Consider the following 114,261-nt stretch of genomic DNA (forward strand, 5'->3'; position numbering starts at 1 on the left):
CCCTGGCACTGATGGGTCTGCACCGCGGCACCAACGCCGACGTCACCGGGGACATCACCGTCACCGGCAAGAACCTCGGCACCGCGAGCGACACCGAGGTGCGCGACATGCGGGGCAACGACATCGCGATGGTCTTCCAGGACCCGATGTCGTCGCTGCACCCGCAGTACACCATCGGCAACCAGCTCATCGAGGCGCTGAAGGTGCACCGCCCCGGCGTCTCCAGCGCCGACGCCCGCAAGCGCGCGGTCGAGTCGCTGGACCGGGTGGGCATCCCCAATGCGGCCAAGCGCATCAACTCCTACCCGCACGAGTTCTCCGGCGGCATGCGCCAGCGCGCCCTGATCGCCATGGGCCTCATGTGCGACCCGACGGTGCTGCTGGCCGACGAGATCACCACCGCCCTCGACGTCACCGTCCAGGCCCAGATCCTGGACCTGCTCGACGACCTGCGCAGCGACCTCGGCATGTCGCTGATCCTGGTCAGCCACGACCTCGCGGTGGTGGCGGGCTCGGTCGACGAGGTGCTGGTGATGCAGAACGGCGACATCGTCGAGCACGGCGACGTGCGCCGCGTGCTGGCCGATCCGGAGCACCCCTACACCAAGTCGCTGCTGGCGGCGGTGCCGCGGGTGGACATGTCCCGCGCGCAGCGCCGCGCACAGGTGCGCGCCGAGCGCGAGCAGCCCGCCTCCGAGGGGCTGGGTGAGCAGGCGAAGAAGGCGCACGAGGCGCGCCGGCGCGCCGGCGCCGCCGACGGCGGTTCCGCCCAGCAGCGCACCGGGGCCACCGCCAAGCCCGAGAAGAGCGACGAGTCCGCGGACGCGCCGCTGCTGTCGGTGCGCAACGCCCGCATGAGCTTCAAGGTCCGCGGCGGCCTGCTGGGGCGGGCCAGCGACTTCTACGCCGTCGACGACGTCTCCTTCGACCTGCACCAGGGCGAGACGCTGGGCATCGTGGGCGAGTCCGGCTCCGGCAAGAGCACCCTCTCGCGGATGATCACCCGGCTGCTCACCCCCACCTCCGGGCAGATCCTCTTCGAGGGACGCGACATCACCCGGCTGGCCGAGCGCAAGCTGCGCCCGCTGCGCCGCGACATCCAGATGATCTTCCAGAACCCGTACTCGTCGCTGAACCCGCGCGTGACCATCGGCGACAGCATCGGCGCCGGACTGCGGGTGCAGGGCGAGAACAACACCAAGGAGATCCAGCGCAAGGTCCAGGAGCTGCTGGAGCGCGTCGGGCTGGAGGCCTCGCACTACAACCGCTTCCCGCACGCGTTCTCCGGCGGTCAGCGCCAGCGCATCGCCATCGCCCGCGCCCTCATCCTGCGGCCCAAGCTGGTCATCTGCGACGAGCCGGTCTCGGCGCTGGACGTCTCGACCCAGGACCAGGTGCTGCGCCTGCTGGACGAGCTCCAGGACGACTTCGACCTGACCTACATCTTCGTCGCCCACGACCTGGCCGTGGTCCGCCAGGTCAGCGACCGGGTGGCGGTCATGCGCAAGGGCGAGGTCGTCGAGCTGAACGACAGCGACGCCGTCTACGAGGCGCCCCAGCACGACTACACCCGCGAGCTGCTGGCGGCGGCCCCGGTCCTCGACCCGGTCGAGGCCAAGAAGCACCGCGCGCGCCGCGCCGAGCTGCGCCACCGGTCCACGGCGGCCTAGCCGCCCACGACCGCGCACGCGCCGCGGCGTGCGGGCTCCGCTGCCCGCACGCCGCGGCGCACGCGGGTGCGCTCGGTGTCAGCTCCGGCTCCCGGCGCGCCGATCGGCCGCCGCGCCGGGGCTCTGCCCGTCCTTCCGCCGCGAGCGCGCCGCCGCCTCTCCGATGACCCACACGGAGATCAGGGTGTGCCCGGCCAGCACCACGCGCACGATGGCGAACGAGTCCTGCAGCGCCGCTGTGCGCTCGGCGTCGCCGACGAACAGGATCAGCCCGGCCAGCACGCCCGCGCCGATCGCGCAGGCCGCCACGCACCGCAGCCACGCCGCCGCCTCGCGCCGCACCGCCGGCGCGCCGGCCTTGGGCGGGCGCGGGGGAGGCGGGCCGCCGGCGAAGCGGTGGGCGAAGCGCACGTCCGCCCACTGGATGACGCTGTGGCCGTAGGCGACGGTGAAGCCCAGGTACAGCGCACCGAAGCCGTGGGAGCGGTCGGCCGTGCCGCCCAGGCTCAGATGGACGGCGATCACCGCCAGCAGGACCACGTCCAGTACCGGCACGAGCAGCAGCAGTACGGTGCTCAGGCGCGTGGCGCGCGCCAGGTAGCGGGCCGCCAGCCCGCCCACCACGAACACCCAGAACAGCGCCTCGACCGCCAGGATCGCGCCTGTGACCATGCTTCCCCCGTCCTCGCGGAACCCGGCTTCGCGGCCCGGCGGGTACCGGGACCGGGCGGCCTCCAGCATGCGGGCGCACCCGGCGCGGGCGGATCGTCGGCGGCGGGGAGATCGTCCTACCACCTTCGATGTACGCATCCGCGCCGGCCGCGTGCTGAGATGGGAGCCGTGAGAGGACGACTGCCGGGCCGCGAGCTGCTCGACCGCCCGATCCTGGGCGGACGCGCCTACCTCGGCAGCGCCCTGTGGGCCGCATTCCTGTTCGCCCTGGGCGCGGTGCTGTGGGGCGTGGGCGCCTACACCCACCGCGACGGCGGTCTCGACCCGCGGTGGATGCTGGTCACCCTGGCCGTCAGCTGCACACTCGTGGTCTTCCGCCGCACGGCCCCCGGGGCGGTCCTGGCGGCGGCGACCCTCGTGCTGGCGGCCGACGCGGCCGTGGGGCCCTCCAGCGCCGTGGTCATCAACTACGGGGAAGCGCTCTACGCGGCGTGCGTCTGGGGGCGGCGCAGGCTCGCCAACGGCGTGCTGGCGGCCGTGTGCGCCGGCGGGGCCGCCGTGTCCGCGCTGCTCGTGTTCGCCGCGGCCAACGGCGCCCTGCGCGGCGGACCGCTGGTGATCGCACAGGGTATCGGGCTGTACGTGCTGGGCTTCGGCAGCCCGACGATCAGCGGGACGAGCGTGCGCGAGCACCGGCTGCGCACAAGCCTGGAGCGCGAGCGGGCGCGCCGGATCGAGCAGATGGCCGAGCTGGACCGCCGCCACGCCGTGGCCGAGGAGCGCGGGCGGGTGGCGCGCGAACTGCACGACGTGGTCGCCAACCACCTCAGCGCCGTCGCCGTCCAGTCGACGGCGGCGCTGTCCATGCGTGAGTCCGACCCCGAGCGGACCCGCCGCATCCTGGGCGTGATCCGCGACAGCAGCCTGCGGGGCCTCACCGACCTCCGGGCCATGATCGGGGTGCTGCGCGGTGCGCGGGAGGCACCGGAGCTGGAGGCGGTCACCCCCCGGCTGGCCGACGCCGACCGCCTGCTGGCCGACGCACGGGAGGCCGGGCTGGAGATCGACGTCGCCTGGACCCGGCGCGACCGCCCGCTGCCGCAGCGCGCCGACTCCGCGGCCTACCGGGTGCTGCAGGAGTCGCTGACCAACGCCATGCGCTACGCCGACCCGATGCGGGTCGAGGTCGTCGTGGACTTCTCCGAGGGCGGCTTTGGCGCCGGGGACGGCACAGGAGGCGGCCACGGCCCGAGGGGCGGCGCAAGCGGCGGCGGGGACCTGCTGCTGCTGACGGTCAGCAACGGCCTCGCCGGGCGGGGCGCGCGCGAGCCCGGAGTGCTCGACGGCCACGGTGCGGGCGCGGGGCTGACCGGGATGCGCGAGCGGGTGCAGCTGCTCGGCGGCCGGTTCAGCGCCGGCCCGGTGGACGGGCGGGTCTGGCGCGTGCGCGCCGAGATCCCGCTCGCACCCGACGAGCGGCGGCCCGGGGCGGGCCGGCGGGCGCCGGTCGGCGGGGCGGACCCGGTGGAGCGCCCGGGCGGCGCGGATACGGCGGAGGGTGCGGCCGGCGGCCGCACCGGCGAAGGGGGCGGTGTGCGGTGATCCGTGTCGTGGTGGCCGAGGACCAGTGGGCGGTGCGCTCGGGCCTGGTGATGATCCTGGAGTCCGCGCCCGACATCGAGGTGGCCGCCGAGGCCGCCGACGGCGAGCAGGCGGTGGCGGCGGCCCGCCGCACCGGCTGCGACCTCGTGCTGATGGACGTGCGGATGCCGCGCAAGGACGGGATCGCGGCCACCCGTGAGCTGGTCGGCACGGGCACCGACGTGCTCATCCTGACCACCTTCGACCTCGACGAGTACGTGTTCGGCGCGCTGCGCGCCGGTGCCGCGGGGTTCCTGCTGAAGAACGTCGACGCTGACGGCCTGATCGAGTCGGTGCGGGTGGTCGCGCGCGGCGAGGGCATGATCGCCCCGGCCGTGACGCGCCGGCTCATCCGGGAGTTCGCGGGCGCGCCTACCGCCGGCGCGCCCGCCGAGCGCGCGGACACGCCCGGGGACACGCCCGACCCGGGCGGGTGGGAGCGCCCGGCCGCGTCCGCCCTGGCGGAGCTGACGCCCCGCGAACGCGAGGTGCTGGCCTGTGTGGGCGAGGGCCTGTCCAACCGCCAGGTCGCCCGGCGCCTGGGAATCACCGAGCCGACCGCCAAGACCCACGTCAGCCGGGTCCTGGCCAAGCTCGGCCTGCGCAGCCGCGTGCAGGCGGCCATCGCCGCCCAGGAGCGGGGCCTGGCGCCTTGACCTGGCGTGCGGCGGATGCGGCCCCTGGCGGCGGTCGGCGGGGCGGCGCTGCCGGACCCCTCCGAGCCGCTCCAGCGAACCCGGGCGGAAAGCCGAGGGCGCCCCGGCCGCGCGCCGTCGACGAGCCCGCTCCACCGCCCCGGGTCGCCGCCCTTCGTCGACGGCTGCGCCCGGACGGCGCCGACGCGGCCGCGTCGGCGCCGTCCGGGCGGCGCTCGCGGACGTCCGCGGACGGGGAGTGCGGACTAGGGGCGCAGTGAGTGCAGGAGGGCGTCGAGGCCGTCGGTGAACCGCCGCTCGGGGTCGAGCCGCACCCCCTCCAGCGCCGCCGCGTGCGGGAACCGGCCGTCGACGGTCGCCGAGTCCCGGGCCGGCAGGCCGTCGGCGCGGACCTCGTGGATGACGGCGCCGGTCACGTAGGAGTCCAGCGCCGCGGCGGCCTGGACGACCCGGTCGCCGCTGAGCCCGGCTTCGGCGAAGGCGGCGTAGTGCAGCTCCAGCGTGCGCAGGGCGGCCTCGGTGTCGGGGCGGCGGTGGATGAACAGAGGCAGCGCCTGGGCGTGGGCCAGGAGTGCGCGGCGGTAGTCCAGCGCCCACTCCCGCAGCCGCTCGTCCCACGGGCGCCCGTCGGCCGGGGCGGCGTCCTCCTCTGCGGCCCCGGCGGTGCTCTCGCCGTCCTCACCGGGGTCCGCGGCCTCCTCTCCGGCCGCGCCCGGCTGCCCGCGGGTCACGTCGCTGATATGGGCGACGATCGCGTCGAAGAGCTGCTCCTTTCCCAGCGGGAAGTGGTGGTAGACCGCCATGGCCTCCACCTCCAGGGCGTCGCCCAGGCGGCGCATGGTCAACCGGCGCAGGCCCTGGCCGTCGATGATGCGCAGGGCCTCGCTGATGATGCGGTCGGCGCTGAGGCCGGCGTTGTTTCGGCTCACGTCCCGATCCTAGGATTACTCTGTAAAGGCGGCGCCGGAGACACGGTCGCGCTCGCCAGGTGATCTTGCCCACCTCTAGAGTGGGATGGCCGATAAGCTCGGCCCGTCCCCTGACCACCCGATCACACCACGGGAGCGAATATGGCCCTGCTGAAGCGGAAGCCCGATGACACCGCGCGCAAGCAGCACTCCGAGGACCGGACCCGGGCCGAGCGGCTTCCGGAGCTGCTCCGCGAGGTCGCCGCGGCCGAGGAGCGGCTCTTCGAGGCGCAGCGCTCCGACGCCGCGATCGAGGAGCTGCACCGCCGCGGCGTCGCGCTGGACACCGCACTGACCGAGGCGATGCGCGCCGCCTACGCGCACGAGCGGGTGCTGATCGGCCCGCGCGGCTACACCGACCGGATCCACCGCCGCAAGCGGCTGGCCACACCCGAGGTGCGCCACGCCACCGAGACCGCCGAGCGGCTGCTGACCGCTCGCGAGAACCACCGCCTGCACGGAGTCGAGCGCCTGCCGCGGAGCCCCGTGGCGGGCTGACGACGTGCGCGCCTTGCGTACCGGTGGGAGGATCGGAGCAGGCGTTGCGCGCACGCCGGAGGTACCGCAGGTTACAGGGAGTGGGGGCGAGGATGCCGGACGCGATCCGGATCGACCCGACGTCGAAGGTTCCCCCGTATGAGCAGATACGGGCGGCGGTGGCCAACGCGGCCGCCAAAGGCGAGCTGCCGGTCGGCTACAAGCTGCCGACGGTGCGGGCGCTGGCCGAGACCCTCTCCGTCGCCGTGAACACCGTCGCGCGCGCCTACCGCGAGCTCGAGCAGGCCGGCGTGGTCGAGACCCGCGGCCGCTCGGGCACCTACATCGCCGCCGACGGCGACGCCCAGCGCGCCGAGGCGGTCTCGGCGGCCCGCAGCTACGCCGACGTCATCGCCAAGCTCGGGCTGGACCCGACGGAGGCGCTCGACATCGTCCGCGCGGCGCTGCGCGGCTGAAGGGCCCCTGCGCCTCCGGTCAGCGCCGGATTCCGATGACGCTGACCAGATAGAACAGCAGGGTCCCCACCCAGGCCAGGATGACTCCGGGGGCGCCCATGAAGCTGCCGGCGATCGCGGACAAGGGGATCACGAAGCACATCCCCAGCAGTCCCATGACCAGGCGCGGGTCGGACCACGCCCGATCGTTGCCGTCCGGGGTGCGGCCCGGGGCCTGCGCGTCGCCCCCCGTCTCGGCGAGGCGGTGCCCGACCCGCTCGTCGACGGCCCTGTCGAGCCGTTCCACGATCGCGGCGGCGATCGCGTCGTCGTAGTCGGGGCCCAGTTCCCGCGCGGCCCGCAGCGAGTCCGCGATGTCGGCGCCGGGAGCACCGGCGACGGCGCCGCCCCTGGGAGCGGGTGCGGGGGAGTCGGCGGTCGGGGGCGCGGAGCGGGCGGTCGCGGGGGATATGTCGTCGGCCATGTCCACATAGTCTCCCGCGGCGGGGCGATCGGCACCCCTTCGGCGGGAAGTCGGGGGGAACATCAGGGGTCCCCTGACACGGAGGCGGGGCCGGGCCCGGCCCCGCCGGGTCCGCCCCCGCGCGGGCGCGGAGCGCGCAAAGACCCCGTGCCCGCACGAGGGCGGGCACGGGGTCAGGGTCGGGCCTGACGCGGGCGGCGACAGGCGGGCCGGTCAGCTCGCGAAGTCGAGCAGCTGCTGGGCCCGGCTCGGGTGCCGCAGCTTCGACAGCGACTGCTTCTCCAGCTGCCGGATGCGCTCGCGGGTCAGACCGAGGTGTTTGCCGATCTCGTCCAGGGTGCGCGGGCGGCCGTCCATCAGTCCGAACCGCAGCGACATGATGGTCGCCTCGCGCGGTTCGAGGTCGTCCAGCGCACGGCGGAGCTGGTCGGCCATCAGCTGGCGGTCGACCACCTCGGAGGCCTCCGAGGCGTCGATGTCCTCGATGAGATCGCCTATACGGGTCTCGCCATCCTCCCCGATGGTCGAGTCGAGGCTGATGGGCTGACGGGTGACCCGCAGCAGCTCCTCGATCTGGGTCGGGGTCTTGTCCAGCTCCTTGGCCAGCTCCTCCGGAGTGGGCTCGCGGCCCAGGGTCTGGTGCATGTCCCGCTCCAGCCGGCTCACCTTGCTGAGCAGCTCCAGGACGTGCACGGGCAGCCGGATGGTGCGGGCCGAGTCGGCGAAGCCGCGCTGTATGGCCTGGCGGATCCACCACATGGCGTAGGTGGAGAACTTGAAGCCCTTGGTGTAGTCGAACTTCTCCACGGCCCGGATCAGGCCCAGGTTGCCCTCCTGGACCACGTCCAGCAGCGACATGCCGCGGTCGCTGTACTTCTTGGCGACCGATACGACCAGCCGGAGGTTGGCTTCCAGCATGTGCTGCTTGGCGCGCCGGCCGTCCTCGGCGATCTCGGTGAGGTCCTCGTGCTCGGCCTCGGTGAGGTCCTCGGGACCGGGGGAGTCCTCGATGGTGCCCAGGCGGTACTCGGCGTAGAGCCCGGCCTCGATCCGCTTGGCGAGGTCGACCTCCTCCTCGGCCGTCAGCAGCTGGCGCCGGCCGATAGCCTTGAGGTAGGTGTGGACGGAGTCGCCCATCGCCGGAGACTGGTCGTCGAGGTCGGCCTCGGGGCCCTCCGGCTCGTGGGCGGGCGAGGGCAGTGTTTCGCTATCCTCGGACTTGGCCTCGGCGGCCTCCCGGGGTGCGGTGTCGAGAGCCTCCTCGAGCGCTTCGTCCTCGGCGTCGGCGTCGACGGACTCCACCGCGGCGTCGCCGCCCCCGTTGGCGAGCCGCACGCCGGCGTCGGCGAGTTCACGCAGGATGGAGCGGCCGTCGGCCGGGCTGATGCCCGCCGCGGAGAACGCGGCGCGAAGCTCCCCAAGGGACAGGTGTCCCTGGGAGCGCCCCCTGGTGATCAGCTCGTCCAGAGACGCGGACGCGACATCCTTGCCGTCTGCGGTCTCCGCCACCGTGGGAGAAGTGGCTAGGGCAGTGCGCGACATGAAGGCACCTCCCTCCCTTCCAAGACGTCAGGCGCGTGGCGGTATGGAGTCCGCCGTGTTCGCACGCCACTATGTCTAACGTGTCAGAGAGTCAAATGTTCCCGGTCTCGATTGGATCTCGCGGGACGTGGTCTGGCTCACGACCCGATGCGGCGCAGGCGGCTCCGTCGAGCCGGTAAGGACGTCCGCGGACAACGCCCGATGTGCTGCGAGCGGCGCAGCGGCGTCCGCGGGGCCGGTGCCGGCCGTTCCGCACCGCCGACCTCCTTCGCGAGGGGTTGGATTCGGTGCCTTGGTAGACGCCTGTCCGGCGTGCGAAGTTCCCCCATGAGGCGGATCCGTTACGAAAGATCGCGGTCACCGATCATCCTGCCCGCGGGCGAACGCGTCAATCTCGCTGTACAGGGCCCCGGCGCAGGGCGGCGAGATCGGTCTTTCCCGAGGTCAGCTGGGGGAGACTGGTGCGGATCTCCACCTCGTGCGGTGCGGCGTAGCGGGGCATGCGGGCGCCCACCCACGTGCGGACCTCCTCCAGGCCGGGCGGGGCCGCTGGGTCGGCGGGGACGACGACCGCGGTCACGCGCTCGCCCCACTCGGGATCGGGGCGGCCCACCACGGCGGCGTCGGCGACGGAGTCCATCTCCATCAGCAGTGCGGCGACCTCGGCGGGGACGACCTTGTGGCCGCCGGTGTTGACGACGTCGTCCAGCCGCCCGCGCACGGCCAGCCGCCCGTCGCCGTCGAACCGTCCCAGATCGCCGGTGCGCAGCCACCGCGTGCCGTCCGCGTCCCGCTCCACGGCGGCGGCGGTGGCCTCGGCGTCCAGCCGGTAGCCGGCGAAGAGGACCGGCCCGCCCAGCAGGATGCGGCCGGTGTCGTCGAGGCGCACGCCCACGCCGTCCAGCGGTTCGCCGTCGTAGACGCATCCGCCGCAGGTCTCGCTCATGCCGTAGGTGGTGACGACCCGGCCGCCGGCGGCGCGCGCCGCGGCCAGCAGGCCGGGTCGGGCGGCGGCGCCGCCGACCAGCACGGCGCCGAAGCGCGACAGATCGGCGCCCGCGTCCACCAGCCGGTGCAGCTGGGTGGGCACCAGCGAGACGTGCGGGCGGTGCCGGTCGGCGGCGAGCAGGGCCGTCTCGGTGGCGAAGGGCTGGACGAGCGGCTCGGCGCCGGCGACCAGGGAGCGCACCAGCACCAGCAGTCCGGAGATGTGGGCGTGCGGCAGCACGCACAGCCACCGGTCGCCGTCCCGGGCGCCGATGCGCCGCAGTGAGGCGCGGGCCGATGCCAGCAGGGCCGGGGCGGTCAGCTCCACGCCCTTGGGCGTGCCGGTCGAGCCGGAGGTGGCGATGGTCAGCGCGACGTCCTCGCCGGTGCTGCGGGCCCCGGCCAGTTCGGTGACGCCCTCGGGGGTGCGCAGCGATGCGGGCCGCATCGCCGCCAGGACGGACTCCAGGCGCGGCCGCGGCAGCGCGGGGTCGAGCGGCAGCAGGGCCGGGCCGTGCCCGTTCAGGGAGTCGCGGAGCAGGTCGGTGAGCAGTGCGGGCTCCAGGCCCAGCACCGCCTGAAGCGGTCGGTTCGCCACGTCCGCCAAGGTTAGCGCCGCCCACCGGAGTGCGCGGAGCCGGGGCCGCCGCGGGTGCGCCGGGATTGCGGCGAAAGCGGTGGTGGGCCGTGCTCCGGGGCGTGCCGGAGCGATTAGGGTTGGCCTCCGACGGGTCCGGGCGCGGAAGCGGCCCTGTGCCGCCGCGCCGGCCGGCCGGACCCTCGGCCCCAGCCGGAAAACGCAGTGAAGGAGATGACGGCAGTCGTGAGTGGCGTGGAGTGGCAGCGGTCGGGCGAGTACGCCGACATCATCTACGAGACCGCCGAGGGGATCGCCAAGATCACGATCAACCGGCCCGAGCGCCACAACGCGTTCCGGCCGCAGACCCTCTTCGAGCTCCAGGACGCCTTCAACGCCGCGCGCGACGACTCCCGGGTCGGCGTGATCATCTTCACCGGCGCCGGTGACAAGGCGTTCTGCTCCGGCGGCGACCAGAAGATCCGCGGGGACGACGGCTACATCGGCTCGGACGACGACGCCGTGGCCCGCCAGGGCATCGGCCGGTTGAACGTGCTCGACCTGCAGGTGCAGATCCGGCGCCTGCCCAAGCCGGTCATCTGCATGGTCGCCGGGTACGCCATCGGCGGCGGCCACGTGCTGCACGTCTGCTGCGACCTGACCGTCGCCGCCGACAACGCCAGGTTCGGCCAGACCGGTCCCAAGGTCGGCTCCTTCGACGGCGGGTACGGCTCGTGGCTGCTGGCCCAGACGGTGGGACTGAAGAAGGCGCGCGAGCTCTGGTACCTGTGCCGTCAGTACTCCGCCGAGGAGGCGCGCGAGATGGGGCTGGTCAACACCGTCGTCCCGCTGGAGCGGCTGGAGGAGGAGACCGTCGCCTGGGCCCGGGAGATGCTCGAGAAGTCCCCGCTGGCCCTGCGCATGGTCAAGGGCGCGATCAACACGGTCAGCGACGGGGCGGCGGGCATGCAGCAGTTCGCCGGCGACGCGACGATGCTCTACTACATGAGCGAAGAGGCCCAGGAGGGCCGCGAGGCCTTCAAGGAGAAGCGGCGCCCGGAGTTCGACCGCTTCCCGCGCCGCCCCTAGGAGGCGTGCGTCCGCACCGGCGCCGCGCGAGTGCCGGCGGCCGGACGGTGCGGACCCGGGATCGCGGCCGGGCGCCGGGTCCCGGCGGCCCGGCACACACGAGCAGGCAGGCACACCTCGGCGGGAGGCGGTTTGGGCCACAGCGGCACGGCCGAGGCGCGCGCATACGCAATACCCATGCGCACCCGGTTCCGGGGGCTGGACGTGCGCGAAGGACTGCTGGTGCGCGGGCCGGCGGGCTGGGGCGAGTTCTCGCCCTTCCCCGAGTACGGGCCCCCCGAGTGCGCCCGGTGGTGGGCGGCCTGCCGCGAGGCCGCCGACCTGGGCTGGCCCGCCCCCGTGCGCGACCGGGTCCCCGTCAACGCCACGGTCCCCGCTGTGGGGCCCGAGCAGGCGGCCCGCATCGTGGCCGAGGGCGGGTGCTCCACGGCCAAGGTGAAGGTCGCCGAGGCCGGGCAGGGCCCGGCCGACGACATCGCGCGGGTCGAGGCGGTGCGCGACGCGATCGGCCCCGGCGGCAGGGTGCGCATCGACGTCAACGGCGGCTGGGACGTCGACACCGCGGTGCGGATGCTGGCCGAGCTGGCGCGGTTCGACCTGGAGTACGTGGAGCAGCCCTGCGCGAGTCTGGAGGAGCTGGCGCAGGTGCGCCGCCGCAGCGGGGTGCCCGTGGCCGCCGACGAGTCGATCCGGCGTGCCGAGGACCCTGTGCGGGTGCGCGCCGCCGGCGCCGCCGACATCGTCGTGCTCAAGGTGCAGCCGCTGGGCGGCGTGCGGTCCGCGCTGGAGGTGGCCGCGGCCTGCGGCCTGCCGGTGGTGGTCTCCAGCGCCGTGGAGACCTCGGTCGGGCTGGCGGCCGGCGTGGCGCTGGCCGCGGCGCTGCCCGAGCTGCCCTACGCCTGCGGCCTGGCGACGATGCGCCTGCTCGAAGCCGACGTCACCGCTGATCCGCTGCTGCCCGAGGACGACGGCTGCATCCCGGTGCGCCGGCCCGCGGTCGACGAGCACCGGCTCGCCGCCGTCGAGGCGGGAACCGAACCCTGGCTGCGCCGGGCCCGGGCCGCCGAGCACGCCGGGCGCCGGTGAGCGGCCCCGGTCCGCGGGCGGGCGGAGATTGACCGAGTTTTTCCGCTCCCCCGGTTGAACGCGTGAGATCGGGTACCCCCTTCGGAGAGGAAGGCGCGCCGCGCCGACGGGGGAGGGGGACGACGAGGCGGAGCAGTGCGCCCCGGCGCCTCCGCCGATTCCGGCAGCGCGGGTATGGCGATTCCGGTCACACTCGGGGTGGTTCTTCGGCCTGGGAGGACGAACACCGAGCCGCGGTCCGTTGTACGACGCGAGACCCGGCGTTTACGTCGCGCCGACACGGTCCGGCCGCTCAGCCGGACGCCTTCCGGCGCGCCGCGGCGCCGAGCCGGCCGATGCGCGGGCGGGCGTACCGTTTCGCGGACCCGGGGCGGGGCCCCGGCGGGTGCGCCGACACTTGTCCACACTTTGACGAACTAGAGAGACCGCATGAACCCGTCTACCGCTCTGGCGCGCGTCCTCGTCGACGAACTGGCCCGGTGCGGGCTGTCCGAGGCCGTCGTCGCGCCGGGGTCGCGCTCCACTCCGCTGGCGCTGGCCCTGGCCGCCCACCCGGACGTCCGCGTGCACGTCCGGGTCGACGAGCGGTCGGCGGCCTACCTCGCCGTCGGCCTGGCCCGCACACAGCGCCTCCCGGCCGCACTGGTGTGCACCTCGGGGACCGCGGCGGCCAACTTCCACCCCGCCGTGCTCGAGGCCGACGAGAGCGGCGTGCCGCTGCTCGTCCTCACCGCCGACCGCCCTCCGGAGCTGCGCGGCACCGGCGCCAACCAGACGGTGGACCAGATCGGCCTGTTCGGCTCGGCCGTGCGGATGTTCACCGAGGTGGGCACCCCCGAACCGGTCGCGGGCATGACCGCCTACTGGAGGTCGCTGGCCTGCCGCGCGTGGTCGGCGGCCGGCACGGAGCGCCCCGGGCCCGTGCACCTCAACCTCGCTTTCCGCGAGCCGCTCGTGCCCGAGACGGCGCTGCCCGCGCCGGGCGAGTCCCCGTCGGCCGCCGACCCCGTCGCCGAGGCCCTGGCGGCCGCCGACGACTGGCCGGAGCCGCTGATCGGGCGCCCGTCGGGACGGCCGTGGATCGCGCGGCACGCGGCGCCCCGCGGGCCCGAGCCGGTGGAGCTGCCGGCGGTGGAGCGCGGTGTGGTGGTCTGCGGCGACGGCGACTACGACCCGATCCCCTACCTCGCCCTGGCCGCGCAGACCGGCTGGCCGCTGCTGGCCGAGCCCACCTCCAACGCGCGCCGCGGCGACGCGGTCTCGGCCTACCGCCATCTGCTGGCCTCCCCCCGGTTCGCGGCCGAGCACGAGCCGGAGCTGGTGGTGACCGCGGGGCGCCCCGGGCTCTCGCGCCAGCTGCTGGCCTACCTGGGCCGCGCCGAGCGGCACTTCGCGGTGGGCACGGGCCGCTTCGCCGACCCCGTGCGCACCGCCACCGACACGGTCCCGGCCGTCGCCGCGCCCGCCGGCGCCCGGCCCGACACCGGATGGGCGCGCTCCTGGCGGGAGGCCGAGCGCCGGGCGCGCGCCGCGGTCGACGGCGTCCTCGATGCCGAGGAGGCCCTCAGCGAGATCCGCCTCGCGCGCGACCTGGCCGCTCAGGCGCCCAACGGCACGCTGCTGTTCGCCGGGTCGAGCATGCCCATCCGCGACCTCGACGCGGCGATGAGCGCGCGGTGCGGCGCGCGGATCATCGGCAACCGCGGGGTCAGCGGGATCGACGGCACGGTCTCCTCCGCCGTGGGCGCGGCGCTGGCCCACCAGCGCGCGGGCGGCGGAGGCGGCTACGCGCTGCTGGGCGACCTGGCGATGCTGCACGACCAGAACGGCCTGGTGCTGGGCCTCGGCGAGCCGCGCCCGGACCTGGCCCTGGTGGCGGTCAACAACGACGGCGGCGGCATCTTCTCCGGCCTCGAACAGGCCGGCCACCCCCGCTTCGAGCGGCTGTTCGGTACGCCGCACGGGGTCTCGATGGAGCGGGTGGCCCAGATGGCCGACGTGCCCTACACGCACCTGGAGTGGGCCTCCGACCTGCCCAAGGCGCTGCTGGGGGAGGGGCTGCGGATCGTCGAGGTGTGTACCGGCCGCGCCGACTCCGCCGCGCTGCGCCGCACCGTGCAGCAGGCCGTCGAGGCCGCGCTGGAGGACTGAGCCCCGCCCCGCCGCGCCCGCTCCGGGCGCGGCGCCGCTCTGCTAGCTTTGCCCACCATGCGGTATTTGTTGCACATGACGGACGTCGCCACCTGGCGCGACGGCGAAGGGGCGATCGCGCCGGCGTCGCTGGCAACCGAGGGGTTCGTGCACGCCTCACCCGACGACGCCACGGTCCTCGCCGTCGCCAACGCCCTCTACTCCGAGACGGCCGAGCCCCAGGCGGTCCTGGTCCTCGACACCGAACGGCTGGACGCCGAGGTGCGGTGGGAAGCCGCGTCACCGGCCCCGCCGCCGGGCGTGGCTGCCGACGCCCTGTTCCCGCACATCTACGGACCCGTCCCGCGCGAGGCGGTGGTCGGCGTGCGCTATCTGCGCCGCGATCCCCGGGGCGTGTTCGTCTCGGTCGATCAGCGGGGCGCCACAGCCGAGCGGCTGGGCCTGCTGCCCCATCCCGAAGGCGGGTGGTTCGGCGAGACCTGGCGCGCCGCGGTCCGGGTGCGGCCCGAGGGCTACCCGGGCGAGCGCTCCACCGCCACCGGAATCCACTTCCTGCTCAACCCCGGCGAGCGGTCGCGCTGGCACCGGGTGCGCTCCGACGAGATGTGGGTCTTCAACCGCGGCGGGCCGCTCGCGCTGTCCCTGGGCGGCAGCGGGGAGCGCCCCGAGCAGGAGCGGACCCTGACCCTGGGTACCGACATCCACGGCGGGCAGGTGCTGCAGGCGCTCGTCCCGGCCGGCACCTGGCAGGCCGCGCATCCGCTGGCCGACCAGGAGGCGCTGGTCAGCTGCTTCGTCTCGCCCGGCTTCGACTTCGCCGACTTCGAGGCCGTCGACTAGGGGCGTGTTCGACGGGTCCCTCCGTTGCGGGCGGCGCACGCGGGTGCGGCCGCGGGCCCGGGGCGCGAAGCGCCGGGCGCGGCTGCGATAGAGGCCGCCCCCCGCCGACGCAGGAGAGCGCAGCGGGAGTGGTGCCGGGGCTCCGCGCAGGAGGACAGCCACCCGTCGAACACGCCCCGGGGCGTACCCGGTCGGGGCGGGGTACCTCAGTCGGTCAGGGCCTCGCGCATGACCCGCAGCTTGGACTCGGACTCGGCGACCTCGGCCCGCGGGTCGGAGCCCGAGACGATGCCGCAGCCGGAGAACAGCCGCGCTTGGCGGTCCCGGACCTGGGCGCAGCGCAAGGCGATGCCGAACTCGCCGTTGCCCGCGCCGTCGATCCAGCCGACCGGGCCGGCGTAGCGGCCGCGGTCCATGCCCTCCAGCTCGCGGATCATCTCCACGGCCGCCGCCGTGGGCGTACCGCCGACGGCGGCGGTGGGGTGCATCGCCGCCACCACGTCCAGGGTCGAGACCCCCGGCCGCAGGCGGGCCCGGGTGGGCGAGGCGAGGTGCTGGACGTTGGCCAGCCGCAGCAGCCGGGGCCGCTCGGGCGCCTCCACCGCGTCGCACAGGGGGGCGAGCGTGGCGCGCAGCGAGTCGATCGCGTACCGGTGCTCCTCGCGGTCCTTGGCCGACTCCTCCAGCTCCGCCGCCAGGCGCGCGTCCTCCTCGGGCGAGGCGCCGCGCGGGCGGGTGCCGGCCAGCACCAGAGAGGCGACCTCGTCGCCCTCGCGGCGCAGCAGCAGTTCGGGGGTGGCGCCGACCATGCCGTCCACCGAGAACGTGTAGCAGTCCGGGTAGTCGCGGGCCAGCCGCGCGAGCAGGGTGCGGACGTCGACGGGGCGCTCGGCCGCGGCGACGACGTCGCGTGCCATCACCACCTTCTCCAGCTCCCCGGCGCGGATGCGCTCGACCGCGGCGCCCACGGCGGCGCCCCACGCGTCGGCGGACAGCACTCCCGCGCTCCACGACAGCGGACCCACGGGCGCGGGCGCGGAGACGTCCGGACGCGGATCCCCGCCGGGCGGCCCGCCGGCGGGGGCGGCCGTGGTGATCCAGGACCGGCCGCCGCGCCGGCCCACGACCACGCGCGGCACGATCAGCGCGGAGCCGCCGGAGCGCGCGTCGAAGGTGAAGCCGCCGAAGGCCACCGGGCCGCTTCCGGGCACCCGCACGCCGTCGTCGACCTCGGCGCGGTCCATCAGGCGCCGCAGCGCCCGGGCCGCCTCAGCGAAGCGGGCGGTGCCCTGCGCCGCGGCCTCGGCGGGCAGGTCGACGCGGGCGGCCTCGCCCCAGCCGACCAGCCCCTCGCCGCGGCGCAGCCACGCCAGCGGCGCGGCCGCGGGCAGGCGCGCGAGGAGGTCGCCGTCCTCCTCCAGCGGCGCTGTGCGTACGGCCAGACTCGGCTGCTCGTTCGGTGTGGCCCTCACAACGGCCAATCCTAGGTTCTTGCGGTCCCAAATCCGACCGTGACCGGCGGTTTACCCGATATGCGGTCGAAACCGCTCGCGGTCCGCCGCGCGGCGCCGCGGCCGTGCCGTGATCGGTCTCGGCCGAAAGTGACACGCCGGTCAACGCCGCCCCGTATTCTTGTCAGCAATGTCTAAAGAGGATTGACCGGGAGGTAAAGGGACATATGCGACGGATGCTGCTCGGCATTGCGGCCGCGGCCGCCACGATGCCGCTGCTGGGCGCCTGCGTTCCCTGGTCCGCCCCCGGCCCCGGCCCCGGCCAGGACGCCGCCTCGCCGCAGGCGCGGGGCACCATGCCCGTCCCCGACGACTGCACCGCCGACCCCGCCCATCCCAAGCGCCAGATGCGCGGCGCCTGGATCGCCAGCGTCCGCAACATCGACTGGCCCTCCGAGGCCGGGCTGGACCGGGAGGAGCAGCAGCGGGAACTGCGCGACATGCTCGACCGCGCCCAGGGCCTCGGCCTCAACGCCGTCTTCCTGCACGTGCGCCCCACCGCCGACGCCCTCTACGCCTCCGCCAAGGAGCCCTGGGCCCGCTACCTCACCGGCGAGCAGGGCGGCGACCCCGGCTACGACCCGCTCGCCTTCGCCGTCGAGGAGGCCCACCGGCGCGGCATCGAGCTGCACGCCTGGTTCAACCCCTACCGGGTCGGCTGGAAGGACCCCGACCTGGAGAACCTCGACCCCGACCACCCGGCGCGCAAGCACCCCGGCTGGCTGATCGAGTACGCCGACCAGGGCTACCTGGACCCGGGCAACCCCGACGTGCGCGAATGGGTCGGCGACGTCGTCCTCGACGTGGTCGACCGCTACGACATCGACGGGGTCCACTTCGACGACTACTTCTACCCCTACCCCGCCGAGGGCGAAAAGTTCGACGACGACCGCAGCTTCAAGCGCCACGGCGGCGGCTTCGACAGCCGCGCCGACTGGAGGCGCGACAACGTCGACACCCTCGTCTCCGAGGTCCACGAGCGCATCCAGCAAACCAAGCCCTGGGTGCGGTTCGGGATCTCGCCCTTCGGCATCTGGCGCAACGCCGACAGCGACCCCGCCGGCTCCGACACCGAGGGACTGGAGTCCTACAGCGCCCAGTACGCCGACACCCTGGCCTGGATCCGCGACGGCACCGTCGACTACATCGTGCCCCAGCTCTACTGGCCGCGCGGATACGGCGTCGCCGACTACGCCGAGCTGGTCCCCTGGTGGTCCGAACAGGTCTCCGGCACCGGCGTCGACCTCTACATCGGCCAGGCGGCCTACCGCGTCGGCGAGAAGGGCTTCCGCGGCCGCGGCGCGCTGACCCGCCAGCTCGAGCTCAACGCCCAGCACGGCGAGGTCGGCGGCGACCTCTACTTCTCCATCAGCGACCTGACCGGCCGCGCCGAGAAGGCCATGGGCGCCGTGGGCGAGGAGTACTACAGCCGGCCGGCGCTGCCGCCGGCGGCCGACTCCGGCGGCCGCTCCGCGCCCGCGCCCGTCACCGAGCTCGACGCCGAACGGACCTCCTCCGGCGAGGTCCGACTGAGCTGGAACAAGGCCAAGGGCGCCCGGTTCTACGCCGTGTACCGGGTCCCCGGGGAGGGCGACGACCCCTGCGCCCTCGCCGACGCCTCGCACCTGCTCGCCGTCACCGGCGCCGACGCGGAGCGCGCCTTCACCGACACCGACCCCGCCGAGGGCCCGGTCCGCTACCACGTCACCGTGCTGGACGACTACCGCGCCGAAAGCGCCCCCGGACCCGCCGCCCGGCTCTCCCCCGGATAGGCCCGCCGAGCGCGCGCCGCCCGCCACCCGGCGGCGGTAGCGAAGCGGTGCGGCGGAGCGGGCTCCGTCCGGCGGCACCGCGGCCGGCGCGGGCGGCGGCCTGCGGTGACCCCGGAACGACGCACCCCCGCGGCGCCCCTGCTCCCGCGCCGCGCCCGCGCACCCCCGACACGCGCTCCGGCTGCGCGCCCACCCGCGCCGCCGCGGCAGAGAAGAAGGAGCCAGGTTGACGGCCATCCGCCTGCCCGAGCACTTGGAGCTGCTCCTGACCGACGAACCGGTGCTGGACGTGTACTCCTACGGCCCGTGGCGGGTGCCCGACGGGCTCGTCGACGAGCTCGCCCGGCGCATCGGCAAGATCCTGGACGACCCGCGGGCCCGCCCCTACCGCGCGGACGGCCGCCGCAAGCGCGACCCCATGGCACAGGAAGCGCTGCAGCAGGTCATCATGCTCTCCGGAACGCTGCGGATCAACGCCGGCCACTACGCCCGGCTGCCCGCCGCCCTCACCGCCGAGCACCTGCCCAACTCCGACACCTCCACCGACCCCACGCAGTCGATCTTCGACAACCTGCGCCTGCCGCCCTGCTACGAGCTGTTCGAGTCCACGGACCGGGAGCGCCGCGAGACCGACCTCGACCTCGTGCGCGAGCTGATCGAGGCGGTCGAGGGCATCGCGCCCTGGGAGGACCGCCGCGACGCGCTGCTGCGGCTGCACCGCCGGCGCGCCGAGGACCCCGGCGCCCGCGAGAGCGACCTCACCCGCAGCCCGCGGGAGGTGCGCAAGGCGTGGATGGCCGCGGCCGACGACGACGTCCTCGCCGCAATGCCGGAGTTCGCGCCGCCCGCCGACTTCCTGCGGTGGGCCTTCACCGGGTTCGCGGCCGCCCACGAGCGCGTCGCCGCCGTCGCCCACGACGTGCCCGGCGTCGAGGACGCCGTCGCCGACCTCTGCCAGGCGCTGCGGCTGCCCAGCCTGCCTCCCATCGCCAGCGTGGTCCTGGACGCGGATGCCTTCGGCGAGCAGGCGGAGCGGTTCGACGACGAGCGCGACGGCTACCAGCAGCGAAGCTGGATGAGCCGGGTGCGCACCTGGCTGTGGCAGGCCGCGCTGGCCGGCGAGCTCGACGCCGCGCGCGCCTGGCTGGACATGGGCAGCAGGTGCGCCGCCGCGCTGGGCTCCAGCGAGGAGAGCGTCCTGCAGAAGCCGTCGCGGTCGATCCCGCTGCCCGTCATGGGCTTCCAGCAGGACCTGCGCCGCTACGGGCGCCCTCCGCGGCGGCCCTCGGGCGTGCCCGCCGCGCTGCCCCGCGGCACGGAGGGCGCGGCCGGCGGGCCTCGGGCGGCGGGTGACGGGACCGGCGAGGTCGGCGACGCCGCCGAACAGGCGCTGGCCGAGCTGGACGCGCTCGTGGGGCTGGAGCAGGTCAAGCGGGAGATCCGCGCCTACGCCGACGAGGCGCGCGCCGAGCGCCGCCGCGCCGCCGCGGGCGTGGAGACCGCGCCGCCCTCGCGCCACCTGGTCTTCACCGGCGGGCCCGGGACCGCCAAGTCCGCCGTCGCCCGCGTCCTCGGCTCCCTGTACGCGGGGGTGGGCGTGCTCTCCTCCGGCCACCTGGTCGAGGTCGGCCGCGCCGACCTGGTCGGCGAGTCGCTGAGCCAGACGCCCTCCCGCGTCGAGCAGGTCGTCACGTCCGCCCTGGGCGGGGTGCTGCTCGTGGACGAGGCCCACACCCTCACCGAGTCCGAGTCGGGCCGGGGCCTGGGCCTCGACGCCATCACCGCGCTGCTCAAGCACATGGAGGACCGGGCGGGGGAGTTCGCGGTCGTGCTGTCCGGCGGCGAGCGCGACATCGGGCACTTCCTGGCCGCCAACCCGCGCCTGGCGGCGCGGTTCCCGCACCGGCTGGCGTTCGCCGACTACACCGCGGCCGAGCTCACCGACATCTTCGCCGCCGCCGCGACGGGCGCCGGGTTCGCACTTGGCGAGGGCACGCGGGAGAAGGCGGCCCGGGTGCTGCACCGGACCGCTCGCGGGCCCTCCTTCGGCAACGCGCGCGCCGCCCGCGCGCTGGCCGACCGCGCCGCGTCGCTGCAGGGCCGCCGCGCCGCGGGGCTGGGCGAGGACGCCGCGGCCGAGGAGCTGCGCCTGCTGCTGCCCTGCGACATCCCCGAGTCGGCGGTGCCGCGCACCGGCGCCCACGCGCCCGGTGCGCCCGCGGCCGCGCGGCCCGGCGAGCCCGATACCGGACCCGCCGCACACCCCTCCGGCGCAACCGACCCCGGCCCGGCGGCCGAGGGCGGTGCCGACGGCAGGGCGATGCGCGAGCTGCACCGCCTGGTCGGCCTGGACACCGTCAAGCGCGAGATCGCGCTCTACGCCGCCGAGGCGCGCGCCGAGCGGCTTCGCGGGGCCGACGGAGCGCCGGTCTCCTCGCCGGCCCGCCACATGGTGTTCATGGGCAACCCGGGCACCGCGAAGACCACGGTCGCCCGCCTGCTCGGCGAGATCTACGCCGAGCTGGGGCTGCTGGCGTCGGGCCACCTGGTCGAGACGAGCCGGGCCGACCTGGTCGCCGAGTACATCGGCCAGACCGCGCCGCGCGTGGAGAAGGCCGTGCGCACGGCCGTGGGCGGGGTGCTGTTCATCGACGAGGCCTACACGCTCACCGACTCCCGGTCGGGCAACGACTTCGGGGGCGAGGCCGTCGCCACCCTGCTCAAGCTGATGGAGGACCACCGCGACGACCTCGTGGTGGTCGTCGCCGGCTACGAGGAGCGGATGGCGGGGTTCCTGGCCTCCAACCCCGGTGTGGCCTCCCGCTTCCCCCGCCACCTGCGCTTCGCCGACTACGACGAGGACGAGCTGTCGGCCATCTTCGCGTCGATGGCGGCCGGCGCCGGTCTGTCCGTGGGCGCCGGCACCGCCGCCCGGGTGCGCCACGTGCTGCGCTCCGCGCCCCGCGACGGCTCGTTCGGCAACGCGCGTCTGGTGCGCAACCTGCTGGAGCGCGCCACCGCACTGCAGGCCCGGCGCATCACCGAGGGCGGCGACGGCGCCGCCGAGGGTCTGCGCGAGCTGCGGCCCGCCGACATCCCGGTCACCGCCAGCGGCCGAGTGAGCGCCGTGCCGCCGGGCGACCCGCTGGCCAAGCTGGCGGGGCTGGTCGGCCATGACCGCATCAAGCGGGAGGTGCGCGAACTGGAGGCGCGCGCCCGCGTGGAGGAGGCCCGCCGCGACGCCGGCGTGCATGCCGCGGCCGCGCCCGGGCACATGGCCTTCACCGGCAACCCGGGTACGGCCAAGTCCACGGTGGCGGCGCTGCTGGGCGGGATCTTCGGCCACCGGGGACTGCTCAGCTCGGGCCACTTCGTGCGCGCGGAGCCGCACACGCTCACCGCGCCCTCCGCCGAACGCGGAGCGCCCCTTGAGGAGGCCGTCGCCGCCGCCCTCGGCGGTGTGCTGTTCGTGCCGCAGGCGCACCGGCTCGGCGTCCACCGGCCGGGCGCCCCGCCCGCGGCCGAGACGGTGGAGGCACTGGCCCGGCGCATGGCCGAGCTCCGCCACGACCTGGTCGTGGTGCTGGCGGGCGGGCGCGAGGAGCTGGGAGCGCTCCTGGACGCCTATCCCGACCTCGCCGCTCTCGTCTCCCGGCGCATGCACTTCCCCGACTACACCGACGCCGAGTTGGCCGCCGTCGTCGCCGAGCGCGCCCGCGAGGCCGGGTTCGCACCCGCGCCGGGCGTGTCGGAGGCCGTGGCGGCCTGCCTGGCCCGCACGCCCCGCTCCGCCTCGGCGGGCAACGGCCTGCTGGCCGAGGCGGTCTTCGAGCGGACCGCCGCCAACCAGGCGGCCCGCCTGGCTCTCACCGGAAGCACCGATCCCGGGGCGCTGCGCGAGCTGCTCGCCGCCGATGTGCCCGCAACGGCCCGGGGGCTGGGGACCGACGAGCGCCGGCCGGGCCTGTACCTGTGATGCGGCGCCGGAACGGCGGGGCGCTCCCGCGTCTCGTATTCCGACACGAATTCTCACCCGCGCACGCGTGCGCCGGTGGAGCGCGGTTAGAACCACATCAAAGACGCGGTCGGGTGCGCGGCGGCGGCAGCCGCGGGCCGCGGAGACGGCGAGGAGGGTGCGATGTCACTGCGTGAGAACGAGCGGCGGATCCTCGCCGAGATCGAGAACGCCCTGGCCAAGGACGATCCGGACCTCGACGACCACCTGCGGTGCTTCGGCACCGACGACGCCTGGGGCGACGACGACCGGCCCGGGCGCTGGGTGGTGTGGCTGCTGCTCGGCGTGGCCGCCCTGGTGCTGTGCGCCATGGTGGCCGGGCTGTACTTCAGCGCGCCGGTCCAGGGCACGGAGCCCGCCGTGCCGCCGGCGTCGCCGGGCGGGGCCGAACCCGGCGTCGGGGTCGGCAGCGGGTAGTCCGCGGGCCCACACGCCGCCGCACCGGAGGCCGGCGCGGCGGCGCGGGTGGTGCGCGCCGAGCCCCCGGGCGGGCCGCCCGGGGCGTGCTCAGAGCGCGTCGAGGAAGGACTTGGCCAGCGGGGCGGCCGCGCCGGAGCCGCTTTCGCCGTCCTCGACCACCACCGCGAACGCGATGTCGCCCTCGTAGCCCACGAACCAGCCGTGCGCCGGAAGCTCCTCGCCCTCCTCGGCGGTTCCGTACTCGGCCGTGCCGCTCTTGCCGTGCACCTCGCCGGTGAACCCGACGTTCTCTGCGGTCCCCTGCGTGACCACGGCGCGCGTCATGTCGCGCAGCTGGTCGGCGTTGGCGATGGGCCGCGGTTCGGGCCGCTTCCCCGGTTTCGGCTCGGTCACCAGCATCGGCGACCGCCACGAGCCGTCGGCCACCGCCGCGGGCAGCGTCGCCAGGTGCAGCGGCGAGGTCAGGACCTGGCCCTGACCGATGCTGGAGGCGGTGAGCAGGCTGGTGCTGTCGGGCTGGGGCAGCGAGGGCTTGAACACGGGCACGCCGCTGCGGAACCCGGTGTTGAAGCCGAACTGCTCGGCGCTCTTCAGCAGCGAGGCACCGTCGAGGCGGTCGGCGACCTCCCGAACCAGCGCGGTGTTGCAGGAGGTGGCGAAGGCCTCGGTGACGGACTGGGCACCGTAGGCGGCGTCGCCGGCGTTCTTGTAGGTGCGCCCGGCCACGTCGACCGTCTTGGGGCAGCTCATCTGCGCGTCCATGCCCATGCCCGAGTCGAGCAGCGCGTTGTAGGAGATGATCTTGAAGATGGAGCCCGCCGGGTACTGGCCGTCGAGGGCCCGGTTGAACCCGCCGGGGACGTTGGCCGCGGCCAGCACCTCGCCGGTGGAGGGCCGCACGACCGCCATCGCCGTGGGCTTGGACTGGCCCACGATCGCCTGCGCCGCGGCGGCCTGGATCGCCGGGTCCAGGCTCAGGGTGACGTCCTTGCCGTCGGAGCCGCCGAGGGTGCCGAGGGTGGGGGCGTCGTCGGGCACGTCGGCGGGCGCGGTGCCGACGTCGGCGACGCGGATGGCGGTGGCGGCCTTGCCCGCCAGGCGCTCCTCGTAGGTCTGCTGCACGCCGCTGACGCCCACCGGGTCGCCGACCTGGTAGGCCGGACCGAGGTCGGCCAGGTCCTCCTTCGCGGCCGTACCGACCTCGCCGACGATCATCTGCACCGACCCCGAGGCACTGCCGTCGTCCAGCCGGGAGCCGTCGGCGGCGAGGACGTGGCCGCGCTCGCCCCACTGGTTGGTGCGGACGAGCGTCTGCCCCGTGCCGAGCTTCGGGTGGATGACGGCGGGGCTGAAGTCGACCTTCCACTCGCGGTCGGCGCGGACCAGCGGCAGTTCGCCGGAATAGCTCCACTCGCCGGCGTTGCTCAGGTCCAGGACCGCGTCGAAGGGGACCGTGGCGCTGTCGCCGTCCTCCTGGACCTGTCCGGTGGTCACCTCGACCCCCTCGACGCCCAAGCCCTCCTCGACGCGCTTGAAGGCGGCGGCCGGGTCCCCGCCGGTGGCGACCTCGGCCATGGCGGCGTAGTCCTGGGACCTCCACGCTCCGGCGTAGGCGGTGGCGGTGTCCTCGGGCTCGGGCATGGTGAGCACGTACCAGGAGACGCCGCCGCCCACGAGGGCGAGCACGACGAATGCGCTGACGAGGCCGATCACCAGGCCCTTGCGGGATCGGCGCGGCGCCTCGCCCGGGTCGGGGGCGCCGGAGAAGGCGGAGTCGACACCCGGCGGCGGAGGCGGGGGCGGCCCGTCGTAGGGCCCTCCGCGGGTGAAGAGGGCACCGCCGGCGGGCCCGGCGGCCGAGTCGGCCGACTGCGCGGCGCTGTAGTGGGGGCCGGCGGATGGGGCGGAGGGGTCGCTGCTGTGGGGTGGCGGGGTGCCGTAGCCGTCGGCGGGTCCGGCGGGGGTGTCGTTTGGCGGCGTGGCGCTGTAGTGGGGGCCGCCGGATGGGGCGAAGGGGTCGCCGCCGTCGGGCGGCGGGGTGCCCGGACCGCCGCCGTGCCCGCCCCCGGGGGCGTCGCTCGATGCGGCACCCGGCTCGCGCGAGGGGATGGAGTAGGGGTTCGCCGGTGCGGCCGGCCGCCACCGGTCCGCCGGGCCGGTGTCCGGCTGAGGGGGCTCCGGCGGCGCGGCAGGCGGGCTGTAGGGCCGGGGCGCACCGGGTCCGGGCTCCTGGGGCGTGCTGGAGAAGGGCTCCGCGCCGGGCTCGGGACTGTTCGCGTGGTCACCGTGCCGGCCGGGCTGAGAAGAGGGCGAGGAGGGGCCACCCGGCCCCGGGGGGCGCCGGTCGTCTTCCACGGGGTTCGTCCTTCCGAACAGCGCCGCCCCGCCTTCCTGAGGGGGCAGGAGTGCGGGGCGGGAAGAGAGGATGAGTGGCCGGTGTGGCGGTCGCCTCTCGGCGCTGGGCACAACGCGGCTCCGAAGTCCGTACGGTCACCCGGCGAGCGGGCGCCGCACGCGGTATTCCGCGAAGGCTATAGGTGAGGCCCGGGGGACACTTGCTACCACACCGGCCACTGGCGACTGTAGCCCATCACGGCGCCGCCGTGTTCCGCCGGGGCGGGGATCGGGTGTGGTAATCCGCGTCACACCGAGCACGGGAGCCGCGGAACCGCGCCCGTACCCGGCGGGCGGGCCTCAGGCCGGCGCGGCCCCGTCGGCGCGGGCGATGCGGGTCATGTCGCCGCGTGAGCGCACCTTGATCCGCTTGCGGCCGTGCGAGAGCCCCTGCTCCTCCTCGTGGGACTCCAGGCGCTGCCAGCCGTCCCACGTCGTGTAGGCGACCCCGCGCTCGTCGAGCAGGCGCAGGAACGCCTCGGGCTCCGGCTCGGGCGCCTCCTCAAGCCGCTCGCGGTCGGCCACCAGGTTGGTGACCGTCTCCAGCGCGTCGCCCTTGGTGTGGCCGATGAGGCCCACGGGGCCGCGCTTGATCCAGCCGGTGGCGTAGACGCCGGGGACGGGGTTCTCATCGAGGTCGAGGACGCGGCCGCCGTCGTTGGGGATCGTCCCGCTCTCCTGGTCGAACGGCAGGTCGGCCACCGGCGAGCCCAGGTAGCCCACGGCGCGGTAGACGGCCTGCACCTCGTGGTCGATGTACTCGCCGGTGCCGCGGACGCCGCCGTCGCCGGTCAGCTCCATGCGCTCGGTGCGCAGCCCGGCCACGCGGTCCTCGCCGAGCACCTCGACGGGCCGGTGCAGGAAGTGCAGGTGCAGTCGGCGCGGCTCGCCGCGCGGGTCGCGGATCGCCCAGTTCTGCAGGATCTTGACGTTGGTCTTGACCTGGTTGGACTCTTCGATGGCGGCCATGCTGGCCGCGCACAGGTCGAAGTCCTCGGGGTCGACGACGACCTCGACGCCGGGCTGCTTGTCCAGCTCGCGCAGCTCCATCGGGGTGAACTTGGCCTGGGCGATGCCGCGGCGGGCGAACACGTGCACGTCGGTCACGCTCTTGGCGGCGAGCGCGCTGTGGACGTTGTCGGTGATGTCGGTGTCGAGGAGGTCCTCGGCGTCCTTGGCCAGGACGCGGGCGACGTCGACGGCGACGTTTCCGGCGCCGATCACCGCGACGCCGGTGCCCTCGACGCTCCAGGACGGGGCGACGTCGGGGTGGCTGTCGTACCAGGAGACGAAGTCGGCGGCGCCGTGGCAGCCGGGAAGGTCGACGCCGGGGATGTCGAGGGGGCGGTCGCGGTCGGAGCCGGTCGCGAAGACCACGGCGTCGTAGTGGCGGCGCATGTCGTCGAGCTTGAGGTCGCGCCCGAAGTCGACGTTGCCCAGGAAGCGGACCTCGGGCTTGTCCAGCACCTTGTGCAGGGCCTGCTGGATCTGCTTGATGCGCGGGTGGTCGGGAGCCACGCCGTAGCGGACCAGGCCGTAGGGGGTGGGAAGCCTGTCGAGGACGTCGATGCTGACCGGCGTCCCGGCCGCGGCCAGCGTGTCGTCCTTCGTCAGCAGGTCGGCCGCGTAAATGCCGGCGGGGCCGGACCCCACGATTCCCACGCGCAGTGGTCGCGTCATTGGCACATCTCCAAAGGTTGCGTCTGCTCGGGGGCGCGGTGATGAGCACCCGGGCGCGCTTAACGAGGTTAGGCTAACCTAATTGTATCTTCCACCGGAAAGCCTACTAAACCGACTTCGAAGATAGGCAAGGCACCCTGCCGTGCGCGTACCGGGTACGCGGCGGGTGATCGTCCGCGTCCGCCCATGTCATGGGGGTGTTCGGCCCTCGCTTGGGTGCAACGCCGCGCGGGCTCGCACTAAGCCGGGTCCCGCTGTGGATTACCTCACGCCGACCGCACCGGCCGCGGGGTCAGCGCCGCCGGCGGCGCGCGTCGCAGACGGGGCGCGGTGCCGACGGTGCCTCGGGCGGCGCGGCCCGCGCGCCGGGCCCCGCCCGGCCTCCCGGGTGGCTCCGGCGGGCCGCAGGGGCCGCAAGCGGCCCCACCGGCTCAGCCCTTGCCGAGCTCGGCCTTGACGGAGGCCGCGTAGCGCGGCACCGACCGCTGGCCGGACAGGCGCTGGATCGCGGCCATGACGGCGTCCGTCGCCGCCCGGCGCGCACGCGCCTTGCCCTCGTCGCCCAGCCACGGCGACAGGTCCACCGGCGGCCCCACCCGGATGCCGATCCTGCGCAGCGCGGGCACGCGGCTGCCGTGCGGCATGATCCGGTCGGTGCCGGCGAGCGCCAGCGGCACCACCGGCGCGCCCGACGCCAGTGCCAGCCAGGCCATGCCGGTCTGGCCGCGGTAGAGGCGGCCGTCGGGGGATCGGGTGCCCTCGGGGAAGATCCCGAAGGCGGCGCCGTTGCCGAGGAACTTCAGGCTCTGCTCCATGGCCTCCTGCGAGCTCTGCCCGGGGGTGCGGTCGACGGAGAGCTGGCCGATCGCGCGCAGCGCGCGGGTGAAGGTGCGCTGCGCGGCGTTGCCCTCGGCGAACAGCTCGCGCTTGGCGATGAAGGTGACCTGCCGCGGCACCGCGACGCCGATGAACAGCGGGTCGATGTTGGACAGGTGGTTGGAGGCCAGGATGACCGGGCCGTGCGCGGGGATGTGGTGCAGGCCCTCCTCGCGCAGCGGCCAGATCGCTCTGGCGGTCGGCGCGATGACCGATTTGGCGGCTGCGTACAGCTCCACGGCGGGTGCCCTCTTTCGACGGTGCGGCGCGGCGGCGCCCGGGCGGGGACGGCGGGGGATCGGCGCAGAGCCGATGCCCCTGAGCTTAGCGGTGCACCCCGCGGCCCCGAGCGGGGGCGTCGGCCGGCGCCGGCCGCGGGTGGGCGGGGACGACGGGGGCTGCGGCGGCGCGCGCCGGGCGCCGCGGGCAGCGATCGGGGTGACCCGCGGCGCAGGGTGCGGTGAGGGACGTCGCGGCGCTGGGGGCACGCCGGACGGGGCCCGGCCGTCTGGTCCCCTTTACCATGGTGACCGTGCAAGACCAGGGGGCGACGGTGAGCGGCGGATCAGAGGACCCGACGCCGAGCGAGCCCATCTGGAACCCGCCGACGCGCGTGCGCGCCAAGGTGGCCGAGCGCCCGCGCCAGCGCGTCGACCTCAAGGCGCTGTTCGGGCTCGCCTCGGGCGGCTGGGCCTGGAGTACCGGCGTGCAGGCGGCCGTCGCCATGGCGACGGCCTTCGCACTGGCGGCGGCCCTGTTCGGCCCGCGCGAGGCCACGCTGGCCGCGCTGGGCTCGATGACCGTCCTCTACGAGAAGGACACCCCCTACAAGTACCGCTCCGTCGCCTTGGGGCTGGTCGGGCTCGGGTTCGTGACCTGCGTCGCCATCGGCTCGCTCACCGGTGTCAGCCTGTGGCTGGCCGCCGTGTCCATCGGCGCGGTCGCCGGCGTGGCGACCTGGCTGTGCCAGGCGCTGCGCGTTGACCGGCCCGGCCCCCTGTTCTTCGTGCTGGTCTGCGCCATCTCCACGATCGCCGCCAGCGGAGTCCAGGAGGTGCCCCAGCACGCGCTGATCGCCGCGCTGGGCGCCGGCGTCGGCTGGCTGGTGTCGATGGCCGAAGGCCTTCTGCGCAGCCGCCATCCCGAGCACCGCGCCGTGGCCGACGCGTTCCGCAAGCTCGCCGAGCTGCTGCGGGCCATCGGCACGCCCCGGCTGGACCACGTGCAGCACGAGGCCTCGGTCGCGGTGGCCCGGGCCTGGCGCATCGTGCTGCTCAGCCAGACCCGCGGCTACCGCGACAGCCCCGCGGCCGCCCGGCTGCGCGCGCTGCTGCGCTGGGTCTCCGACATCCACCTGGCCGCCACCGACGTCTCGCTCTCGCGCACCGACCGGCTGCCGTCGGTCGCCGCGGACTTCGCCGAGTCGCTGGCCGCGGCCGTCGCCAAGCCCGACCAGACCCCCGACGAGGCCGGGCTGGACGAGCTGCGCAAGGGCCTGCGCCCCCGCTCGCTGGAGGGGCGCCTCTACAGCCGCCTGGCCCGCGCCGCGCAGGCGGCGCGGCGCACCGAGCACGAGGTCGAGGGGCACGGCCTCGAACTGCACGACGCCCCGTACCCGCCGCTGCTGCAGTCGCTGCGCTCCAGTCTGGCGGCCGGATCGCTGATCCGGCCCACGGCGCTGCGGATGGGCATCACCGTCGCCCTTGCGGGCGTGGCCGGCCTGGCGCTGGGCATCGACCGGTTCTACTGGATCTCGATCACCGCCACCTCGGTGCTGCAGGCCGGCAACGTCGTGCTCACCGTGAACCGCTCCCTGCAGCGCGCCCTGGGGACGCTCGCGGGCGTGGTCATCGGCGCGGCCGTGCTGAGCACGCAGCTCCCGCTGGCGGCCACCGTCGTGATCGCCGCCTCCTTCATGGGCCTCACCCAGCTGGTGGTCCCGCGCAACTTCTTCTACGCCAGCATCTTCATGACGCCGATGGCGCTGATACTGGCGCACACCGCCGCGCCCAACCCGGTCGAGCAGCTCGCCGAGGCGCGCATCGTCGACACGGTCCTGGGGTCGCTGGCCGGCATGGCCGGCGCCGTGCTGCTGTGGCGCCGCGCGTCGGCGGCGCGGCTGCCGCAGACCATCGTCGACGTGCTCGACACCACCCGCACGACGCTGCTGTCGGTGCTCGACCCCGAGGACGAACCCGGCCCGCAGCGCACCTACCGGCTGCGCCGCGACCTGCGCTCGGCGCTGGTCAGCCTGCGCGGCGTCTACGACAGCGCGATCGGCGACGTGCCGCGCGCCACCACCACCCGGCCGCTGTGGCCGGTGGTCGTGGCCGCCCAGCGCTCGGGCTACCTCGCGCTGTCGGCGCTGGCACTGGAGAAGCCGCCGCCCGCCACGCAGATCACGCTGCAGCGGCTCGACCTGGCCTTCGACGAGCTGATCTCGGCTCTGCGGGAGCGGCGCACCCCGCGCCTGGGGGCGCTGCCCCGGCTGGTGGGCTACCCGCGCATCAACATGGAACTGCGCGCGCTCTCGTCGTCGATGCGCACCGCCGTGGCCCAGGACGAGCGCGCCGCCGAGCGCGAGCAGCAGCGCCGCGCCCAGCGCGAGCACCGCAGAGCGCAGGAGGAGCTCGACGCCGACCTGTGACGCGGGCGCGCGGTCGGCCGCGCGCACGGGGGCGCCGGGCGCGTTCGCGGAGGAAGCCGACCGCGGATCCGGGGACCGGCGACCGGCTGTCAGGCCGGGGCGTCCTCGGCCGCCCGCTCCGCTGGAAGACCGGCTCCTGCCGGTGCCACCCCGGCAGGAGCCGGTTTCCCGGGCGGGGCGAGGGCGCTGGACCCTCGGAGCTGCCGCTGCCGCCCTGCGGCATCCCCGGATCGGCGGTGCCGCGTACGGGCGCCCGCCCGGCGCATCCGGTGCACGCCGCGCCCGGTCGAACCGCGGATGCGAGAGGGGCGGGGCGGCGGTCGCCGCCGCCTGCCTGCCGCGGCTACTGCACGATCGCGAACGCGCGGACCGGGAAGGTCGCCATGCCGCGGACCTTCACGGGGACGGCGAAGAAGGTGAAGCCCGTGGGGGGCAGCCGGTCCAGCAGGCACAGGTGCTCGACCACCGGGATGCCCGCGGCCAGCAGCAGCGAGTGCACCGGCCGCGCGCCCCGGCTCTGCGGCGAGGTGTCGTCGATGTTGACCGCGTCGATGCCCACCAGCGCGGCGCCCGCGTCGGCCAGCACCCGTGCGGCGTCCTCGGCCAGATAGGGGTGCTCGGGCGAGCCGTACTGCTCGGAGCGCCAGTGCCGGTCCCAGCCGGTGCGCAGCAGGACCGCCCGTCCGGCCACGTCGGCGCCCTTGACGTCCTCGGCGGTGATCGCGCGACCCCCGCTGTCCCGCAGGTCGATCACCGCCCCCGGCAGGTCGGCGACCTTCTCCAGGTCCAGGTCGGCGAGGTCGGCGCCGTCCCGGTAGCGGTGGGCGGGGGTGTCCAGGTAGGTCCCGGTGTTGGAGACGAGCGAGATGCGGCCGATGGTGAACTCGGTGCCCTGGGCGTAGTTCGCCTGCGACTCCTCGAAGGACAGGTGGTCCTCGATGACCGGCCCGGGCAGGCCGGGATAGGTGGTCATGCCCGCCGCGATCTGGTGGCTGACGTCGACCAGCTTCGTCATTGATCCGCCCTCTTCTCTGCGCGTCCCGAGGTCGCTGCCCCCGAGCCGGGGGCAGAGGTCTAGACCAAACTCTAGCGCCCGAAGCACTCTTCGGCGGGAGGTCCCCGCACTTGGTCACTTCCCCTTCGACGGCCCTCATCACGGGCCGCGGTGGAGAAAGGGCGGTTCGGCGCCCTTCAGTCCGGTTCGGCGGGGGAGCCCGGGTCCGCGGGGGCGGGCGGACGGGCCGAGGCCGGCGCGGGCTCGGCGTCGGCGCCCTGCGTCCGCAGGCGCCGCAGCTCGGCCAGCGCCTCGTCCAACTGCCCTTCGGCCCGCTCCGCGCGGTGCAGTGCCTGGGCGCGGGCGTCGTCGACGGCGGCCAGGCGCGCGGCGGCGTCCTGCTTGGCCTCGGCGAGCGCGTCGGCGGCGTCGGCGGGTTGCCGTGCCAGCTCGGCGCGGTGGTGCGCACGGTCCTCCTCGGCCGCGCCGCGGGCCCGCTCCAAGCCCTCGGCGAGCCGGTCGCGCTCGGCCGACAGCGCCTCGGCGCGGCCGCGCGCCTCGGCCGCATCGGCTTCGGCCCGCTCCGCCCGGTGCTCGGCCTCCAGCGCGCGCCGGTCGGCCTCCTCGGCGGCGCGCCGCTGCTCGGCCAGCTGCTCGCCCAGCGCGGCCTCCCGGCTGCGGGCCTCCTCGCGCACCCCGGCCACCTCGGCCTGCGCCCGCTGCCGCTCGGCGCCGACGCGCTCGGCGGCCTCCCGCTCGGCCGCGTCGACGCGGCGCTGGGCCTCGGCGAGTCCGGCCTCGTACTCCGCGCGGGCGGCCTCGCGCTCACCGCGGGCGCGCTCGGCCTCGTCCGCGGCGCGGTCGCGGTCGGCCAGGGCCGCCTCGCGACGGGTGACGGCCTCATCGGCCATGCGCTCGGCGGTCCCCGCTGCGGCGATCGCCGACGCCGCCGCCTCCTCGGCGGAGCGGCGCGACTGCTCGGCGGTGCGGCGGCGGTTGTCGGCGTCGAGCCGGGCCGAGTCGGCCTCGGCCACCCGCCGCGCGGCGTCGATGCGCGCCGCCTCGACCTGGGCCTCCACACCGGCGGGGTCGGTCATGGCGGCGAACGCCTCGCGGGCCGAGCCCAGCGTGGCGGCGAGCTGCTCGGTCTGCACCGAGAACCGTGTCAGCAGCTCGTCGGCCCGCAGGCGCGCGTCCGTGACGGGAGTCGCGCCGGCGCCCGCCGGCGGGGCGGCGCCCGCCGACGGCTCGGTCCGCCCCTCCTCGGCGGTCGCGCCCTCGGCCGTCTCCTGCTCCAGCCGCTGCCGTTCCCGCCAGGCGCGCCAGCGCGTGTGCTCGGGCAGGTCGCAGTACTGCGGCGGCCGTCCGGGCGCCGAGCTGCGCGGCACGGGCCGGGAGCAGCCGGGAAAGTTGCAGGTGTTCGCATCGCTTGCAGCCACGGAACCGAGCCTAGTGCTCCCCCCTTGGCACAGCCGCGCAACGCCCGCCGGCGCGCTCGGCGGTCCCGCACCGCGGAACCCGGGCCGCATCTCCGGCGCGCGGCGGGTAGGCAGGGGCAACGGCGGGGGAGAGGCGGGTCGGTAGCCGGTGCCGATTTCGGCGGGAACGACGTCGAGTCCGCCCAGGTCCTCACTTTGAGGAGATGGCGGATATGGCGTCAGTGGTGGGCTTCATCGTCATCTCGCCCGGGGCGGGCCGCCCGACGCGCGCGAGGGCGCCGCCCCTGTTCGGGACGGCGCCCTCGTCGGTCGGCGGTCGGTGCCGGGCGTTCTAGTCGTGGCCGCCGAACGCGCCGATCCGGCTGACCATGGTCGTCACGAAGGGGCGGAATCCCTCCTGCTCGAAGAAGCGGATGTCCTCGGCGCTGGTGGCCAGCGCGGTGAGCTCCAGGTCGTGGATGCCCATGGCGCCGACCTGGCGGCGCAGCTCCTCCAGCAGTCCCGAGCCCACCCCCGTGCCGCCGTGATCGGGGCGGACCGCGAGGGTCTGCACGACGGCGACCCGGGTTCCGCGGTCCCAGGAGCCCTGCTGGTTCTCCCGGACGGTCACCATCGCGTAGCCGACCGGCGCGCCCCCGCGCTCGGCCACGACCGCCAGGGTCTCGGGTTCGCTCAGCCACGCCAGGTACTGCTCCCGGCGGCGGCGCCAGGACTCGTCGGCGGTCACTCGGGTGATGATGTCCTCGAGGTGCGGTGCCGTAGCGGTGTGCCGCTCGTGCAGTGCCGCCCACAGATCGGCGAGCTCGTCCACGTCAGCGGTGCCCAGGTACCGGAAGCGCAGCGTCGGAACTCCACCGTGTGATTTGGTCGCCAACGAAGTTTCCATGTTCTTTCCACCCGTTCTTCATGCGTCCGCGCACCCCGGACTCGCTGCGACTGGTCGAGTGGTACAGACCAATCGGCGAGGTGGGCTGTATTTATGACGGTACGTCGCGGTAGCGCCGCGCGTCGGTGCGACACGAGGAAAAGGTGCCTGTCTCATAACGATGAAGAAAGATCCGTCGATTTTGACAGACCTCGCCGTCCCTTGTCGCCCGCGCGCCCGCCCTCCTACCGCGTCCCGCCCCTGGCCGCTGGGAACGCGGCTACCCCGGAGGCGCCCGTGCGCAACGTGCGCGCGAGAATGGATCCCCGCTTCGCGGGCGCCGCCCCGGTGCCCGCCGCCGGAAGTACGACGAGGAAGGCCCGCAGCATGAGCGCGCACACGCCCGAGTCCACGCCCGCCGCCGAGCCGAAGCGCGTCGCCGTGCTCGCTCCCGGGGGTGTCGGCGGCCTGCTGGCCGGTGCGCTCGCCCGCGACGGGCGCGCGGTGACGGTCGTCGCCACCGAGCCCACCGCGGCGCACATCGCACAGCACGGCCTGCGCGTCGACTCCGCGGTCCTCGGGGACTTCCGGGTGGATGTGCCCGCCGTGCCCGCCGCCACCGAGCCCGCCGACGTGGTCGTCGTCGCTCCGAAGGCCACCGCGCTGGAGGGCGCCCTCGAACGGGTGCCCCCGCACCTCGCCGAGGGCGCGCTCGTGCTGCCGCTGCTCAACGGCTTCGAGCACATGGGTCTGCTGCGCTCCCGCTACCCCGGCGCCCACGTGCTCGGGGCCGCGATCCGCGTGGAGTCCACCCGCACCGAGCCCGGCCGGATCGCCCAGACCAGCCCCTTCGCCGACCTGGACATCGCCTACTCCGGTGCCCCGCCCGAGCGGGTCGAAGGGCTGGCCGCGGCGCTGCGCTCGGCCGGCCTGGGGGTGCGCCTCAGCGACGACGAGCACGCCGTGCTGTGGCGCAAGTTCCAGTTCCTGTTGGCCACCGCCCTGGTGTGCACGCACAACCGCAGCGACATCGGCACCGCGCGCACCGAGCGCCGGGACGACCTGGTCGGCGTCGCCGACGAGGTGGCCGCGGTCTCGGCGGTCGGCGGGCCCGTCCTGGACACCGGCCGGGTGGTGGCGATGTTCGAGGCCGCCCCGGCCCGCACCAAGCCCTCCATGCTGCGCGACCTGGAGGCCGGCCGGCCCATGGAGGTCGACGCGCTGGGCGGCGCCCTGCTGCGCGCCGCCGAGCGCGTGGGCGTGGCCGTGCCCGTCGTCGAACGCCTCGTCGCCGACCTGCGCCGGCTCGACCCCGCGGGCTGAAGCCCCCCACCGGCCCGCGCGCCGCGCGGGCCGGGTGTGCACGAGATCACGCCTGCGAACCGGCGCCGGCAGGTCACAGCGCCTCGACCGCGTTTCGTGCGGATTACATTGGCAGCATGATCGATGTGCGCCGGTTGCAGCTGCTGCAGGCACTTGGCCAGCACAAGACGGTCGCCGGCGCCGCCGACTCGCTCGGCGTGACCCCCTCGGCGGTCTCCCAGCAGCTGGCGGCCCTGTCCAAGGAGACCGGCGTCTCCCTCGTCGAGCGGCAGGGCCGCAGGTTCGTCCTCACCGGCGCCGCGCGGGTGCTGCTGGAGCACGCCGACGTCATCTTCGCCGAGCTGGAGCGGGCGCAGGCCGACCTCGCCGAGTACGCCGAAGGCCGGGTGGGCGTCGCCCGGGTCGGCTCCTTCGCCACCGGGATCTCCGACCTGCTGGGCCCGGCCGTGGCCGCGCTGCGCGGCACCCACCCCGGCTGGCGCTTCGAGATCGTGCAGGCCGAGCCCGAGCACAGCACCGAGATGCTGCGCACCGGCGAGCTCGACGTCGCCATCACCATGTCCTCGGACAGCCTGCCGCCCAGAGGCAGCACGGAGTTCCGGATCGACCCGATCATGGTCGAGCCCTTCGACGCGGTCCTGCCCTACCACCATCCCCTCGCCGCCTCCACCGACCTGGAGCTGGCCGCCGACCTCGCCGACGCCGAGTGGATCATGTCGGCGCCGGGGTCGCCGTGGTACGACTGCGTCGCCGCCGCCTGCCACCAGGCCGGCTTCCAGCCGCGGATCGCCCACACCGTCCACGAGTTCAGCGCCGTGTTCGCGCTGGTGCAGGCGGGCCTGGGTGTGGCGCTGATGCCGCGCCTGGGCTGGGCGGGGCTGCCCGCGCCCAACCTCGTGGTGCGCACCGTGCGCAACACCGCCCGCCGCCACATCGTCGCGCTCAGCCGGGCCGGCTACAACGCCGAACCACTCCTGAACGCGGTACGCGAGGCGGCGAGCAAGGTGCCGGTGCCCTCGGTCGGACCTCTGATGGTCTCGGGCGGCGGCGCGGCCTAGCCAGGGCCTGTTCGGCGGGTCGCTGTCCTCCTGCGCGGCGTCCCGGCACCGCTCTCGCCGCGTTCCCGCCGGTCGGCCGGGGAGCCGCCCCGACTCCTTCCCCGGCCGTGCGCGGGCGGCACCGGCCCCTATCGCAGCGCCCCGGCCGGAAGAACGGCGCGGGCGGCATTCGAGTGCCCCCGCTGCGGACGGACCCGTCGAACACGCCCTGGTCAGCCACCGCCCGAACCGGCGCGGACCGGGGGAGTGGGCGCCGCGTCGTCCAGCACCCCGTGCGCGTCCTCCCAGAGATAGCGGGCCAGCAGCGCGATCGGCCGCCACGCCCAGCCGCCGGCGCTGCTCGCCAGCGAGATCCGCCGCGTTCCGCCGAGCTCGCCGAGCGGGGAGTGCACGACGCCGCGCCGCGCGGCCGCGGCGAGCTTGGGCATCACGCCCACCCCCATCCCGGCCGCCACCACCTGCTCGACGATCTCCAGGTTGTCGATGCGGTGCCTGATGCGGGGCGCGAACCCCGCCCCCGCGCACATCCGCCGGACCAGCTCGTCCTCGTCGCTGCCGCGCGAGTTCGCGATCCACGAGGCCTCGGCGAGCCCCGACAGCCGCCGCCGGGTCATGATGCGGCTGGTGGCCGCCCCGCCCGACGGCTGGGACAGCAGCAGCGGCTCCGTCCCGACCGGCCGCAGGGCCAGGGTGCGGGGGAAGCGGCGGGGCACCAGGCTGTAGTCGTAGACCAGGCCCAGGTCGGCCGCGCCCGACTGGAGCAGCTCCAGGGCCTCGTCGGGCTCGTGCTCGATCAGCCGGACCTCGATGCCGGGGTGGTCGGCCTGCAGCCGCCGCACGGCCGGAAGCACGATCGGCCCGGCCACGCTGACGAAGCTGACCAGCTCGACGCGCCCCACGGGCTCGCCCTCGCCCGCCAGCTCGGCGCGGGCGGCGTCGACGCGCGCCAGGATGTCCGCGGCGTGCCGGGCCAGCCGGTGCCCAGCCGGCGTCAGCCGCACGCGCCTGCCGTCGGGCACCAGCAGCTGCGCCCCCGCCTCCTGCTCCAGCACCGCGAAGTGCTTGGAGACCGCGGACGTGCCCATCCCGGTCGTCTCCGAGACCGCGGCCATGGTGCCCAGCCGCTCCAGCTCCACCAGCAGCCGCAGCCGTGTCAGATCCATCCGCCGAAACTACATGATCGATCCGCCAATGGTCCGTGGACAGAAACAGAAGGCGCGAGTGCAATGATCGGATGATCACCTCGTTGCTGTCCCCGGTCCGTGCTGCCCTGGTCCGGACACCGCCCGCGCTGCTGCTGCTCGCGGGCATGTTCGTGCTGCACACCGGAAGCGCCCTGGCCGTGCGTGCGTTCAGCGAGGCCGGTCCGCTGGGCGTCACCTGGCTGCGCCTGCTGTGGGCTGCGCTCGTCCTGGGAGCCCTGGGCGGGCGCCCCCTGTGGCGCGCACTGCGGACGGCGGCGCCGCGCGACCTCGGCGCGGCCGTGATCCTGGGCACGATCAGCGCGGGGATGATGGTCTTCTACTCCGCGGCCACGGCCCGCATCGACCTGGGCACCGCCACCGCGCTGGAGTTCCTCGGTCCGCTCGCCGTGGCGGTGCTGGCGCTGCGCCGGCGCCGCGAGGCCGTGTGGCTCGCGGCGGCCGCGGTGGGCGTACTGCTGCTCACACGGCCCTGGTCGGGCGGCGCCGACCTGCTCGGCGTCGTGCTGGGCCTCTCCGGCGCCGTGTGCGTGGCCTTCTACATCGTGCTCACCCAGCGTGTGGGCAGCACGTTCCGGGCGGTGCACGGCCTGGCCGTGGCGATGGCGGTCAGCGCGGTGCTCACCGCGCCCCTGGGCCTGCCGCCGGTGCTCGCCGCACCCGACATCCCCGCGGTGCTGGGCACCACCCTGGTGATCGCGGTGCTCTTCCCCCTCGTGCCGTTCCTGCTGGAGATGGTGGTGCTGCAGCGCATGGGGCGCACCGCGTTCTCCACCTTCGGCAGCCTGGAGCCCGCGGTCAGCCTGGTCATGGGGATGGCCCTCATCGGCCAGTCGCCCGGCTGGATCCAGGCGGCCGGTATGGCCCTGGTGGTTGCCGCCGGAATCGGCGCCGCGCGCGGGGGCCGCTCCGCGCGCTCACCCTCGGACCCGCGCCCCACGCGGTCGGCACCCGCCGGCGGTGCCGCCGCGGACGCGGCGCCGGAGCCGCCTGCGGCGCCGGACGGCGGCGAGCGCGTCCGCGCACCCGAGTGCGTGGGCTGAGGCGGCGCGCCGCTCAAATCTCCCGTCGTGCGCCGCCGTACTTCTTGTGCACCGCCTGCTTGCTGATCCCCAGGGTCACGGCGATCTCGCTCCAGGTGTACCCCTGCATCCGGGCGCGCCGCACCTGGATCGCCTCCAGGCGTTCCAGCTCTCCGCGCAGCTCGACGGCGGCGCGCAGCGCGAGCAGGGGCGACTCGCCCCGGGCGGACTCCATGAGCGAAGCGATGCTGTCCTCCTCCATGCCCTCAACCTACGCCGCGTCCCACCGAACAGGGCACACTGCGGTCGCCCCAGCGCAACGGGCGGCCGCGGCCGGTCCCGGCCGCACGTACCGCGTGCCACGCGCTCCGCGGCGTACGGGCCGCGGCTCCGGATGCAATATGGTCGGGTACGATCATGAGTACGAAAACCGACCTCGAACTCCTGCGCGCCTTCGAGCCGATCCTCGTCTTCACCCGGGGCGAGCTCTTCTTCCCCGCCGACGTCGACGCCTACGTGCGCTGCTGCAGCCTGTGGTGCGAGGACGGCGACGGAAAGGAGTTCGAGGGCGTTCCCGCAGGCGAGCTGACCCTCGACCGCCTCGCCGACTCCGAGCGCGAGTGGCCCGACCGCGAGAAGCACCTGCGCTTCGTGCAGGAGAACTCGCTGCGCGCCGAGGCCCGCCGCCACCGGCGCTCCGCGCGCCGCGTCATCCCGCGCAGCGGCCGCCTGGCCGCGGTGGGCGTCCTCGGCCGGATCGTCGACATCCTGATGAAGCTGTCCCTGCTCATCCGCGGCGCCGTGCCCGGCGGAGTGGCCGCCGCGGCCGCCACCCGCTACCGGGACCGGGTCGCCGGCGGCGAAGGCGCGCCGGCGGCCTACTACGGCCGCGTCGTGCGCGAGGGCGGCTACACCGCGCTGCAGTACTGGTTCTTCTACGCCATGAACGACTGGCGCTCCACCTACGGCGGGGTCAACGACCACGAGGCCGACTGGGAGAAGGTCACCGTCTACGTCGTCGAGGACGCCCAGGGCCGCACCCGCCCGGCGTGGGTCGGCGCCTCCTCCCACGAGTACTTCGGCGACGACCTGCGCCGCAGCTGGGACGACAAGGAGCTGCGGCGCGAGGGCGACCACCCCGTCATATTCGTCGGCGCCGGCTCGCACTCCCACCAGATGCTGCCCGGCGACTACCTGATCCAGGTCGACCCCGCTGTGCTGCGCGGCGTCGTGCGGCTGTGGCGGCGGATGACCCTGCGGCTGTTCCGCAGCGACAGCGCCATCGTCCGGCACGGCATCGGCGTGCCCTTCGTCGACTACGCCCGCGGCGACGGCGTCCGGGTGGGCCCCGGCGGCGACCGCGAATGGGCCGCCCACACCGTCGACGACGAGACCCCGTGGGTGCGCGGCTTCCGCGGTCTGTGGGGCCGCGACACGGGCGACTTCTTCGAGGGCGAGCGCGCGCCCAGCGGCCCCCGCTACGAGCGCGACGGCACCGTCCGCTGGTCCTGGGCCGACCCGCTCGCGTGGGTCGGGCTGCAGAAGGTCTCGCCCACCGAGAAGGCCGCGCGCGGCGAGCTGACCGCGCACCTGGGCGACCTGGACGAGCGCATCGCCGCATCCGACGCCGAGATCGTCCGCCGCCGCGACGCGCTGCGCCGGCTGTCGGCGGCCCGCATCGTGCTCAACCACGAAAGCCACTCCCGCAGCCGCGCCGCCGAGTACGACGAGCGCATCCGCGACGACGAGCGCGAGCTGGCAGCCGTCTACCGCAAGCGCGCGATGATGGCCGACGAGCGCGACTCCTGCCGCGAGGCCCTGCGCAGCGACCGGTCCGTTGCCCCCTCGCCCACCGAGCACCTGCACCGCCCCCACCTGCCCTACGCCACCGGCGAGCAGCGCACCACCCGGTTCCTGCACGTGTGGGCGGCGCTGAGCACGCCGCTGCTCATCTTCGCCCTGGGCGGGATGCTGCTGCTGCGCGGCACCTACACCGCGCCCGCGATGATCGGCGTCGTGCTGGCCTTCGCCATGGTCGACGCCATCGCGCGCCGCAGGCTCACCTCGTTCCTGACCGGCGTGGCGATCCTGGCGCTGATCGTGGCGGTGATCGCGGGCATCATCACGGCCTTCGCCGCCGACTGGCGGATCTCCCTGCTGGTGCCGACCGGCGTGGTGGTGGCGGTGCTGCTGTGGGTCAACATCCGCGACCTGATCCGCGGCTGAGCGGCAGCGGCCCGGGCCGGCCGGCAGCGCCCCTACTCCGGCTCCAGGCCCGAGGCGCGGATGGTGATGTTCAGCCGCCCCGCCTCCAGGCCGAGCCCGGCGGGAGCGGTGCCCGGCCGGGTGCGCGGCACCCCGTGGTAGGCCATCCGCGCCGGGCCGCCGAAGACGAACAGGTCGCCGCTGGCCAGCTCCACGTCGGTGTAGGGGCGTGTACGGGTGCGGGTGTTGCCGAACCGGAAGACGCAGGTGTCGCCCAGGCTCAGCGAGACCACCGGGACGTCGGCCCGCTCGTCGCGGTCCTGGTGCATGCCCATCCGGGCCTCGGCGTCGTAGAAGTTCACCAGCGCGACGTCGTAGGGGGGATCGCCGGGCCCGGGCGGCGCGCCGAACGCGGCCGCCACGCCCTCGCGGGCGAGGTCGCCCAGGATCGGCGGGAACGGCGGGACCGGTTCGCCGCCGGGCAGGGTGCGCGCATAGCGGTAGGGCTCCCAGAACCAGCCCAGCGCGGTCATGCGCACGCTCATCACTCCGCCGCGCGGCATTCGGTGGCGGGCCATGCCGCCGGGGCCGCGGGCCCACTCGCGGCAGCGCCGGACCAGGTCGCGCTGGGAGCCGGCACCCAACCAGCCCGGCAGGTGCACCGCGCCCGGTGCGACCTCCACCCGGCCGGCGCCGAACAGCGGCTCGCTCACGCCGTCCTCCGTACCGCGGCGGGGGCGGCACCCGCCCCGCACGTCGTCCTGCCGGTGTGCACCCTCCCATCCGACCACGGCGCCGCGCCGGCGGCAACGCGCCGGGGCCGCTCGCGCCCGCGGGTAGCATGGAACCGCGTCAAGTCGGATCGTAGCCATGTCGTTCTGTGAGCCAAGGAGTTGACTGCCTGTTTTGTCTTCCTAAGACCGCTTGGCCTCCGACTTGGGCGCGTGCGCGCGCCCGGGCCGCATTCCGCTCACGTCCCTGTGCGGGGGTTACCTCATGGCGCAACGCAACCCGCTGGCCTGGCTCCCCGGAATCCGGAGCAACCAGCAGTCCCGCAGGACCAGCCGGCCCCGGCCGCCGGAGTACTCGATGGACCCCAGGCCCGACGCCGCAGGCGGCCCCACCCCGCCGGTGCAGGACAGCGTCATCGACGCCGCGATCTATCTCGGCGGCGAGCGCCAGGAGGCCCCCACCGAGCTCAGCGACCTGGCCGAACTGCACCGCCGCACCCCCGACGACGAGGGCGCCATGGTCTGGATCGGGCTGCTGCGCCCCTCCAGCCCCCAGCTGCTGGCCGCCGCCGAGGAGTTCGGGCTGCACGAGCTGGCGGTGGAGGACGCCATCGTCGCCCATCAGCGGCCCAAGCTGGAGCGCTACGGCGACACCCTGTTCGTCGTGCTCCGGTCCGCCCTCTACCTGGACGCCGCCGAAGAGGTGCGCTTCGGCGAGCTGCACCTGTTCGTCGGCCGGCACTTCGTGCTGACCGTGCGGCACAACCAGGCCCCCGACCTGGCGGCCGTGCGCCGCCGCCTGGAGAGCGACCCGAAACTGCTCGCGCGCGGACCCGAGGCGGTGCTCTACGGTGTCCTCGACGCGGTGGTCGACGGCTACGCCCCGGTCGTCGCGGGCCTGCAGAACGACATCGACGAGATCGAGACCCAGGTCTTCGAAGGCGACCCCGCGGTGTCCCGGCGCATCCACGAGCTCTCCCGCGAGGTCATCGAGTTCCAGCGCGCCACCCGCCCCCTGCTGCCGATGCTGAACTCGCTCGACACCGCCCTGGAGGACTTCGGCACCGACGAGGAGCTCCGCCGCTACCTTCGCGACGTCGCCGACCACGCCACCATCGCCGCCGAGCGCGTCGACGGCTTCCGCGACATGCTGCAGAGCATCCTCGCGGTCAACGCCACGCTGGTCAGCGAGGCGCAGAACGAGGAGATGCGGCGCGTCACCGAGGCCAGCTACCGCCAGGGCGAGCAGGTCAAGAAGATCTCCGCGTGGGCGGCCATCCTGTTCGCGCCCAGCCTGGTCGGCAGCATCTACGGGATGAACTTCACGCACATGCCCGAGATCGACTGGGTGCTGGGCTATCCGATGTCGCTGCTGCTGATGCTCGGCATCAGCGTGACCCTCTACGCCGTCTTCAAGTGGCGCCGCTGGATGTGACGGCCGGCGGCGCGGCGGACACTGCGCCGCGCCGCGCCCCGGTCCCGCGCCGGCCGCGCCCCGCCGGAGACTCACACCGGCTCCGCGCCGCCCGTCTCCTCCTGCTCGGCCCACGCCTTCAGCGACCGGCCCTGGATGGCGGCGGCCATCAGGTCGGGGAACCGGTCGGGGGTGCAGGCGAAGGCGGGCACGCCCAGGGCGGCGAGGGCCGCCGCGTTCTCCCGGCTGTAGGACGGCGCGCCCTCGTCGGACAGGGCGAGCAGCACGACCACCTGCACGCCGGCCGCCGTCATCGACGCCACGCGGCGCACCATCTCCTCGCGCACACCGCCCTCGTAGAGGTCGCTGATCAGCACCAGCACCGAGTCCTGCGGCCGGCCGATGAGCCCTTCGCAGTAGGCCAGCGCCCGGTTGATGTCGGTGCCCCCGCCCAGCCGGGTGCCGAACAGGACCTCCACCGGGTCGCTGAGCTGGTCGGTCAGGTCGACGACCGAGGTGTCGAAGACGACCATCGAGGTCTTCAGCGCGCGGATCGAGGCGAGCACCGCCCCGAAGACCCCGGCATAGACCACCGACTGGGCCATGGAGCCGCTCTGGTCGATGGCCAGCACGACGTCGCGCTGCACGCCCCGGCTGCGCCGGGCGTAGCCCACGAGGTTCTGCGGTACGACGGTGCCGTACTCGGGCAGGTAGTGGGCCAGGTTGCGGCGGATGGTGCGGTTCCAGTCGATGTCGGCGGCCCGGCGCGGCCGGTGGGTGCGCGCCGAGCGGTCCAGCGCCCCCTGCACGACCGACCTCGTGCGCTGTGCCAGGCGCCGCTCCAGGTCCTCCACGACACTGCGCACGACCGCGCGCGCCGACTCGCGGGCCGCCTCCGGCATGACCTGGCTGAGCGACAGCAGGGTGCCGACCAGGTGGACGTCGGGCTCGACGGCCTCCATCATCTCCGGCTCCATCAGCATGCGCTTGAGGTTCAGGCGCTCCAGCGCGTCGGTCTGCATCACGCGCACCACGCTGGAGGGGAAGTAGCCGCGGATGTCGGCCAGCCAGTCGGCGACGGACGGCGCCGAGCCGCCGAGGTTCGCGCTGCGCGGACCGCCGCCGCGGCCGTTCGCACCGCCGTCGCCGTCGCGGTTGTACAGGGCCGCCAGCGCGGCGTCCATGCCGGCGTCGCCCCCGGTGCCGCCGCCTTCTGCGCCGCCCAGCCCGCCGCAGGAGGACTCGGCCGCACCGCCCAGGACCAGCCTCCACCGGCGCAGGCGCTCGGACTCCCCGTCCCGGGCCGCCGGTGCAGGCGTCGCCGCCTCTTCCATGGATCGTGCTCCCGCCGTTGCCGTGTACTGGTTCATGTGCTGCGCGGCGGCCGCCGATGCGGTCCCGCCGCCCCTCCCCTCCGGTGGACGTCGAGCGCCGTGCGGCGGGCGCGAGTGCGGCGACGGCGGCTCCGCGGCCAGGCCGCGAAGCGCGCCGCCGTGCCCTCGTGCCCGCGGTCCCTCACCCGCCCGCCGCGGCCAGGCCCAGCAGGCCCGCCGCTGCGGCGACCGCGGGTTCGGCCCTGCGGGCGTCGACGGTGTCGCCGGCCGAAGCGGCGCCCGCCTCGCCGTAGCGGCCCAGGGCGCGCGCGCTGTCGCCGATGGCGCGGCGCTCGGGCGCGGCGAACGCACCGAAGGTGCGCCGCAGCAGCGGCACCACCTCGATGAACGCGTCGGCGCCCAGACCGTTGAGCCAGCGGTCGACGATGCCCAGCAGCGCGGTGTCGTGCACCAGCAGCAGGCCGCTGCCCGAGAGGAACCCCTCGATCCAGTGCGCCGTGCGGGTCGGCGGCGTGCCGCGCGAGGCGGCGCGGGACAGCCTGCCGCTCAGGTCGGAGTCGCACAGCCGGCCGGAGTCGTGCAGGATCCGGTTCGCCCGCCCGCACACCCGCCCCGGCGCCGACTCGCGTACCGCGATCCGCTCCAGCGCCGCGAGCCAGGCGGCCTCGTCGTCGCCGCCCAGCAGCACCGCGGCGCGGTGCACGCCGTCGATCGCACCGGCCATCGCCGCTGCGGCGTCGTCGTCCAGCCCCGACACCGCCGGGACGATACCCGCCCGCACCCGGGCCAGCAGCTGGGCGGCCACCCCGCGCAGGGCGGCGGAGTCGCTGCGGCGCACGTCGCCGTAGCGGGCGGAGCGCGCCAGCGGGGGCAGGGCCGCCATGAGGTGCTCGATGTCGGCGTCCTCGGCGGCGCGGGCGGTCAGCGCCGAGACGACCGCGCCGAGCGCCCCGCCGAGGTCGGCGTGCAGGCACCGCTCGGCCAGCGCGGTCAGGTCCGGCAGGGCGGCCTCCGCCGCGAGCGACCGCACGCGCGCGTCCGCCGCGGCCTCGACGGTGGTGCCCCACACCGCCGCCTCGATCAGCGCCAGCTCCAGCTCGGGCCGCCAGGCCAGCGTCCAGCTCTCGCGGAAGGTGCCGCGGGAGCGCACGGAGTCGCCGCGCGGCCGCCCCCACTCGACGCCGATCAGCCCCAGCCGGTGCAGCAGCGCGCTGCGCCGCCGCCCGGTCTCCTCGCGCAGGTCCAGGTCGAGGTCGCGCGGCTCGGCCTTGGGCTGCAGGCGCAAACCGCGCTGCTCGGCGGCGAGGTCGCGCTGAAGCGGGACCTGCGGCGTGTCCGCCGAGACCGCGCCCATGCGCTCGCCGACGACCATCCGGCTGTGCAGCAGGTGCGCCCGCGCGCGGGCGCCCTCGCACAGCACCGACTCCGCGGCGTCGGCGACCTCCTCCAGCCCGGCCGCCGGGCGCCCGCGCAGCGCGGCCAGCGCCTCGGTGAGGCGCACGGCCTCGATGACGTGAGCCGAGGACACCGGCTGGTCCAGCTCGCGCAGCCGCCGCCCGGCCTCGGCCAGCCAGCGCTCGACCGGGCGGTCGGGCGCGGTGAACAGGTGGTGGTACCAGCCGGGCGAGCGCACGCCGGCCCGGTAGCCGGAGGCCGCCGTCAGCCGCCCGTGGGTCCAGGGGATCCAGGTGGCCGCCACCTTGGTCTTGGGCAGGCCGCGCAGCAGCGCGGTGTCCTCCGACACCCGGGGATGGTCCAGCAGCGCGGGCACGTGCCAGGCGCCGCAGACCACGGCGATGCGGCCGTCGACCGACTTCATCGCCTTGCGCAGCACTTGGCGCATGTGGGCCTCGCGGCGGGCCTCGCGCAGGCCCGCCGGCCCGTCCGGGCCCGCCCCGACCTCGGCCCGCACCGCCGCCATGGCCTCGGCGATCGCGGGGAAGGGGGAGGCGGCGGAGTGCGCCCCGGCGCCGGCGGGGGAGGAGCCGGCGGGCACGGCCGCGCGGCCCTCGACGACATCCTCCCACCAGCGCTCGGGGTCGTCGTAGCCGGCGGCCTCGGCCAGCATGCCCAGCGGGTCGGCGACCTCGCGGCCGGGCTCCTGTTCGGCGCTCTCAGCGCCGTCGGGGGCGGTGGTCCCGTCCTCGGGCGCGCCGCCGCCGGACCCGTCCTCCGGCCGCTTCGCGTCCAAGTTGGCGTTCGCGCCCGCGCCGCCTCCTTCGCCTTTTCCGTCTGCTCCTTCGGCCCGGTCGTCCTCGGCCAGGGTGTGCGCCGCGGGCAGGTCGCAGAAGCGGGCCCGGACGCCGTGCTCGGCCGCGTAGCGCAGCGCCGCCCACTCCGGCGAGAACGCCGCGAACGGCCAGAACGCCGCGCGCGCGGGCTCCGCGGGCACATAGGCCAGCAGCGAGACCGGCGGTGTCAGCTCGCCGACCAGCCCGACCAGTTCGTCGGCCTCGGGCGGCCCCTCGATGAGCACCAGCTCGGGCGCGATGCGCTCCAGCTCGGCTGCGACCGAGCGGGCCGATCCGGGGCCGTGGTGGCGCACGCCCAGCACGTGCACGCGGTCGGTGTCGACCGGCGCCATCAGCGGCTCACCTCGCGGCAGGCGCGGTAGAAGTCGTCCCAGCCGTCGCGCTCGCGCGCCACGGTCTCCAGGTACTCCCGCCACACCACGCCGTCGGAGACCGGGTCCTGGACCACGGCGCCGTGGATGCCCGCGGCGACGTCGGCGGGGCGCAGGGTGCCGTCGCCGAAGTGCGCGGCCAGCGCGATGCCGTTGGTGACCACCGAGATCGCCTCGGCGGTGCTCAGTGTGCCGCTGGGCGACTTGACCTTGGCGCCGCCGTCGGCGGTGGCGCCTTCGCGCAGCTCCCGGAAGACCGTGACGACCCGGCGGATCTCGGACAGGCTCGCGGGCACCTCGGGTAGCTCCAGGGAGCGGCCGAGCGCGGCCACCCGGCGGCTGACGATGTCGATCTCGTCCTCGACGCTGTCGGGGACCGGCAGCACGACCGTGTTGAAGCGCCGCCGCAGCGCGCTGGAGAGGTCGTTGACCCCGCGGTCGCGGTCGTTGGCCGTGGCGATGACGTTGAACCCCCGCGCGGCCTGCACCTCGGTGCCCAGCTCCGGTACAGGCAGGGTCTTCTCCGACAGCACGGTGATCAGGGCGTCCTGCACGTCGGAGGGGACGCGGGTGAGCTCCTCGACGCGGGCCAGGCGGCCCTCGGACATGGCGGTCATGACCGGGCTGGGCACCAGCGCCGCCTCGGACGGTCCCTCGGCCAGCAGCCGGGCGTAGTTCCAGCCGTAGCGGATCGCCTCCTCGGCGGTGCCCGCGGTGCCCTGCACCAGCAGTGTGGAGTCGCCGGTGACGGCGGCCGCCAGGTGCTCCGACAGCCACGTCTTCGCGGTGCCGGGCACGCCCAGCAGGAGCAGGGCGCGGTCGGTGGCCAGCGTGGCCACGGCCACCTCGACCACCCGCCGGGAGCCGATGTACTTGGGCGTGATCTCGGTGCCGTCGTCGAGCGTGCCGCCCAGGATGTAGCGGGTGACCGCCCACGGCGACAGCCGCCAGCCCGGTGGGCGCGTGCGGGAGTCGGCGCGCTCCAGGGCGGCGAGCTCCTCGGCGAAGCTCTGCTCGGCGTGCGGGCGCAGAGCGGCGGGGGTGGCGGAGACGGTCAAGAGAACTCCTTGTGCATCGCGGATCGGTACCTGAGGGTGTCGGCGAGGCGGATGAGCGAGTCGGGGCGGTCGTCGCCGGCCGCGCCGCGGCGGGCGGAGCCGGCGATGCGTTCGTGCAGGGAGGGCGGCATGCGCGAACCGGCCACCTCGCACAGCCGGGTCACGGCGGAGCCGGCGCGGTCGACGCCGTCGAGGGTGTCGGCCACGAGAGCGGCGAGCTCGGCGTTCCACGGGCAGGCGACCTGTTCGACGACCGACAGCAGGGCGGCCGCCTCGGGCATGCGGCGGTCGGAGCGCAGGAACTCCAGCGCCCAGGCGCACTGGTCGTCGGGCGGCAGCAGCCCCAGCAGAGCGGAGCCGCGGCTGGCGCGCACGTCGTACTCGCCGGTCAGCCGGTTCAGCACGACGGGCAGCAGCGCGCGGGCCCACGACCGGTCGCGCTGGAGGACCGCCGCGTTCGCGAGGGCTTCCAGCAGTTCGTCGTCGTTGCCCGCGGCGAAGGCGACGACGTCCTCGGGCCCCTCGCCCAGGTGGCCGCACCAGACGGCCAGCGGCGCGTGGGAGACCAGGATCCACAGCCGTTCCAGGGCCTCGCGGCGCGTGCCGCCGCGGTCGGCGCGGGGCTCGACGCCCAGCGCGCGGGCGAGGACGGCGTCGGCCAGGTCGGGGCGGCGGATCTCGGGTGTGCCGTCGGAGCCCCGGCGTACGTGGCCCCGGGCGTAGTCGGCCAGCAGGCGGCCGCGTTCGGAGTCGGGCAGGCGGGCCGCCAGCGCGAGGGCCAGTCCCCGCACGCGCGAGCTGCGGTCGGCCATCGCCTCCTGCAGCAGCGGCTCGTCGTCGGCGGTGAGGTGCGGCTCGCGGGCCTCCAGCAGTGCGTGGCGCTCCTGGGCGGGCCGCGCACGCCACTCCTCGGCGCCGATCCGCGGCGCCTCGTCGAGGCGGAGCACATACGCCCAGCGGGCGTCGAGCCCGGCCAGCCACAGGCCGCGCCGCCCGGCGACCGCCAGAAGCGGCCGCCCGATGCGGTTGTGGTCGCGCGCGCCGCGGTCCAGCAGGTCGGGCAGCAGCTCGGGCGGAACCCGCAGGCCCCGCTGCGCCGCCAGTTCCAGCCACTCCGCAAGCAGGCCGGAGCCGGAGGCGAGCAGATCGGCGAGCCGGCGTGCGGCGCGCGGGTCCGGAAGGGGAGCGGTCTCGGGCGGCGCCGGATCGAAGGCCCCGGGGTCCTGGGGAGCCGCCCGGTCGGCCGGGCGGCCGGCGCGGGCCCGCACGGCGGCCAGCGCGGCGCGGTCGAGCAGGGTGTGCGCGGGATCGTCGCGCTCCACGTGCGGCAGGCCCGCGGGACTGGGCGCGGACCGGCGCGCGGTGCCCACGAGCGCGGCCGAGACGACGTCGGACCAGGAGTCGGCGGTCGGCGGTGCGGGATCGGGGGGTGTCTCGGAGGAGGTCGTCACGAGGCGGTCCTCGGAAGTCGGGTGCGGGTGGGGGAGTCGGATCAAGCCGTGCTCGGGGGACGGCGGGACGCAGGTTTCGCGTGCTGCGGACGCCGGGCGGCGGTCGGCGCCGCCTTCGGGGGTGGCGCGGACGGCCGGTGGTGCGGGTGTGCGGTGCGCACGGCCGGGGCGGAGGCGGTCACGGGGTGCCGGCGAGGGCTCCCGGCGCCCGGGCGAGGTCGGCGAACCCGCCCTCGGCGTCCCACACGGACAGCGGCCGAAGGCCCTGGGGCGTCCACTCGCCGGCGACGGTGACCGGCGCGCCGCCGGACACCGCGGCCAGCGGCCAGCACGGCGAGCACTCCGCGAGCAGCGGCAGCGCTGCGCCCCCGGAGTCGGCGATCTGCCACGGTTCGCCGCGCACGGGGACGGCGCCCTTGACGACGACGGGCCACGCCTCCAGCCAGGGGTCGGCGGCCAGCGCGCCGGCGTAGGAGCCCAGCGCATCGTCGGCGCCGGAGCCGGGCGGCGGTGCCGCCGTGCGCTCGGCGTGCACGGCCACCACCGAGGCCCGCCACTCGGCCGGGTAGAAGGCCAGGTCGGCCTCGATCTCGGTGCCCGGGCGCGCCGGGGTCTCGGGGGTCTGCCCGGTCGGAGCGTAGGAGAGCAGCGCGGCCGTGCGCGCGGTCGCGGCGCCGTGCAGCCAGATGCGGCGGCTGCGTACCTGGCCGGAGGGAAAGTCGTACATGCCCAGCACCCGCCAGGTGTCGCGCACGGGCGCCGACTCGTCGGCCGAGGCGGGCAGCCCCGCCCGCGCGCAGACCGTGGCGCGCATGCCGTCCGGGAGTTCGTCGCGGCGCCGGAAGCCGCTGATCAGCAGGCGCAGCAGCGCGTACTCGCTCAGCAGGCGGTCGGGCCAGTCGCGGGCCGCACCCAGGCCGCCGAGGTCGCGCACGCGGTCGGCGAGCCGCCCCGCCTGGGCGTCGACCAGGCGGGCCGCCATGGAGTCGAGGCGGCGGTAGCCGTCGCCGCGTGCGGCCGCGAGACCGCTCTCGACCTGGTCGCGCAGCCAGAGGTCCAGCTCCGCCAGGCCCTCGGCCACGCGCTCTTCGCGCTTCTCCAGGCGCCGCGCGGCCGCCTCGGGATCGGCGGGTTCGGCCGGGCGTTCGCGCGCGGCCGCGCGGCGGGCCAGCCACTCGGCCGCGTACTCGGGGGCGCCACCGGTCTCGAAACCGCCCTCGGCCCACAGGTGCAGCAGCGCCAGCGTGTGCTTGCACGGGATCTTGCGGCTGGGGCAGCTGCAGCGGTAGGCGGGCGGGGAGCCGAGTTCGGCGACGACCCGGTAGGCGCTCTTGCCGCTGCCGGCGCATTCGCCCCACACCGCGGGCGCCTCGGCGCCGTTCGCGGGGCGGTGGCCGGTGGCGCTCCACTGGGAGGGTTTGGCGGTCTTGATCGCCGCCTTGCGGGAGGAGGGGTCGGGCGCGAGAGCCCAGACGTCGTCGGTGGTCCAGCGTGTGCTCACGAAGGGAAATCTAGCCCCCGGTGCTGACAGTTCCGTACGGCTCAGGCGCACCGCGCGCCCCGCAGACGTCTGCGGCCTCCGGCCCACCTTCGCGGCCTTCCCCGGCGGCTTCGCCCGCCGTGGCGGGGCGCCGGGCGCGCGGGCGGGTGCGCTGCGGCGGTCGGGTGCGGCGGACGGGTGGTGCGGGCCGCCCGGTGCCGGGGTGATGGCGGTTCGACGCGGCGTTACGGTTGGGGTGGTCGCAGGGGTAAAGGGCTGAACGGGGGGCGGGATGGCCGGCGACGAGGGCGAGGACCACGGGCTGCTGCGGCTGCTGATGGGGCCGTGGCTGGCCGAGGCCGTCGCCGCCGCGGTGCGGCTGGGGGTGATCGACCGGCTGGGCGACGCTCCGGCGTCGGCGGGCGAGCTCGCCGAGGGGCTGTCGCTGGCCGCCGACCCGCTCCAGCGCCTGCTGCGGCTGCTGGTGGGCCTGGAGGTGCTGGAGGAGCGCGACGGCCGCTTCGCTCTGGCGCCGATGGGCGAGCGGCTGCACAGCCGGCACCCCTCCTCGATGCGGGACCTGGCGCTGCTCTACCGCAGCGACTTCTTCCTGGGCGCCTGGCGCGGGCTGGCCGACTCCGTGCGCACCGGCCACCAGGCCTTCGCGTCCGTGTACGGGCGCGACGTCTACACCTACCTGGCCGAACACCCCGCCGAGGCCGCGCTCTTCGACTCCGGCATGGCGGCCGGCGGCTCGTTCGCCGACGCGCTCCCGGCCGTCTACGACTTCTCGCGGGCCGGGCGAGTGGCCGACATCGGGGGCGGCGACGGAAGCCGGCTGGCCGCGCTGCTCAAGGCGTACCCGGGCATGCACGGCGTCCTGCAGGAGCGTCCGCAGGTGCTGGCCGGCGCGCGCGAGCGGCTCGGCTCCCACATCGACGAAGGACGCTGCGAGCTGGTGGGGGCCGACTTCCTCGCCGAGGTGCCCGTCGCGGCCGACGCCTATCTGCTCTGCCGTGTCCTGCACAACTGGGACGACGACTCCTGCGGGCGCATCCTCGCCAACTGCGCCGCGGCGATGGGCCCGGGGGCGCGGCTGCTCATCCTGGAGCGCGTCATGCCCGACGACCGGCAGGCGTGGCTGTCGCGGGCCTTCGACGTGCACATGATGGTCATGACGACCGGCCGGGAGCGCACCGCCGCCGAGTACGAGGCGCTGCTGCGCCCGGCGGGGCTGGGCACCCTGGAGATCCGCGACCTCGGCGCGGAGATGCGCGTACTGGTGGCGGGCGGGGACTGACCCCGCTCCCGCACCGCCGCCGCCCCGGCAGCTGCCGGCAGGGACCCGGGACACGCGGTCTCCGTCTGCAAGGGGGTCGAGGTGGTCGGGACACGCGCGGGCAACCCGGGTCCGTGCCGGCAACTTCCGGCAGTGTGGCCGATCGCGGGCGATTTAGCCACGCCGGCGGTGGTGTGGGGGCCGGCGGGCGGCCGCGCGGCGGCGGTGCGGGACGCGTTCAGCACGCGCGGGCGGAGTGCGGGGGAGGCGGGGGCAGGGCCGGCCCGGCGGTTCGCCGGTCCCACCGGAATCCGGGATAGGGGATCGGCGGGCAGGCAAGGCGGGCGGAGGCGCTCCGCGCCGCCCTCGCGCACGAAGGCGCGGGTGCGAAGGACAGGTCCGGTCAGCGGGCCTGCAGCGCGTCCAGGGCGACCGCCATGGCGATGACCAGCCGGCGGTCGACGTTGGGGTCCTGGATCTGGACGGTGTAGCGGTCGCGGATGCCCCAGCGCTTGTCGATGCTGAAGATCGGGTGCTCGCCCGCGACGAAGTCGAAGTGGTAGGGCACGAACTTGGCCGCGTCGATGAAGCGGCGCAGGATGCCCAGCACCTGGTTGCGCTCCTGACCGGTGGCGGTGAACAGGCCCGGCTGCTCCAGGTGCCAGGTCGAGCGCAGCAGCGACTGCTTGAAGTCCTTGCGGAAGTTGCCGACCGGCTGCCCGTTGTGGTCGGTGACGTCGTAGGTCGCGCCGAGGTCGACGACCTGGCGGGCCTTGAAGCCCAGAACCGGGTACTGCTTGCTGTCGTCGGTGTAGAGCGTCACCTGCTCCTTGAAGGCCAGGCGCTTCTGCTGGGCGAAGGCGATCAGGTCGCCCTCGCTGCCGTCGGGCAGCAGCGTCCGGACCTCGTACTGGTTGACCATCATCCGGATCCGCTGGCGCACGGCGAGCTGCGTCAGCGTCTGCAACTGGTTCATCGGACTTCCTCGGTGTCGGAGGGACAAAGGGGGGTGAACCCGGCTGATCCTAGCGGGTGGCCCCGGTCACGGCACATCCAGACCGGAGCCGAGGCGCGATCGTGATCCCGCCGGGTCCGGCGGCCGTCCCGGCGGGCAGGGGCAGTGCCGTCGGTGCGGTCCGAGGGGCGGTGCCGAAGGGGCCCGGTCCCGGCCCGGAGCTCGTCCGCGAAGGGGGCGGCCGCTGAGAGGGCCCCAGACTAGACCATCGGGCGGGAATCAGCGTTGATCGCGGATGAACGGGACCGCAACAGGCCGATCCCGGACACCGGTGCCGTCCGTCCGGTTCACTCGGCTCCGCTGATGGCCGCGACCGCGTCCAGCAGTTTGCGGCGGAAGTCGTCGGGAAGCGGGGCCGAGCCGGTCTCCTTGGAGGCGGCCTTCTGGCCCTCGGCGCTGAGCACGTACTCCAGGAAGGACCGCACGCGCTCGGCGTCCTCGGCCGAGCTGTAGCGCAGGCAGGCGATCTCGTAGGTCACGAGCACGATCGGGTAGGTGCCGGCCTCGGTGGTGCCGTAGTCCAGTTCCAGCGCGTGGTCGTGCCGGTGGCCGCCCTCGGCCTCGGGGGAGGAGGCGACCACGCGCGCCGCCGAGTCCGGGGCCACGTCCACGAACTCGCCGCCCACGCCGATGGACGCGGTGGGCATGTCGCCGGTGTGCGAGGCCTCGACGTAACCGATGGTCCCGCGGCCGCCGTCGACCGCCTCGGCGATGCCGCTGTTGCCCTGGGCGGCCTCGACCGGCCTGATCGGCCACGTGCCGCCGGGCTCGTGCGGCCAGGCCTCGCCCGCCGCCGCCGCGAGGTAGCCGGTGAAGTTCTCGGTGGTGCCGGAGTCGTCGGCGCGCGTGACCGGGGTGATGCGCAGGTCCGGCAGGTCGGCGTCAGGGTTGTGCTCGGCGATCTCGGGGTCGTTCCAGCGGGTGATCTGCTGGTCGAAGATCTTGGCCAGGGTCTCCGGCGGCAGGTTCAGCGAGTCGACGCCCTCCAGTTGGAAGATGACGGCGATCGGCACGACGTAGCCGGGGAGGTTGATGGCGGGGGCGCCGCCGGCGCAGCGGTCGCGGGCCCGTTCGCGCTCGCGCCGGTCCAGCGCGGCGTCGGATCCGGCGAAGTCCACCGCGTTCTGCAGGAACTGGCTGCGGCCGGCGCCCGAACCCACGGAGTCGTACAGGACCAGGGCGTCCTCGCAGGCTAACTGGTAGCCGGCCACCCAGGTGTACATGGCGTTCTCCTGGGCGCTGGAGCCCGCCCCCGAGAGGCTGCCGTCGAAGCAGGCGATGTCGTCGGGGACCGCGGGCGGCCGCTGGCCGTTTCGGAGGGCGTTGTCGCTGCCGCATGCGCTGGTCAGTGCGAGGACGCCGACCAAGGCGGCCGCGGAGAGAGTGCGGTGGCCGGGCAGGGTCACGGGACGTTCATTCCCCTTGTGCGAGCGGGTGGCAACCCTGCGTGTGCATCAGGGTTCGTGCTGGAACGGGGGCTTCCGGTGGTGCGACCGAACGCTGAAGAGAAAACTAACAACAGCTGAAGTGCCCTGCCCAACGGCACCCGTGTGAATCGGCGCGCACCCCCGTGCGCGGCGTCACCGGAGCGCACCGCCGCTCCCGCCCGCCGCGCCTTCCGGCGGTCCGCACACGGCGTCGCGGCGCCCGCCGGCGCCCCCGGGGCCCGCCGCCCGAATCAGGGCCGGGCCTCGCGCTCGGCCGGGCGGTGGTCGGACCTCTCATCAGCGTCCCAACGGCACCTCTCGAGCCCGGTGACACCCCCGGGTCATGCGATCGACAGGGGGACGCAGCCGTGCCGGGCTCAGAGGCCGACGGCCCTCTTGGAGGGCACCAAGAACACAAGGGGGGCCGCGCCCGCGCCTCAGCCCGCGGCCGAGCGCCGCTCCTCGACGCGCGCCAGCACCGCGCGCAGTCCCAGCTCATAGCCGGCCGGGCCGCATCCGGCGATGTAGCCCTGCGCCACCGGTGCCGTCACCGACGTGTGCCGGAACGGCTCACGGGCGTAGACGTTGGAGATGTGCACCTCGACACAGGGGGTCTCGACCGCGTCGATCGCGTCGCGCAGCGCGATGCTGTAGTGGGCGAACGCACCGGGGTTGAACACGACACCGTCCAGCTCGCGCGCCCGGTGGACGTGCTCGACCAGCGCGCCCTCGTGGTTGCTCTGCGCGCACTCCACCTCCGCGCCCAGCTCGGCGCCCAGCGCCCGGACGCGGCGCTCGATCCCCTCCAGCGTCACCGTGCCGTACTGCTGCGGGTCGCGGCTGCCCAGCAGGTTCAGGTTCGGCCCGTTCAGCAGGAGCACGCGGACGGCGGCACTGGACTCGGCCATGGGACGGACCCTCCCCGGATCGGATGGTGCGGATAAGGCGGTGCGGACCAGACGATCCTAGTTGTACTCGGTCATGGCGTCGGTGACAGGCGGCGGAGCGGTGGGCGGCCTCCGACCGCGGTGCGGGCCCGGCCGGTGGTGCCGTGTTCCACCCAGCCTGGCAGAGCCGGGCCGGGTGGTCGTCGGAGACGAACACCTGCCGGTGGGCCCGCTCGGCGACCGGTTGCGGTCGAACCGCTCCACGTCGCCGTTCCGCCGGGGGCAGTGGGGCCGGACGAGGGCCCGCCGCGCCCCCCGGGCCTGCACGGCGGCGACGCCGCGGCCGCGCGCAACGCCCGCGCGCTGTCGGCCGGGACGCGCGCGGCAGGAGGCCCGCCGCGCCGGCTCCCGTCTCATCGGGCGGGATTTCGGCACAGGCCAGGGGGAGTAGCCGCCCACCGCGGCGCGGACGCAGTCGCAACCGGCCCGCCGGGCGAGTTCCGCCGGACCCGCGCGCCCGGGGCGGCCTCCCGGGGTTCGAGCACGCGTGTGCAGGGCAGAGAACACCTCGATGGACCCCTACAGCCCGACCTCCACCTACCGGCTGCAGCTCGGGCCGGGACTCACGCTCGACCGCGCGGCCGGGCTCGTCGACTATCTCCACCGGCTCGGCGTCGGCGCCGCCTACCTGTCACCGATGCTCACCGCCGCGCCCGGTTCCGCGCACGGCTACGACGTCGTCGACCCCGCATCGGTCTCGGGGCCGCTGGGCGGCGACCGGGCGCGCCGCGAGCTGGTGGAGCGGCTGCGCGAGCGCGGCATGGGCGTGGTGGCCGACATCGTGCCCAACCACATGTCGGTGGCGGCTCCGGCCGCCAACCCGTGGTGGTGGGACGTACTGCGCAGCGGCCCGGGCTCCGCCTACGCCCGCTGCTTCGACGTCGACTGGTCGGCCGGGCCCCTGGAGCTGCCGGTCCTGGCCGACGACGGCGACGGCGGAGCCGGCGCCTTGAAGCACCTCGGCATCGCCGACGACTGCCTGACCTACGAGGACCACCGCTTCCCGCTGGCGCCGGGCACCTACAGCCCCGGTGACGACCCGGCCGAGGTCCACGAGCGCCAGCAGTACCGGCTGGTCTCCTGGCGGCGCGGCCGGGAGCGGCTGTCCTACCGCCGCTTCTTCGACGTCACCGGGCTGGCGGCGGTCCGGGTCGAGGACCCCGACGTCTTCGCCGCCGCCCACGCCGAGATCCTGCGCTGGGCCGAGCGCGGCGAGCTGGACGGCCTGCGCGTCGACCACCCCGACGGGCTCAGCGACCCCGGCGCCTACCTGCGCCGGCTGCGCGACGCCTTCGGCGGCTGGATCGTCGCCGAGAAGATACTCGAACCCGGCGAGGCCCTGCCGGCCTCCTGGCCGGTGGACGGCACCACCGGCTACGACGCGCTGCGCGAGGTGTGCGGCCTGTTCGTCGACCCCGGCGGCGAGGGCCCGCTGACCGAGCTGGCCCGCTCGGTGGGCGCGCCCACCGACACCGCGGCCGTGCGGTCCGGTTCGCGGCGGCTCGCGGCCCGCGAACTGCTCGCGCCCGAGGTGCGCCGCATCGCCGCTCTGGTCTGCTCCGCCGACGCCGACGCCGACGCCGACGCCGACGCCGACGCCGACGCCGACGCCGAGCGCGCCCGCGACGCCGTGGCCGAGCTGCTCGCCTCCTTCGAGGCCTACCGCAGCTACCTGCCCGAGGCGCGGCCCGTGTGGGACCGGGCCGTGGCCGCCGCCCGGACCGCCCGGCCCGACCTCGCCGCCGTTCTCGACGACGTCGACGAGCGCGTCCGCACCGACCCCGCCGGCGAGCTGGCCGTGCGCATCCAGCAGACGAGCGGCATGGTCGTCGCCAAGGGCGACGAGGACACCGCCTTCTACCGCGCCACGCGCTTCGTCGCGCTCAACGAGGTCGGCGGCGACCCCGCCCGCTTCGGCGTGTCGCCGGCCGAGTTCCACGCGTGCTGCGCCCGCCGCGAGGCCTGCCGCCCGCGGACGATGACCGCGCTGTCCACGCACGACACCAAGCGCTCGGAGGACGTGCGCGCCCGCCTGGCGGTCCTCAGCGAGTTGCCCCGGGACTTCGCCGCCGCCGTGCACCGCTGGCGGGCCGCACGCGGGCTGAGCGAGGCAGGCCTGGACCTGCTCGCCTGGCAGACGCTGGTGGGCGCCTGGCCCATCAGCGGCGCGCGCCTGCGCGACTACCTGCTCAAGGCGGCCCGCGAGCAGAAGGAGCGCACCGCCTGGGTCGACGGCGACCCCGGCTTCGAGGAGGAGGTCGCCGCCTGGCCCGAGCGCGTGCTCTCCGACGAGGACGTGTGCGCCGACGTCGCCGCGTTCGTCGGCCGCGTCCGCGCTGCCGGCTGGAGCAACGCGCTCGGCCAGAAGCTGCTGCAGTTGGCGGGCCCCGGAGTCCCCGACCTCTACCAGGGGTCGGAGCTGTGGGACCTCTCCCTGGTCGACCCCGACAACCGCCGCCCGGTCGACTTCACCTGCCGCCAGACCCACCTGGAGCGCCTGGAGGGCGGCCGGCTGCCCGAAGTCGACGCCGGCGGGGAAGCCAAGCTGCACGTGGTCCGCACTGCGCTGCACCTGCGCCGCGAACGCGACCTGCGCGGCTACCTCCCGCTGGAGCCCGCGGGCCCCGCCGCCGACCACGCCGTCGCCTTCGCCCGCGGCCCCCGGCACGACGTGGTCGCCGTCGCCACCCGGCTGCCGCTGGGGCTGGCGGCCGGAGGCGGCTGGCGCGGCACCGGCCTCCCGCTTCCGGGCGGCAGGGGCACCTGGCGCGACGCGCTCACCGGCCGGGTGCTGCTGCCGCAGCGTACCGACGGCTTCTGCGCCGCGGACCTGGAGAGCCTGCTGGACCGCTACCCCGTGGCGCTGCTGGTGCGCGACTGAACGCGAGCGCGCCGCCGCCCGCACGGGCCCGCGCCGTACACCGGACGCCCTAAGCTGAAGGTCCATGACCTCCTCCGACGACGACCGGCCGGCCGTACTCGACCGGCTGAGGATGCCCGAGCCGGTGCTGGAGGCGCTGGCCTGCCCGGTGTGCGGCGCCGCCCTCGGACCCGGCGGCAACGCGCTCGCCTGCACCGCCGGCCACCGCTTCGACGTCGCCCGGGAGGGCTACGCCGGCCTGCTCACCGGCCACCGCACGGCCGGCACCGGCGACACCAAGGAGATGGTGCGCGCCCGTCAGGACTTCCAGGCGGCCGGGCACTACGCACCGCTCGCCGCGCGGCTGGCCGAGCTCGCCGCGCAGGCGCCGCTGCCCGCCGGAGGCCTGGCCGTCGACGCCGGAGCCGGGACCGGCTACTACCTCTCCGCCGTGCTGGACCGGGCGCCCGGCGCCTTCGGGCTGGCCCTGGACGTCTCCAAGTTCGCGCTGCGCCGCGCCGCCCGCGCCCACCCGCGCGCGGGCGCCGCCGCCTGCGACACCTGGCGCGGACTGCCGCTGCGCACCGGCTCGGCCGCGGTGCTGCTCAACGTGTTCGCGCCGCGCCGGCCCGCCGAGTTCCGCCGTGTGCTCGCCGACGACGGCGCGCTGCTCGTCGCCACGCCCACCGCCCGCCACCTGCGCGGGCTGGTCGCCGGACTCGGGCTGGTGGGCGTCGACGCGGACAAGCGCGAACGGCTGGAGAGCGGCCTGTCCGCGCACTTCGCCCGCACCGGCGGCGAGGAGATCGAGGTCGCGCTGTCGCTGTCGCCCGCCGAGGCCGCCGCCCTCGTCGGCATGGGCCCCAGCGCCCGCCACCTCTCGCCCGGGGAGATCGCCGACCGGGTCGCCGGGCTCGGCGACCCGGTCGAGGCCGCCGCGTCCTTCGCCGTCTCCCTGTACCGTCCCGCCTGAGCGACTGTGGGGTATGCGGCTAGCGGCGTTGGGTGACCGGTCATGCCGGATGCCCGAACATGACGCAGCCCCGGAATGATCGCGTGGTGTGTGCCAATGCAACGATTCCGGGGCCGCTGCTGACCGATGCTACCCCTCCGACCTCTCCGACGCCGCCCGGGCGGTGATCGAACCCCTCATGCCCGGCTGGTGCGCAACCGGCGTATGGCCCGCGATTACGAGCTTCTGACCGGCAATTCCGAGACCATGGTCAAGAGCGCGATGATCCGGTTGACGGCGACACGGCTGGCTGGTCAGAGCGCACACTGGAGTAATCGCCCTGCCAACCGATCCGCGTAATCACCCGCATACCCAACAGTCACTGAGCGGCCGTACCCGGGCGCATTGCCCCGTCCGCGCCCGGGTACATACCGCCGCGTGAGCGAGCACGGGGGGCGGTCGTTCGGGGTGTGGGCGCCGGCGGCCGGCAGGGTCGACCTGCGCATCGGGGGAGCGGAGCACGCCATGCGGCCCGGCGCCGACGGCTGGTGGCACGTCGACGTGGCGTTCGCCGGCCCGGGCGACGACTACGCGTTCGTGCTGGACGGCTCCGGCGAGCCGCTGCCCGACCCGCGGTCGCTGCACCAGCCGCACGGCGTGCACGGCCCCTCGCGCGTCTACGACCACGCCGACTTCCCGTGGAGCGACGCCGGCTGGCACGGGCGGGCGCTGCCCGGCAGCGTCGTTTACGAACTGCACGTGGGCACCTTCACCGCCGAAGGCACCTTCGACGCCGCCGCCGGGCGCCTCGACCACCTCACGTCCCTCGGCGCCGACCTGGTGCAGCTGATGCCGGTCAACGCCTTCGGCGGCGCCGACCACGGCTGGGGCTACGACGGCGTGCTGTGGGGCGCGGTGCACGAACCCTACGGCGGCCCCGACGGCCTCAAGCGCTTCGTCGACGCCTGCCACCGCCGCGGCATCGGCGTCCTGCTCGACGTCGTCTACAACCACCTCGGCCCCGAGGGCGCCTACCTTCCGCGGTTCGGCCCCTACTTCAGCGGCGACACCGCCTGGGGCCCCTCGCTCAACCTGGACGGCCCCGGCTCCGACGAGGTCCGGCGCTACGTCGTCGACAACGCCCTGAGCTGGCTGCGCGACTTCCACCTCGACGGACTGCGCCTGGACGCCGTGCACGCGCTGCACGACTCGAGGGCGCGCCACCTGCTCACCGAGCTCGCCGACGAGGTCGACGCGCTCGCGGCCGGGCTGGGCCGCCCGCTGTCGCTCATCGCCGAGTCCGACCGCAACGACCCCGCCACCGTGACCCCGCGCGAGGCCGGAGGCAACGGGCTGACCGCGCAGTGGTGCGACGACCTCCACCACGCCCTGCACGCGGCCCTCACCGGCGAGGGCCACGGCTACTACGCCGACTTCACCGCCCCCGAGGCGCTGCCGGGCACCCTGGCCCGCGCCTTCTGGCACGACGGCCGCTACTCCGCCTTCCGCGGCCGCACCCACGGCGCTCCCGTGGACACCGCGCGCACCCCCGGCCACCGCTTCCTGGCCTATCTGCAGAACCACGACCAGGTGGGCAACCGCGCCGCGGGCGACCGCACGGCCGCCACCGTCCCGCCCGGCCTTCTGGCCTGCGGCGCCGCACTCGTCCTGTGCTCGCCCTACACGCCCATGCTGTTCATGGGTGAGGAGTGGGCGGCGTCCACGCCCTGGCCGTTCTTCGCCTCCTTCACCGACCCCGATCTGGCCGAGGGGGTGCGCGCGGGCCGCCGCCGCGAGTTCGCCGCGCACGGGTGGGACGAGGCCGACGTGCCCGACCCGCTCGACCCCGCCACCCGCGAGCGGGCCGTGCTGCGCTGGCAGGAGCGCGAGCTGGCGCCGCACCGGGACGTCCTGGACCTCTACCGCCGCCTCGTCGCCCTGCGCCGGACGCGCCCCGAGCTGGCCGACCCCCGGCTGGACCGGTTCCGCGTGCGGGCCGGCGCCGACGGGCGGGAACTGGTGCTGCACCGCGGGCGGCTGCGCGTGGCCTGCAACCTGCGCGCCGTCCCCGCCGAGCTGCGGCTCGACCTGCCCGCCCGCGGCGTGCTGCTGTCCTCTGCCGAGGTCGAGGCCGAGGACAGCAGCACGCGGCTGCGCCTGCCGCCGGAGTCCTTCGCCGTCGTGGAGGTCGCCGCCCCCGCCCGCTGAGCACCCCCGCGACCCGGCGCGCGGCGCGGCGGGCTCCGCGGGCGGGGCCGGGCCCGCACCCGCACGCCGGAGGGAGGGGACCGGGGCCCCGTAGCCCGCGGGCCTCCATTGACGCCATTGTCCCGTTCTGGTTTGCTACATCCTGCCCGTGCTCCCCTGAACACCGGCCTTTCCGAACCCGCCGAAGCCCCTCTCACCGGATAGCGCACGCCCCCGCGGCCGGCGGCCGGAGGACGCGGCCGCCGCCCTTCCGCGAACGGGAAAGAGAGAGCCTGCCGATGGCGGACCAGCCGGCCCACCCCGCGGACCGCCCTGCGCAGCGTGCGCCGGGTCCCGCCGTGCGGCGCGCGGTGCCCGCCCTCGCACGGCGCCTCCGCTCCGGCGCCTCGGGGCTGACCGTCGTACTGCTGGCGACCGCGCTCATCAGCACCGCGTTCGGCGTCGGCGCCATGGGCCGCGCCGACGAGGTCTCCGACGGCGCGGCTTGGCTGTGGAGCAGCCCCACCGGCAAGGTCACCCGCGTCAACGGCAACAACGCCGAGGTCGACCTCGTCACCTCGCTGCCCGACTCCAAGGGCGGCGACGTCCGGGTCACCCAGAACGACGACTACCTGCTGCTGCACGACCCCGCCACCGGCAAGGTCACCTCGGTCGACCTGCGCGAGATGGGCTTCTCCGGCGCGCTGGAGCTGGGCCAGAGCGGCGACTTCGGGCTCGTCCTCGGCAAGCGCACCGCGGTTGTCATCGACCGCGCCGGCGGCGAGATCAAGGCGGTGGATCCCGCCACCCTCCAACCCACCGGGGCCTCACTGCAGATCCCCGGCCCCCTGGTCGGCGGCGCGTTCGACGACACCGACACGCTGTGGCTCGGCGTGCCCACCCAGGGCACGGCCGTGGGTATCCGGGTCGAGGGCAAGGACGCCGCCATTTCCCAGACCGTGTCGGTGGCCGACCCGGGCTCCGACATCGCCATGACGGTCCTCGACGACGGCGCGCTGGCCGTCGACCGCACCGGCAAGCGCCTGGTCGCGGCACGCAACGGCGAGGACCCGCGGCTGGTCTCCTCGCCGGTGCCGCTCACGGGAGCCGTGCTGCCGCCGCGCACCCGCGGCGACACCGCGGCGGTCACCGTCCCCGGTTCCGGCCGGGTCGTCACCCTCACCGACCCCGGTGGTACGCCCCGGGTCGGCCATTTCGCCGTCCGGCACGAGGGCGGCGGCACCGCGGTGCCGTTCGGCGGACGGGTCTACGTGCCCTTCGACGGCGAGGGCGCCGTGCGCGTGTTCACGCGCGAGGGCAAGGAGCTCAACCCCGTCCGCCTGCCCGGAGCCGAGGGTCCGCTGGAGGTCGAGGCGCGCGAGGGGCACCTGTTCGTCAACGCCCCCGACGCCGGCGTTGCGGCGGTCGTCGACCCCGCGGGCAAGGCCCGCGTCATCGACAAGACCCAGCCGCCGCCGGGCAGGGGCGAGGGGCCCGGCGGGATCGCGGCCTCGGCCGGCGGCGCCACGCCCGGAGCGCAGGGCCCGCCCGCACCCGAGGGTCGGGGACCCGGCGGCGCGCCCACCCCGCCCCCGGGCGGGGACGACGAGGACGGCGAGGAGCCCGAGAGCACCGACGCCCCCGGCGCGCCCACACCGGTGACGGCCGAGGCGGGCGACGGATCGGTGACTCTCTCGTGGCCGAAGGCCTACTCGCCCGACGCGCCGGTGCAGACCTACGTGGTCACCTGGAAGGGCGGCAGCACCACCCTCGACGGCTCGGTTCGGCGGGCCGAGATCGACGGCCTGGACAACGGCACCGCCTACCGCTTCCGGGTCCGGGCCGCCAACGAGCACGGCACCGGCCCGGCCGCCCAGACCGAGGAGGTGACCCCGGGCCCCGATGCGCTGGGCGCCCCCGAAGGGGTCACAGCCGAGGCCACGGGCAGCGACACCGCCACGGTCTCCTGGCAGGCGGTCGACGGCGCCGCGGACTACGTCGTCAGCGCCGAGCAGGAGGGGGTCTCCGACCGCACGTCCACCGGCACGTCCGTGGAGTTCTCGGGGCTGGCGCCCGGCGCGACCTACACGTTCACCGTGACGCCCCGTACCGGGGACGGCGTCAGCGGTGAGCCCGCCTCCGCGGAGCCGGTCACCATGCCGGAGCTGGAGCTCGGGGCGCCCGAGAGCGTCACGTTCGAGACCGCGGCCGACTCGGTGACGGTCGACTGGAGCGCGGTCCAGGGCGCGGCCGAGTACCGCATCACCCCCGGCGGCGACGGTGCCGCCGCGCTCTCGGAGGCCACGGCCTCGCAGACCACCTACACCTACCGGCCGCGCGGCGCCGGGCGCTGCTACTCCTTCACCGTGCTGGCGATCGGCCCCGACGGCACCGCCGCCGAAACCCCGACCACCAGCGACGCCCGATGCGTGCGGGACTTCAACTGATGCGGCGGCGCGCGGACCGGGACCGGCGAGAGGACCCCGAGGGAACGGAGCAGCACGTGGCAGGGCGCACAGCAGGGCGGGCGGCGCGTACGGGACCCCGAGGCCGCCGGCGTGCCCGGTTCACCGCGGTCGGCGCGATCGCGGCGGCCGCGGCCACGCTGGTCATGTCCTCGGCCACCGTCGCCGAGGGAGCCGACCCGGCGCAGGTGTGCTCGGACGGCTCCGGAGCCGGCGGCAGCGAGTACACGCGGCCGGCCAACGAGAAGGCGATCCCCGGCGGCCGGGGCCGCCTGTACCTGTACTACGACCCCTCGACCGGCATCAACTGCGCGATCACCATGGGCACGGTATCGGGCGCGACCTACATGGACGTGGGGCTCAGGCAGGCGGGCACGGGTGCCGGCAGGTGGGACTCGGGCGAGTTCTCCACCTACGCCGGTCCCGTCTACGTGAGCGCCAAGGGAATCTGCGTCGACTTCACCGGCGCCGTCGGCGAGCGGTCGGTGGCGGTGACCGGGACCAACTGCGGCGTCTGACGCCGGTGCGGGCACCGGTATAGGGTTCCCGCGTGAACCGCCCCGCCCCGGCGCGGCCGCCGGGCGCTGCCGTGCCGAACCCGCCGCCGGCCGCAGGCGGCCGCAGCCACGCCGAGGAGTCCGCAGATGAGCCCGTCGATCGCCAGCAGCACCCGCGTCTCCCGCGAGGAGCTGAACGACTTCGTCCGGCCCCGCCACCGGGCGATCCTGATCACCCGCCGCGCCGACGGCGAGCCGCAGGCCTCCCCGGTCACCTGCGGACTCGACGGCGAGGGGCGCATCGTCGTCTCCACCTATCCTGAGCGCGCCAAGACCCGCAACGCCGTGCGCGACCCGCGGGTGAGCGCGGTGGTGCTCTCCGAGGACTTCGACGGCCCCTGGGTGCAGGTCGACGGCAGTGCCGAGGTCGTCGACGGCGAGGACGCCGTGGAACCGCTCGTCGAGTACTTCCGGGTGATCTCCGGCGAGCACCCCGACTGGGACGAGTACCGCGACGCCATGCGCAGGCAGGGCAAGGCGCTGGTGCGCATCACCCCAGAGCGCTGGGGACCGGTGGCCACCGGCGGGTTCCCGGCCCGGCTGGCCTGAGCGGCCCGGCCGGGACGGCGGCTGCGCCGCCCGGGCCCGGCCGCTACTCGGGCGGCTCGGACCAGGCCACCTGCACCTGCTCGGGCGGCCGGCCCCGGCGGGCGATCAGGGCGCGGCCCTGCGGCAGGCGGCGCGAGGCCACGCCGTTGGCGATGCGCCCCTCCATCCGGTCGCCGGAGAACAGCACGCCGGGGGTGGCCATGTCGCTCAGGGTCTGGGCGACGGGCTCGTAGACCGCCCGCGAGCTGCCGCCGGTGCGCCGCGCGGTCACCAGGTGCAGGCCCAGGTCGGCGCCCTGGGTGAGGAACTCCGCCAGGGGAGCCAGCGGGTTGTTGCGCCCGGCGACCAGGTCGAGGTCGTCGACCACCACGAACAGTTCCAGCCCCTTCCACCAGCTGCGCTCGCGCAGCTGGCGCGGCGTGACGTCGGGGCCGGGCAGCCGCTCGCGCACGGAGGAGGCGAGCTCGGCGGCCACCGCCTTGGTGTGCTCGGGACCGGTGCTGTAGGCCAGCAGGTAGTCCTCGCTCACCAGCCCCAGGTGGGCGCGGCGGTAGTCGACCAGCACGATCCCGACCTCGCTGGCCGGGCGGCGGGTGATCTGCCGCAGCAGGGCGCGCAGCAGCGTGCTCTTGCCCGTCTGCGGGTCGCCGAAGACCACCAGGTGGGGGTCCTCATCGGGCCGGTACACCGCCGGGGCGAGGTCGCGCTCGCCCATGCCCAGCACCAGTCCGGGCCCGCGGTGGGCCGGCAGCAGCTCGTCCAGGCCGACGGCGGCGGGCAGGACGCGCACCGGGGGGACCGCCGGCCGCCGCGGCCACCGGTCGCCGATGCGGGCGACCGCGTCGCGCACGCCCTCGCCCAGGTCGGCGTCCTCGGCCGATCCGTCCAGCCGCGGTAGCGCCACCTGCAGGACGCTCTCGTCGGCGCGCAGCGCGCGCCCGGGGACCTCCTTGGGCAGCTGCTCGGCCTGCTTGCGCCCGATCTGGGAGTCGAAGGGGTCGGACAGGCGCAGCTCCAGCCGCCCGCCGAACAGCGCCTGCAGCTTCGTGCGGATCTGGGAGTTGGCCGCACCGGTCACGACGGTGTGCACACCCAGCGACGGTCCGCGCGAGACGACGTCGGTGAGGATGTCGTCGGCGTCCTCGACGGCCTCGCGGACCCCCGCCCAGCCGTCGATCAGCAGGAAGACGTCGGCGAAGACCCCCTCGGGCACCGAGCCGTCGGCGCGGCCGCGGCGCAGCGCGGCGGGGGAGTCGATCCGGGACCCGCGGAAGACGCGCTCGCGCTGGTCCATCAGGTTGCGCAGGTCGGCCAGTACCCGGTGCACGCGCTCGGGGTCGGAGCGCCCGGCCACGCCCGCCACGTGCGGCAGGTCCTCGAACGGCGCCAGGGAGCCGCCGCCGAAGTCGATGGCGTAGACCGCGATGCGGCCGGGCGGGTAGCGCCAGGCCAGGCTCGCGATGATCGTGCGGATCAACGTGGACTTGCCCGACTGCGGGCCGCCGAGCACGATGATGTTGCTGGAGCCGCCGGTGAAGTCCAGCGCCGCGGCCTCCTGGCGCTGCTCGCGGGGGATGTCGGTGAGACCGACGATCGCCGCGGCCTCGGCCGGGTCGGGCTCGACGGGGCTGCCGTCGGGGGCGGTGCCCTCCTCGTCCAGCCTTCTGAGCAGGTCGTCCAGCGCGATGCGCTCGGGCAGCGGAGGCAGCCACACCGGCCGCACCGGCGCCGCTCCGGCCTCCACCAGCCGCCCGATCGCCACCTGCAGCGTGCTGGGCGCCTGGCCGCCGTCGGGCGCGGCCGCCGGATCGTCCTCCTCGCCGTCGGACGGGCCGCGTCCCAGCAGCCCGTCGAGGCCGTTGAACGAGATCAGCGGCAGCACCGGCGCGTCCTCGCCGGAGTCCTGCTCCGGAGGCGCGTAGGGCTGGGAGACCATCGCCGCCTTGAACCGCTCGAACACCGAGGTGTCGACCTTGAGGTAGCCCGACCCCGGTTCGGGCGGCAGGTGGTAGGCGTCGCCCACCCCGATCGCCTCGCGGCTCTCGGCCTCGGAGAACGTGCGCAGTCCGATCCGGTAGGACAGGTGCGACTCCAGTCCCTTGATCTTGCCCGAGTCCAGGCGCTGGGTGGCCAGCAGCAGATGCACGCCGATGGAGCGGCCGATGCGGCCGATGGCCACGAACAGCTCGGCGAAGTCGGGGTGGGCGGTCAGCAGCTCGGAGAACTCGTCGATGATGACGAGCAGGTGCGGCAGCGGCTCCAGGCCGGGGCGCCGGGTGGCGCGCAGCGTCTCGTAGGCGTGCAGGTTGGGCAGGTTGCCGACGTCCTTGAGGATCTGCTGGCGGCGCATCAGCTCGCCGAACATGGCCTCGCGGAACCGCAGCACGAGGCTGTCGTCGTCGGCGAGGTTGGTGACCAGCCCGGCGCTGTGCGGCAGCGCGTCGGTGTCGGCGAAGGTGGCGCCGCCCTTGAAGTCGACGAGCAGCAGCGCCAGGTGCTCCGGCGGGTGGCCGATGACCAGTGAGGCCACCAGCGTGCGCAGCATCTCCGACTTGCCCGAGCCGGTGGCGCCCACGACCAGGCCGTGCGGGCCCATGCCGCCGAACGCCGACTCCTTGAGGTCCAGCAGCACCGTGGAGCCCGAGGGCCCCACGCCGATGGGCACCCGCAGGAAGTCGCCGGCGCTGCGCGGCCGCCACGTCGAGCGCGGATCCAGCCGGGCGACGTCGGGGACCCCCAGGACGGCGCCCAGACCGACCGTGGAGTGCAGCGCGTCGCCGCCGTCGGCCGCCGCCAACCGCATCGGCGACAGGATCCGGGCCAGCGTGGTCAGCTGGGCCACGCCGGCCCGGTCGGCCCGCCCCTCCAGCGGCGCGCCCGCCGCAGGCCGACCGGGGTCCTCGGCGGCCTGCGGCTCCTGCACCCGCTCCGAGGCGTCCTCGGCCAGCCGGCCTTCGGCGTCGACCCGCAACCGCAGGTCGACCGTTCCCGGCTCTTCGCGCCGGTCGCCGACCAGCACGATCAGGTGGATCCCGATGTCGGCGAGCGAGGTGACGGGGGGTTCTGCCGACAGCCCCGACAGCGTGGACTGGAACTCGCCGTCGACGACGACCACCAGCCGCTGGGTGCCCGGCCCCGGCGGGAGGTTGCGCCGCCGCTGCATGTCGATGGTGCGCTGCTCGATCTCGGCCGAGAGCAGCTCGGTCATCTCCACGGTGTTGGAGGTGACCAGCCGGGCCGGCAGCGGGCCGTCGCGGCCGCCGTCGAAGGCGCCGTGCGGCAGCCACTTCAGCCAGTCCCACTCGGCCAGCAGCCGCGAGTGGCGCACCACGCCCACCCGCACGTCCTCGGGCGCGCAGAACGTCGCCAGCTGCGCGACCATCGCCCGGGCGGCCGCCCGCCCCGCAGCGCGGTCGCCGACGACCGACACCACGCCGTGCTCGCCGAGCGGTACCACCAGCGGCTGCTCGGAGACGTGGGCGTAAAGGTCGACGATCTGCTCGGCGATGCCCTGGCAGACCGGGTCGTAGGCCACCAGGGGGTTGGAGGTGTCGATGTTGAGGCTCAGCCGCCGGGCCAGCGGCCGGGTGCCCTGGCCCACCCGCAGGTGCAGGAAGTCGGGGTCGGAGGCGCGGCGCTCCCAGCGGCGGGCGGTCTGGCGGGCGGGCTCGATCAGCAGGTGGGGCGCCGGATGCCGGAAGGCCGCGGCCCGGCGCTGGATGCCGGCGACCTCCCGCACGGTCCCGCGCAGGTGGTCCAGGTAGTCCAGGTAGCGCTCGCGCTGCTCGCGGATGCGCTTGCGCGGGCCGTTGTGCTGGGAGATGAACATGATGACGCCCACCGCCACGCTGGCCAGCATGATCATCACGCCGGCCACCGCGTACAGCGGCCGGTTGCCGAAGGTGATCGTCATCAGCAGCGAACCCGACCCCGTGATGATCGGCATCATGATCATCGCCGACGAACTGGTGGCGGGAGGGTTCTCCGGAAGCTGCGGCGGAGTGGCGATGACCAGCGGGGACTCACCGGGATCGGGGACCGCGTGGCGGGCGGGCCGGTGAATCGGCGTCGTCGACACGGCGCCCCCTTCTCTACACCCGCCCGAGGCCGGGAGATCGAGTACGAACCAGTTGCTAACGTGATGATCCCGCGCGGCCGCTGCATCGCACAATCGGGCGGCGGCCGGCTGTGGACGGCGCCGCGGACCGGCGGAGAGGACCGCCGTCGGCGTGCGGCCGGGGCCTTCGGCGGCCGGGGCCGCGGGGCGCAGCGGTGCACGAACGGAGGAGCGGGTGAGCGGATACTGCCGGGTGACGGTGACCGGGCCGCAGCGGTGGGCGGACCTCGCGCTGCCGGGCACGGTTCCGGTGGCGAGCCTGCTGCCGCAGGTGGTGCGGGTGTGCTCGCCGGAGACCGACGGCCTCGAACCCGCGGGATGGACGCTGACCACGGCCGGCGGCGCCGCGGTGCGCCCCGATTCGACCCTGGAGCACGCCGGGGTGCTGGACGGCGACGTGCTGCTGCTGCGCCGCGAGACCGCACCCGAGCGCCCCGCCTTCGTCGACGACGTCCGCGGCGCGGTGGAGGACCGGGTCGACGGCGCCGCGCGGATCTGGCGCGCACCCGTCGGCCTCGCGTTCGGACTTGTGCTGGCCGCGGTCGGGCCCCTGCTGCTGGCCGCCGCCATGGCCGTCGTGCGCCAGAGTCCGATCGACCTCGCCGTCGCCCCGGTCGGGCTGCTGGTGTCGCTGGGCGCCCTGTGGCTGGCGGCGCGGCGCTCGATGACCGGCGTCGCCCACGCCGTGCTCGCCGCCGCCTGCGGCTGGGGAGCGCTGACCGCGGCACTGGCGGCGCTGCAGATAAGCGGCTCGGCGGCGCCGGCGCCCGTGGTCCCGGCCGCTTTCGCCTGCGCCGGCGCGCTGGCCGCCGCCGCTGCCGGCTGGTGGGTGCACAGCACCGCTCTGCCCTACCTGGCGGCGCTGGGTGTGGCCGCGGTCGCGGCCGGCGTCCTGGTCGCGGTGGGGCTGTTCGTCGACGGCCCGCTGGGCACGCGGGTCATGGCGGTGCTGCTGGTGCTGGGCGTGGGTGCGCTGCCGCGCCTGGCGCTGTCGATGGGCGGGCTCTCGGGCCTGGACTACGAGGTCCGCCACGTCGGCCAGACCGACACCGCCCGCTTCGAGGAGAGCATGGCCAACAGCGACCGGCTGCTGCTGGGCGCGCTGCTCGGGTCGGTGGCGACCGCAGTGGCCATGGTGCTGCTGCTGGTCGCGACCGGCGACGGCCGGGCCGACCTCGTCCTGGCGGCGCTGGTCTCCTTCGTCCTGCTGATGCGGTCGCGGCTGTTCGACCGGGTCCGCCACGTCCTGCCGCTGAGGGTGGGCGGCGTCCTGGGCCTGGCCGCCGCCGCGGTGGGCGCGGCCGCCGGCACGGAGCTGATGCTCGCGCTGCTGCCGGCGGCGGCGCTGGCGACGGGCGCCGCCGCCGCGGCGGTCAGCTGGGTGGAGCCGGCCGAGGTGCCGCGCGCCTCGCTGCGCCGGATCCTCAACGGCGTCGAGGTGGTGGCGGTCGTGGGCCTGTGCGTCGCCACCGCCTGGGCGCTGGGCCTGTACGCGCTGGTGACCTCGATCTCGCCGGGGGCCTAGCCGGACGCGTTCGCCGGACGCGTTCGGCGGCCTCCTTCAGCCGCCCGCGGCGCCGGCGACGTCCTGCGGCGTCGGCTGGTTGCGCCGCAGTCGCCCCTGCGCGACGGTGTCGGCGTAGCGCTGGGCGTCGTGGGCCTCCGGGTCTCCCAGCAGCAGCTCCCAGGCGTCGCGCTGGGCGTCGATCAACTCCGGGTCGTAGATCCCCTCCGCCTTCAGCGCGTCGGTCAGCTCGCCGCGCAGTTCGTCCTGGATGCCCGCGAGCTTGTCGACCGTCTCCTGCAGCCCCTCGGCGTCGCCCTCCGCAGCGTGGCGGTCGTAGTCGGCGCCCAGTTCCCGGTAGCGGCGGTAGGCGGGCAGGTCGCCGGGGACGAGCCGGTCGTCGGCGACGGCGGCGTCGGCCAAGCCCACCAGGCTGTGGTACTGGATGTCGCCGGCGCTGCGGGTGGTGGGCAGCCTCGGCGCGTAGTCGGAGCCGGCGGAGGGGGCCTCCCACAGGTAGTGGCGGCCGAACCGGACGAACTCGTGGGCGATCCCGGTCGCGGCCTTGGCAGCCGGGTTGCGCAGGACGAAGTTGCTGAGCAGCTCCTTGGTGATGCCCGAGGCCAGCGCGACGCCGCGCCGGTCGGTGGTCACGGCGCCCTGCTCGGCCGCTGCGTCCTGGGCGGCGAAGTGCTTGCGCGCGAGCGCCTCGTCGAGCACGGCGAGGTCGTAGAGCCCGCGCAGCCGCCCGGTCTCGCCGCCGACGACCGCGGCGTCGGCTCCGCCCTCGACCAGGTCCGCGAAGCGCCGCGACTGGTAGCCCTGCACCGCGGCGCCGAGGTCGTTGGCCGCCTCGGTGTCGCCGGCGGCCAGCATCCAGAACCGCACGCGGTCGGCGCTGTTGACCTTGAGCGTTCCGCCGCCGTACTCGGTGGGGCCGAGGCGGCCCTCCCGGGCGAAGGGCGCCATGTGCAGCTCCGCCACGTCGGCGAGGCCGCGCGCCGCCTCGGGGTTGAGCATTCCCAGGCTGGTGCCGGAACCGGTCACCGTGTTGCCCCCCGACAGCAGGTCGAAGGTGTCCTGGTCGTGGGCGAGGCCGCGGATCAGGCCGGCGGTCGCCTCGTCGGCGAGCCCGCGGCGGTCGGGGTCGCTGCGCACGTCCTCATAGGACATCCAGTCGGTCAGCTCGCGCAGGGTCAGGCCGCCATCGCTCCAAGGGAAGGCGTAGAGCCCGCGCACGGCCCGCTGGGAGGCCCAGCCCTGCGGATGGTCGACGGCTCCGCTGAAGAGGCCGTGGACGGCGTCCTCGTTGCGTGCCGCCACCGACAGCAGCGTTCGGAAGGGGCCGTCCCGCCCGCCCTCCACGGCGCCGCCGACCTGCGCGTAGTCCTGCAGCTTGTTGCCCAGCGTCGTGGCCAGGACTTCGGAGAACTCCCGGCCGCCCGCGACGCCGGGGTTGGTGAACGCCAGCAGCCGGTCCACAAGCGGCACCCGGGTCTCGCGCCAGCCGTGGACGGGCCACTGAGCACCGTCGTAGTCGATGTCGCCGGAACCCGCCGCCACCGACCGGATGCTGGGCGGAAGCGCGTCCCATCCTCCGCCGCGGTCCTCGTCGGAGAGGGTGAGCAGCCCGTCGCCCAGTGCGCCGAGCAGCTCGTTGCGGGCGCGCTCGCTCAGGTCGCCGCTGCCGTGGACCTCCCGCACGAGGGTGAGCATGGTCGGCGGGACCTCGCCGTCGACCGGTTCGGTGTCCAGCACGCGGTAGAACTCCTCGAGGAAGTCCATCTCGGCGCGGGGCAGCCGCTCGCGGCCGCCGCGGGACCCCTGCCGCCATCCCTTCCGCGTCAGCGCGTTCAGCGCGGCCACGATCTCGGCGTAGCGGGCGTCCGCGGGTTTCCCGCCGGTGATGTAGTCGCGCAGCTCCCCGGCCCAGCGGGTGGCCCGGTCCTCAGTGAGCGGCAGCGGGGGGTCGCTCCAGCCCATGTTGTGCGGCGCCCACCCGAGGCGCCCCTCCCGCACCAGCGTTCGGACGGTCTCCTCGGTGGGGCCCTCCCGCAGTTGTGCGGCCCGTTCGCGGGCGCGGCGCTCGAACTCCTCGCGGCTCGTCCGCTCGCGCGACTCCAGGTCGGCGACCGTGCGGATGCGCCCCGCCGACCGGTCCGCCGCGAACGCCTCCCGGGCCGAGGGCAGGCCCCGCGCGACGCGGTCGTCCTCCTCCCGGGCGGTGTACTCCTGCATCCGGGCGCCGAAGTCGCCCGTCCGGGACTGCTCCCACTCGTCCTCGAGTTCGGCGATGCGCGCCTTGAACCAGCGCACGTCGCCCGCCCAGCCCTCGGTGACGCCCGCGGCGTAGACGGCGGCGAAGGACGCCTTCTGCCAGGCGGTGGTGCTGTAGCCGCTCTGCTCGCGGATCCCGTCGGCGACCAGGTCGCTGAACTGGACCGCCGCGGAGGTGAGCACCGGTTTCAGCTCCTCGGCCGACCGGCCCAGGATCCGGCCCGCGACGTTGTAGAGGTCGACGGCGCGGTCGTCGATGGCCTCCGCGTCGGCGTCGGTGCATGCGGGGTCGAACGAGCTCATGGCGGGTCTCCGGTCGCGGACCCGCCGATGCGCGGCCGTGCGTGCAGGGGCCGGTACGGCGGGGATTCGAGGGCGGGCTGTGCGTGCGGGCGCCGCCTCAGGGGCGGGGCGTGCAGCCCGACGCCTGCCGGTCGATCCGCTCGGCGAGGAGGCCGCGGACCGTCTGGAAGCCGGCGCCCGCGTCGTCGTCGGCGGCTCCGGTGCGCTCGCCGGCGGCCGCGATATTGCCGGCGAGATCGCGGCCGTACTCCTGCACGTCGCGGATCCACGGCGCCGCCAGCTCCAGGAACGCCGTGTAGCCCTCCTGGCACAGCGGCTCGGCCGCGTCCTCGTGGGCCTGTTCGACCAGGGTCTCGAAGTCTGCGACCAGTCCGGTGAACGCGTCGGCCACGGATTCGGCCGCACCGCCCCGCTCGACCGCATCGCCGGGATTGGCCCCGATCGATCCGCTGCCCATGCCGCCCCCCGTCCGCCGACGACCCGCCGCGCCGGTGGCGTCATCGCCGGCGCGCAGAACACGCGCAGACTAGCCGGGCGCGCCCTCCCCGCGGCGACGCCGCGGTGAACGCGGGGGGAAGGGGAGGAGAGGGCGGCGCCCGTGCCGCTTTGGGCCACGGACCCGCCCGCCGAGAGTGCGGCCGACGGAGCGGACGGTCAATCCTCGGGTTCCGTTCCGACGGCGGTCTTGCCGCGGAGCTCCTCGGCGTCGTCCAGGGAGATGTTCACCCCGAGCTGGTCGCTGGTGTCCTCATAGGACCTCGCGTACTCCTCGTAGAAATCGGCGGTCCGGGACTTCGCGCCCGCCTGGTCGAGGAGGCGCTCCATCCGGGTGGTGAGGACGCCCGTGCCGCTCACCCCTTCCTGGCCGTTCTGCTGCGCGGTGCCCACCCGGCTCGCGCTGGAGATCTCCGGAGCCGTCATGATCCGGCCGTCGTCGCCGACGATCTCGGGAGCCTGCTCGCGGACGTCCTCGACGGTGAGTCCGCTGCCCTTCTGCTGCGTGAGGTAGTTGAGCGTGTCGAGTTGGGTCTTGAACTCGAACTGCTTCCTCTTGAACGTCTGGCCGTCGTAGGCCGCCTGCAGCTCTTCGTCCTGGCCGGGGCCGTTGGATTCCTGGAACTGGGTCGCGACGGCCTCCGCCTCCTGGCGGACGCGGGAGTCGAACTCGTGGGCGCCGACTCCGGCCGCCATGAAGCCCGCTGCCACGCGGGTGGCTCCGGCTGTGAAGCTCGATGCGCCGAGACCGAGGTAGCCCGTTCCGGCATAGGCTGCTGTGCGCACCGCGTTGAAGACCGAGTTCTCCATGCGCCTCTCGGCGTCGGCCGCGGCCTGCTTCGCCGCCGTGGCGTCGTCCGTGCGGTCCAGGGCCTCCATGCGTACGGCGTTGTCCACGAGGGAGCGGAAGACGCCGTTGGTGGGGCCGAGGCCGTTGGGGTCTCCCTCTCCCGCGGCGAGGAGGTTGATGCTCGCGTTCTCCCGCATGCCCAAGTGGTGGTAGAGCCGTGTGGCCGTGTGGGGATCGGCCGCCGCGTATTCGAGGAACCGCATCCGTGCGAGATAGGGCAGTCCCATCGTCTCGGTCGCGGAGTCGATCTTGTAGACGTCGCCCGGGGTCGGCTGCGGCAGGGAGAAGTCGCGGGAGTGGCTCATCGCGACGTCGGCGAGGCTGCGCGCGATATGCGGGTTCATGAGGCCGATCGAGGCGTCGGTGTACTCCTCGCCGTTCTGGTGGACCGTGAGTCCGGTGTTCGTGAGCTCGTCGTAGAAGTCGGGATCGTGGGTGGTCATGCGGATGAGGTCGAGGGCGGCCTCGTGGGCGTCGGCCCGCCGCTCCGCGTCGTCGCTGTTCGCGGCTTCGGAGATCCAGTCGGTCAGGCCGGCGACACCGGCGCCGTCGTCCTCCCACTCGTGGGTGTAGAGGCCCTTGAGGGCGTTGGCGTTCCTGTCGAAGGTCGGGTGGTCGTGCTCGCCGGTGAGGATGGCGTGGTTGGCCTGCTCGTTGCGGGTGGCGACCTCCAGCAGGGAGCTCAGCGAGTCGTCCCACTCGTGCTCCTGCCGGCCGACGGCGTTGAGGTGGTGCCCGGCGCTGGTGGTGAGGTTCGCCGAGAACTCGACGCCGCCCTGGAGCCGGGGATCGGCGCCTCCCAGCAGGCGTTCGAAGTCCTCGGCCTCACGCATCCAGGCGCGCGCGTTCTCCTCCGCGGAGTGGGTCGCGCCGGGCGCGTTGTTGGGGTAGGGTTCGCCGTCGGCGAACCGCCGGATGCTGGGCGGCAGGTCGTCGTAGGAGCCGCCGAGGCCTTCGTCGGAGAGGACGAGCAGGCCGTTGGCGAGCGCCGACCAGGTCTCCTTCCGCGCGGGGCCGGAGATGACGTGCTCCGGCCCCTGGCCGTAGTCCTCCTGCCGGGCCGCGTTCTCGGGCAGGAACAGCATTCCCCGGATGCTCCGGTCCTCGATGCCGGCGTAGAATTCCTTCAAGAACGCGATCTCGCTGGAGCGGAGGTTGTTGCTGCTCAGCCGCCCGCCCGGGTTCGCGCGGTCGAGGCCCTGCAGCGCGACCGCCTTGTTGGAGATGGCCGAGAGCGTGGAGACGATCGCGAAGTAGCGGGCGTCGGGCTCCTTGCCGGCGAGGTAGGTGCCCATGTCCGCGGCCATCGCCTCGGCTTCGGCCTTGGACACCGGCAGCGGCGGGTTCTCGCCCGGGCCGAGGATGTTGTACGGGGCCCAGCCGAGCACGCCGGCGTCGACGAGCTTCGCGACGTGGGCGGGCTCGGGTCCGTCCTGCAGCATCCGCTTGCGCTCGCGGCCGGTCTCGTTCAGCTCGTCCAGGCGGGTCTGGGCCCTGGCCTCGAACTGGCGGACGAGGTTGGCCCGGCGCTTGTCCTCGGCGATGGTCGAGGCGGGCTCGCCCGCCACGGTGTTGCCGGCGTTCAGCGCGGTCTCGAAGTCGGCGACGAGCCGGGCGCGGTCGGCCTTGTAGTCGATGACGTCGTCGGCCCACCGGTCGCCGACCCCGGCGGCGAAGCTGATGTTCATGCAGGTCTTGCGCCACAGCGCGTCGTTGTACTCGCCGTTGTCGCTGATGTCCTGGGTGACCAGGTCGGAGAACTCCATGGCGGCACCGGTGACGACCGAGCGCATGTCACCGGAGCGGCCGACGATGCGGCCGGTGAGGTCCCAGAGCCAGTTCGTTCCCTCGCGCATGGCGCTCACGTCGGTCTGCGCCTGGGGCGGGTCGAAGAGCGGGTGGGAGGCGGTGGCCGTTTCCTGGTCGGGTCGTCCCATGGCGGTCTCCTGGTGTCGGCGGGCGATGGCGAGGGGGCCGCGGCACCTTAAGGCGAGTATCGGGCGGTGTCGTCGTTGACGTAGCGGTTGAGCAGACCCTGCATCGGCGTGGCGTAGTCGCCCCTGGCCTCCGCGGCCTGCTCCCGGTACTGGTAGCCGACGCCGTGGTAGTAGGTCTCCGCCTCGGAGTCCGTGCGGGTGATCCTGGTCGATCCGGCCTGGATGTTGCCGCCCATGCGCTCGGCGTGGGTCTGCACCTCCTGCATCTGCGCGGCGTGGGCCTCGCCGAAGGAGGAGAACGCGCCCTTGATGCCCTCGTCCGCCGCCACCGCGTCCAGGAAGTCCACGGCCGTGGTGAAGCTGTGCCGCAGGCCCTGGAACGTCTCGGCGACGGTGACGGCCTCGCCGCCCTTGCTGCCGGCGTCGTTCGGATTGGCCCCGACGCCCTCCTCGCCCGCCATGGGACCTCCCTTTCGGTATTCCCGTTGGGTGGACATGAGAAATCCGGGTAGGGTTTCATCTCCACCGGTTCGCGTTTTCGGTGTTTCGATGGTAGCCGATCACCCGTCGTTCACCGGGCCGCCCCCCGTCGGCGGTTCGATTCGGCTATTCGGCGCATTCCCGCGGCGCCCGCCGGCTGTTCGGTCGCGGCGCCATCACCGGCCCGCACGGCGAAGCGCGCGCCGCCCCGTCCCGGAATCGGCCTGTCGGCCGTGCCACCGCCGGTGTCGCGGCGGCCCTTTCCAAACGATTGCGAATCGGTTCGGAAATCGGGGAACCCGTTCTGCCGGGCGCCCGCCGGAAGGAGGCGGGAATCCAGCCGGAGACGGGCCCGGGCGTGCCGTCCCCGCCCGGCGTTGACACCCGACTGCGTGGTTAACTAGCTTCGATTAGCCGAATCGTCCGAAACGGCGGAAGCAGTCGACCCGCCCCGACGGGACCAGCGCATGCGCGGCCGCGCTGCCGAACCGGCGCGCCGCCCGGGCCGGCGGTCGGGACGTGCGGGGGCATCAGGAGAGGACGGGCCTATGTCAGAGCAAGTCGGTGCCGAACAACGCAATGCCCTCCATACCGGCGCGGAGCAGGTGTCGCAGGGGGGCCAGGGCATCCGGGACCGGGTCCAGGCGCTGCTCAGCGACCTCGAACAGGACCAGGCGGCGCTGCGCGGCAACGCGCTCAAGGCCTTCCGCGACGGCCAGGCCGAGCTCGTCGTCGCCATGAACACGCTGACCGACTGGTGCGGCAGGTACGGCGTCAACCTCGATCTGGGCGACGCCCGGCTCGACCAGACCGACGTCGACAGCGAGCAGGAGTACTCCGAGGCCCGCTCGGAGCTGTCCTCCTTCACCCTCTCCCGCTCTCCCAACGCCTAAGCGAGGCCTCCATCATGTCCGTCAGTGGTTTCGAGGTCGGCGCCGACATCGCCCGGCTCCAGCAGCTGAGCGCCGACCAGCAGCAGTACCTGGCCCGCTTCCGCGGCATCATGTCCGACCTCCACCAGCAGGCCAACGACCTGGTCACGCGCTGGGAGGGCGGCAACGAGGAGTACAAGGCCCGCGCCGACGAGTTCAACGCCGCCTTCGAGATGGCCAACCGCGGCTTCGCGAAGATGATCGACGCCACCGACGGCGCCGTCGACGGCTGGAGCCAGACCAGGAACTATCTGAACGACCTGTTCAGCTGAACCGCCGCTACAAGCCGAATTCCACCGTGTCCGACTCCGCCCCCTCGTCGCCCGCGCAGCCCGGCCCCCCGGCCCAGCCGCCCCTGCCCGACGCCTTCCACGCCACGCCCAACGCCGAGAGCTATGTGCTGCAGGCCGACGCGCTGCGGCGGCGGCAGCTGCGGGCCGCCCTGCTGTACGGCTCCAGCCGCTACTGGCGGCGCAGGCAGCGGGTGTGGCCCGCGGTCGTCGCGGGCGGGATCCTCGCCGCGGTCCTGGCGGGCGTCATCGTGGTGGCCGGCGCCTTCGACGCGCAGCAGGTCATCAACGATGAGCGCCGCCAGGGGCGCGACGAGCCCGCGACCACGGTCTCCCCGCAGCCGTCCCCGCCCGTCGTGGGCGAGCACGCCTCGCCCGCCGCGGGCGTCCCGGCGGTGCTGGAGCCGGCGCGCGCCACCCCCGGACCGGATCCGGCCGTGCGCTGACCGCCCCGGAGGCGCTTCCGGGCGCGCCCGCGCCGCGGACGACCGCGTTTCGGTGGCGGCGGGTCGCGCCCCCGCAGGAGCCGCAGCCCCCGCGCACCCGGGGCACGGCAGGCGCCGAGGCATGATGGCAGCCCCCGTTACTCCCGACCGAGACCCGTTGAAAGACCCTCTGTGACCAACCACGTTCCCGCCGGACCCGAGTCCGACGCCGCTTCCGGCCCCGTGACCGCGGACGAGGCGGCCGTCCACGCCGACGAGTTCGACGGCATCGCCGCCGCCGTCGAGGCGGCTCTCTTCGGCAAGACCGAGGTCGTGCGCCTGGCCCTGGTCGCGATGCTCGCCCAAGGCCACATCCTGCTGGAGGACGTGCCCGGCACCGGCAAGACCACGCTCGCCCGCGCCATCGCCTCCTGCGTCGACGGCCAATGGCGGCGGGTGCAGTTCACCCCCGACCTGCTGCCCTCCGACGTCACCGGCGTCACCGTGTTCAACCAGGGCACGCGTGAGTTCGAGTTCCACCCCGGCCCGGTCTTCGCCAACGTCGTCGTCGCCGACGAGATCAACCGCGCCTCGCCCAAGACCCAGTCGGCGCTGCTGGAGGTCATGGAGGAGGGCATGGTCACCGTCGACGGCTCCCGCTACCTGGTCCCCTCGCCGTTCCTCGTCGTGGCCACCCAGAACCCCGTCGAGATGGACGGCACCTACCGGCTGCCCGAGGCCCAGCTCGACCGGTTCCTGATCCGGCTGTCCCTGGGCTACGCCGACCACGCCGCCGAACTGGCCATCATCCGCGGCGACGGCCTCACCTCGCCCGACGACCTGGCGCCGCGCACCGACGCCGACCGGATGGCCCGCATCGCCCGGGCCGCCCGCCGCGTGCACGTCCACGACTCCGTCTACGAGTACGTGCTGCGCCTGGCGCACGCGACGCGCGAGCACCCGGCGCTGAGCGTCGGCCTGTCCACCCGCTCCACGGTGGCCATGGCCCACATCGTCCGCATCCTCGCCCTCACCTCGGGCCGCACCTTCGTCAACCCCGAGGACGTCAAGCGGCTGGCCCCGCACGTGTGGGCGCACCGCCTGGTGCTCTCGCCCGAGGCGTCGGTGGGCGGGCGCACCGGGACCGACGTGCTCGGGGAGGTCCTGGAGGAGACCCCGGCGCCCCAGCCGCGGCACTCGGGGTCGGCGGGCCGCTGATGCCGACCGGACGGGGATGGCTGGTCGCTGCCACGGGGGCGCTGCTACTCGCCGCGGGCGTGGTCTCGGCCTACCAGGAGCTGGCGCTGCTCGGCGGGCTCGCCCTGGCCGCGGTGCTGGCCGCGGTACTGCTGGTGGGGCGCCCGCCCGCGGTGCTGACCGAGCGGTCCCTGCCCGGTCGACGCAGCGCACCGGGCGCCGAGCTGCGGGTGCGGCTGAGCGTGCGCAACCCGGGCCGGCGCGGCGTGCAGGTCAGCGAACGGATCGCGGGCGCGGGCGGAGAGCGGGCCGTGGGGCTGCCGCCGCTGGCCCCGCATGCCACGGGCGGCTCGGGCTACCGGATCACCGCGGCGCGCCGCGGCGTCGTCGAACTGGGGCCGGTGCGGGCCGGCCGCAGCGACCCCTTCGGCCTGGCCGCGCTGCACCGCCCGTGCGGCGCAGCCGACCGGATCTGGGTGCACCCGCGCTGGGAGCGGCTGCGCGCCGTGCCGGTGGGCCGCGTCGCCGACCCCGACGGCGCCGTGGACGGCGCCCGCGCCGGCACACTGACGTTCCACACCCTGCGCGACTACGTCCCCGGCGACGACCTGCGCCACGTCCACTGGCGCAGCTCCGCGCGGCTGGACAGGCTCGTCGTGCGCGAGTTCGTCGACACCTCCCAGACGCGGGTGTGCGTCCTGGTCGACGACCGGCCCACGCCCGGCGGCGACGCCCGGCTCGACGAGGTCGCCGGCGCCGCCGCCTCGATCCTGGCCACCGGCGTCCGCTCCGCCCTGCACTGCGAGCTCCGCCTGGTCAGCGGCCGCGGCCGGGAGAGCACCGCAGGGCTGGCGCCCCTGCTGGACCTGCTCGCCGAGGCGGCGCCCACCGCCGGGGCCGACCTGGGACGCGCCCTGCGCCTGGCCCGCACCCGGCCGGCCGGCGACACCGCGGTACTGGTCAGCGGTGCGCTCAGCGACGCCGACGTGCGGCTGTTCGGGCAGCTCGGCGTCCACTACGCGGGGCTGCTGGCCGCCGTCGTGGGCGCCGAGGAGCGCCCGGCCGCCCCCTCCGGGGTCACCCTGATCGCCGCCGGAGACGCCGCCGGTTTCGCCGAACGCTGGAACGAGGCGCCATGGTCGCGGTGAGCGATCCGCCCCGCCGGGCCGCGGGTCCGGGGGCGGCACCTCCGCCGCGGTCCCCGCGCACACCACCGGGAACGCGGACGCTGCTCGCCGCGGCGGCGCTGGTCGTCGCGGCCTCAGCCGGCGGGATCGCGGTGGCGCCCGGCTACGCCGCCCCCGCGGCCGTCTACGCGGTCCTGCCGGCCTGCGCGCTGGCCGCGGTGGCGGCGACCCTGCTGCTGCGCGGCCGGCTGAGCGGCCCGGCGGCGCTCCTGGCCGGACTGCCCCTGCCGCTGGCCGCGGTCGGCGTCTGCGCGCACCTGCTGCCCGGCGAGGGGGCGGGGGTGCTGGGCGGGGCCGCCGAGGCGGTGCTGCACTCGGGGGCGCGCATTCTCACCAGTGCCGCGCCCACGCCGCTGAGCGTCGACACCCTGGCGCTGCCGATGCTCGCCACCTGGCTCACCGGCGCCGCCCAGGCGCTGGCCCACCGCAGCGGGCGGACCGGGCTCGCCCTGCTGCCGGGCCTGCTGCTGCTCGTGGGCGCGGTCGTGCTCAACGGGCCCGTCGCACCCCCCGGGTTCCCGGCCATCGGCATGCTGGCCGCGGCGGCGGCGCTGCTGATGGCGGTCAGCACCCCGGAGGAGGCACCCGGCGCCGCCTCCGAAGCGGACCGGGGGCCGTCCCCGGCGCTGACCGTGCGGGTGGAGCCGGGCGTGCACCGCTCCGGCTCCGCGGCGCTGCGCCGCGCCCTGGTCACCGGACTGGCCACGGTGCTCGCCGCCGCCGCGACGGTCGTCGGCGGCCCGGTGCTGCTCGCCGGCTGGGACGCCCGGCCCGGCGACCCCCGCGCGGCGCTGAGCCCTCCGGTCAGCCCGCAGGCGGCGCTCAACCCGCTCGGCTACCTGGCCGGATGGGCGGCCCATCCCGACAAGCCGCTGCTCACCGTCTCCGCGCCCGAGCCGGTCGACCTGCGCTGGGTCGCGCTCGGCGACTTCACCGGCACCACCTGGCTGCCGGAAGGCGGATACCGCGCCGCCGGGCGCGTGCTGCCCGAACCCGTGCCCCCGCCGCCGCACGCCCGGCGGGTCACCGCCGAGATAACGGTCGACCCGAACCTGCCGGGCACCTGGGTTCCGGTCGTGGGTGCGCCCCGTCGCGTCGACCTGCCCTCGCTCGGCTACGCGCCGGTGTCGGGCACCGTCGTCCGCATGGAAGGGCCGCTGGACGAGAGCACCTACCGCACCGCCGGCGACGTCGCCAGGTGGCGGCCCGCGGAGCTGGCCGAGGCCTCCACACCGGCCGGCGAGGTCTTCGACCGCTACCGCGAGCTGCCCGCCGGCGCGCCGCCGATCCTCAACGACATCGTCGGCTCCGTCGCCGCCGAGGGGTCGCCCTACGACCGCGCCCGGGCGCTGGCGCGGTATCTGCGGGAGTCCCACTCCTTCGACCCCCGCACCCCCGGCGGGCACGGCTACGCCAACGTCGCCGCGATCCTCGCCGAGCCCGGGCGGAAGGGCGGGGGAGGCACCTCCGAGCAGTTCGCCAGCGCCTTCGCGATGCTCGCGCGTGCCGCGGGCCTGCCCAGCCGCGTCGCAGTCGGCTTCGGGCCCGGAACCGACGAAGGCGGCGGCCGCTACCGCGTGCGCACGGGCGACGCGGTCGCCTGGGGCGAGGTCTACTTCGACGGCATCGGCTGGGTGCCCTTCGCCGTCACGCCCGGCGGCGAGGACAGCGAGGACACCGGCGGAGCGCCCGAGAGCGCCCCCGAACCCGAGGAGGCCGATGCCGCGCAGGACGGCACCGACGCAAGCGCGGACGCCGATCCGCACGACGTCGCCGCGCCCCCGAGCCGCTCCTCCGGCACCTGGTGGCGGCCCGCCGGCGCGGCCGCGGCGGGCGCCTTCGCGCTCGTGCTGGCCGTGCCGGTGCTGCGGCTGGCCCGCACCCGCCGGCGCCTGGGCGGCGGGACCGCCGAGGCGCGGGTGCTGGGCGCCTGGCAGGAACTGGGCGACACCCTGCGGATGTGCCGGGCGGCGCCGCCGCCCGGCAACACCGCCACCGACACCGCCGCGCTGGCGCGCGGCCTGCTGCCCGAAGGCGCGCGGGCCCGGGCACAGCCCGACCTGGACCGCCTGGCCGCCGCCGTCAACAGCGTCTCCTTCGGCGCATCCGCGGCCGGCGCCGGGATCGACGGCGCCGCCGCGGACCGCGTCGCCGGGGGTGCGCGCCCCCACCTGCGCGCACTGCGCGCGAGCCGCGGCCGCGGCCGGAGGCTCACCTGGTGGCTCGACCCCCGCCCCCTGTTCTGGAGGAACCGGTGACCGACCGACCGGCGCCCGGGGCCGCGCCCGGGACACTGCGCGCACCGGCACGCCGGCGCGACCAGCGAGATGGAGGACGCCGATGAGCGGCGCGGAGCACGAAAGCAGCCTGGCCCCGGGCTTCCACTCCCTGGAGGTCGTGCACCGCGGCGCCGCCTCCACCGTCTACCGAGCGCTGCGCGACGGCGGCGGCGAGCCCGCCGCGCTGAAGGTCATGCGCGACGACGGCGGCGAGGCGGAGATCGAGCGGCTGCGTGACCTCGCCCGGCTCCCGGGCGTGGTCGCGGTTCTGGGCCGCGGCCGCACCTCCTCCGGTCGCGCGTTCGTGGCCATGGACTACTGCGCCGAGGGCGACTACGCCGCCAACTTGAGGAGGCGCCACCCCCTCCCGGTGGAGGAGGTGGTGCGCGCGGGGGTTGCGGCGGCGTCGGCACTGCACGCCGTCCACGAGCAGGGGCTGCTGCACCACGGTGTGGAGCCGGCGAACCTGCTGCGGTGCTCTGCAGGCGCGCTGCTGGCCGACGCGGGCGCGGTGCGGCCGATCGGGGAGCCCTTCCCGGCGCCGGGGCCCGATCCCGACGCCGTCCTGCACGCGCCGCCGGAGGCGCTGCGGGGCGAGCCGGCCGTTCCGGCCTCCGACGTCTACCGGCTCGCCTCCACGCTGTGGACGCTGCTGGCCGGCTATCCGCCCTTCGGCGAAGGGTCGGAGCAGGAGCGCGTCGACCCGTTCGAGTACCGCGACAAGGCGCTCGGCGCCGCTCCGCCGCGGCTGCCGCGCGCCGACCTGCCCGGCGCCCTGCGCCCGGTGTTCGGGCGGGCGCTGGCCAAGGACCCGGAGGAGCGCTACGCCACCGCGGCCGGCTTCGCGGCCGCGCTGGCCGGCGAAGCGGCGGTGCCGGCCGCATCGGCGGGGGAGAGCGCGCGGGAGCCGGACGCGGGCGCGGTCGGCTCCGCAGATGCGGCCGGAGCGGGGGCGGCCGGGGCCGCCGGTGCCGCGGCAGCGGACGCCGGCGCGAGCGCGGCACCGGAGGCGTCCGGCTCGCGATGGGACGCCTCCGGCGAGGGCGCGCCCGGGCCGGGGGCGGAACCGGCCGGGCACGAGGCGGCCGCATCTGGCCCGGCCGCCGACGGCGGCGGAGCGGGCGCCCCCGCTCACGGCCCCGCCGGCGACGGCTCCGCGCAGTGGGCGCTTCACGAGGCCGTGGACACGCTGCGCGGCACGGGCGGGTCGGCCGCCGCCGGCGGCGGTCCGGCCGTGCCCGGCGAGCGGCCCGAGGACGCCTGGGCGGGACTGGCGGGCTGGACGGGTACGCACAGCCCCCGCACCGGCCCGTCCGGACACGGCTCGGAAGCGGCTTCGCGGGGCGGCGGGGGCGGGCTCCCCTCCGCTGCGGCGCAGGAGCCCGGTCCGACGTTCGCCCCGCCTCAGGCCCCGGAGGCTCCGGCGCCGCCCTCCGCGGCTCCCGCCCAGCCCGTGCGGCGCCGCCCGCTCTACATCGCCGTGGCCGTCGTGGCCATCGGGTTCGTGGTCGTCGCCGTCGGCGCCGTGGCGATCCTGCGCCCCGGCCTGGGCGGCGACCTCATGGAGCAGGCCGGCGCCGGTGAAGGCCCCTCGTCCGCCCCGGAGGAGGGGCCGGGCGCCTCCGGCGGCCCCAGCGGCCCGCCGGCGCCGGCAGCGGGCACGAACCCGGCGGCGGCCCCCACCGGTGTGACGCTGGACGACAGCGGCGACGCGGTGGTCGTGGCGTGGACCGACAACAGCGGGGGAGACGCCTCGCACCACGTCATCGGCGGACCGGTGGGCACGACGCCGGCCAACCTCGCCGACGCCGGGCCCGGCGAGACGGAGGCCACCGTGAGCGGCCTGAACACGAGCCGGGAGTACTGCTTCACGGTCGTGGCCGTGCTGAGCGTGGACGAGATCGCCCGTTCCGACGAGGTCTGCACCGAGCGCGGAACGGGCTAGCCGTGCACGCCCGCGAGTTAGGAACCCCGGCCGACGGGAGTGCGGCCGCCGATCCCGGCAGGGGGCCGGTGATAGTTGGACCGGTCCAGAAGGCCCGGGTCGGCGGCCTGGCGGTCCTTGCCGCAGGAGTAGGGCCGCGCATAGGCCCACTCCCGGAGCAGAGTGCGGTGGAACCGCTCGACCTCGCCGTTGGTCTGGGGCCGCTAGGGACGGGCCCAGCGCGGATGGATTCCCAGTTCGCTGCAGGCGGCCTTCCAGGCGGCCTTGGAATAGGCCCAGGCGTTATCGGTCAGCACCCGCTGCACCGGCACGCCGTGGCCGGTGAACCAGGCGATGGCCCGGCGCAGGAACCCGGCACAGGTGGTTCTTGACGTCGATGTGGAGCAGGTCGCCGGGGGCGGCGCGTTCGTAGCGGCGCACCGGGGTGCCGGTGGCCCGATCGCAGGTCGTCAGCGGGGGCAGGCCGCGGCGGGACAGGCGCGGTGGCGGGTGGAGGCGGCCAGGCCGGTGCGCGCGGCCAACCGGAGCGGGTCCGGGCCGTGGCCGCGGCGCAGGTCGAGCACTGCTGCTCGGTTGCCGCGGGGGTGAGGGCCGGACTGTGGTGCGGGCAGATGGGGCGATCGGCCATGCCGGCACGGCCCGCATCGCGGTAGCGCCGGACCGTTTGTGGGCGGTTTTGGGTGAGATGTGGAAGCGTTCGGCGGCCTGGCGGCGGCTCCAGTCGTCATCGACGATGCAGCGCGCCAGACGCAGTCGCCCGGTGGGGGCGGCGGGGGGTTACGGTGGCACATGAGGGCCTCCTGAGTCGGTGCGGACGTCACATCCACAGCGGGATCAAAAGGCCCTCCTCTTGTTCAACCGCTGTTGGGGGCGTGTCGGCTGTTACCAACATGCCGGGACATCACAGCTCGATCGTCGATGGGAGCTGTCGGGCGCCCGGGATCAAGGGTCATGGGCGATCAGGGCCGCTGACCGGGGCGCCGACTGTGCTGTCCCGACGCGCCGGGTGATCGGAGCACGCCCCGAGGGGCCGAACACGGCGAGTGCGTTGTGGTCCCGCGCGGACGGCGGCGGAGGCGCCGCGCGGCGGGCGAACCCGCGCCCGCCGCCGCCTCACTCGACGATGACGACCTCCAGGGTGCGCGGGCCGTGCACGCCCTCGACGCGGTCGAGTTCGATGTCGCTGGTCGCCGAAGGACCGCTGATCCAGGTGAGCGGGCGCTCCGGCGCGAGGCGCGGCAGGGCCTGGGGGACCCCGGCGACGACCCGGTCCAGCTCGACGACGCACAGGTGGTAGTCGGGGATCAGTGTGAGCGCCCGCCGGCCCTGGGCCTCGCCCGCGTCCAGGACGATCGTGCCGGTCTCGGCGATCGCCGCCGCGCACCCGGTGACCACGCCGTCCATCCGGTCCAGCCCGGCCACGTCCAGGGCGCTGTCGCGCACGATCTCCGCCCCGACCCGGGCGAACCAGTCCGCCGGGGCGTCGTCGGGGGCCGCGACGCGCCGGGCGCCCCGCATCGACAGGGCGTCGGCGAGGGTGCCGGCCAGCCCTTCGGCGGTGGTGCGGTGCACCGCGGCCTTGTAGTCCTCCAACCGGTCGACCAGCAGCGCCGTGGTATCGCCCTGGCCGTGGGAGGGGGTGTAGTCGCGGGGCACCACGACGTCCTGCGGCCCTTCGCCGCAGGGGACGTCGGCCAGGGCCGCGCGCACGCGCCCCAGCACCCGTTCGCGGGAGCCGCTCATCGCCGACCGCCTTCCTGCCCGCCGCGCTCCCCGCCCGCGCCGCCGTCCGCGTCCTCCGCCGCGCCCTCGCGCCGCCACCAGGAGCGGAACGACTCCGCGGGGATGTCGGGGATGTCGCGTGTGTCGGTCCAGGCCGCCGCGGGCCCGGGCATGCGCCGGGGCGCCAGCGAGCGCACGGCCGAGGTCGCGCGCTGGACGGCGCCCAGCCGGCGCTCGCCGCCCAGCACCCATCCGGCAGCGCCCATGGCGGCCTTCTCGGCGCGGTGCCCGGCCGAGGAGGCGACCTCCTCGCGCAGGTGCACCAGCACCTCGGGGATGTCGATGGCCACCGGGCAGACCTCGTAGCACGCGCCGCACAGCGACGACGCGTAGGGCAGAGACGCCTCGGGCTCCGAGGCGGTGCCGCGCAACTGCGGGGTGAGGATCGCGCCGATCGGGCCGGGATAGACCGAGCCGTAGGCGTGCCCGCCGGCGCGCTCGTAGACCGGGCAGATGTTCAGGCACGCCGAGCAGCGGATGCAGCGCAGCGCCTGGCGGCCCACCTCGTCGGCGAGGACGTCGCTGCGGCCGTTGTCCAGCAGCACCAGGTGGAACTCCTGAGGGCCGTCGCCCGGCGTCACGCCGCTCCAAGTGGAGGTGTAGGGGTTCATCCGCTCGCCGGTGGAGGAGCGCGGCAGCAGCTGCAGGAACACCTCCAGGTCCGACCAGGTGGGCACGATCTTCTCGATGCCCACCACCGAGATCAGCGTCTCCGGCAGGGTCAGGCACATCCGCCCGTTGCCCTCCGACTCCAGCACCACCATCGTCCCGGTGTCGGCCACGGCGAAGTTCGCGCCCGAGATCGCCACCTTGGTGCGCAGGAACCGCTCGCGCAGGTGGACGCGGGCGGCCTCGGCGAGCGCGCGCGGGTCGTCGCTGAGCGCCTCCGGCGCGGGCACGCCCCAGGCCGCCATGCGGTCGCGGAAGATCTCGCGGATCTCGGCGCGGTTGCGGTGGATGGCCGGCACCAGGATGTGGGAGGGCAGGTCGTCGCTGAGCTGCACGATCAGCTCGGCCAGGTCGGTCTCGTAGGCGGTGATCCCGGCCTGGGCCAGCGCTTCGTTCAGCTCGATCTCCTGGGTGGCCATCGACTTGACCTTGACGACGTCGCTCTCGCCGGTGGCGCGCACCAGGCCGGTGACGATCTCGTTGGCCTCGCCGGCGTCGGCGGCCCAGTGCACCCGGCCGCCGGCCGCGGTCACGGCCTCCTCCAGCTGCTCCAGGTAGCCGTCGAGGTGGCGCAGCGTGCGGTCCTTTATCGCCTTGCCCGCCGCGCGCAGGTCCGACCAGTCGTCGAGCTCGCCGACCACGCCCGCGCGCTTGTCCCGGATGGTGCGGGTGGCCTTGCGCAGGTTGTGGCGCAGCTGGGAGTCGCCGGTGGCGCTCTTCGCGGCCTCGGGGAAGGGCGGCATGCCCATGAACGTCGCGTGCCCGGCGGCGCGGCCCGCCGGGGAGCGGTCGCCGCCGGTGCGGCGGCCGGTCCGGTGCTCGGGGCTCATATCCGTGCCGGCTCCTGTTCGGTCGAGGCGAGGATCTCGGCGAGGTGGGCGGTCCGCACCCCGGCGCGCTGGCGCTGCAGGGTGCCGCCGATGTGCATCAGGCAGGAGTTGTCGACCGCGCACAGCACCTCGGCGCCGGTGGCGGCGACGTTGCGGGCCTTGTCGCCGCCCATCGCGGCGGAGACGTCGGCGTTCTTCATCGCGAACGTGCCTCCGAAGCCGCAGCACTCCGCGGAGCCCTCCAACTCGCGCAGGTCGATGCCGCGGACGTTGCTCAGCAGCCGGTAGGGGCGGTCGCCCAGCTTGAGCAGCCGCAGCCCGTGGCATGTGGGGTGGTAGGTGACCGTGTGCGGGAAGTAGGCGCCCACGTCGGTCACCCCGAGGACGTCGACGAGCAGTTCGGACAGGTCGTAGACGCGCGGCGCCAGTTCGGACACGGCGCGGTCGAGGTGGCTGCCGGGCTCGCCCAGCCGGGGGTAGTTGTCGCGGACCATGGCGGCGCAGGACCCCGAGGGGGCGAGTACGGCGTCGGCGTCGGCGAAGGTCTCGACGAAGCGCACCGCCAGCTTCTGCGCCTCGCGGCGGTAGCCGGTGTTGTAGTGCATCTGGCCGCAGCAGGTCTGCGACTCGGGAAACACCACCTCGTGGCCGAGCCGGCGCAGCAGGCGCACGACAGCCTGCCCCGTCCTGGGGTACAGGGTGTCGTTCACGCAGGTGATGAACAACGCGATCCGCATGCGCTCCCTCGATCTCCGGCCCGGCCGCCGCTGCGCGGGCGCGCCCGGACCCGCCCCGCCACCAGGACGGGTCCGCCGCACCGGCGCGGCAATGCGGCGGGCCTGCCGAACGCAGTTCCGCCTGCGGCCGGGCCGTGGCCAGTGGTCCGATTTCCACTCGACGGGCAGTGGTGGTCTTTCTTCGCATACCAACCGAAACGGCGGCGCAGTCCGGCCAGGAGTGCGTCGCTCCGTACGATTGGTCCGACCACTTCTACGCCGCGTCCGACTCGGATGTCAAGATTGGGGTGCGCCGCGGGCACCCGCCCGGCGGCGATGCGCCCCGGCCGCCGGGGCGCGCACCCACGACCCACGAAAGGCAGGCACCGGTGAGCACGCCCGACCACGCCGCCGACGCCGGCGCCGACACGGCCCCGGCCGAGCGCCTGCCGGTGACCCAGCGGGCCATCGAGCACATCAAGGGGATGATCGCCGCCGGACTGCTGCGCCCGGGCGACCGCCTGCCCACCGAGCGCGACCTGTCGGCCGAGCTCGGCGTCTCGCGCAGCTCCATGCGCGAGGCGATCCGCGCCCTGACCACCCTCGGCGTGCTGGAGGTGCGCCACGGCGCCGGGGTCTACGTAACGAGGCTGCGCCCCGGCGACCTGCTGGAGACGTTCTCCGTGCTCGCCGAGATCTCCCAGGGCGAGACCCTGGTCGAGGTGCTGCAGGTACGCCGCATGCTGGAGCCGGCCGCCACCGCCCTGGCCGCGGCACGCGCCGACGACGTGCAGCTGCGCCGGCTGTCGGCGATCCTGGACCGGATCGGCACCGGCGAGAGCGAGGGCGAGACCGTCGCCGCCGACCTCCACTTCCACCAGGCCATCGTGGAGATCACCGGCAACGCGACGCTGGTGGCGGTCAACGACGGGCTCTCCTCGCGCACCTTCAACGCGCGCGTGTGGCACGGCCACCGCGAGGCCGGGCTGACCGCCCGGCTGCGCGGGGACCACGAACGCATCTACCAGGCGCTGCGCGACCGCGACCCCGACGCCGCCCGCGCCGCGGCCACCACGCACATCCTGGAGGTCGAACGCTGGCTCCGCGGTCGGCTCGCTCCCGGCGAGGGCTGAGCCGACCGGCCATGGAAGGGGCCGCCCGTGGCGGGCAGCCGCAGGTCGCGGCGGGTTCCGTGCGAGTCGCGGAGTGCTGGGCGGGCGCGGTGCGGGGTGCTTGCTCGGGGGCGCGGGCGCCGTGGGCGTCTGGTGTGGGTCGCGGGGTGTTGTTTGTCGATGCCGGTGGGTTCGTCGCCGCTGTTGGTCGGGGGTGCGGGGGCGGTCCGGCATGGCCGGGTGCACGGGCGATCTGCCCGTGGGCGAGGGTGTCTTCACCGGCGTCCGCGCCGGCCATGGGGGCCGGGTGCCGCCTGTGCGAGGGGCGCCGCCGGAAGGCGCGGTTGCCCCCTTCTCGCTCTCGGGCGGGTCCCGCCCGCGGCGGGGCGGCCGGGGGCGCGCCATTCACACGCACGCCGCGCCTCCAGGACACCCCGCCGCCCGCCCGCGCCGTCCGCGCGCGCCGCTACTGCGCGGCGCGCGCGAGCGGTGGGCGGGCGCGGGACCCGCCTGCCGGCCGGAGCCCGGCACTCGGCGGGCGGTGCGCCTCCGCTATGCGCCGCCCTGCGGCTCCAGCGCCCGTTCCAGCGCGTCGCGGACGGTGTCGCGCAGCAGGACCGCCTTGTAGCCGGTCTGGGGGAGCGGGGAGCACAGGGCGGGCACCGGCGCCACGGCGGCGGCCGCCGCGTCGGGACCCGACGCTCCGACGAGGGCCCGCTCCACCTCCGGCAGGCGCAGCGGAGTCCGCGCCACCGCTCCCGCGGCGACCGCCGCCTCCGTGACGGCACCGCCGGTGCGCACGACCCGCACCACCGCCTCCACCAGCGGCCACTCCGCGCGCGATCGGGAGGTCGCGCGCCGGTAGGCGGCGCTCTCGCCCGCAGCGGGGACCGGCAGCGCCACCCCGGTGACCAGCGCGCCGGCCTCCAGCACGTGGTCGCGGGTGGAGTCGGACCCGTCGTAGAGGTCGCCCACCGGCCGCGGTCCGGCACCCTCCACCTCCACGTCGGCGCCGTAGGCCAGCAGCGCCACCGCCAGCGACGACGGGTGCGGGGCCACGCAGTCCGCGCCCTGGTCGACCGCGGTGCCGTGCAGGTGGTCGCCCGCGCGGGCCGGGCAGGAGTCGCCGCCCTTCTGCAGGCAGTCGAACGCCGCACTGCGGTAGTAGGGGCACCGGTTGCGCTGCAGCAGGTTGCCGCCCAGTGTCGCCACCGCCCGGATCTGCGGGGTGGCCAGGGCGCCGGCGGTGGCCGTCAGTGCGGGGTAGGCCGAGCGCAGCCGGGCGTCGGCGGCGATCTCGGCGACGGTGGTCGTGGAGCCGATGCGCGCCGATCCGTCGGCCCGCCACTCCACGCCGCGCAGTTCCCGCACCCGGTGCAGGTCGGTGAAGGGGGCGGCGGCCAGCCCCTCGCTCAGCCGCGCCATGACGTCGGTGCCTCCGGCCCGTGCCTCGGCTGCGGAATCCCGCAGCGCCGCGGCGGCCGCGGCAACGTCCCCTGGTGTGCTCATTTCGCGCCGATCCCTTCGAGCAGTCGGTCGGGCCGGATAGGCAGGTCGTGCGGGCGCCAGCCGGTGGCGTCGAAGACGGCGTTGCCCACCGCCGCGGCGACGCCGATGGTCGACACCTCGCCGATGCCCACGCCCCCGCCGGTCACGTGCTCCCAGCCCTTCTCGTGGAAGTGGACGGTAATCTCGGGCGTGTCGCCGATCCCGGGTATGCGGTAGTCCTCCAGGTTGGCCGTCAGGACGGCCCCGGTGAGCGGGTCGTCGCGGCGCTGCTCATAGAGCGCGTAGCCGATGCCCTGCACCACGCCGCCCTCGCACTGGTTGCGCGCGGGCCGCTCGGCGTACATCCGCCCCGCCGAGATCCCCGCCCAGCAGCGGGTGGGCCGCACGGTGCCCAGCAGCGTGTCGACCTCCACCTCCATCACGTGCACCGCGCCGGTGAACCCGCGGCCCACGGTGCCGCCGTCCGAAAGGGAGAACGGGGTCACGTAGCCGCGCCGGTCGCGGCGGCGGCCGCCGCGCACCCGCACCCCCTCGAGCGCGGCCAGCGCCGCGGCGTCCAGACCGCCCGACCCGCCCGGGGCCCCCTCCGCCCGGCGGCTCGCCTCCTCGCGCAGCTTCGCCGCGGCGTCGCGCGCCGCCGGCCCCAGCGACGCCGTGGTGCGGCTGCCGGTGGACGCGGGCGCGTAGGCCAGGTCGCTGCTGCCGGTGCGCACCGCGACGCGTTCGGCCGGCAGGCCCAGCTCGCCGCGCACGACGTCGGCGACCACCGAGCGGGCGCCGGTGCCGATGTCCTGCACCCCGGTCTCGGCGACCACCGTGCCGTCCTCGACCACGAGGTCCACCGCGGTGGACCGGTCCAGCAGGTAGAGCCAGTTGGCCGCGGCCATGCCCACACCGCGCCGGAACCGGCCCGATGCGGCGCCTTTGGAGCGCTCGCGCCACACAGGCAGCGCGGCCGCCCAGTCGTAGAGCGCGTGCCTCTTGCGGTTGCCGTCCCACCGGCGCCGCAGCGCGATGGGGTCCTCGCCGAGCCGGTGGGCGGCGTCGTCGACCGACTGCTCCAGCGCCCAGAGCAGCTGCGCGCCGTTGGGCCCGCGGAACGGCGCGCCCGGCGGGCGGTGGGTGACCACGTCGAAGTCGCGCAGCCGCCGCGGCGCGTGCCCGTAGACCAGCCGGCCCATGACCGCGACGGTGCCGCCGATGGAGGCGCCGCCGTCGGAGTACGCGTCCATGGTCAGCGCGGCCAGGTCGCCGCCGGGGCCGGCGAGCAGGTTCACCTCGATGCGCGCGCCGGGCCGGTGGCCGGCGTCGGTCAGCTCCGCGGCGCGGTGGAAGACCAGCCGCACCGGAGCACCGGTGGCCCGGGCCAGTTCCGCGGCGGCGATGTTCTCCACCCTCAGGCCCGCCTTCGCGCCGAATCCGCCGCCGACGTGCTCGGCCGTGACGTGGACGCGCTCGCGCGGCAGGTCCCAGTGCTTGGCGGCGGCCTCGGCCAGCGCCATCACCGACTGGGTCGAGGCGTGCAGGTGCAGTCCGCCGGAGTCGTCCCAGCGCGCCACGCAGGCGTGCGGCTCCAGCGGCGTGTGCACCTGGGCCGGAGTCTGGAACGCGCCGGTGACCAGGCGGGGATCGCCGCGCCGGGCCGCGTCGCCGATGCGCTTGACGGCGGTGGCGCCGCGCCACCCCAGGCTGAAGGGGCCGCGGACGTTGCCCCGCCAGCGGGCCGGCGGCACGCCGCCCTCGGCGTGGGTGAGGGCGGCGCCGCGCTCGGCGCGCGTGGGGTACACCACCGGCGCCTCGGGCCGGTGGGTCGTCGCGGGGTCCACCGCGGCCGGCAGGTCGCGGTAGTCGACACGGACCTGCTCGGCGGCGGCCCGCGCCTTGGCCGCGGTGGGCGCGGCGACCGCCAGCAGCGGCTGGCCGACGTAGCGGACCGTGCGGTCGGCGCCGAGGAGGTCCACCTGCGGTGCTCCGCCCGCGTCGACGCTTTGGACCTGGGCGTGCGCCCGGGTCGAGCGCACGATCACCGCCTCCCAGCAGCCCTCGGGACGCACGTCGGTGGTGTAGCGGGCGCGCCCGGACACCTTCTCGGCGGCCTCGGCGCGCGGCGGGGCCGACGCGGCGGCGTCGTCGTCGTGCTCCCCGGCGCAGGCGGCGGCGACGGCGGCGTAGATGCCCGGGTAGGCGCCGCAGCGGCACAGGTGCCCGGCCAGTGCGTCGGCGATCTCGTCGCGTGTGGGTGCGGTGTCGCCGTGCTCGGCGCGGTGCCGGTCGACGAAGGCGGCGGCCTCCACGACGAAGCCGGGCGTGCAGTATCCGCACTGCATGGCGTCGTGGGCGGCGAAGGCGCGCTGAACGGGGTGCTCCGCGCCGTCGCCGACCCCCTCGACGGTGGTGACCGCGCGGCCTTCCAGGGCGGTCACCGGCAGGAGGCAGGAGGCGGCGGGTGTGCCGTCGAGGAGTAGCGTGCAGGATCCGCAGACCCCGGCGTTGCACGCTGTCTTGGTTCCGGTCAGGCCGAGTCCGTCGCGGACGAACTCGGCGGCGGTGGTTGCGGGGTCGGCGCCGATCTGCGTCGGCGTCCCGTTGACTGTGGTGCCCACGCGGTGCTCCCAAGAGGTGGCCGGAGGCGGTGTTGACAACGTCAACGTAGGCGGCGGTGTTGACGTTGTCAACCTCCGTGGCCTAATGTCACGGCATGTCCGCAGCTCAGCAGAGGAGGCCGGCCGGCGCGGCCGACCCCGCAGTCGCGGGTGCTGCGGGCGACACCCGTGAGCGTCTGATCGGAGCCGCGTCCGAGCTGCTGGCCGACGGCGGCCCCGACGCCGTGACCATGCGCCGGGTCGGCGAGCTGGCGGGCGTCTCGCGCGCGGCGCCCTACCGCCACTTCGACGACAAGCACGACCTGCTGCGCGCCGTCGCGCTGCGCAGCCTGGGGGAGGTGCGCGCGGCGGTCGTCTCCGCGCTGCCCACAGCGCAGACCCCGGTGGAGGAGGTGCCCGCTGCACTGCGCCGCGCCTTCTCCGCCTACCTGCAGAGCGGCGTCGACCACCCCGAGCACTACCGGCTGATGTTCGGCGAGCACCTGTCCCACGTCGACGGCGCCGACGTGCACGAGGCCGCCGAGGAACTGCTGCAGGCGAGCGTCGACTCCCTCGGCGAAGGCCAGCGCGCCGGCGTCGTCCGGTCCGGCGATCCGCGCGCCATGGCCATCCTGTCCCTGTCGGCCCTGCACGGCCTGGTCACCCTGGCCGGCTCCGGCCACCTGGCGCGCAAGGGCCTGCAGACCGAGGAGGGCGGCGAGCTCGCCGCCCTCGTGGCCGACCTGGTCGCCGGCCTCGTCAGGCGGGAGGAGCCCGGAGGACCGCCGCACCTGGGCGCCTGCGGCGGGAGCCCGGCGAAGGGCGCATAGACTGGCCGGATGGACGGTTACCTGTGGGCTTTCGCGGCCGCCGCCGTCGTCTTGGCCGGCATCGGTCTCGGTCTGTACCGGGAGTCGCAGCGCCGTGCCGAGCGGCGGAGCTCCCCGGGCGCTCCGCTGAGCAGGCCGCTGCCCGCCGACGTGCTCGACCGGGTGCAAGAGCGCGTCGACGCGGGCAAGCCCGTGCTCGCCATCAAGGAGCTGCGCGAGGCGACCGGCTACGACCTGCGCTCGGCCAAGGCCGTGGTCGACGCGCTGAGCGAGGGGCGCAGCGTGCCCACCCTCGGCGAGTCCGCCGGCGACTGAGCCGCGGCCTTCAACCGTCGGCTCGCTCCCGCAGGTCTTCGGGGTCCGCGCCGACCTCCTGCTGGTCCTTGCGGCGGCGCCGGCCGCCGTCTCCGGGCTGCCCCGGTTGCTGCGGCGGTTTCTGCGGGTCGACCTGAGCCGCGCGTCGTGGTCGGCGCCGGGCCGGACCCCGCCGGAGCCGTCCGAGTCGGCGGAGTCGAAGCCGGTGCCGTCCGAGGCCGTGGAGACCGCCCGCGAGCTGATCGCCGAGGGCAGGACCATCCCGGCGATCACGGAGATCCGGCGGGCGACCGGTTACGGGCTGCAGCCGGCCACGGACATCGTCGAGGCGATCCGGGCCGGGCGGCCGGTTCCGGCCTTCGGGCGGCGGGCACCGCAGGGCCCGGCGCCGGACCGGCCGCGCGTGTGCGCAACCTGCGCGACCTGCGGCGCACGGCCGAAGCGGTCAGCCCCGTCGCCGAGCAGGCCGGGATGAGCGGAGCCGGGGCCGCGCGCTTCGTCCGGTCCCTGGACTGACCCCCGCCTTCGCCCGGCGCCCCGCGGCCGGCGCCGCGCTCACTCCTGCCCGCGCCACACCGACAGCCCCGCGAACGACTGCGATACCGGCATCAGCTCGACGGTGTTGACATTGACGTGGGCCGGCTGGGCCACCACCCAGTGGACGGTCTCGGCCACGTCCTCGGGCATCAGCGGCCGGGTGCCCTCGTAGACGGCCTGCGCGCGCTCGCGGTCGCCGTCGAAGCGCACCTCGGAGAACTCCGTGCCGCCGACGAGCCCCGGCTCGACGTCGGTCACCCGCACGCCGGTGCCGTGCAGGTCGGCCCGCAGGTTCAGGCTGAACTGGCGCACGAACGCCTTGGTGGCGCCGTAGACGTTGCCGCCCGGGTAGGGGTGGTTGGCCGCCGTCGAGGAGATGTTGACGACATGGCCGCGCCCGCGCTCGACCATGCCCGGCAGCAGAGCGCGCGTGCAGTACATGACGCCGTTGCAGTTGGTGTCGACCATCTGCTCCCAGTCGTCCAGGTCGGCCTCGGCCGCCCCCGTCAGGCCCTTCGCCAGCCCGGCGTTGTTGACCAGCACGTCCACCTCGGCGAACTCGGCGGGCAGCCCCTCGATCGCCGCGGTCACCGCCGACCGGTCGCGCACGTCCAGCTCCACCGGGTGCACGTGGGGCGCCAGCTCCTCGGCCAGCCCGGCCAGCCGCTCTCCGCGGCGCGCCGCCGCCACCACGCGCACGCCCGACCCCGCGAAGCGGCGCGCGATCTCCGCGCCGAACCCGGTGCTGGCCCCCGTAACGAATGCAGTAGAGATCTTCATGGCCCCGAGACTAACCAGCCCGCGCCGCCGCTCCGCGGACCCGCCGCCCCGGCCCGGCGGCGGCCGCCGGGAACGCCTCAGTGCTCGACGCCCACGATGTCCTCGGGGCGCACCGGCGCGCGGGCCAGCGTCCGGCCCGTCGCGTCGCGCACCGCCGCCACGATCGCCGGAGTCGACGACAGCGTCGGGGGCTCGCCCGCGCCGCGCAGCCCGTAGGGTGCGTGCGGATCGGCGTGCTCCAGCACCTCGACGCCCATCGGCGGCGTGTCCAGCACCGTGGGGATGAGGTAGTCGGTGAACGAGGGGTTGCGGATCACCCCGCCGGCGACGTGGACCTCCTCCATCAGCGCCAGCCCCAGCCCCTGGGCCGAGCCGCCGTGGATCTGCCCGAGGAGCTGGCGGGGGTGCATGGCCCGGCCGACGTCCTGGACCGCGTCCAAGGCCACGACCTTCACCAGCCCCAGGTCCACGTCGACGTCGACCACCGCCCGGTGCACGCACATCCCGAACTGCACGTGGGAGTCGCCCTGGCCGGTGGTGGGGTCGAGCATGCGCGTGGGGCGGTGCCGGAACACCCGGGTCTCCTCCACGGCGGCGCCGCCCAGCACGTCGGCCAGCGGCGCCAGCACCTCTCCACCGGCCGAGACCACCGTGCCGCCCTCCAGCGCCAGGTCGTCGTCGGGGTGGTCGGCACCGGCGAGGCCGCGCTCGCGCACGAGCGAGAACACGCGCCGGCGCACCGCCTCGCAGGCCGCCTTCACGGCGCCGCCGGTGACATAGGACTGGCGCGAGGCCGAGGAGGAGCCGGCCGAGCCCACCGACGTGTCCGCGGGAAGGATCGTGACCCGCTCCACGCCCAGCTCGGTGCGGGCGATCTGGCCCTGCAGCGTCACCAGGCCCTGGCCCACCTCGGCGGCGGCGGTGTGCACCAGCACGGCGGGCTCGCCGCCGACGACCTCCAGGCGCACCCGGGCGGTCGAGTAGTCGTCGAAGGTCTCGGAGAAGCACAGGTTCTTCAGCCCGACCCCGTAGCCGACGCCGCGCACGACGCCCTCGCCGCGGCTCGTACCGGCCACCCCGCCCGGCAGCGTGCGGGGGTCGGCGGGGTCGGGCAGCGCCTCGCGGGCGACCGGCAGCGCCATGGCGCGGGACCGCGCCAGCATCTCGGCCATGGGCAGCGGCATGTCGATGCGCTGGCCGGTCGCGATCCGCGAGCCCTGCGACAGCGCGTTCCTCGTCCGCAGCTCGACCGGGTGCAGCCCCAGCTCGGCGGCGAGCCGGTCCATCTGCGCCTCGTAGCCGAAGCACGCCTGGACCGCGCCGAAGCCCCGCATCGCGCCGCAGGGCGGGTTGTTGGTGTAGACCCCGTAGGCGTCGATCGACGCGTTGGGGATCTCGTAGGGGCCCAGGCCCAACGACGAGGCCACGCCCACCACCGCGGCGGTGGTCGAGGCGTAGGCGCCGCCGTCCAGCACGATCTCCAGTGTGGCGTAGAGCAGCCGCCCCTCGGCGTCGGCGCCGTGCTCGAACCGCATCGTGGCGGGGTGCCGGTGCACGTGGCCGAAGAACGACTCCTCGCGGTTGTAGACGAACTTGACCGGCCGGCCGGTGCGCAGCGCGAGCATGCACGCGTGGATCTGCATGGACAGGTCCTCGCGGGCGCCGAACGCGCCGCCCACCCCCGCCAGCGTCATCCGCACCCGGTCCGGGTCCAGCCCCAGGCAGGGCGCGATCTGGCCCTGGTCCACGTGCAGCCACTGGGTGGCGATGTAGAGGTCCACCCCGCCGTCGGGGGCCGGTACCGCCAGCCCCGACTCCGGGCCCAGGAACGCCTGGTCCTGCATGCCCACCCGGTAGGTGCCGCGCACCACCGCCGCGGCGCGCGCCCGAAGCTCGGCGGCCCCGGCGCCGTGCGCGAAGGCGCCGGTGCGCACGGGCTGGCGGCGGACGACGTTGCCGCCCGGGTTGTGCTCGGGGTGGGCGCCGACCGCCTCCTCGTGCACCAGCGGGCAGTCGGGGTCGAAGGCGGCGCGCCGGGGGTCGCAGACCGGCTCCAGCACCTCGTACTCCACGCGGACCCGGTCCAGCGCGCGGCGCGCGGTCTCGGGATGGTCGGCGGCGGCGATCGCCACCGGCTCGCCCTTGTAGCGCACCTGGTCGGCGGCCAGCACCGGCTGGTCGCGCGTCTCCAGCCCGTAGCGCTTCTCACCGGGCACGTCCTCGTGGGTCAGCACGGCGTGCACGCCGGGCACGGCCAGCGCCGCCGAGACGTCGATCGAGCGGATCCGCGCGCGGGGGTGCGGACTGCGCAGCGTCGTGCCCCACAGCATGTCCTCCATCCACATGTCGGAGGAGAACGCGAACTCGCCGGCGGCCTTCAGCGTCCCGTCCGGTCGCCGCGGGCTGGCGCCGACACCGTCGCGGGTGCTGCTCTCCAGGCCCGTGCGCGCGGCACCGGCTGTGCCCGCGCCGGCCCGCGCGGCGGCCGCGCGGCCGGGGGCGGATGCGGTCATCAGCGGGCCTCCTCGGCGACGATCCGGCGGTGGGCGCTGCGGCCGGCCGCAGCGGCCGCATCGGCGGAGACGGTGCGCAGCTCGCCGCGGGCGACCACCGACTCCCCGCCCACCAGCAGGTGCTCCAGCGGCGGAGCCGGCGAGAACACCAGCGCCGCGACGGGGTCGTCGATCACGTCGCGGCCGAAGCCGTCCACGCGCCACAGTGCGATGTCGGCGAGCTTGCCTGCCTCCAGCGACCCCAGCTCGGCCGTGCGGCCCAGGCAGCGCGCGCCGCCGAGAGTCGCCATGTGCAGGGCCTGGCGGGCGCTCAGCGCGCGCGGGCCCCCGCGGGCCCGGGCCATGAGCAGGGCCTGGCGCATCTCGCCGGCCAGCCCGGTGAGCTCGCTGGAGGCCGGGCCGTCCACGCCCAGCCCCACGGCGACTCCCGCACCCAGCAGCTCGGGGGTGCGGCAGATGCCCGCGCCCAGGCGCGCGTTGGAGCTGGGGCAGTGCGCGACCCCGGTGCCGGAGGCTGCGACCCGCCCGATCGCGTCGTCGGAGAGGTGGACGCCGTGCGCGAGCCACACGTCCTCACCCAGCCATCCCAGCTTCTCGGCGTAGCCCACCGGCGTGGTACCGAACTCGGCCAGGCACTGCTCCTGCTCGTCGGCGGTCTCGGCGAGGTGGGTGTGCAGGCGCACCCCCTTGGCGCGCGCGAGCTCGGCTGCCGCCGACATCAGCTCGCGGCTGACGGTGAACGGCGAGCACGGCGCCACCGCGACCCGCGTCATCGAACCGAAGGACGGGTCGTGGTGGGCGTCGATCGCCGCCTCCGTCGCCGCGATCGCGCCCTCCAGGCTCTCGGTGACGCTGTCGGGCGGCAGCCCGCCCGCCGAACGGCCCCGGTCCATCGACCCGCGCGCCAGGTCCAGCCGGACGCCGACCGCGCGGGCGGCCTCGACCTCGGCGGCCGCCATCGCCTCCGCCTCGCGCGGGAACACGTAGTGGTGGTCGGAGGAGGTGGAGCAGCCCGACAGCGCCAGCCAGGCTGCGCCGGCCGTGGTGGTCTCGGAGACGGTCTGGGCGTCCAGGCCGCTCCAGAGGGCGTAGGAGTCGGTCAGCCACTCGAACAGCGTGGAGTCGGCGAACATCCCCTGGGTGGCCCACTGGTAGAGGTGGTGGTGGGTGTTGACCAGGCCGGGCGTCGCCAGCAGGCCGCGCCCGTCGATGCGCCGCGCCCCGGCAGCGGGCGGCGCGGGGCCGGAGGCCACCGCGGTGATCACGCCGTCCTCGGCGACGACGTGGCCGCTCCCGTGCTCGGTGCCCTCGCCCGCTGCGACGTAGGCGCCCTCGATCACCACCGTGCTCATCGCGCACCTCCCGCCGCGGCCGCCTGCGCGCGTTCGGCGGCCGTGCGCACCGCCTCGACGATGGCCTGGTACCCGGTGCACCGGCACAGGTTGCCCGCCAGCGCCTCGCGTATCTCGGCGTCGCCGGGGACCGGACCGCCCGCGCCCACGGTGCGCCCGATCAGGTCGTCGGCCTGCACCACCAGACCGGGGGTGCAGAACCCGCACTGCACCGCGCCGGCCTCGACGAACGCCTCCTGTACGGTGCCCAGGCGGGCCTCGGGGCCCGCGTCCGCGCCCTCGGCCGCGGCGAGGCCTTCCACCGTGCGCACCCGCCGGCCCTGCGCCTGCCCGGCGGCGACCATGCAGGCGCACACCGTCGCACCGTCCAGATAGACCGTGCAGGAGCCGCACTCGCCCTGCTCGCAGGCGTTCTTGCTGCCCGGCAGGCCCAGGCGCTCGCGCAGCACGTACAGCAGGCTCTCGCCGGGCCAGACGTCCTCGGCGGCCACGTCCTCACCGTTCACGGTGAACTCGACCCGCATCAGCGGGCTCCCTTCCGGTAGTCGGCGGCGCACCAGAGCACGGCGCGGCGCGCCATCACCGACAGCGCCTGCCTGCGGTAGGCCGCGCTGCCGCGCACGTCGTCGATGGGCTGGGCGGCCGCCGCCACCAGTTCTCCGAAGTGCCGCGCAGCCGCCTCGGACGGATCGGTTCCGCCCTCCCAGTCGAACTCCGCGGCCAGGAACTCCTCGGCCCGCGGACTGCGCAGCGGCCGCGGCCCGGCCGAGCCGATCCCGGTGCCGGCGCTGCGCGCGGCCGCGTCCAGCACCAGCGAGAAGGAGGCGACCGCGATGACCATGGCGTTGCGCGTGCCGATCTTGCTGAACTGCTGGGGACCCGCGGGGGCCGACACCAGCACCGCCGAGATCAGCTCGTCGTCCTCGCGCGCGCTGCGGCCCGGCCCGAGGTAGAACTCGCGCGCGGGCACGCGCCGGACGCCGCGCACGGATTCCAGCTCGACCAGGGCGCCGGCGGCCACCAGCGGCGGGTGGCAGTCGCCGGCCGGCGAGGCCGTGCCCAGGTTGCCGCCCACCGAGCCGCGGTTGCGGATCTGCGGCGAGGCGACCGAGCGGGCCGCCCGCGCCAGTGCCGGCGCGCGGGCCGCCAGCCGCTCGACGACCTCGGTGTAGGGCACCCCCGCCCCCAGCCTCAGGTACGGGCCGTCGGGGCCCCACTGCGCCGGTTCGGGCACCCGGCTCAGGTCCAGCAGCGCCGCGGGGCGCCGCCGGTCGAAGTTCAGCTCCACCATCACGTCGGTGCCGCCCATGATCGGCACCGCGTCGGGCCGGCCGCTCTTGGCGGCCAGCGCGTCCTCCCAGGTGGAGGGGGAGATGAACTCCATCGGCGTTCCTCGTCGTCGGCGCGGGGGTGAACGGGGCGCCGGCCCGCCGCAGTCCGGGCGCTCCCCGTCCAGCAGTAGACAGCCGCGCACCCGCCTGCGACCAGCACGCGATGGCACGAAGTGCTCGCGCGGCCACCTTTCGCTCTTCGTTGTTTCCTACAACCGCCGCCGTGGACTAACGTGTCCGCCACGCGGAGCGGGGCGCACTCGGCGGCCGCGCGCGGTCCAGCGGTGCGTGCCGTGCCGAGGCGCGCAGTCGGAGGGGCGAGAAGGAGCGCCGATGCGTATCAGCGATCTGGTCGCCGCCGCGCATCTGCGGCTGCGCTTCCTGACACGGGCCGAGCACGCCGATCGCGAGGTCGGCCGCGTCTACACCACCGACCTGCTCCACCCCGAACGCTATCTCGGCGGCGGCGACCTGGTGCTGACGGGGCTGATGTGGCGCAGCGGCCCCGGCGACAGCGACACCTTCGTGCGCGGTCTGGTCGCCTCCGGCGCCGCGGGCCTGGGCGCCGGCGCCGCCCTGGGCGCCGTACCGGCCGACCTGGTCGACGCCTGCCAACGCCACGGCCTGCCGCTGATCGAGGTCCCGGCCGCGACCTCCTTCGCCGCAATCGCCGAGGAGGTGCAGCGGGAGCAGACCGGCAGCCTGCTCGCCGGCATGGCCGAGACCCGGCAGCGGCACCGGCGGCTGATGGCCGACCTGGCCGCCGGAGCCGACTTCGGCGGTGTCTTCGCCACCGCCGCCGACCAGGCGGGGCTGGCGTGCCGGGTGGTCTCCAGCACCGGGCGGCCGGTGGCCGGCGTCGGCGCCCGCCCCTCCCGCGGCGAGCGCGAGCGGCTCGCTGCGCAGGCGCTGCGGCGGCCGCACCGCCACACCGCCGACCTCGCCGAACCGGGCGGCCCCGGGCACCGTGTCACCGTGGTGCCGGTGGGCGGGCGCGAGTCCCACCCGCTGGTGGACTGGGTGCTAGCGGTGGAGGGCGGTCCCGACTCCTGGCCCGAGGACGGCGCGGAATCGGTGGAGGAGCTGGCGGCCCTGGCCGGGCTGGCGCGCAGCCTGGGCGAGCAGCGGGCCGCCGACGACGCCCGCCACGTCCAGGGGCTTCCGCGGCTGCTGGCGGCCCAGCGCTTCGACGAGGCCGCCGCCCTGCTGCAGGTCGCCGGGTCCCCGGACGAGGAGGAGCGCGCCCGCGCACGCCACGTGGTGGTCAGCGCCGAGCTGGTGCCCGAGCCCGCGGCCCCCGACCTGGCGCGGCGCGTCCTGGGCGAGCTGGTGGCCGGACTGTCGGCCACGGCGCTGGCCGCCGACGGCGGGGCGATGGCCGTGGTGCCGGTCGCCGCGGAGGAGCCGCCGGCCGACGGCTCTGACGGCTCCGACGGCTCCGGGGGCGAGATGGGCGACGGCGGCGACGGCGGCGACGGCGGCGCGCCCCCCGCCTCGGGCGCCGACACGGGCGCGGAGGCGCTCCGCGCCGAGATCGCCCGCCGCTCGGCGGTGCTGGAGGCGGGACTGCGCGACCACCGCCTGGCCGTCGGCGTCAGCACCGCCGTGCCCGGAGTCGCCGCTCTGCGCAGCGCGGCGATGGAGGCCGGCCACGCGCGCCGCCCCGCCGCGCTGCGCCGCGGCCGCGCGGGCGTGGCCGCGGGCGCCGAGCTGGACTCCCACGAGCTCCTGCTGGCCTCGGTACCCGAAGAGGTCCGCACCTCCTACCGCGACCGGCTGCTGGGCCCGGTACTGGACTACGACCGCACCCACCGCTCGGACCTGGTGGCCACGCTGGAGCGGTTCCTGTCCTACTCCGGCTCCTGGCAGCGCTGCGCCACGGCCATGCACGTGCACGTCAACACCCTGCGCTACCGCATCGGCCGCGTCGAGGAGCTCACCGGCCGCGACCTCGGCCGCCTTGAGGACCGGGTCGACTTCTACCTCGCCCTGAAGCTGCACCGCTAGCTAGGCGGGGGGAGCTCGACCGGCGCCGGGGCGATGCCGTGCGCCCGCGGCGTCCGCGCGCTCCCTCCGCGCTGTCACCCGGCTGCACTACGGTCGCCGCATGAGGATTGACGACCTGGCAGCGGGTGGCGAGGTGCGCGGGGCCGACCTCGCCGACCGGGACCTGCGTGCGGACCTGGAGCAGGAGCCGACGGCGCCGCGGGTGTTCGCCGACTGCGATCTGACCCGCGCCGACCTGCGCGGGGCGCACCTGGTCGGCGCGGTGTTCGAGGGCTGCCGGCTGGCCGGTGCGCGGTTCGACGGGGCCGCACTCGACGGTGCCCGGTTCATCGGCGGCGGCGCCGCCGAAGCGCGCTTCATTGGGGCCGAGTGCATCGGCACGGCCTTCGACCGCGTGGACCTGGCCAACACCGAATGGGCGCGCGCCGTGCTGACCGAGGCCGTCTTCACCGCCTGCCGGATGACCGGCGCCGGGCTGAGCGGCCTGCGCGGCATCGGCTGCGCCTTCGCCCGCTGCAACCTGATGCTGGCGCGGCTCAAGGGCGTCTCACTGCGCGGACAGCGGATCCACGGTGTACGGATGGACGAGGCCGACCTCACGGAGGCCGACCTGCGAGCGACGGTGTGGAGCGAGAGCCGGCTGCGCGGCGCGACGCTCGCCGGCGCGGACTTCGACGGAGCCGACCTGCGCGGCGCCGACCTGGGCGAGATCGACCTGGCAGACGCCGGTGCGCTGCGCGGCGCCACGGTATCGCCGCAGCAGGCGGACATGCTGCTGGCGGGCCTGGGCATCCGGGTCCTGGCGGGCTCCGCCGAGCAGAGCGGCCCGGGCCCCGATTGAGGGACCCGGGCCGCAGGCGCGCCGGGACGGCTCGGCCGGCGGCCCGGTGAGCCTCGGGCAGCCGGCCATCGCGGGGGCGGGAACCGGCGCCGGCGGGTCGGCCCGGTGCCCGCTGCTGCCTAGCGGGTGTGGCCCCGGGCCGCGGTCACCGCGAACACGCCGGTCGCCGCGAGCCCGGTGATCAGCATGACCAGCACCATGCTCGCCATCGTGGTCCCGCCGTGCAGCCCGGCCGCCGAGGCGAGGGTGCCGCCGATGGCGAACTGCAGGGTTCCCAGCAGGGCCGAGGCGCTGCCGGCCGAGGACGCCGGCTGGCTGACGATGGCCAGCGTCGTGGCGTTGGGCGAGATGAGGCCGGTGCAGAACATCATCACGAACAGCACGGCCGTCACCGAGACCAGGCCCGACAGCCCGGTCAGGTGCAGCGCCAGCAGCACGGCGACCGAAACGAGGGCGCCCGCAAGCCCCAGCAGCAGCCGCCGGGTGGTGTGCATCCGGCCGATGAGCGCGGCGTTGACCTGGTTGCCCAGGATCATGCCGAGCGTGTTGATCCCGAAGATCAGGCTGAACTGCTGCGGCGTCGCGCCGAACTCCTCCTGGGAGACGAACGAGAACGCCGAGATGTAGGTGAAGGTCATCGCGAAGCTCAGCGCCATGGTCAGCGCGGGGCCGATGAAGCGCGGGTCGACCACGAGGCGGCCGAAGTGCCGCAGCATCTGCTTGGGCTCCTGGCGCACGCGCTGCCCTGTGGGCAGGCTCTCCGGCAGCCCGAAGAAGACCAGGGCGAAGCCGGCGAGACCCGCCGCGCCCAGCACGGCGAAGATCAGCTGCCAGGGCCCGATGAGCAGCAGCTGACCGCCCAGCAGCGGGCCGAGCATCGGCGCCAGCCCGACCAGCAGCACCAGCCGGGAGAAGAACTTGGCGGCGGACTCGCCGTCGAAGGTGTCGCGCACCACGGCGCGCGAGATCACCATGCCGGCCGCGGCCGCCAGCCCTTGGACGAACCGCACCGCGGTGAACACCTCGGCCGACTGCACGACCATGCACAGCAGCGAGGTCGCGGTGAAGGCCGCGATCCCTACGAGCAGCGGCTTGCGGCGGCCCAGCTGGTCGCTGAGCGGGCCGATGACGAGCTGGCCCAGCGCCAGGCCGACCATCACCGCGGTCAGCGTGAGCTGGATCTGGGACTCGGGGGCGTTCAGGTCGTCCGCGATCTGCGGGAACGCGGGCAGGTACAGGTCGGTCGCCAGGGAGCTCGTCGCGGACAGGACTCCCAGGATGAACACGAGCAGGACGACCGACCGCCGGGGGCGGTCGGCACGCTGAGTCGGCGTCTGCGGCGCGGCGTCGGTCCGCGGGCGCACAGCGGTAAGGCTCACTCACACTCCAGCAGGCATGACGAAGGAAGACCGGAAAACGGCGGGATACGGCACCGTGAAGCCGCGGGAGGGCCGGTGCGCGGGAACGGGCCCCATCGCGGGGCACCGTCGCTGCAACACGGGACCCCGTTTGCTAAGTCCCGGTACGCCGTTTATCTGCCCGTGATGTGAATTACGGTGCTGGAACGCCTGCTGTGTCGGGATTCAGGCGGATGTGAGCGCGCGCACGGGGGCCGCGCCGCCCCGGTGGGCTTTGCCGTCCGGCGGCACCGGCGACCGCCGGCTTGCGAATCTTTGGCGATCCGCATGCATGAACCGGGGGTGTGCGGATAGCCGGTCCCCTACACGCGAAAGGAAGAGTCGAGGGCCTCTTCCGCGTGCGGGTGCTCGTCAGCACGGGCACCCGGACCTCGCGGACGGGAGTACGCGCCACGCGGAAACCGTCCCAGGGCCGGCGCCCCGCGGTGTTCGGGGGGAGCCGCGGGCGCCGGCCGCGGAGCGCGTCAGCGCGCTCCAGCCCCGGCGGGCAGCGTGCGCCGCTCGCCGGGGCGGCACGGGGGTGAGTTCGGCCGGGGCGCCGGCGGTGCCCGTCCGCGGAACCGCCGCCGCGCCCCGGACCGTCCGCACCGGGGGCATCCGCGGCCCGCGAGAACAGGGCTCGCGCAGGCCGCACGGACGACGAGCGCACGCGCCGCGGGGGCGCGCGTGCGCTCGCTCCCGCCCCGCCGCCGGTTCCGGTGCGGCCGGCGGCGGGGCGGGGCTGCGTGCACGGCGAGGTGCGCAGCCGAGGGCGTGCGGCCCCTGCTGACCCAAGCGGCCGCACGCCGGCGGGGGCCGGGCCGGGAGGAGCGCCCGGCCCCCGAGTGAGGCGGGTGTCAGGCGCCGTCGAGGGCGCCGTCGATCGCCGCCATCAGACTGCCCTGGGCGTCGTCGCCGTCCAGGGACCAGGCCATGATCCCGCCCAGGCCCTGCTCCTTCGCCCAGGCGACCTTCTGCCGCATGGCGGTCGGGTCGTCGAAGGTCCAGAAGGTGGAGCCGTTGTACAACCAGGCCGCTCCGGCCTCGTCGTCGCGGTGCAGGGTGTAGCCGGTCAGGTCCTTGAGGTTCTTGTAGTCGTCGATCCCGCTCTCGAACGGGCCCTGGGCAGCGCCGGAGGAGCTCTGGTGCAGCCCGTCGCCGTCGGGCCCGGCGGGCACGCCGGTCCAGCCGCGGCCGTAGAAGGGCACACCCATCACCAGGTCGGCCGGGTCGGCGCCGCGGTCGATGTAGGCCTGGATGGTCTCCTGCGTGCTGTAGGTGTCGGGCCCGGGGTCGCCGGGGATCGGCGTGAGGTTGGACTGGTGGTTGGTGGTGTCCTCCCAGGCGCCGTGGAAGTCGTAGCCCTGCACGGTGACGAAGTCGAAGTCCTCCATCAGCGCGCCCACCTCGTAGCCGGCCTCGATCTTCTCCGGGTCCGCGGCCATGAAGGAGCTCAGCTCGTACTGGCGGCCGTTCTCGGCCTCCAGCGCGTCGAGCTGGTCGCGGAACTCCTGCACCAGGGCGGTGAAGTTCTGCTTGTCCTCGGGCCGGAAGGTGTTGTCGGGGTGGCCCGCCGAGGCCGGCCACTCCCAGTCGAGGTCGATGCCGTCGAAGAGCCCCGCGGCCGATCCGGTGCCGCCGGCGCCGTCGATGACGGGCAGGTTGCCCCGCAGGTACATGTCCACGCAGGAGCTGACGAGCCGCTCGCGCGACTCGGCGGTCAGCGCGGCGTCGGAGAGGTTCTTCGACCAGGTCCAGCCGCCCAGCGAGATGAGCACCTTGAGGCCGGGATGCTTCTCCTTCAGCTCGCGCAGCTGGTTGAAGTTGCCGCGCAGCGGCTGGTCCCAGGTGTCGGCGTCGCCGTCGACGCTCTCGGCCGCGCCGAAGGAGCGGCCGTAGTCGGCGTAGGCGTCGCCCTCGCCCGGCTGGTTGGCCATGAAGCACTGGCCGTCCGCCGAGACGTTGCCGAAGGCGTAGTTGACGTGGGTCAGCTTCTCGGCCGTGCCGCTGGTGTCGACGTCCTGCACCAGGTAGTCGCGGGCGTAGATGCCCCACTGGGTGAAGTAGCCGACCCTGCGGTCGCCGCCGGGCCCCGGGTCGCCGCCGCCGTCGTCGGGGGAGGTGCGCACGGTGACCGGGTCGCCGGCGGCCGAGCGGTTGCCCGCGGCGTCGTAGGCCCGCACGGAGAACGTGTACTCGGTGTCGGCCGCCAGCCCGCCCACGGTGGCGCTGGTCGCGGTGCCGGTGGTGGAGGCGGCGACCTCGCCGCCGCGCAGCACCTCGTAGCCGGCGACGCCGACGTCGTCGCTCGCCGCGTCCCAGCTCAGGGTGACGCTGTCGGCGGTCTGGGCGCCGGATCGCAGGCCGGCCGGTGCGGAGGGCGCCGCGGTGTCCTCGGAGGGGGAGCCTCCCGAGCACGGTGCGCCGTCGATGGTGCAGGTCGCCGGCTCGGTGGCGGTCGTACCGGCGGAGAAGGAGCCGTTGAACCCGATCCCGTAGCTTCCGCCGGCGGGGACCGGTGCGCCCCAGGAGGGCGGGGTCACGGTGTAGGTGCCGCCGGATTCGGCGACGTCGGCGTTCCACATGCTGCTCACGGCGGTGCCGTCGGGGAGGCTGAACTCGATCGTCCAGTCCTGCAGTGCGGTGTCGCCCTCGTTGATGATGGTGAACTGGCCGCTGTACCCGGTCTCCCAGGTCTGGCCCTCGGTGTAGACGACGGTGACGTCGGCGGCGGCCGCCGCGGGTGCGGCGTACAGCGGGCTCATCGCGAGCGCGGCGGCCAGCGCCATCGCGGCCGCCGGTCTGATTCGGGGGGTCTTCACGTTTGTTCGCTCCTACTTCGCCGAGCGGGGCGGGGGGATGGGCGGGGCCGGGCGTGAGCGGGTCGGGGGCCGCTCGCTCGGCCGGTCGGGGCGGCGGAACGCCGGGTCGGGGCCGGCCGCCGCCGTGCGCGGCGGGGGTGGCGCGGCGGCGGGGGTGCGCGGGCGTTGCCGGTGCAGGAAGAGGGCACGCTCATCGGATTCCGTCCGTACTGCGAGTGGCCTTCGCTTATTTTTTAGGAAACTTAACTATTAGTTGTGGGCGAAGCAATGGGGCGGACGGGATCAGGGTGCGGCGCCGCTCGCCGAGCGTGTCCGGCGGGTGACCGGAACGGCCGGTGAGCTGGTCGGGTGCCGTATTCTGCGGTGCGGCCGGCGCGGTTGGCCGAATCCGGCCACGACTGGCCCTTGACCGGCGCGACTGATGCGGCAAGCCGCAGGGTCGAGGGGAGGGCAGGCGCGGCGCGCGGAGCCGCGCGGCTCCGCGCGCCGCCCGGGTCTCAGCGCTGCCCGCTGGAGCGGTCGGCGCCCAGATGGTCGCCGAACCAGGCCATCGCCGCACCGGCGACCTGCTCCAGCGCGCCCGGCTCCTCGAAGAGGTGGGTGGCGTCGGGCACCAGGTGCACCTCGTTGAGGACGTGCAGGTTCTCCGACGCGGCGAAGGAGACCCGCACGATCGGCTCGTCGGCGCTGCCCGCGATCATCAGCACCGGCGCGGAGACCTCGGCGAGCCGGTCCTCGGCCAGGTCCACCCGGCCGCCCCGGGAGACCACCGCGCCCACCTGCCGCGGGCGGTCGGCGGCGGTCGCCAGCGCCGCGGCCGCGCCCGTGCTCGCCCCGAACAGGCCCACGTCCAGCCCGGCGGTCCGGGGGTCCTGCGCCAGCCAGTCGGCGGCGGCCGTCAGGCGCCGCGTCAGCAGCCCGATGTCGAAGCGCAGTTGCCGGGTGGCCTGGTCGATGCGGTCCTCGTCCGCGGTCAGCAGGTCGATGAGCAGGGTCGCCAAGCCCGCCTTGTTCAGGGCGTCGGCGGCCTCCCTGTTGCGTGGGCTGTGCCGCGAGCTGCCGCTGCCGTGGGCGAAGAGCACCACGCCCGCGGCGCCGGGCACCGTCGTCAGGTCGCCCGTCAGCTCCGCGTCGCCGTCCGCCACTGTGACGGTTTGCACGTTCATGTCGCTGCTCCTCCCCGTCGTCGCCCCGCATCCGCTACCGCCCCGCGGCGGCCCGAAACCCGTCGGGCCCCGCTGCTCCGGGCGCAGGGGGCGGCGCCCTACCGGGGGCCCTCGGCGCCGGGCTCCTCCTCCGGGCTCGCGGGGTCGGGGCGCAGCGGGTCATGTCCCAGCGTCATCAGGTCGTGGCGCCACTGCTCGCCGCGCTCCTCGGCGGGCACCGCGAGCAGCCGGGCGGCGTTCTCCACGACCCCGCGCATGGTGTCGACGTCCTCGGAGGTCAGATCGACCCGGCGCTTGTCCAGGATCGCCACGATGCGCCGGCCGAGCCGGGAGACGTCCATCGACGGCTCGGCGGAGAAGGTGTCGGGCCCTGAGGCGTCGGTCAGCAGCCAGCGGCGCAGCTCTTCGCCGCGCATGTTCACGGTGGCGTGGAACTCGCGCCACAGCTCGGCCGTCTCGGGGTCGAGGCGTTCACGCACCATGTCGGCCTCCTGAGAATGCGGTCTCCGCCGTCGCGCGCGGCGCACGTGTCAACACCCCGCTACCTGCGCCCCCGTGTCCCCAAACACCCCGGGACCGGCAGCGCTCGGCGCCCGCGCCGCTCCGCCCCCGGCGTTTGGCGCGGGCCGATGTCGGTAGCGGTCCGGCGAGGCCCTCCGTCAACGCGACCGAGCCGAAGAGGTGCTCCGACCATGCCGACACAGACGGAAGAGTTCCTGCGCAGCCATCCGCGCGGCACCGGCGACGCCGACGTGGATCTGCTCAAGACCGCCGTGGAAAGGCTCGCCGCATGCGCCCAGTCGTGCACCGCGTGCGCCGACGCCTGCCTGGGGGAGGCGGACGCGGCCGCACTCGTGGGCTGCGTGCGCCTGAACCTCGACTGCGCCGACGTCTGCTCCGCCGCCGAGCGCGTCCTCACCCGGCGCACCGAGCCCGACCCCGAGGTGCACCGCGGGCTGCTGGAGGCGGCGGTCCTCGCCACCGGCGCCTGCGCCCGCGAGTGCGAGCGGCACAGCGAGCGCCACGAGCACTGCCGGCTGTGCGCCGACCGGTGCCGACTGGCCGAGGACGCCTGCCGGCAGGTCCTGCTGCAGGTTCAGGAGCAGGAGCAGGAGAAGTAGCAGCCGACGCGGGGGCCCGCCCGTCCCCGCGCGACAGCGGAAGGAGGACGCCGATGCCGGCGCGAGAGGAGCTTCCCGACACGTTGCGGCGCTCGCCCCGCGGTGCCCAGGAGACCTGGATCAAGGCCCACGACTCGGCCGTCGACACCTACGGCGAGGGCGAGCGCGCCCACCGCGTCGCCTACGCGGCGCTCAAGCACCAGTACGAGAAGGTGGGCGACCGCTGGAAGCCCAAGGAGAGCAAGGGCCCCTCCGACAAGCAGGCCGCCAACCCCAAGGCGCCCAAGCAGCGCGGCGGAGACAAGCCGACAGCCGGAGGCGTCGACGCCAACGCCAGCAAGGAGCACCTCTACGAGCGCGCGCAGGAGGCCGGCGTCCCGGGGCGCTCGAAGATGAACAAGCGCGAGCTGGTCGACGCGCTGCAGAAGGCCAGTCGCACGCAGACCCGCGAGGCCCGCGACTCCTGACCGGAGGCGCCGCGCCGACGCGGCGGCCGCCGCCCGGCCCGCCGCTCGCGGACGGACCGCCCCTGTGCCCCCGGTGCCGCCGGGGGCACAGGCGTCACCGCGCCCGCGCGCTCGAACGCTCCAGCAGCGTGTGGAGCGCGCCGGCGACGCCGTCCCACCCGCGGCGCCGGCGCAGCCGGGGCATCAGGTCCCGGAGGGCCCCGATCCGGTAGCCGGCCCGGCGCAGCTGGTCGACGACCCGAGCGTCCCGCACGTCCGCCGGCGCGTAGGCGCGTCTGCGCCCCTTCGTCCGCTCGGGGGCCAGGAGGCCCTCCGCCTCCCAGTGCCGCAGGGTGGAGGGGCGCACGCCGAGCGCGTCGGCGAGCTCGCCGACGCTCATCGCGTCCGACGGCCGGGCGTCGCCGACCGGCTCCCGGATGATCTCCGCGGCCGCCCGCTTCGCGGACCGCAGGCCTTCGCGCTCGGCGTGCAGCCGGGCGTGGGCGGAGTCGACGAGCGCGACCAGCGTGGCGGCCGGCGAGCCGAGGGCGGCCCGCATGATCGGCTTCGCTTCGACAGGCCCGACGGCGGCCGCCAGCGCGCGATAGGCGATCGCGGCCTCCACGTGGTCGGGGCCCAGGACCCGGTAGCCGGACGCGGTGCGCGCGGCGGGAGGCAGCACCCCCGCGTTCTCCAGCACCCGGATCTGCTGCACCGAGCAGCCGGCCCGCCGGGCGACGTCCACCGGCCGCAGTGCGGTTTGCAGGCTTTGCGGACGGTGACCGGCGGAAAAAGCGTCGGAAGCCTTCATAAGCACCTCAATGTAACGCTTGAGGACATGGAGATGAACGACATCATCGAACACGTCCGCGCGATGGACGGCGTCCTCGTACTCGAACCGCGGGAGGGGGACGGCACCCCCGAAATCGCCTGGGGCGACGTCTTCTTCTACTACGCACCCGACGGAGCCGTGCCGAGGTCCCAGCCGTTCGCGACCGTGGTGACGAAGGACTACCCCGACGACACCTCCTCCCGGCTCGACCGCCCGGGTGCCTTCCGGGTCAACGTCGCCGCCGGAGCCGACGAGTTCCGCAGGTGGACCGGGCACGGGCCGGAGGAGCCGCCGGCCCCGCAGGCCGCCCCGGGCGCGGACGACGCGGTCGCCGCCCATCCCGTCTACGCCGGCCTGAACTGGCTCGCCGTGGTCAACCCCGGACCGCGGACGGCGGAGGCGGTGAAGGAGCTGCTGGCCGTCGCACACGACCGTGCGCGCGAGCGGTCCCGGCGGCGCGCGCGCAGCGGCGGGGGCGCGCACGAGCGGTAGCGGCCGCGCGTGCCCGCCCGGCTCCGCGTGCGGACGGGGGGCGAAGCGGCGCCCGCGCCGACTCAGGGCGGCGGCGATGCGGACGCGGGTGCCGTGGTCGGCCGGTACGGTGCCCGCGCCGCGGCGGAGCGGGCGGCGGGCCGGGCGCGGCCCAGGACCCGATCGGCGGCCGCGGCGGCCTCGGCCACGCCGATGCGCAGCAGTCCGGGAGCGGGCGCGCCGCCGTGGGGATCGCCTGGCTCGCCGTACCACAGGCAGGCGTGCCGGTCGGCGTCGATGCGCGGCCCCCACAACGCGGGGTCGACCGGCCCGAAGAGCACGACCGAGGGCGTACCGTAGGCGGTCGCCAGGTGCGCGACGCCGGTGTCGCCGCACACCACCACAGCGGCGCGCGAGACCAGGGCGGCCAGCTCCGGCAGCGGCGTCCGCCCGGCCGGCACCCGCTGCTCGCCCAGCCCGGCTCGGTGCGCGACCTCCAGCGCGAGCGGCCGCTCCGCCGCCGATCCCGTGACCATGACGTCGAGCCCCCAGGCGGCCAACCGCTGAGCCAGGGCCGCGAAGCGCTCGGGCGGCCAGCGCCGCGCGGGAAAGGCCGCGCCCGGGTGCACGACGGCGGTGCCCGCGTGCTCCTTCGGCGGCCGGGGAATCGGCAGCCGCAGGTCGGTGGGGTCGGCACTGATGCCGTAGTAGGCGAGCAGGCGGCACCACAGGTCGACGTCGTGGGACCGCCCCGGCCACTCGGGACCCGGGGGCCCTCCGGCGCCGGGAGAGGCGTGGGTCCACAGCCGCCCCGGCCCCAGCGCACGCAGCGCCCGTACCGATCCGGGGCCGCTGCCGTGCAGGTTCACCGCGGTGTCGGGCGGTGCGGAATAGGGCCACGGCGGGGTCCGGGGGCCCGCGGTCGGCAGCACCGCCCACTCCAGCCCCGCGAGCGACAGCAGGTCGGCGTGGGCGCTGGGAGCGGCGAGGTGGATCGCGGCTGCGGGGTGGGCGCGCTCCAGCGCCCGGAACGCG

At 75.4% G+C, this 114,261-nt stretch carries 85 protein-coding genes and 1 pseudogene (2 of these 86 cut by a window edge); 41 read left to right on the forward strand and 45 right to left on the reverse strand.

The annotated features are described in order from the left end of the window. A protein-coding gene (locus tag ABEA15_RS05040; RefSeq protein ID WP_345555671.1) for an ABC transporter ATP-binding protein crosses the window boundary here: on the forward strand, window positions 1-1,670 show its 3' portion. Its footprint begins 154 nt before the window's first position; only the last 1,670 of its 1,824 coding nucleotides appear in the window; the start codon falls outside the window, past its left edge; its stop codon occupies window positions 1,668-1,670. Between the two features lie 78 nt (window positions 1,671-1,748). Here the strand turns inward: ABEA15_RS05040 and ABEA15_RS05045 are convergent, their stop codons facing one another. Next, the gene (locus ABEA15_RS05045) at window positions 1,749-2,342 is read right to left on the reverse strand and encodes a hypothetical protein (protein ID WP_345555672.1); all 594 of its coding nucleotides are present in this window, start codon (window positions 2,340-2,342) and stop codon (window positions 1,749-1,751) included. Window positions 2,343-2,501: 159 nt separating this feature from the next. Here ABEA15_RS05045 and ABEA15_RS05050 point away from each other — a divergent pair, with 159 nt between their 5' ends. Together ABEA15_RS05050 and ABEA15_RS05055 are read left to right on the forward strand one after the other, a co-directional pair. After that, complete coding sequence (locus ABEA15_RS05050) at window positions 2,502-3,944, forward strand: sensor histidine kinase (protein ID WP_345555673.1); 1,443 nt, start codon at window positions 2,502-2,504, stop codon at window positions 3,942-3,944. After that, window positions 3,941-4,639, forward strand: a complete 699-nt coding sequence (locus ABEA15_RS05055; protein ID WP_345555674.1) for a response regulator — start codon at window positions 3,941-3,943, stop codon at window positions 4,637-4,639. Before ABEA15_RS05050 ends, ABEA15_RS05055 begins: the two co-directional genes overlap by 4 nt. A gap of 245 nt (window positions 4,640-4,884) precedes the next feature. On the opposite strand, the gene ABEA15_RS05060 is transcribed toward ABEA15_RS05055, so the two are convergent. Further along, complete coding sequence (locus tag ABEA15_RS05060) at window positions 4,885-5,568, reverse strand: TetR/AcrR family transcriptional regulator C-terminal domain-containing protein (protein ID WP_345555675.1); 684 nt, start codon at window positions 5,566-5,568, stop codon at window positions 4,885-4,887. A 141-nt stretch (window positions 5,569-5,709) separates the two neighbouring features. Between ABEA15_RS05060 and ABEA15_RS05065 the strand changes: the two genes are divergently transcribed. Beyond that, on the forward strand, window positions 5,710-6,105 hold the full coding sequence (locus tag ABEA15_RS05065) for a hypothetical protein (protein ID WP_345555676.1): 396 nt from the start codon (window positions 5,710-5,712) through the stop codon (window positions 6,103-6,105). Between the two features lie 92 nt (window positions 6,106-6,197). Further along, window positions 6,198-6,560 (forward strand): GntR family transcriptional regulator, encoded by a 363-nt coding sequence (locus tag ABEA15_RS05070; protein WP_344143771.1) that lies wholly within the window; start codon window positions 6,198-6,200, stop codon window positions 6,558-6,560. Window positions 6,561-6,579: 19 nt separating this feature from the next. Here the strand turns inward: ABEA15_RS05070 and ABEA15_RS05075 are convergent, their stop codons facing one another. The 3 genes from ABEA15_RS05075 to ABEA15_RS05085 all read right to left on the reverse strand — a co-directional run bounded on the left by ABEA15_RS05075 (window position 6,580) and on the right by ABEA15_RS05085 (window position 10,150). Then, complete coding sequence (locus ABEA15_RS05075) at window positions 6,580-7,023, reverse strand: hypothetical protein (RefSeq protein WP_345555677.1); 444 nt, start codon at window positions 7,021-7,023, stop codon at window positions 6,580-6,582. A gap of 213 nt (window positions 7,024-7,236) precedes the next feature. Then, window positions 7,237-8,565 carry an RNA polymerase sigma factor gene (locus ABEA15_RS05080; protein ID WP_344143776.1) on the reverse strand — a complete coding sequence of 443 codons (1,329 nt, stop codon included), beginning with the start codon at window positions 8,563-8,565 and terminating at the stop codon, window positions 7,237-7,239. Window positions 8,566-8,953: 388 nt separating this feature from the next. Beyond that, entirely contained in the window at window positions 8,954-10,150 is a 1,197-nt protein-coding gene (locus tag ABEA15_RS05085; protein WP_345555678.1) for an AMP-binding protein, read from the reverse strand. Window positions 10,151-10,363: 213 nt separating this feature from the next. On the opposite strand from ABEA15_RS05085, the gene menB reads away from it, so the two are divergent. The 4 genes from menB (at window position 10,364) to ABEA15_RS05105 (ending at window position 15,295) form a co-directional block, all read left to right on the forward strand. After that, the gene (gene menB, locus ABEA15_RS05090; protein ID WP_345555679.1) at window positions 10,364-11,218 is read left to right on the forward strand and encodes a 1,4-dihydroxy-2-naphthoyl-CoA synthase; all 855 of its coding nucleotides are present in this window, start codon (window positions 10,364-10,366) and stop codon (window positions 11,216-11,218) included. 132 nt (window positions 11,219-11,350) lie between these two features. After that, complete coding sequence (locus ABEA15_RS05095; protein WP_345555680.1) at window positions 11,351-12,304, forward strand: o-succinylbenzoate synthase; 954 nt, start codon at window positions 11,351-11,353, stop codon at window positions 12,302-12,304. A 429-nt stretch (window positions 12,305-12,733) separates the two neighbouring features. Then, on the forward strand, window positions 12,734-14,455 hold the full coding sequence (menD, locus tag ABEA15_RS05100) for a 2-succinyl-5-enolpyruvyl-6-hydroxy-3-cyclohexene-1-carboxylic-acid synthase (RefSeq protein WP_345555681.1): 1,722 nt from the start codon (window positions 12,734-12,736) through the stop codon (window positions 14,453-14,455). A gap of 57 nt (window positions 14,456-14,512) precedes the next feature. Then, window positions 14,513-15,295, forward strand: coding sequence for a cupin domain-containing protein (locus ABEA15_RS05105; RefSeq protein ID WP_345555682.1), 783 nt, complete (start codon window positions 14,513-14,515; stop codon window positions 15,293-15,295). 206 nt (window positions 15,296-15,501) lie between these two features. On the opposite strand, the gene ABEA15_RS05110 is transcribed toward ABEA15_RS05105, so the two are convergent. Beyond that, window positions 15,502-16,776: an isochorismate synthase gene (locus ABEA15_RS05110; protein WP_345555683.1), complete on the reverse strand. Its 1,275-nt coding sequence runs from the start codon at window positions 16,774-16,776 to the stop codon at window positions 15,502-15,504. 206 nt (window positions 16,777-16,982) lie between these two features. Here ABEA15_RS05110 and ABEA15_RS05115 point away from each other — a divergent pair, with 206 nt between their 5' ends. The 3 genes from ABEA15_RS05115 to ABEA15_RS05125 all read left to right on the forward strand — a co-directional run bounded on the left by ABEA15_RS05115 (window position 16,983) and on the right by ABEA15_RS05125 (window position 23,010). Beyond that, window positions 16,983-18,578 carry a glycoside hydrolase family 10-like protein gene (locus ABEA15_RS05115; protein WP_425579360.1) on the forward strand — a complete coding sequence of 532 codons (1,596 nt, stop codon included), beginning with the start codon at window positions 16,983-16,985 and terminating at the stop codon, window positions 18,576-18,578. A gap of 226 nt (window positions 18,579-18,804) precedes the next feature. Continuing rightward, window positions 18,805-22,554, forward strand: a complete 3,750-nt coding sequence (locus ABEA15_RS05120) for an AAA family ATPase (RefSeq protein WP_345555685.1) — start codon at window positions 18,805-18,807, stop codon at window positions 22,552-22,554. Between the two features lie 162 nt (window positions 22,555-22,716). Continuing rightward, the gene (locus ABEA15_RS05125) at window positions 22,717-23,010 is read left to right on the forward strand and encodes a DUF3040 domain-containing protein (RefSeq protein ID WP_344143796.1); all 294 of its coding nucleotides are present in this window, start codon (window positions 22,717-22,719) and stop codon (window positions 23,008-23,010) included. A 90-nt stretch (window positions 23,011-23,100) separates the two neighbouring features. Here ABEA15_RS05125 and ABEA15_RS05130 read toward each other — a convergent pair whose 3' ends face one another. From ABEA15_RS05130 to ABEA15_RS05140, 3 genes are all read right to left on the reverse strand, one after another. Continuing rightward, window positions 23,101-25,368 carry a penicillin-binding transpeptidase domain-containing protein gene (locus ABEA15_RS05130; protein WP_345555686.1) on the reverse strand — a complete coding sequence of 756 codons (2,268 nt, stop codon included), beginning with the start codon at window positions 25,366-25,368 and terminating at the stop codon, window positions 23,101-23,103. Window positions 25,369-25,707: 339 nt separating this feature from the next. Further along, a complete protein-coding gene (locus ABEA15_RS05135; RefSeq protein WP_344143960.1) occupies window positions 25,708-27,069 on the reverse strand; it encodes an FAD-dependent oxidoreductase in 1,362 nt (453 codons plus the stop codon). A 449-nt stretch (window positions 27,070-27,518) separates the two neighbouring features. Next, a complete protein-coding gene (locus ABEA15_RS05140; RefSeq protein ID WP_344143800.1) occupies window positions 27,519-28,202 on the reverse strand; it encodes a lysophospholipid acyltransferase family protein in 684 nt (227 codons plus the stop codon). A gap of 284 nt (window positions 28,203-28,486) precedes the next feature. Here ABEA15_RS05140 and ABEA15_RS05145 point away from each other — a divergent pair, with 284 nt between their 5' ends. Then, entirely contained in the window at window positions 28,487-30,610 is a 2,124-nt protein-coding gene (locus tag ABEA15_RS05145) for an FUSC family protein (protein ID WP_344143802.1), read from the forward strand. Window positions 30,611-30,953: 343 nt separating this feature from the next. Here ABEA15_RS05145 and ABEA15_RS05150 read toward each other — a convergent pair whose 3' ends face one another. The 3 genes from ABEA15_RS05150 to ABEA15_RS05160 form a co-directional block, all read right to left on the reverse strand. After that, window positions 30,954-31,625: a cyclase family protein gene (locus ABEA15_RS05150; RefSeq protein WP_344143805.1), complete on the reverse strand. Its 672-nt coding sequence runs from the start codon at window positions 31,623-31,625 to the stop codon at window positions 30,954-30,956. 176 nt (window positions 31,626-31,801) lie between these two features. Next, window positions 31,802-33,043, reverse strand: a complete 1,242-nt coding sequence (locus ABEA15_RS05155) for a hypothetical protein (RefSeq protein WP_345555687.1) — start codon at window positions 33,041-33,043, stop codon at window positions 31,802-31,804. A gap of 331 nt (window positions 33,044-33,374) precedes the next feature. Continuing rightward, complete coding sequence (locus ABEA15_RS05160; protein WP_345555688.1) at window positions 33,375-33,929, reverse strand: GNAT family N-acetyltransferase; 555 nt, start codon at window positions 33,927-33,929, stop codon at window positions 33,375-33,377. A 366-nt stretch (window positions 33,930-34,295) separates the two neighbouring features. Here ABEA15_RS05160 and ABEA15_RS05165 point away from each other — a divergent pair, with 366 nt between their 5' ends. Both ABEA15_RS05165 and ABEA15_RS05170 read left to right on the forward strand, forming a co-directional pair. Continuing rightward, window positions 34,296-35,231 (forward strand): ketopantoate reductase family protein, encoded by a 936-nt coding sequence (locus ABEA15_RS05165; RefSeq protein ID WP_345555689.1) that lies wholly within the window; start codon window positions 34,296-34,298, stop codon window positions 35,229-35,231. Window positions 35,232-35,347: 116 nt separating this feature from the next. Then, the gene (locus ABEA15_RS05170) at window positions 35,348-36,289 is read left to right on the forward strand and encodes a LysR family transcriptional regulator (RefSeq protein WP_344143815.1); all 942 of its coding nucleotides are present in this window, start codon (window positions 35,348-35,350) and stop codon (window positions 36,287-36,289) included. Window positions 36,290-36,501: 212 nt separating this feature from the next. Here the strand turns inward: ABEA15_RS05170 and ABEA15_RS05175 are convergent, their stop codons facing one another. After that, window positions 36,502-37,452 (reverse strand): LysR substrate-binding domain-containing protein, encoded by a 951-nt coding sequence (locus ABEA15_RS05175; protein WP_345555690.1) that lies wholly within the window; start codon window positions 37,450-37,452, stop codon window positions 36,502-36,504. A gap of 71 nt (window positions 37,453-37,523) precedes the next feature. On the opposite strand from ABEA15_RS05175, the gene ABEA15_RS05180 reads away from it, so the two are divergent. Then, entirely contained in the window at window positions 37,524-38,534 is a 1,011-nt protein-coding gene (locus ABEA15_RS05180; protein ID WP_345555691.1) for an EamA family transporter, read from the forward strand. Between the two features lie 13 nt (window positions 38,535-38,547). Here the strand turns inward: ABEA15_RS05180 and ABEA15_RS05185 are convergent, their stop codons facing one another. Beyond that, window positions 38,548-38,775: an ECF-type sigma factor gene (locus ABEA15_RS05185; protein WP_344143821.1), complete on the reverse strand. Its 228-nt coding sequence runs from the start codon at window positions 38,773-38,775 to the stop codon at window positions 38,548-38,550. A gap of 155 nt (window positions 38,776-38,930) precedes the next feature. On the opposite strand from ABEA15_RS05185, the gene ABEA15_RS05190 reads away from it, so the two are divergent. Then, on the forward strand, window positions 38,931-40,739 hold the full coding sequence (locus ABEA15_RS05190; RefSeq protein ID WP_344143823.1) for a hypothetical protein: 1,809 nt from the start codon (window positions 38,931-38,933) through the stop codon (window positions 40,737-40,739). Between the two features lie 32 nt (window positions 40,740-40,771). Here the strand turns inward: ABEA15_RS05190 and ABEA15_RS05195 are convergent, their stop codons facing one another. Then, on the reverse strand, window positions 40,772-41,431 hold the full coding sequence (locus ABEA15_RS05195) for an alpha-ketoglutarate-dependent dioxygenase AlkB family protein (protein ID WP_344143826.1): 660 nt from the start codon (window positions 41,429-41,431) through the stop codon (window positions 40,772-40,774). A gap of 283 nt (window positions 41,432-41,714) precedes the next feature. Between ABEA15_RS05195 and ABEA15_RS05200 the strand changes: the two genes are divergently transcribed. Beyond that, window positions 41,715-42,884 (forward strand): magnesium and cobalt transport protein CorA, encoded by a 1,170-nt coding sequence (locus ABEA15_RS05200; protein WP_345555692.1) that lies wholly within the window; start codon window positions 41,715-41,717, stop codon window positions 42,882-42,884. Between the two features lie 71 nt (window positions 42,885-42,955). On the opposite strand, the gene ABEA15_RS05205 is transcribed toward ABEA15_RS05200, so the two are convergent. The 5 genes from ABEA15_RS05205 to ABEA15_RS05225 all read right to left on the reverse strand — a co-directional run bounded on the left by ABEA15_RS05205 (window position 42,956) and on the right by ABEA15_RS05225 (window position 50,830). Then, entirely contained in the window at window positions 42,956-44,197 is a 1,242-nt protein-coding gene (locus ABEA15_RS05205; protein WP_345555693.1) for a VWA domain-containing protein, read from the reverse strand. A gap of 181 nt (window positions 44,198-44,378) precedes the next feature. After that, complete coding sequence (locus tag ABEA15_RS05210) at window positions 44,379-46,781, reverse strand: DUF5682 family protein (protein ID WP_345555694.1); 2,403 nt, start codon at window positions 46,779-46,781, stop codon at window positions 44,379-44,381. Further along, complete coding sequence (locus ABEA15_RS05215) at window positions 46,781-47,878, reverse strand: ATP-binding protein (protein ID WP_345555695.1); 1,098 nt, start codon at window positions 47,876-47,878, stop codon at window positions 46,781-46,783. Before ABEA15_RS05215 ends, ABEA15_RS05210 begins: the two co-directional genes overlap by 1 nt. Further along, on the reverse strand, window positions 47,875-49,329 hold the full coding sequence (locus tag ABEA15_RS05220) for a DUF5691 domain-containing protein (protein ID WP_345555696.1): 1,455 nt from the start codon (window positions 49,327-49,329) through the stop codon (window positions 47,875-47,877). Before ABEA15_RS05220 ends, ABEA15_RS05215 begins: the two co-directional genes overlap by 4 nt. Window positions 49,330-49,507: 178 nt before the next feature. After that, window positions 49,508-50,830, reverse strand: a complete 1,323-nt coding sequence (locus tag ABEA15_RS05225; RefSeq protein ID WP_345555697.1) for an SWIM zinc finger family protein — start codon at window positions 50,828-50,830, stop codon at window positions 49,508-49,510. A 271-nt stretch (window positions 50,831-51,101) separates the two neighbouring features. On the opposite strand from ABEA15_RS05225, the gene ABEA15_RS05230 reads away from it, so the two are divergent. Next, window positions 51,102-52,109, forward strand: coding sequence for a methyltransferase (locus tag ABEA15_RS05230; RefSeq protein WP_345555698.1), 1,008 nt, complete (start codon window positions 51,102-51,104; stop codon window positions 52,107-52,109). A gap of 382 nt (window positions 52,110-52,491) precedes the next feature. On the opposite strand, the gene ABEA15_RS05235 is transcribed toward ABEA15_RS05230, so the two are convergent. From ABEA15_RS05235 to aroQ, 3 genes are all read right to left on the reverse strand, one after another. Next, window positions 52,492-53,064 (reverse strand): LURP-one-related family protein, encoded by a 573-nt coding sequence (locus ABEA15_RS05235; protein WP_344143846.1) that lies wholly within the window; start codon window positions 53,062-53,064, stop codon window positions 52,492-52,494. Window positions 53,065-53,390: 326 nt separating this feature from the next. Continuing rightward, window positions 53,391-54,509, reverse strand: a complete 1,119-nt coding sequence (gene pstS, locus ABEA15_RS05240) for a phosphate ABC transporter substrate-binding protein PstS (RefSeq protein ID WP_344143849.1) — start codon at window positions 54,507-54,509, stop codon at window positions 53,391-53,393. A gap of 458 nt (window positions 54,510-54,967) precedes the next feature. Beyond that, a complete protein-coding gene (aroQ, locus tag ABEA15_RS05245; protein WP_345555699.1) occupies window positions 54,968-55,438 on the reverse strand; it encodes a type II 3-dehydroquinate dehydratase in 471 nt (156 codons plus the stop codon). 550 nt (window positions 55,439-55,988) lie between these two features. Between aroQ and treY the strand changes: the two genes are divergently transcribed. The 6 genes from treY to ABEA15_RS05275 all read left to right on the forward strand — a co-directional run bounded on the left by treY (window position 55,989) and on the right by ABEA15_RS05275 (window position 65,047). After that, window positions 55,989-58,358, forward strand: a complete 2,370-nt coding sequence (gene treY, locus ABEA15_RS05250) for a malto-oligosyltrehalose synthase (RefSeq protein ID WP_345555700.1) — start codon at window positions 55,989-55,991, stop codon at window positions 58,356-58,358. A 64-nt stretch (window positions 58,359-58,422) separates the two neighbouring features. After that, a complete protein-coding gene (locus tag ABEA15_RS05255) occupies window positions 58,423-59,310 on the forward strand; it encodes a putative RNA methyltransferase (protein ID WP_345555701.1) in 888 nt (295 codons plus the stop codon). A 417-nt stretch (window positions 59,311-59,727) separates the two neighbouring features. Further along, window positions 59,728-61,497, forward strand: coding sequence for a malto-oligosyltrehalose trehalohydrolase (gene treZ / locus ABEA15_RS05260; RefSeq protein WP_345555702.1), 1,770 nt, complete (start codon window positions 59,728-59,730; stop codon window positions 61,495-61,497). A gap of 278 nt (window positions 61,498-61,775) precedes the next feature. Beyond that, window positions 61,776-63,923 carry a fibronectin type III domain-containing protein gene (locus ABEA15_RS05265; protein WP_345555703.1) on the forward strand — a complete coding sequence of 716 codons (2,148 nt, stop codon included), beginning with the start codon at window positions 61,776-61,778 and terminating at the stop codon, window positions 63,921-63,923. Window positions 63,924-63,979: 56 nt separating this feature from the next. Further along, window positions 63,980-64,459, forward strand: a complete 480-nt coding sequence (locus ABEA15_RS05270; protein WP_345555704.1) for a spore-associated protein — start codon at window positions 63,980-63,982, stop codon at window positions 64,457-64,459. 126 nt (window positions 64,460-64,585) lie between these two features. Then, entirely contained in the window at window positions 64,586-65,047 is a 462-nt protein-coding gene (locus ABEA15_RS05275) for a PPOX class F420-dependent oxidoreductase (RefSeq protein ID WP_345555705.1), read from the forward strand. 43 nt (window positions 65,048-65,090) lie between these two features. Here ABEA15_RS05275 and eccCa read toward each other — a convergent pair whose 3' ends face one another. Next, window positions 65,091-69,002 carry a type VII secretion protein EccCa gene (eccCa, locus tag ABEA15_RS05280; protein ID WP_345555768.1) on the reverse strand — a complete coding sequence of 1,304 codons (3,912 nt, stop codon included), beginning with the start codon at window positions 69,000-69,002 and terminating at the stop codon, window positions 65,091-65,093. A gap of 337 nt (window positions 69,003-69,339) precedes the next feature. Here eccCa and eccD point away from each other — a divergent pair, with 337 nt between their 5' ends. Continuing rightward, a complete protein-coding gene (gene eccD / locus ABEA15_RS05285; RefSeq protein ID WP_345555706.1) occupies window positions 69,340-70,689 on the forward strand; it encodes a type VII secretion integral membrane protein EccD in 1,350 nt (449 codons plus the stop codon). Between the two features lie 36 nt (window positions 70,690-70,725). Here eccD and ABEA15_RS05290 read toward each other — a convergent pair whose 3' ends face one another. From ABEA15_RS05290 to ABEA15_RS05305, 4 genes are all read right to left on the reverse strand, one after another. Beyond that, the gene (locus ABEA15_RS05290; protein ID WP_345555707.1) at window positions 70,726-73,248 is read right to left on the reverse strand and encodes a TPR repeat domain-containing protein; all 2,523 of its coding nucleotides are present in this window, start codon (window positions 73,246-73,248) and stop codon (window positions 70,726-70,728) included. Window positions 73,249-73,345: 97 nt separating this feature from the next. Continuing rightward, window positions 73,346-73,705: a hypothetical protein gene (locus ABEA15_RS05295; RefSeq protein WP_345555708.1), complete on the reverse strand. Its 360-nt coding sequence runs from the start codon at window positions 73,703-73,705 to the stop codon at window positions 73,346-73,348. A gap of 197 nt (window positions 73,706-73,902) precedes the next feature. After that, window positions 73,903-76,530 (reverse strand): TPR repeat domain-containing protein, encoded by a 2,628-nt coding sequence (locus ABEA15_RS05300; RefSeq protein ID WP_345555709.1) that lies wholly within the window; start codon window positions 76,528-76,530, stop codon window positions 73,903-73,905. Window positions 76,531-76,577: 47 nt separating this feature from the next. Beyond that, on the reverse strand, window positions 76,578-76,991 hold the full coding sequence (locus tag ABEA15_RS05305; RefSeq protein WP_345555710.1) for a hypothetical protein: 414 nt from the start codon (window positions 76,989-76,991) through the stop codon (window positions 76,578-76,580). Between the two features lie 567 nt (window positions 76,992-77,558). On the opposite strand from ABEA15_RS05305, the gene ABEA15_RS05310 reads away from it, so the two are divergent. From ABEA15_RS05310 to ABEA15_RS05340, 7 genes are all read left to right on the forward strand, one after another. Continuing rightward, window positions 77,559-77,903, forward strand: coding sequence for a hypothetical protein (locus ABEA15_RS05310; RefSeq protein ID WP_344143882.1), 345 nt, complete (start codon window positions 77,559-77,561; stop codon window positions 77,901-77,903). Between the two features lie 14 nt (window positions 77,904-77,917). Then, entirely contained in the window at window positions 77,918-78,214 is a 297-nt protein-coding gene (locus ABEA15_RS05315) for a WXG100 family type VII secretion target (RefSeq protein WP_344143884.1), read from the forward strand. A 26-nt stretch (window positions 78,215-78,240) separates the two neighbouring features. Further along, window positions 78,241-78,678 (forward strand): ABC transporter permease, encoded by a 438-nt coding sequence (locus ABEA15_RS05320; protein WP_345555711.1) that lies wholly within the window; start codon window positions 78,241-78,243, stop codon window positions 78,676-78,678. Window positions 78,679-78,900: 222 nt separating this feature from the next. After that, window positions 78,901-79,875 carry an AAA family ATPase gene (locus ABEA15_RS05325; RefSeq protein ID WP_425579364.1) on the forward strand — a complete coding sequence of 325 codons (975 nt, stop codon included), beginning with the start codon at window positions 78,901-78,903 and terminating at the stop codon, window positions 79,873-79,875. Beyond that, window positions 79,875-81,002, forward strand: a complete 1,128-nt coding sequence (locus ABEA15_RS05330) for a DUF58 domain-containing protein (protein WP_345555713.1) — start codon at window positions 79,875-79,877, stop codon at window positions 81,000-81,002. Before ABEA15_RS05325 ends, ABEA15_RS05330 begins: the two co-directional genes overlap by 1 nt. Next, window positions 80,990-83,299, forward strand: coding sequence for a transglutaminase-like domain-containing protein (locus ABEA15_RS05335; RefSeq protein WP_345555714.1), 2,310 nt, complete (start codon window positions 80,990-80,992; stop codon window positions 83,297-83,299). Before ABEA15_RS05330 ends, ABEA15_RS05335 begins: the two co-directional genes overlap by 13 nt. 82 nt (window positions 83,300-83,381) lie before the next feature. Beyond that, window positions 83,382-85,265: a serine/threonine-protein kinase gene (locus ABEA15_RS05340; protein WP_345555715.1), complete on the forward strand. Its 1,884-nt coding sequence runs from the start codon at window positions 83,382-83,384 to the stop codon at window positions 85,263-85,265. 17 nt (window positions 85,266-85,282) lie between these two features. Here ABEA15_RS05340 and ABEA15_RS05345 read toward each other — a convergent pair. The 4 genes and pseudogenes from ABEA15_RS05345 to ABEA15_RS05360 form a co-directional block, all read right to left on the reverse strand. Continuing rightward, window positions 85,283-86,056, reverse strand: a pseudogene (locus ABEA15_RS05345) (integrase core domain-containing protein). A 322-nt stretch (window positions 86,057-86,378) separates the two neighbouring features. Next, window positions 86,379-87,008, reverse strand: a complete 630-nt coding sequence (locus ABEA15_RS05350) for a LutC/YkgG family protein (protein WP_345555716.1) — start codon at window positions 87,006-87,008, stop codon at window positions 86,379-86,381. Next, entirely contained in the window at window positions 87,005-88,459 is a 1,455-nt protein-coding gene (locus ABEA15_RS05355) for a lactate utilization protein B (protein WP_345555769.1), read from the reverse strand. The genes ABEA15_RS05350 and ABEA15_RS05355 overlap by 4 nt, the downstream gene beginning before the upstream one ends. Before the next feature lie 83 nt (window positions 88,460-88,542). Beyond that, window positions 88,543-89,283 (reverse strand): (Fe-S)-binding protein, encoded by a 741-nt coding sequence (locus ABEA15_RS05360; protein WP_345555717.1) that lies wholly within the window; start codon window positions 89,281-89,283, stop codon window positions 88,543-88,545. 368 nt (window positions 89,284-89,651) lie between these two features. On the opposite strand from ABEA15_RS05360, the gene ABEA15_RS05365 reads away from it, so the two are divergent. Then, window positions 89,652-90,395: a FadR/GntR family transcriptional regulator gene (locus ABEA15_RS05365; RefSeq protein WP_345555718.1), complete on the forward strand. Its 744-nt coding sequence runs from the start codon at window positions 89,652-89,654 to the stop codon at window positions 90,393-90,395. Between the two features lie 531 nt (window positions 90,396-90,926). Here ABEA15_RS05365 and ABEA15_RS05370 read toward each other — a convergent pair. Together ABEA15_RS05370 and ABEA15_RS05375 are read right to left on the reverse strand one after the other, a co-directional pair. Further along, window positions 90,927-91,883, reverse strand: coding sequence for an FAD binding domain-containing protein (locus tag ABEA15_RS05370; RefSeq protein ID WP_345555719.1), 957 nt, complete (start codon window positions 91,881-91,883; stop codon window positions 90,927-90,929). Further along, entirely contained in the window at window positions 91,880-94,486 is a 2,607-nt protein-coding gene (locus tag ABEA15_RS05375; RefSeq protein WP_345555720.1) for a molybdopterin-dependent oxidoreductase, read from the reverse strand. Before ABEA15_RS05375 ends, ABEA15_RS05370 begins: the two co-directional genes overlap by 4 nt. Before the next feature lie 95 nt (window positions 94,487-94,581). Between ABEA15_RS05375 and ABEA15_RS05380 the strand changes: the two genes are divergently transcribed. After that, window positions 94,582-95,295 carry a TetR/AcrR family transcriptional regulator gene (locus ABEA15_RS05380; RefSeq protein WP_344143914.1) on the forward strand — a complete coding sequence of 238 codons (714 nt, stop codon included), beginning with the start codon at window positions 94,582-94,584 and terminating at the stop codon, window positions 95,293-95,295. Window positions 95,296-95,304: 9 nt separating this feature from the next. Then, the gene (locus tag ABEA15_RS05385) at window positions 95,305-95,610 is read left to right on the forward strand and encodes a hypothetical protein (protein ID WP_344143916.1); all 306 of its coding nucleotides are present in this window, start codon (window positions 95,305-95,307) and stop codon (window positions 95,608-95,610) included. Window positions 95,611-96,165: 555 nt separating this feature from the next. Here ABEA15_RS05385 and ABEA15_RS05390 read toward each other — a convergent pair. The 5 genes from ABEA15_RS05390 to ABEA15_RS05410 form a co-directional block, all read right to left on the reverse strand. Continuing rightward, complete coding sequence (locus ABEA15_RS05390) at window positions 96,166-96,927, reverse strand: SDR family oxidoreductase (RefSeq protein ID WP_344143918.1); 762 nt, start codon at window positions 96,925-96,927, stop codon at window positions 96,166-96,168. 77 nt (window positions 96,928-97,004) lie between these two features. Continuing rightward, entirely contained in the window at window positions 97,005-99,440 is a 2,436-nt protein-coding gene (locus tag ABEA15_RS05395; protein WP_345555721.1) for a molybdopterin cofactor-binding domain-containing protein, read from the reverse strand. After that, window positions 99,440-100,792 carry an 8-oxoguanine deaminase gene (locus tag ABEA15_RS05400; RefSeq protein WP_345555722.1) on the reverse strand — a complete coding sequence of 451 codons (1,353 nt, stop codon included), beginning with the start codon at window positions 100,790-100,792 and terminating at the stop codon, window positions 99,440-99,442. The genes ABEA15_RS05395 and ABEA15_RS05400 overlap by 1 nt, the downstream gene beginning before the upstream one ends. Further along, window positions 100,789-101,316, reverse strand: coding sequence for a (2Fe-2S)-binding protein (locus tag ABEA15_RS05405; RefSeq protein ID WP_345555723.1), 528 nt, complete (start codon window positions 101,314-101,316; stop codon window positions 100,789-100,791). The genes ABEA15_RS05400 and ABEA15_RS05405 overlap by 4 nt, the downstream gene beginning before the upstream one ends. Then, window positions 101,316-102,176 (reverse strand): FAD binding domain-containing protein, encoded by an 861-nt coding sequence (locus ABEA15_RS05410; protein ID WP_345555724.1) that lies wholly within the window; start codon window positions 102,174-102,176, stop codon window positions 101,316-101,318. Before ABEA15_RS05410 ends, ABEA15_RS05405 begins: the two co-directional genes overlap by 1 nt. 280 nt (window positions 102,177-102,456) lie before the next feature. Here ABEA15_RS05410 and ABEA15_RS05415 point away from each other — a divergent pair, with 280 nt between their 5' ends. Further along, complete coding sequence (locus ABEA15_RS05415; protein ID WP_345555725.1) at window positions 102,457-104,130, forward strand: PucR family transcriptional regulator ligand-binding domain-containing protein; 1,674 nt, start codon at window positions 102,457-102,459, stop codon at window positions 104,128-104,130. Window positions 104,131-104,230: 100 nt separating this feature from the next. Further along, a complete protein-coding gene (locus ABEA15_RS05420; protein ID WP_345555726.1) occupies window positions 104,231-104,971 on the forward strand; it encodes a pentapeptide repeat-containing protein in 741 nt (246 codons plus the stop codon). Between the two features lie 119 nt (window positions 104,972-105,090). Here ABEA15_RS05420 and ABEA15_RS05425 read toward each other — a convergent pair whose 3' ends face one another. From ABEA15_RS05425 to ABEA15_RS05440, 4 genes are all read right to left on the reverse strand, one after another. Then, complete coding sequence (locus ABEA15_RS05425; protein WP_425579361.1) at window positions 105,091-106,350, reverse strand: multidrug effflux MFS transporter; 1,260 nt, start codon at window positions 106,348-106,350, stop codon at window positions 105,091-105,093. Window positions 106,351-107,225: 875 nt separating this feature from the next. Next, the gene (locus tag ABEA15_RS05430; protein ID WP_345555771.1) at window positions 107,226-109,157 is read right to left on the reverse strand and encodes a glycosyl hydrolase family 18 protein; all 1,932 of its coding nucleotides are present in this window, start codon (window positions 109,155-109,157) and stop codon (window positions 107,226-107,228) included. 530 nt (window positions 109,158-109,687) lie between these two features. After that, a complete protein-coding gene (locus ABEA15_RS05435) occupies window positions 109,688-110,356 on the reverse strand; it encodes a dienelactone hydrolase family protein (protein ID WP_345555727.1) in 669 nt (222 codons plus the stop codon). Window positions 110,357-110,454: 98 nt separating this feature from the next. After that, window positions 110,455-110,838: a DUF3140 domain-containing protein gene (locus ABEA15_RS05440; protein ID WP_345555728.1), complete on the reverse strand. Its 384-nt coding sequence runs from the start codon at window positions 110,836-110,838 to the stop codon at window positions 110,455-110,457. Between the two features lie 210 nt (window positions 110,839-111,048). Here ABEA15_RS05440 and ABEA15_RS05445 point away from each other — a divergent pair, with 210 nt between their 5' ends. Continuing rightward, complete coding sequence (locus ABEA15_RS05445) at window positions 111,049-111,477, forward strand: four-helix bundle copper-binding protein (protein WP_344143941.1); 429 nt, start codon at window positions 111,049-111,051, stop codon at window positions 111,475-111,477. A 53-nt stretch (window positions 111,478-111,530) separates the two neighbouring features. After that, window positions 111,531-111,944, forward strand: coding sequence for a ChaB family protein (locus ABEA15_RS05450; RefSeq protein ID WP_344143944.1), 414 nt, complete (start codon window positions 111,531-111,533; stop codon window positions 111,942-111,944). 94 nt (window positions 111,945-112,038) lie between these two features. Here the strand turns inward: ABEA15_RS05450 and ABEA15_RS05455 are convergent, their stop codons facing one another. Beyond that, window positions 112,039-112,668: a MerR family transcriptional regulator gene (locus ABEA15_RS05455; RefSeq protein ID WP_345555729.1), complete on the reverse strand. Its 630-nt coding sequence runs from the start codon at window positions 112,666-112,668 to the stop codon at window positions 112,039-112,041. Between the two features lie 99 nt (window positions 112,669-112,767). On the opposite strand from ABEA15_RS05455, the gene ABEA15_RS05460 reads away from it, so the two are divergent. Next, entirely contained in the window at window positions 112,768-113,247 is a 480-nt protein-coding gene (locus tag ABEA15_RS05460) for a DUF6194 family protein (protein WP_345555730.1), read from the forward strand. A 62-nt stretch (window positions 113,248-113,309) separates the two neighbouring features. Here the strand turns inward: ABEA15_RS05460 and ABEA15_RS05465 are convergent, their stop codons facing one another. After that, on the reverse strand, window positions 113,310-114,261 hold the 3' portion of the coding sequence (locus ABEA15_RS05465) for a glycosyltransferase family 9 protein (protein ID WP_345555731.1). The gene runs 110 nt beyond the window's last position; the window shows 952 of its 1,062 coding nt (coding positions 111-1,062); its start codon lies off the right edge, out of view; it ends in the stop codon at window positions 113,310-113,312.

The organism is Streptomonospora halophila, from assembly GCF_039542725.1.
GTDB classification, from domain to species: domain Bacteria; phylum Actinomycetota; class Actinomycetes; order Streptosporangiales; family Streptosporangiaceae; genus Streptomonospora; species Streptomonospora halophila.

What these genes read in the sequence shown, in the direction of transcription:
- ABEA15_RS05105 (WP_345555682.1), top strand. Translation starts at nt 14,513, where the DNA reads ATGCGGTATTTGTTGCACATGACGGACGTCGCCACCTGGCGCGACGGC.
- ABEA15_RS05210 (WP_345555694.1), bottom strand. Translation starts at nt 46,781, where the DNA reads ATGGCGCCGGTCGACACCGACCGCGTGCACGTGCTGGGCGTGCGCCAC.
- ABEA15_RS05175 (WP_345555690.1), bottom strand. Translation starts at nt 37,452, where the DNA reads ATGGATCTGACACGGCTGCGGCTGCTGGTGGAGCTGGAGCGGCTGGGC.
- ABEA15_RS05075 (WP_345555677.1), bottom strand. Translation starts at nt 7,023, where the DNA reads ATGGCCGACGACATATCCCCCGCGACCGCCCGCTCCGCGCCCCCGACC.
- ABEA15_RS05420 (WP_345555726.1), top strand. Translation starts at nt 104,231, where the DNA reads ATGAGGATTGACGACCTGGCAGCGGGTGGCGAGGTGCGCGGGGCCGAC.
- ABEA15_RS05050 (WP_345555673.1), top strand. Translation starts at nt 2,502, where the DNA reads ATGGGAGCCGTGAGAGGACGACTGCCGGGCCGCGAGCTGCTCGACCGC.
- ABEA15_RS05045 (WP_345555672.1), bottom strand. Translation starts at nt 2,342, where the DNA reads ATGGTCACAGGCGCGATCCTGGCGGTCGAGGCGCTGTTCTGGGTGTTC.
- ABEA15_RS05065 (WP_345555676.1), top strand. Translation starts at nt 5,710, where the DNA reads ATGGCCCTGCTGAAGCGGAAGCCCGATGACACCGCGCGCAAGCAGCAC.
- ABEA15_RS05080 (WP_344143776.1), bottom strand. Translation starts at nt 8,565, where the DNA reads ATGTCGCGCACTGCCCTAGCCACTTCTCCCACGGTGGCGGAGACCGCA.
- ABEA15_RS05180 (WP_345555691.1), top strand. Translation starts at nt 37,524, where the DNA reads ATGATCACCTCGTTGCTGTCCCCGGTCCGTGCTGCCCTGGTCCGGACA.
- ABEA15_RS05150 (WP_344143805.1), bottom strand. Translation starts at nt 31,625, where the DNA reads ATGACGAAGCTGGTCGACGTCAGCCACCAGATCGCGGCGGGCATGACC.
- ABEA15_RS05255 (WP_345555701.1), top strand. Translation starts at nt 58,423, where the DNA reads ATGACCTCCTCCGACGACGACCGGCCGGCCGTACTCGACCGGCTGAGG.
- ABEA15_RS05275 (WP_345555705.1), top strand. Translation starts at nt 64,586, where the DNA reads ATGAGCCCGTCGATCGCCAGCAGCACCCGCGTCTCCCGCGAGGAGCTG.
- ABEA15_RS05190 (WP_344143823.1), top strand. Translation starts at nt 38,931, where the DNA reads ATGAGTACGAAAACCGACCTCGAACTCCTGCGCGCCTTCGAGCCGATC.
- ABEA15_RS05115 (WP_425579360.1), top strand. Translation starts at nt 16,983, where the DNA reads ATGCTGCTCGGCATTGCGGCCGCGGCCGCCACGATGCCGCTGCTGGGC.
- ABEA15_RS05340 (WP_345555715.1), top strand. Translation starts at nt 83,382, where the DNA reads ATGAGCGGCGCGGAGCACGAAAGCAGCCTGGCCCCGGGCTTCCACTCC.
- ABEA15_RS05330 (WP_345555713.1), top strand. Translation starts at nt 79,875, where the DNA reads ATGCCGACCGGACGGGGATGGCTGGTCGCTGCCACGGGGGCGCTGCTA.
- treY (WP_345555700.1), top strand. Translation starts at nt 55,989, where the DNA reads ATGGACCCCTACAGCCCGACCTCCACCTACCGGCTGCAGCTCGGGCCG.
- ABEA15_RS05395 (WP_345555721.1), bottom strand. Translation starts at nt 99,440, where the DNA reads ATGACCGCATCCGCCCCCGGCCGCGCGGCCGCCGCGCGGGCCGGCGCG.
- ABEA15_RS05315 (WP_344143884.1), top strand. Translation starts at nt 77,918, where the DNA reads ATGTCCGTCAGTGGTTTCGAGGTCGGCGCCGACATCGCCCGGCTCCAG.
- menD (WP_345555681.1), top strand. Translation starts at nt 12,734, where the DNA reads ATGAACCCGTCTACCGCTCTGGCGCGCGTCCTCGTCGACGAACTGGCC.
- ABEA15_RS05170 (WP_344143815.1), top strand. Translation starts at nt 35,348, where the DNA reads ATGATCGATGTGCGCCGGTTGCAGCTGCTGCAGGCACTTGGCCAGCAC.
- ABEA15_RS05295 (WP_345555708.1), bottom strand. Translation starts at nt 73,705, where the DNA reads ATGGGCAGCGGATCGATCGGGGCCAATCCCGGCGATGCGGTCGAGCGG.
- ABEA15_RS05430 (WP_345555771.1), bottom strand. Translation starts at nt 109,157, where the DNA reads ATGGCGCTGGCCGCCGCGCTCGCGATGAGCCCGCTGTACGCCGCACCC.
- ABEA15_RS05160 (WP_345555688.1), bottom strand. Translation starts at nt 33,929, where the DNA reads ATGGAAACTTCGTTGGCGACCAAATCACACGGTGGAGTTCCGACGCTG.
- ABEA15_RS05355 (WP_345555769.1), bottom strand. Translation starts at nt 88,459, where the DNA reads ATGCCGCCCTTCCCCGAGGCCGCGAAGAGCGCCACCGGCGACTCCCAG.
- eccCa (WP_345555768.1), bottom strand. Translation starts at nt 69,002, where the DNA reads ATGATCATGATGCCGATCATCACGGGGTCGGGTTCGCTGCTGATGACG.
- ABEA15_RS05410 (WP_345555724.1), bottom strand. Translation starts at nt 102,176, where the DNA reads ATGGAGTTCATCTCCCCCTCCACCTGGGAGGACGCGCTGGCCGCCAAG.
- ABEA15_RS05370 (WP_345555719.1), bottom strand. Translation starts at nt 91,883, where the DNA reads ATGAGCACACCAGGGGACGTTGCCGCGGCCGCCGCGGCGCTGCGGGAT.
- ABEA15_RS05230 (WP_345555698.1), top strand. Translation starts at nt 51,102, where the DNA reads ATGGCCGGCGACGAGGGCGAGGACCACGGGCTGCTGCGGCTGCTGATG.
- ABEA15_RS05235 (WP_344143846.1), bottom strand. Translation starts at nt 53,064, where the DNA reads ATGAACCAGTTGCAGACGCTGACGCAGCTCGCCGTGCGCCAGCGGATC.
- ABEA15_RS05305 (WP_345555710.1), bottom strand. Translation starts at nt 76,991, where the DNA reads ATGGCGGGCGAGGAGGGCGTCGGGGCCAATCCGAACGACGCCGGCAGC.
- ABEA15_RS05380 (WP_344143914.1), top strand. Translation starts at nt 94,582, where the DNA reads ATGTCCGCAGCTCAGCAGAGGAGGCCGGCCGGCGCGGCCGACCCCGCA.
- ABEA15_RS05405 (WP_345555723.1), bottom strand. Translation starts at nt 101,316, where the DNA reads ATGCGGGTCGAGTTCACCGTGAACGGTGAGGACGTGGCCGCCGAGGAC.
- ABEA15_RS05300 (WP_345555709.1), bottom strand. Translation starts at nt 76,530, where the DNA reads ATGGGACGACCCGACCAGGAAACGGCCACCGCCTCCCACCCGCTCTTC.
- menB (WP_345555679.1), top strand. Translation starts at nt 10,364, where the DNA reads ATGACGGCAGTCGTGAGTGGCGTGGAGTGGCAGCGGTCGGGCGAGTAC.
- aroQ (WP_345555699.1), bottom strand. Translation starts at nt 55,438, where the DNA reads ATGGCCGAGTCCAGTGCCGCCGTCCGCGTGCTCCTGCTGAACGGGCCG.
- ABEA15_RS05070 (WP_344143771.1), top strand. Translation starts at nt 6,198, where the DNA reads ATGCCGGACGCGATCCGGATCGACCCGACGTCGAAGGTTCCCCCGTAT.
- ABEA15_RS05185 (WP_344143821.1), bottom strand. Translation starts at nt 38,775, where the DNA reads ATGGAGGAGGACAGCATCGCTTCGCTCATGGAGTCCGCCCGGGGCGAG.
- ABEA15_RS05390 (WP_344143918.1), bottom strand. Translation starts at nt 96,927, where the DNA reads ATGAAGATCTCTACTGCATTCGTTACGGGGGCCAGCACCGGGTTCGGC.
- ABEA15_RS05350 (WP_345555716.1), bottom strand. Translation starts at nt 87,008, where the DNA reads ATGAGCGGCTCCCGCGAACGGGTGCTGGGGCGCGTGCGCGCGGCCCTG.
- ABEA15_RS05450 (WP_344143944.1), top strand. Translation starts at nt 111,531, where the DNA reads ATGCCGGCGCGAGAGGAGCTTCCCGACACGTTGCGGCGCTCGCCCCGC.
- ABEA15_RS05290 (WP_345555707.1), bottom strand. Translation starts at nt 73,248, where the DNA reads ATGAGCTCGTTCGACCCCGCATGCACCGACGCCGACGCGGAGGCCATC.
- ABEA15_RS05310 (WP_344143882.1), top strand. Translation starts at nt 77,559, where the DNA reads ATGTCAGAGCAAGTCGGTGCCGAACAACGCAATGCCCTCCATACCGGC.
- ABEA15_RS05440 (WP_345555728.1), bottom strand. Translation starts at nt 110,838, where the DNA reads ATGGTGCGTGAACGCCTCGACCCCGAGACGGCCGAGCTGTGGCGCGAG.
- ABEA15_RS05415 (WP_345555725.1), top strand. Translation starts at nt 102,457, where the DNA reads ATGCGTATCAGCGATCTGGTCGCCGCCGCGCATCTGCGGCTGCGCTTC.
- ABEA15_RS05385 (WP_344143916.1), top strand. Translation starts at nt 95,305, where the DNA reads ATGGACGGTTACCTGTGGGCTTTCGCGGCCGCCGCCGTCGTCTTGGCC.
- ABEA15_RS05400 (WP_345555722.1), bottom strand. Translation starts at nt 100,792, where the DNA reads ATGAGCACGGTGGTGATCGAGGGCGCCTACGTCGCAGCGGGCGAGGGC.
- ABEA15_RS05460 (WP_345555730.1), top strand. Translation starts at nt 112,768, where the DNA reads ATGAACGACATCATCGAACACGTCCGCGCGATGGACGGCGTCCTCGTA.
- ABEA15_RS05435 (WP_345555727.1), bottom strand. Translation starts at nt 110,356, where the DNA reads ATGAACGTGCAAACCGTCACAGTGGCGGACGGCGACGCGGAGCTGACG.
- ABEA15_RS05335 (WP_345555714.1), top strand. Translation starts at nt 80,990, where the DNA reads ATGGTCGCGGTGAGCGATCCGCCCCGCCGGGCCGCGGGTCCGGGGGCG.
- ABEA15_RS05165 (WP_345555689.1), top strand. Translation starts at nt 34,296, where the DNA reads ATGAGCGCGCACACGCCCGAGTCCACGCCCGCCGCCGAGCCGAAGCGC.
- ABEA15_RS05205 (WP_345555693.1), bottom strand. Translation starts at nt 44,197, where the DNA reads ATGGAAGAGGCGGCGACGCCTGCACCGGCGGCCCGGGACGGGGAGTCC.
- ABEA15_RS05145 (WP_344143802.1), top strand. Translation starts at nt 28,487, where the DNA reads ATGGTGACCGTGCAAGACCAGGGGGCGACGGTGAGCGGCGGATCAGAG.
- ABEA15_RS05200 (WP_345555692.1), top strand. Translation starts at nt 41,715, where the DNA reads ATGGCGCAACGCAACCCGCTGGCCTGGCTCCCCGGAATCCGGAGCAAC.
- ABEA15_RS05265 (WP_345555703.1), top strand. Translation starts at nt 61,776, where the DNA reads ATGGCGGACCAGCCGGCCCACCCCGCGGACCGCCCTGCGCAGCGTGCG.
- ABEA15_RS05125 (WP_344143796.1), top strand. Translation starts at nt 22,717, where the DNA reads ATGTCACTGCGTGAGAACGAGCGGCGGATCCTCGCCGAGATCGAGAAC.
- ABEA15_RS05360 (WP_345555717.1), bottom strand. Translation starts at nt 89,283, where the DNA reads ATGCGGATCGCGTTGTTCATCACCTGCGTGAACGACACCCTGTACCCC.
- ABEA15_RS05445 (WP_344143941.1), top strand. Translation starts at nt 111,049, where the DNA reads ATGCCGACACAGACGGAAGAGTTCCTGCGCAGCCATCCGCGCGGCACC.